This is a genomic window from Actinomadura chokoriensis, from assembly GCF_039529475.1.
In the GTDB taxonomy this organism is placed as follows: Bacteria; Actinomycetota; Actinomycetes; order Streptosporangiales; family Streptosporangiaceae; genus Spirillospora; species Spirillospora bangladeshensis.
Genome location: NZ_BAAAMW010000022.1, coordinates 1 through 111,638, shown reverse-complemented (window position 1 = coordinate 111,638; position 111,638 = coordinate 1). Strand labels below are relative to the sequence as shown.

The 111,638-nt window shown below is 72.8% G+C and carries 111 protein-coding genes and 6 tRNA genes (1 of these 117 running past the window's edge); 84 read left to right on the top strand and 33 right to left on the bottom strand.

Annotated elements, in window-relative coordinates:
* Together ABFX46_RS34070 and ABFX46_RS34065 are read right to left on the bottom strand one after the other, a co-directional pair.
* Positions 1-590: the 5' end (the start) of an MFS transporter gene (locus ABFX46_RS34070; protein WP_346048035.1), read on the bottom strand. 622 nt of this gene lie to the left of the window's left edge; only the first 590 of its 1,212 coding nucleotides appear in the window; its start codon is at positions 588-590; its stop codon lies beyond the left edge, outside the window.
* Between the two features lie 240 nt (positions 591-830).
* The gene (locus tag ABFX46_RS34065; protein ID WP_346048034.1) at positions 831-1,364 is read right to left on the bottom strand and encodes a TetR/AcrR family transcriptional regulator; all 534 of its coding nucleotides are present in this window, start codon (positions 1,362-1,364) and stop codon (positions 831-833) included.
* Between the two features lie 151 nt (positions 1,365-1,515).
* On the opposite strand from ABFX46_RS34065, the gene ABFX46_RS34060 reads away from it, so the two are divergent.
* Both ABFX46_RS34060 and ABFX46_RS34055 read left to right on the top strand, forming a co-directional pair.
* Positions 1,516-2,691, top strand: coding sequence for a cysteine desulfurase family protein (locus ABFX46_RS34060; RefSeq protein ID WP_346048063.1), 1,176 nt, complete (start codon positions 1,516-1,518; stop codon positions 2,689-2,691).
* A 44-nt stretch (positions 2,692-2,735) separates the two neighbouring features.
* Entirely contained in the window at positions 2,736-3,572 is an 837-nt protein-coding gene (locus ABFX46_RS34055) for a DUF1206 domain-containing protein (RefSeq protein WP_346048033.1), read from the top strand.
* Here ABFX46_RS34055 and ABFX46_RS34050 read toward each other — a convergent pair.
* A complete protein-coding gene (locus ABFX46_RS34050) occupies positions 3,560-4,642 on the bottom strand; it encodes a DUF695 domain-containing protein (RefSeq protein ID WP_346048032.1) in 1,083 nt (360 codons plus the stop codon). The two genes, ABFX46_RS34055 and ABFX46_RS34050, sit on opposite strands and share 13 nt — an antisense overlap.
* A 67-nt stretch (positions 4,643-4,709) precedes the next feature.
* Here ABFX46_RS34050 and mnmA point away from each other — a divergent pair, with 67 nt between their 5' ends.
* The 6 genes from mnmA to ABFX46_RS34020 all read left to right on the top strand — a co-directional run bounded on the left by mnmA (position 4,710) and on the right by ABFX46_RS34020 (position 12,958).
* A complete protein-coding gene (mnmA, locus tag ABFX46_RS34045; protein WP_346048031.1) occupies positions 4,710-5,786 on the top strand; it encodes a tRNA 2-thiouridine(34) synthase MnmA in 1,077 nt (358 codons plus the stop codon).
* A 113-nt stretch (positions 5,787-5,899) separates the two neighbouring features.
* Positions 5,900-6,718, top strand: a complete 819-nt coding sequence (locus ABFX46_RS34040; RefSeq protein ID WP_346048029.1) for an LLM class F420-dependent oxidoreductase — start codon at positions 5,900-5,902, stop codon at positions 6,716-6,718.
* Between the two features lie 25 nt (positions 6,719-6,743).
* Complete coding sequence (locus ABFX46_RS34035) at positions 6,744-7,757, top strand: methionine synthase (protein ID WP_346048028.1); 1,014 nt, start codon at positions 6,744-6,746, stop codon at positions 7,755-7,757.
* A gap of 41 nt (positions 7,758-7,798) precedes the next feature.
* On the top strand, positions 7,799-9,967 hold the full coding sequence (gene ligA / locus ABFX46_RS34030; RefSeq protein WP_346048027.1) for an NAD-dependent DNA ligase LigA: 2,169 nt from the start codon (positions 7,799-7,801) through the stop codon (positions 9,965-9,967).
* Positions 9,968-10,221: 254 nt separating this feature from the next.
* Positions 10,222-12,309 (top strand): putative bifunctional diguanylate cyclase/phosphodiesterase, encoded by a 2,088-nt coding sequence (locus tag ABFX46_RS34025; protein WP_346048026.1) that lies wholly within the window; start codon positions 10,222-10,224, stop codon positions 12,307-12,309.
* Positions 12,310-12,640: 331 nt separating this feature from the next.
* Positions 12,641-12,958 (top strand): hypothetical protein, encoded by a 318-nt coding sequence (locus ABFX46_RS34020; RefSeq protein ID WP_346048024.1) that lies wholly within the window; start codon positions 12,641-12,643, stop codon positions 12,956-12,958.
* 3 nt (positions 12,959-12,961) lie between these two features.
* Here the strand turns inward: ABFX46_RS34020 and ABFX46_RS34015 are convergent, their stop codons facing one another.
* Positions 12,962-13,210, bottom strand: coding sequence for a DUF6458 family protein (locus tag ABFX46_RS34015; RefSeq protein ID WP_346048023.1), 249 nt, complete (start codon positions 13,208-13,210; stop codon positions 12,962-12,964).
* 164 nt (positions 13,211-13,374) lie between these two features.
* On the opposite strand from ABFX46_RS34015, the gene gatC reads away from it, so the two are divergent.
* The 3 genes from gatC to gatB are packed head-to-tail and all read left to right on the top strand — an operon-like array spanning position 13,375 to position 16,669.
* Positions 13,375-13,674, top strand: coding sequence for an Asp-tRNA(Asn)/Glu-tRNA(Gln) amidotransferase subunit GatC (gene gatC, locus ABFX46_RS34010; protein ID WP_346048022.1), 300 nt, complete (start codon positions 13,375-13,377; stop codon positions 13,672-13,674).
* Positions 13,674-15,170 carry an Asp-tRNA(Asn)/Glu-tRNA(Gln) amidotransferase subunit GatA gene (gene gatA / locus ABFX46_RS34005; protein WP_346048021.1) on the top strand — a complete coding sequence of 499 codons (1,497 nt, stop codon included), beginning with the start codon at positions 13,674-13,676 and terminating at the stop codon, positions 15,168-15,170. The genes gatC and gatA overlap by 1 nt, the downstream gene beginning before the upstream one ends.
* Before the next feature lie 14 nt (positions 15,171-15,184).
* Positions 15,185-16,669, top strand: a complete 1,485-nt coding sequence (gatB, locus tag ABFX46_RS34000; protein ID WP_346048062.1) for an Asp-tRNA(Asn)/Glu-tRNA(Gln) amidotransferase subunit GatB — start codon at positions 15,185-15,187, stop codon at positions 16,667-16,669.
* 40 nt (positions 16,670-16,709) lie between these two features.
* Here gatB and ABFX46_RS33995 read toward each other — a convergent pair whose 3' ends face one another.
* Entirely contained in the window at positions 16,710-17,807 is a 1,098-nt protein-coding gene (locus ABFX46_RS33995) for a PQQ-dependent sugar dehydrogenase (RefSeq protein WP_346048020.1), read from the bottom strand.
* Between the two features lie 440 nt (positions 17,808-18,247).
* On the opposite strand from ABFX46_RS33995, the gene ABFX46_RS33990 reads away from it, so the two are divergent.
* The 4 genes from ABFX46_RS33990 to ilvC all read left to right on the top strand — a co-directional run bounded on the left by ABFX46_RS33990 (position 18,248) and on the right by ilvC (position 24,626).
* Entirely contained in the window at positions 18,248-21,070 is a 2,823-nt protein-coding gene (locus ABFX46_RS33990) for a putative bifunctional diguanylate cyclase/phosphodiesterase (RefSeq protein ID WP_346048019.1), read from the top strand.
* 128 nt (positions 21,071-21,198) lie between these two features.
* The gene (locus tag ABFX46_RS33985) at positions 21,199-23,070 is read left to right on the top strand and encodes an acetolactate synthase large subunit (RefSeq protein ID WP_346048018.1); all 1,872 of its coding nucleotides are present in this window, start codon (positions 21,199-21,201) and stop codon (positions 23,068-23,070) included.
* Positions 23,071-23,075: 5 nt separating this feature from the next.
* Positions 23,076-23,600 (top strand): acetolactate synthase small subunit, encoded by a 525-nt coding sequence (gene ilvN / locus ABFX46_RS33980; protein WP_131940901.1) that lies wholly within the window; start codon positions 23,076-23,078, stop codon positions 23,598-23,600.
* 42 nt (positions 23,601-23,642) lie between these two features.
* Positions 23,643-24,626, top strand: a complete 984-nt coding sequence (ilvC, locus tag ABFX46_RS33975; RefSeq protein ID WP_131940919.1) for a ketol-acid reductoisomerase — start codon at positions 23,643-23,645, stop codon at positions 24,624-24,626.
* Positions 24,627-24,691: 65 nt separating this feature from the next.
* Here the strand turns inward: ilvC and ABFX46_RS33970 are convergent, their stop codons facing one another.
* Positions 24,692-25,525, bottom strand: coding sequence for a hypothetical protein (locus ABFX46_RS33970; RefSeq protein WP_346048017.1), 834 nt, complete (start codon positions 25,523-25,525; stop codon positions 24,692-24,694).
* A gap of 141 nt (positions 25,526-25,666) precedes the next feature.
* Here ABFX46_RS33970 and ABFX46_RS33965 point away from each other — a divergent pair, with 141 nt between their 5' ends.
* The 11 genes from ABFX46_RS33965 to ABFX46_RS33915 all read left to right on the top strand — a co-directional run bounded on the left by ABFX46_RS33965 (position 25,667) and on the right by ABFX46_RS33915 (position 39,019).
* On the top strand, positions 25,667-26,254 hold the full coding sequence (locus tag ABFX46_RS33965) for a PadR family transcriptional regulator (protein ID WP_346048016.1): 588 nt from the start codon (positions 25,667-25,669) through the stop codon (positions 26,252-26,254).
* Positions 26,251-26,967, top strand: coding sequence for an ABC transporter ATP-binding protein (locus ABFX46_RS33960; protein WP_346048015.1), 717 nt, complete (start codon positions 26,251-26,253; stop codon positions 26,965-26,967). The genes ABFX46_RS33965 and ABFX46_RS33960 overlap by 4 nt, the downstream gene beginning before the upstream one ends.
* Entirely contained in the window at positions 26,964-28,937 is a 1,974-nt protein-coding gene (locus ABFX46_RS33955; protein WP_346048014.1) for an FtsX-like permease family protein, read from the top strand. Before ABFX46_RS33960 ends, ABFX46_RS33955 begins: the two co-directional genes overlap by 4 nt.
* A gap of 102 nt (positions 28,938-29,039) precedes the next feature.
* On the top strand, positions 29,040-30,575 hold the full coding sequence (locus ABFX46_RS33950; protein WP_346048013.1) for a DUF2079 domain-containing protein: 1,536 nt from the start codon (positions 29,040-29,042) through the stop codon (positions 30,573-30,575).
* Between the two features lie 334 nt (positions 30,576-30,909).
* Positions 30,910-31,548, top strand: a complete 639-nt coding sequence (locus ABFX46_RS33945; protein ID WP_346048012.1) for a thymidylate synthase family protein — start codon at positions 30,910-30,912, stop codon at positions 31,546-31,548.
* A 180-nt stretch (positions 31,549-31,728) separates the two neighbouring features.
* Entirely contained in the window at positions 31,729-33,318 is a 1,590-nt protein-coding gene (gene serA / locus ABFX46_RS33940) for a phosphoglycerate dehydrogenase (RefSeq protein WP_346048011.1), read from the top strand.
* A 542-nt stretch (positions 33,319-33,860) separates the two neighbouring features.
* On the top strand, positions 33,861-34,511 hold the full coding sequence (locus ABFX46_RS33935) for a (2Fe-2S)-binding protein (protein WP_346048010.1): 651 nt from the start codon (positions 33,861-33,863) through the stop codon (positions 34,509-34,511).
* Positions 34,512-34,554: 43 nt separating this feature from the next.
* A complete protein-coding gene (locus tag ABFX46_RS33930; protein ID WP_346048009.1) occupies positions 34,555-35,604 on the top strand; it encodes a 3-isopropylmalate dehydrogenase in 1,050 nt (349 codons plus the stop codon).
* Positions 35,605-35,767: 163 nt separating this feature from the next.
* Complete coding sequence (locus tag ABFX46_RS33925; RefSeq protein WP_346048008.1) at positions 35,768-36,871, top strand: branched-chain amino acid aminotransferase; 1,104 nt, start codon at positions 35,768-35,770, stop codon at positions 36,869-36,871.
* A 232-nt stretch (positions 36,872-37,103) separates the two neighbouring features.
* Positions 37,104-38,681 (top strand): citramalate synthase, encoded by a 1,578-nt coding sequence (gene cimA, locus ABFX46_RS33920; protein ID WP_346048007.1) that lies wholly within the window; start codon positions 37,104-37,106, stop codon positions 38,679-38,681.
* Positions 38,682-38,737: 56 nt separating this feature from the next.
* Positions 38,738-39,019, top strand: coding sequence for a GNAT family N-acetyltransferase (locus ABFX46_RS33915; protein ID WP_346048006.1), 282 nt, complete (start codon positions 38,738-38,740; stop codon positions 39,017-39,019).
* A 3-nt stretch (positions 39,020-39,022) separates the two neighbouring features.
* Here the strand turns inward: ABFX46_RS33915 and ABFX46_RS33910 are convergent, their stop codons facing one another.
* Positions 39,023-40,330, bottom strand: coding sequence for a Crp/Fnr family transcriptional regulator (locus ABFX46_RS33910; protein WP_346048005.1), 1,308 nt, complete (start codon positions 40,328-40,330; stop codon positions 39,023-39,025).
* Between the two features lie 336 nt (positions 40,331-40,666).
* Here ABFX46_RS33910 and ABFX46_RS33905 point away from each other — a divergent pair, with 336 nt between their 5' ends.
* A complete protein-coding gene (locus tag ABFX46_RS33905) occupies positions 40,667-40,957 on the top strand; it encodes a hypothetical protein (protein WP_131937020.1) in 291 nt (96 codons plus the stop codon).
* 47 nt (positions 40,958-41,004) lie between these two features.
* Here the strand turns inward: ABFX46_RS33905 and ABFX46_RS33900 are convergent, their stop codons facing one another.
* The 3 genes from ABFX46_RS33900 to ABFX46_RS33890 form a co-directional block, all read right to left on the bottom strand.
* Positions 41,005-41,610, bottom strand: a complete 606-nt coding sequence (locus ABFX46_RS33900) for a GntR family transcriptional regulator (RefSeq protein ID WP_346048004.1) — start codon at positions 41,608-41,610, stop codon at positions 41,005-41,007.
* Between the two features lie 9 nt (positions 41,611-41,619).
* Positions 41,620-42,240, bottom strand: coding sequence for a GNAT family N-acetyltransferase (locus tag ABFX46_RS33895; RefSeq protein ID WP_346048003.1), 621 nt, complete (start codon positions 42,238-42,240; stop codon positions 41,620-41,622).
* 135 nt (positions 42,241-42,375) lie between these two features.
* The gene (locus ABFX46_RS33890; protein WP_346048002.1) at positions 42,376-43,263 is read right to left on the bottom strand and encodes a GntR family transcriptional regulator; all 888 of its coding nucleotides are present in this window, start codon (positions 43,261-43,263) and stop codon (positions 42,376-42,378) included.
* Positions 43,264-43,509: 246 nt separating this feature from the next.
* Here ABFX46_RS33890 and ABFX46_RS33885 point away from each other — a divergent pair, with 246 nt between their 5' ends.
* The 10 genes from ABFX46_RS33885 (at position 43,510) to ABFX46_RS33840 (ending at position 48,578) form a co-directional block, all read left to right on the top strand.
* Entirely contained in the window at positions 43,510-43,698 is a 189-nt protein-coding gene (locus tag ABFX46_RS33885; protein ID WP_346048001.1) for a hypothetical protein, read from the top strand.
* A 47-nt stretch (positions 43,699-43,745) separates the two neighbouring features.
* A complete protein-coding gene (locus ABFX46_RS33880; protein ID WP_346048000.1) occupies positions 43,746-44,114 on the top strand; it encodes a hypothetical protein in 369 nt (122 codons plus the stop codon).
* 163 nt (positions 44,115-44,277) lie between these two features.
* Positions 44,278-44,685, top strand: coding sequence for a DUF6292 family protein (locus ABFX46_RS33875; protein ID WP_346047999.1), 408 nt, complete (start codon positions 44,278-44,280; stop codon positions 44,683-44,685).
* 181 nt (positions 44,686-44,866) lie between these two features.
* Positions 44,867-45,238, top strand: a complete 372-nt coding sequence (locus ABFX46_RS33870; protein WP_163059742.1) for an SEL1-like repeat protein — start codon at positions 44,867-44,869, stop codon at positions 45,236-45,238.
* Between the two features lie 91 nt (positions 45,239-45,329).
* Positions 45,330-46,469: a cellulose binding domain-containing protein gene (locus ABFX46_RS33865; protein ID WP_346047998.1), complete on the top strand. Its 1,140-nt coding sequence runs from the start codon at positions 45,330-45,332 to the stop codon at positions 46,467-46,469.
* A 22-nt stretch (positions 46,470-46,491) separates the two neighbouring features.
* The gene (locus tag ABFX46_RS33860; RefSeq protein ID WP_346047997.1) at positions 46,492-47,259 is read left to right on the top strand and encodes a fumarylacetoacetate hydrolase family protein; all 768 of its coding nucleotides are present in this window, start codon (positions 46,492-46,494) and stop codon (positions 47,257-47,259) included.
* 3 nt (positions 47,260-47,262) lie between these two features.
* Positions 47,263-47,901, top strand: a complete 639-nt coding sequence (locus ABFX46_RS33855; protein ID WP_346047996.1) for a DUF2461 domain-containing protein — start codon at positions 47,263-47,265, stop codon at positions 47,899-47,901.
* Positions 47,902-48,003: 102 nt separating this feature from the next.
* Positions 48,004-48,075, top strand: a tRNA-Gln gene (locus ABFX46_RS33850).
* 25 nt (positions 48,076-48,100) lie between these two features.
* A tRNA-Glu gene (locus ABFX46_RS33845) sits at positions 48,101-48,173 on the top strand.
* A gap of 332 nt (positions 48,174-48,505) precedes the next feature.
* Positions 48,506-48,578: transfer RNA gene (locus tag ABFX46_RS33840), tRNA-Glu, on the top strand.
* 39 nt (positions 48,579-48,617) lie between these two features.
* On the opposite strand, the gene ABFX46_RS33835 is transcribed toward ABFX46_RS33840, so the two are convergent.
* Entirely contained in the window at positions 48,618-49,433 is an 816-nt protein-coding gene (locus tag ABFX46_RS33835) for an SAM-dependent methyltransferase (protein WP_346047995.1), read from the bottom strand.
* A gap of 112 nt (positions 49,434-49,545) precedes the next feature.
* Here ABFX46_RS33835 and ABFX46_RS33830 point away from each other — a divergent pair, with 112 nt between their 5' ends.
* Positions 49,546-50,568, top strand: a complete 1,023-nt coding sequence (locus tag ABFX46_RS33830) for an NAD(P)-dependent alcohol dehydrogenase (protein WP_346047993.1) — start codon at positions 49,546-49,548, stop codon at positions 50,566-50,568.
* Positions 50,569-50,605: 37 nt separating this feature from the next.
* On the top strand, positions 50,606-51,256 hold the full coding sequence (locus ABFX46_RS33825; RefSeq protein WP_346047992.1) for a phosphatase PAP2 family protein: 651 nt from the start codon (positions 50,606-50,608) through the stop codon (positions 51,254-51,256).
* Here ABFX46_RS33825 and ABFX46_RS33820 read toward each other — a convergent pair.
* Entirely contained in the window at positions 51,222-52,052 is an 831-nt protein-coding gene (locus ABFX46_RS33820; RefSeq protein WP_346047991.1) for a DUF6416 domain-containing protein, read from the bottom strand. The genes ABFX46_RS33825 and ABFX46_RS33820 overlap by 35 nt on opposite strands.
* Positions 52,053-52,211: 159 nt before the next feature.
* Between ABFX46_RS33820 and ABFX46_RS33815 the strand changes: the two genes are divergently transcribed.
* A complete protein-coding gene (locus tag ABFX46_RS33815; protein ID WP_346048061.1) occupies positions 52,212-53,006 on the top strand; it encodes an SAM-dependent methyltransferase in 795 nt (264 codons plus the stop codon).
* 6 nt (positions 53,007-53,012) lie between these two features.
* Here ABFX46_RS33815 and ABFX46_RS33810 read toward each other — a convergent pair whose 3' ends face one another.
* Positions 53,013-53,642 (bottom strand): hypothetical protein, encoded by a 630-nt coding sequence (locus tag ABFX46_RS33810; RefSeq protein WP_346047990.1) that lies wholly within the window; start codon positions 53,640-53,642, stop codon positions 53,013-53,015.
* Positions 53,643-53,848: 206 nt separating this feature from the next.
* Here ABFX46_RS33810 and ABFX46_RS33805 point away from each other — a divergent pair, with 206 nt between their 5' ends.
* The 9 genes from ABFX46_RS33805 (at position 53,849) to ABFX46_RS33765 (ending at position 61,776) form a co-directional block, all read left to right on the top strand.
* Positions 53,849-54,310 (top strand): helix-turn-helix domain-containing protein, encoded by a 462-nt coding sequence (locus tag ABFX46_RS33805; RefSeq protein WP_131936993.1) that lies wholly within the window; start codon positions 53,849-53,851, stop codon positions 54,308-54,310.
* A gap of 102 nt (positions 54,311-54,412) precedes the next feature.
* Entirely contained in the window at positions 54,413-54,757 is a 345-nt protein-coding gene (locus ABFX46_RS33800) for an NADH-quinone oxidoreductase subunit A (RefSeq protein WP_346047989.1), read from the top strand.
* Complete coding sequence (locus tag ABFX46_RS33795; RefSeq protein WP_346047988.1) at positions 54,748-55,560, top strand: hypothetical protein; 813 nt, start codon at positions 54,748-54,750, stop codon at positions 55,558-55,560. Before ABFX46_RS33800 ends, ABFX46_RS33795 begins: the two co-directional genes overlap by 10 nt.
* On the top strand, positions 55,553-56,416 hold the full coding sequence (locus ABFX46_RS33790) for a complex I subunit 1 family protein (protein ID WP_346047987.1): 864 nt from the start codon (positions 55,553-55,555) through the stop codon (positions 56,414-56,416). The genes ABFX46_RS33795 and ABFX46_RS33790 overlap by 8 nt, the downstream gene beginning before the upstream one ends.
* A 12-nt stretch (positions 56,417-56,428) precedes the next feature.
* Entirely contained in the window at positions 56,429-56,935 is a 507-nt protein-coding gene (locus ABFX46_RS33785) for an NADH-quinone oxidoreductase subunit J (RefSeq protein WP_346047986.1), read from the top strand.
* Positions 56,925-57,230, top strand: coding sequence for an NADH-quinone oxidoreductase subunit NuoK (nuoK, locus tag ABFX46_RS33780; RefSeq protein ID WP_346047984.1), 306 nt, complete (start codon positions 56,925-56,927; stop codon positions 57,228-57,230). The genes ABFX46_RS33785 and nuoK overlap by 11 nt, the downstream gene beginning before the upstream one ends.
* A gap of 52 nt (positions 57,231-57,282) precedes the next feature.
* Positions 57,283-58,902: an NADH-quinone oxidoreductase subunit 5 family protein gene (locus tag ABFX46_RS33775; protein WP_346047983.1), complete on the top strand. Its 1,620-nt coding sequence runs from the start codon at positions 57,283-57,285 to the stop codon at positions 58,900-58,902.
* Positions 58,903-58,906: 4 nt separating this feature from the next.
* A complete protein-coding gene (locus ABFX46_RS33770) occupies positions 58,907-60,388 on the top strand; it encodes a complex I subunit 4 family protein (protein WP_346047982.1) in 1,482 nt (493 codons plus the stop codon).
* Between the two features lie 11 nt (positions 60,389-60,399).
* Positions 60,400-61,776, top strand: a complete 1,377-nt coding sequence (locus ABFX46_RS33765; protein WP_346047981.1) for an NADH-quinone oxidoreductase subunit N — start codon at positions 60,400-60,402, stop codon at positions 61,774-61,776.
* Here ABFX46_RS33765 and ABFX46_RS33760 read toward each other — a convergent pair.
* The 4 genes from ABFX46_RS33760 to ABFX46_RS33745 all read right to left on the bottom strand — a co-directional run bounded on the left by ABFX46_RS33760 (position 61,766) and on the right by ABFX46_RS33745 (position 65,242).
* Entirely contained in the window at positions 61,766-62,167 is a 402-nt protein-coding gene (locus tag ABFX46_RS33760; RefSeq protein ID WP_346047979.1) for an NUDIX hydrolase, read from the bottom strand. The two genes, ABFX46_RS33765 and ABFX46_RS33760, sit on opposite strands and share 11 nt — an antisense overlap.
* Before the next feature lie 13 nt (positions 62,168-62,180).
* Positions 62,181-62,606 (bottom strand): amino acid ABC transporter ATP-binding protein, encoded by a 426-nt coding sequence (locus ABFX46_RS33755; RefSeq protein ID WP_346047978.1) that lies wholly within the window; start codon positions 62,604-62,606, stop codon positions 62,181-62,183.
* A gap of 78 nt (positions 62,607-62,684) precedes the next feature.
* Positions 62,685-63,836: an RNA-guided endonuclease InsQ/TnpB family protein gene (locus tag ABFX46_RS33750; RefSeq protein ID WP_346047977.1), complete on the bottom strand. Its 1,152-nt coding sequence runs from the start codon at positions 63,834-63,836 to the stop codon at positions 62,685-62,687.
* A 581-nt stretch (positions 63,837-64,417) separates the two neighbouring features.
* Positions 64,418-65,242, bottom strand: a complete 825-nt coding sequence (locus ABFX46_RS33745) for an SAM hydrolase/SAM-dependent halogenase family protein (RefSeq protein ID WP_346047976.1) — start codon at positions 65,240-65,242, stop codon at positions 64,418-64,420.
* Positions 65,243-65,348: 106 nt separating this feature from the next.
* Here ABFX46_RS33745 and ABFX46_RS33740 point away from each other — a divergent pair, with 106 nt between their 5' ends.
* Positions 65,349-66,263 (top strand): LysR family transcriptional regulator, encoded by a 915-nt coding sequence (locus tag ABFX46_RS33740; protein WP_346047975.1) that lies wholly within the window; start codon positions 65,349-65,351, stop codon positions 66,261-66,263.
* A 3-nt stretch (positions 66,264-66,266) separates the two neighbouring features.
* Here ABFX46_RS33740 and ABFX46_RS33735 read toward each other — a convergent pair whose 3' ends face one another.
* The 6 genes from ABFX46_RS33735 to ABFX46_RS33710 all read right to left on the bottom strand — a co-directional run bounded on the left by ABFX46_RS33735 (position 66,267) and on the right by ABFX46_RS33710 (position 72,151).
* Positions 66,267-67,493, bottom strand: coding sequence for an NAD(P)-binding domain-containing protein (locus ABFX46_RS33735; protein WP_346047974.1), 1,227 nt, complete (start codon positions 67,491-67,493; stop codon positions 66,267-66,269).
* An 81-nt stretch (positions 67,494-67,574) separates the two neighbouring features.
* On the bottom strand, positions 67,575-67,898 hold the full coding sequence (locus ABFX46_RS33730; RefSeq protein ID WP_346047973.1) for a DUF202 domain-containing protein: 324 nt from the start codon (positions 67,896-67,898) through the stop codon (positions 67,575-67,577).
* Positions 67,895-68,281, bottom strand: coding sequence for a YidH family protein (locus tag ABFX46_RS33725; protein WP_346047972.1), 387 nt, complete (start codon positions 68,279-68,281; stop codon positions 67,895-67,897). The genes ABFX46_RS33730 and ABFX46_RS33725 overlap by 4 nt, the downstream gene beginning before the upstream one ends.
* 95 nt (positions 68,282-68,376) lie before the next feature.
* Positions 68,377-69,006, bottom strand: a complete 630-nt coding sequence (locus tag ABFX46_RS33720; RefSeq protein WP_346047971.1) for a MerR family transcriptional regulator — start codon at positions 69,004-69,006, stop codon at positions 68,377-68,379.
* A 59-nt stretch (positions 69,007-69,065) separates the two neighbouring features.
* The gene (locus tag ABFX46_RS33715) at positions 69,066-71,408 is read right to left on the bottom strand and encodes a glycoside hydrolase family 3 protein (RefSeq protein ID WP_346047970.1); all 2,343 of its coding nucleotides are present in this window, start codon (positions 71,406-71,408) and stop codon (positions 69,066-69,068) included.
* A gap of 23 nt (positions 71,409-71,431) precedes the next feature.
* Positions 71,432-72,151 (bottom strand): IclR family transcriptional regulator, encoded by a 720-nt coding sequence (locus ABFX46_RS33710; protein WP_346047969.1) that lies wholly within the window; start codon positions 72,149-72,151, stop codon positions 71,432-71,434.
* A 113-nt stretch (positions 72,152-72,264) separates the two neighbouring features.
* Between ABFX46_RS33710 and leuC the strand changes: the two genes are divergently transcribed.
* From leuC to ABFX46_RS33690, 4 genes are all read left to right on the top strand, one after another.
* Entirely contained in the window at positions 72,265-73,662 is a 1,398-nt protein-coding gene (leuC, locus tag ABFX46_RS33705; RefSeq protein WP_346047968.1) for a 3-isopropylmalate dehydratase large subunit, read from the top strand.
* Positions 73,663-73,671: 9 nt separating this feature from the next.
* Positions 73,672-74,259, top strand: a complete 588-nt coding sequence (leuD, locus tag ABFX46_RS33700; RefSeq protein ID WP_346047967.1) for a 3-isopropylmalate dehydratase small subunit — start codon at positions 73,672-73,674, stop codon at positions 74,257-74,259.
* A gap of 312 nt (positions 74,260-74,571) precedes the next feature.
* Positions 74,572-74,805 (top strand): SCO5555 family protein, encoded by a 234-nt coding sequence (locus ABFX46_RS33695; RefSeq protein WP_487046973.1) that lies wholly within the window; start codon positions 74,572-74,574, stop codon positions 74,803-74,805.
* A 158-nt stretch (positions 74,806-74,963) separates the two neighbouring features.
* A complete protein-coding gene (locus tag ABFX46_RS33690) occupies positions 74,964-75,242 on the top strand; it encodes an HU family DNA-binding protein (protein ID WP_026403810.1) in 279 nt (92 codons plus the stop codon).
* Between the two features lie 77 nt (positions 75,243-75,319).
* On the opposite strand, the gene ABFX46_RS33685 is transcribed toward ABFX46_RS33690, so the two are convergent.
* Together ABFX46_RS33685 and cofC are read right to left on the bottom strand one after the other, a co-directional pair.
* Complete coding sequence (locus ABFX46_RS33685) at positions 75,320-75,526, bottom strand: hypothetical protein (protein ID WP_346047966.1); 207 nt, start codon at positions 75,524-75,526, stop codon at positions 75,320-75,322.
* Between the two features lie 9 nt (positions 75,527-75,535).
* Positions 75,536-76,213, bottom strand: a complete 678-nt coding sequence (cofC, locus tag ABFX46_RS33680) for a 2-phospho-L-lactate guanylyltransferase (RefSeq protein ID WP_346047964.1) — start codon at positions 76,211-76,213, stop codon at positions 75,536-75,538.
* A 101-nt stretch (positions 76,214-76,314) separates the two neighbouring features.
* Between cofC and ABFX46_RS33675 the strand changes: the two genes are divergently transcribed.
* The 3 genes from ABFX46_RS33675 (at position 76,315) to ABFX46_RS33665 (ending at position 79,367) form a co-directional block, all read left to right on the top strand.
* Positions 76,315-77,175: a lysophospholipid acyltransferase family protein gene (locus ABFX46_RS33675; RefSeq protein WP_346047963.1), complete on the top strand. Its 861-nt coding sequence runs from the start codon at positions 76,315-76,317 to the stop codon at positions 77,173-77,175.
* Positions 77,176-77,192: 17 nt separating this feature from the next.
* Positions 77,193-78,182 carry an NAD(P)H-dependent glycerol-3-phosphate dehydrogenase gene (locus tag ABFX46_RS33670; RefSeq protein ID WP_346048060.1) on the top strand — a complete coding sequence of 330 codons (990 nt, stop codon included), beginning with the start codon at positions 77,193-77,195 and terminating at the stop codon, positions 78,180-78,182.
* 63 nt (positions 78,183-78,245) lie between these two features.
* Positions 78,246-79,367, top strand: coding sequence for a D-alanine--D-alanine ligase family protein (locus ABFX46_RS33665; protein WP_346047962.1), 1,122 nt, complete (start codon positions 78,246-78,248; stop codon positions 79,365-79,367).
* A 22-nt stretch (positions 79,368-79,389) separates the two neighbouring features.
* Here ABFX46_RS33665 and ABFX46_RS33660 read toward each other — a convergent pair whose 3' ends face one another.
* The 5 genes from ABFX46_RS33660 to ABFX46_RS33640 are packed head-to-tail and all read right to left on the bottom strand — an operon-like array spanning position 79,390 to position 84,621.
* Positions 79,390-81,213, bottom strand: coding sequence for a beta-propeller domain-containing protein (locus tag ABFX46_RS33660; RefSeq protein WP_346047961.1), 1,824 nt, complete (start codon positions 81,211-81,213; stop codon positions 79,390-79,392).
* A 34-nt stretch (positions 81,214-81,247) separates the two neighbouring features.
* Positions 81,248-81,619 (bottom strand): carboxymuconolactone decarboxylase family protein, encoded by a 372-nt coding sequence (locus ABFX46_RS33655; protein ID WP_346047960.1) that lies wholly within the window; start codon positions 81,617-81,619, stop codon positions 81,248-81,250.
* A complete protein-coding gene (locus tag ABFX46_RS33650) occupies positions 81,612-82,454 on the bottom strand; it encodes an NAD(P)-dependent oxidoreductase (RefSeq protein ID WP_346047959.1) in 843 nt (280 codons plus the stop codon). Before ABFX46_RS33650 ends, ABFX46_RS33655 begins: the two co-directional genes overlap by 8 nt.
* Positions 82,451-83,185, bottom strand: coding sequence for an SDR family oxidoreductase (locus ABFX46_RS33645; protein ID WP_346047958.1), 735 nt, complete (start codon positions 83,183-83,185; stop codon positions 82,451-82,453). Before ABFX46_RS33645 ends, ABFX46_RS33650 begins: the two co-directional genes overlap by 4 nt.
* Positions 83,182-84,621, bottom strand: a complete 1,440-nt coding sequence (locus ABFX46_RS33640) for an aldehyde dehydrogenase (protein WP_346047957.1) — start codon at positions 84,619-84,621, stop codon at positions 83,182-83,184. The genes ABFX46_RS33645 and ABFX46_RS33640 overlap by 4 nt, the downstream gene beginning before the upstream one ends.
* 301 nt (positions 84,622-84,922) lie before the next feature.
* On the opposite strand from ABFX46_RS33640, the gene ABFX46_RS33635 reads away from it, so the two are divergent.
* From ABFX46_RS33635 to ABFX46_RS33595, 9 genes are all read left to right on the top strand, one after another.
* Positions 84,923-84,996 (top strand) — tRNA-Leu (locus ABFX46_RS33635).
* A 5-nt stretch (positions 84,997-85,001) separates the two neighbouring features.
* Positions 85,002-85,074 (top strand) — tRNA-Leu (locus tag ABFX46_RS33630).
* 13 nt (positions 85,075-85,087) lie between these two features.
* Positions 85,088-85,174 (top strand) — tRNA-Tyr (locus ABFX46_RS33625).
* A gap of 48 nt (positions 85,175-85,222) precedes the next feature.
* Positions 85,223-85,810, top strand: a complete 588-nt coding sequence (locus ABFX46_RS33620) for a TetR/AcrR family transcriptional regulator (RefSeq protein WP_346047956.1) — start codon at positions 85,223-85,225, stop codon at positions 85,808-85,810.
* A gap of 10 nt (positions 85,811-85,820) precedes the next feature.
* Entirely contained in the window at positions 85,821-87,017 is a 1,197-nt protein-coding gene (locus tag ABFX46_RS33615; RefSeq protein ID WP_346047955.1) for a cytochrome P450, read from the top strand.
* Entirely contained in the window at positions 87,018-87,797 is a 780-nt protein-coding gene (locus ABFX46_RS33610) for an SDR family oxidoreductase (protein ID WP_346047954.1), read from the top strand. It begins immediately after the preceding gene.
* Entirely contained in the window at positions 87,794-89,134 is a 1,341-nt protein-coding gene (locus ABFX46_RS33605) for a cytochrome P450 (protein WP_346047953.1), read from the top strand. The genes ABFX46_RS33610 and ABFX46_RS33605 overlap by 4 nt, the downstream gene beginning before the upstream one ends.
* Positions 89,131-89,337 carry a ferredoxin gene (locus tag ABFX46_RS33600; RefSeq protein WP_346047952.1) on the top strand — a complete coding sequence of 69 codons (207 nt, stop codon included), beginning with the start codon at positions 89,131-89,133 and terminating at the stop codon, positions 89,335-89,337. Before ABFX46_RS33605 ends, ABFX46_RS33600 begins: the two co-directional genes overlap by 4 nt.
* A complete protein-coding gene (locus ABFX46_RS33595; protein ID WP_346047951.1) occupies positions 89,334-89,888 on the top strand; it encodes a nuclear transport factor 2 family protein in 555 nt (184 codons plus the stop codon). Before ABFX46_RS33600 ends, ABFX46_RS33595 begins: the two co-directional genes overlap by 4 nt.
* Here the strand turns inward: ABFX46_RS33595 and ABFX46_RS33590 are convergent, their stop codons facing one another.
* Together ABFX46_RS33590 and ABFX46_RS33585 are read right to left on the bottom strand one after the other, a co-directional pair.
* Complete coding sequence (locus ABFX46_RS33590; RefSeq protein ID WP_346047949.1) at positions 89,889-90,335, bottom strand: DUF3515 domain-containing protein; 447 nt, start codon at positions 90,333-90,335, stop codon at positions 89,889-89,891.
* 97 nt (positions 90,336-90,432) lie between these two features.
* Complete coding sequence (locus ABFX46_RS33585) at positions 90,433-90,666, bottom strand: Lrp/AsnC ligand binding domain-containing protein (protein ID WP_131936931.1); 234 nt, start codon at positions 90,664-90,666, stop codon at positions 90,433-90,435.
* Between the two features lie 133 nt (positions 90,667-90,799).
* On the opposite strand from ABFX46_RS33585, the gene ABFX46_RS33580 reads away from it, so the two are divergent.
* The 3 genes from ABFX46_RS33580 (at position 90,800) to thiD (ending at position 93,538) form a co-directional block, all read left to right on the top strand.
* Entirely contained in the window at positions 90,800-91,714 is a 915-nt protein-coding gene (locus ABFX46_RS33580; RefSeq protein WP_346047948.1) for a thiamine-phosphate kinase, read from the top strand.
* A 101-nt stretch (positions 91,715-91,815) separates the two neighbouring features.
* Positions 91,816-92,685 (top strand): cellulose binding domain-containing protein, encoded by an 870-nt coding sequence (locus ABFX46_RS33575; RefSeq protein ID WP_346047947.1) that lies wholly within the window; start codon positions 91,816-91,818, stop codon positions 92,683-92,685.
* 40 nt (positions 92,686-92,725) lie between these two features.
* The gene (gene thiD / locus ABFX46_RS33570; protein ID WP_346047946.1) at positions 92,726-93,538 is read left to right on the top strand and encodes a bifunctional hydroxymethylpyrimidine kinase/phosphomethylpyrimidine kinase; all 813 of its coding nucleotides are present in this window, start codon (positions 92,726-92,728) and stop codon (positions 93,536-93,538) included.
* An 88-nt stretch (positions 93,539-93,626) separates the two neighbouring features.
* On the opposite strand, the gene rpmB is transcribed toward thiD, so the two are convergent.
* The gene (rpmB, locus tag ABFX46_RS33565; protein WP_346047945.1) at positions 93,627-93,821 is read right to left on the bottom strand and encodes a 50S ribosomal protein L28; all 195 of its coding nucleotides are present in this window, start codon (positions 93,819-93,821) and stop codon (positions 93,627-93,629) included.
* 189 nt (positions 93,822-94,010) lie between these two features.
* On the opposite strand from rpmB, the gene ABFX46_RS33560 reads away from it, so the two are divergent.
* The 15 genes from ABFX46_RS33560 (at position 94,011) to ABFX46_RS33490 (ending at position 111,510) form a co-directional block, all read left to right on the top strand.
* Positions 94,011-95,591: a DAK2 domain-containing protein gene (locus ABFX46_RS33560; protein WP_346048059.1), complete on the top strand. Its 1,581-nt coding sequence runs from the start codon at positions 94,011-94,013 to the stop codon at positions 95,589-95,591.
* A complete protein-coding gene (gene recG, locus ABFX46_RS33555; protein WP_428831339.1) occupies positions 95,584-97,815 on the top strand; it encodes an ATP-dependent DNA helicase RecG in 2,232 nt (743 codons plus the stop codon). Before ABFX46_RS33560 ends, recG begins: the two co-directional genes overlap by 8 nt.
* Complete coding sequence (gene rsmD / locus ABFX46_RS33550) at positions 97,812-98,378, top strand: 16S rRNA (guanine(966)-N(2))-methyltransferase RsmD (protein ID WP_346047943.1); 567 nt, start codon at positions 97,812-97,814, stop codon at positions 98,376-98,378. The genes recG and rsmD overlap by 4 nt, the downstream gene beginning before the upstream one ends.
* A gap of 24 nt (positions 98,379-98,402) precedes the next feature.
* A complete protein-coding gene (locus ABFX46_RS33545) occupies positions 98,403-99,860 on the top strand; it encodes a penicillin-binding transpeptidase domain-containing protein (protein ID WP_346047942.1) in 1,458 nt (485 codons plus the stop codon).
* A 120-nt stretch (positions 99,861-99,980) separates the two neighbouring features.
* A complete protein-coding gene (coaD, locus tag ABFX46_RS33540) occupies positions 99,981-100,463 on the top strand; it encodes a pantetheine-phosphate adenylyltransferase (protein ID WP_346047941.1) in 483 nt (160 codons plus the stop codon).
* Between the two features lie 74 nt (positions 100,464-100,537).
* The gene (locus ABFX46_RS33535; RefSeq protein ID WP_131936914.1) at positions 100,538-101,182 is read left to right on the top strand and encodes a YceD family protein; all 645 of its coding nucleotides are present in this window, start codon (positions 100,538-100,540) and stop codon (positions 101,180-101,182) included.
* 1 nt (position 101,183) lies between these two features.
* Positions 101,184-101,363 (top strand): 50S ribosomal protein L32, encoded by a 180-nt coding sequence (rpmF, locus tag ABFX46_RS33530; protein ID WP_067632153.1) that lies wholly within the window; start codon positions 101,184-101,186, stop codon positions 101,361-101,363.
* A gap of 284 nt (positions 101,364-101,647) precedes the next feature.
* Positions 101,648-102,460, top strand: a complete 813-nt coding sequence (rnc, locus tag ABFX46_RS33525; RefSeq protein ID WP_346047940.1) for a ribonuclease III — start codon at positions 101,648-101,650, stop codon at positions 102,458-102,460.
* The gene (gene mutM, locus ABFX46_RS33520) at positions 102,453-103,331 is read left to right on the top strand and encodes a bifunctional DNA-formamidopyrimidine glycosylase/DNA-(apurinic or apyrimidinic site) lyase (RefSeq protein WP_346047939.1); all 879 of its coding nucleotides are present in this window, start codon (positions 102,453-102,455) and stop codon (positions 103,329-103,331) included. Before rnc ends, mutM begins: the two co-directional genes overlap by 8 nt.
* Positions 103,332-103,345: 14 nt before the next feature.
* Positions 103,346-103,636 carry an acylphosphatase gene (locus ABFX46_RS33515; protein WP_346048057.1) on the top strand — a complete coding sequence of 97 codons (291 nt, stop codon included), beginning with the start codon at positions 103,346-103,348 and terminating at the stop codon, positions 103,634-103,636.
* A gap of 178 nt (positions 103,637-103,814) precedes the next feature.
* Complete coding sequence (locus tag ABFX46_RS33510) at positions 103,815-104,012, top strand: hypothetical protein (RefSeq protein WP_083946295.1); 198 nt, start codon at positions 103,815-103,817, stop codon at positions 104,010-104,012.
* A 732-nt stretch (positions 104,013-104,744) separates the two neighbouring features.
* Complete coding sequence (gene smc, locus ABFX46_RS33505) at positions 104,745-108,401, top strand: chromosome segregation protein SMC (RefSeq protein WP_346047938.1); 3,657 nt, start codon at positions 104,745-104,747, stop codon at positions 108,399-108,401.
* Positions 108,402-108,512: 111 nt separating this feature from the next.
* Positions 108,513-109,667, top strand: a complete 1,155-nt coding sequence (gene ftsY / locus ABFX46_RS33500; RefSeq protein WP_346047937.1) for a signal recognition particle-docking protein FtsY — start codon at positions 108,513-108,515, stop codon at positions 109,665-109,667.
* Between the two features lie 170 nt (positions 109,668-109,837).
* On the top strand, positions 109,838-111,169 hold the full coding sequence (locus tag ABFX46_RS33495; protein ID WP_346047936.1) for an ammonium transporter: 1,332 nt from the start codon (positions 109,838-109,840) through the stop codon (positions 111,167-111,169).
* Between the two features lie 2 nt (positions 111,170-111,171).
* The gene (locus ABFX46_RS33490; RefSeq protein WP_067632136.1) at positions 111,172-111,510 is read left to right on the top strand and encodes a P-II family nitrogen regulator; all 339 of its coding nucleotides are present in this window, start codon (positions 111,172-111,174) and stop codon (positions 111,508-111,510) included.
* Positions 111,511-111,638: the final 128 nt, after the last annotated feature.

Here is a 111,638-nt window from a genome sequence, read left to right as displayed (position 1 = left end):
CGGCGCGCCTTGCGCCCCGTCCCGGCCGCGGCGGGCGCCACCGGGTCGGGCAGGTAGGTGCGGCCGAGCGCGAGCCCGGCGGGCAGCGAGATCAGCGCGGCGGCCAGCACGGTCTCGGTGAACCCGAACCCGGCGGCGGCCGTGGCGACGCCGAACAGCCCGCCGCTCATCGCGCCGACGCACCACCCGGCGTGCATGCCGCTCATGATCGAGCGGCGGTACGCCTGCTCGACGACGCTGCCCTGCGCGTTCATCGCGATGTCGGTGAGCCCGAACGTCATGCCGAACACCGCGACGGCCGCGAGCAGGACGCCGTAGGTCGGCGCGAGCGCCACCGCCGCGTAGGACACCGCGGTCAGCGGCAGCGCCACCCGCAGCACCGCGCGGCTGCCCGCGCGCGCCATCACGCCCCGCAGCGCCTGCATGGCCGCGATCGCACCGAGTCCCCAGACGAGGACGACGATGCCGATCTCGCCCTCACTCGTCCCGAACTTGCCGGCCAGCGCGGGCATGCGCGCCACCCACACTCCGGTCAGCAGACCCGCGAGCGCAAAGGTCAGGAACGTTCCGGAACGGGCACGCGACAGCATGGTTCACCTCTTTCTCGGCTCGGCGGGGCCGCACCCCGGCGGCACCGCTCGCGCGGCGTTGTGACGGACGTCCACCCCGGCCGCGAGACGGCCGGGGCCGACGCGGGCGCCCCGCACGGCGGCGCCGTGCGCGGGCTTCCGCGTGTGGTGTGGGGTCGAACGTGTGGTGGTGGTGCGGCGCTCTGGGGGCAGGGGGTCCGGAGCGTTCGGGGGTTGCGGGTGGGGCGCGGGCGCCTCGGGTTATCGCTCCAGCAGGGCCAGCAGCCGCTGTTTCAGCGCTTCGAGCTGTTGCGCGTCGTAGAGGCCGGGCTCGTGGCTCACCACTTCCCACAGGCCCTCGGCCGCCAGGCGGACGACCATCGCGGTGCCCGGGTCCGGGTCCTCGGCGGGGTCGCGGCCGTGCCAGCGGCGCATCGCCTCGTTCAGCGGTTCGGCCTGCTCCGGGTCGGCCGCGGCGGCCGTGATGGCCGACCAGCGCCGGTACGCGCGGGCCTCGCCGGTGAGGATCTCGAACGTCGCCTCGACGTAGGCGCGGGTGTAGGCGCTCGGCGCGCCGTCCCCGTAGGAGTCGATGTAGGTGGCGATCAGGTCGTCGAACTCCTCGATGACCCGCGCCACCATCGCCCGGACGAGCGCCTCCTTGGTGGGGAAGTGGTAGAGCAGCCCGCCCTTGCTGACGCCGGCGCGGTCGGCGACCGCGGTGAGCGTCAGTGCCTGCGTCCCCTGCTCGGACAGGACGGCCTCGGCGGCGTCCAGCAGCGCTTCCCTCGTCATGACCCCTCCACTGTACCGGCTGGACGGTACACAAGCGCAACCCGGCCGGCGGGTGCCCTATTCCCGGCGTCGGCGCGACATTTCCGGCATTCGCGTAACCCCCCGGCCACCGGTGGGGAACAGGGCGGGCGCGGATACTGTTGACCGCGTGGTGACCTACCTCGACCATGCGGCGACGACCCCGATGCTGCCCGAGGCCATCGAGGCGATGTCGGCCGAACTGCGGGAGCTCGGCAATCCGTCCTCGCTGCACGCGGTGGGGCGGCGCGCCCGCCGCGTCGTGGAGGAGTCGCGGGAGATCATCGCCGAGGCGTTCGGCGCCCGGCCGAGCGAGGTCGTGTTCACCTCCGGGGGCACCGAGGCCGACAACCTCGCGGTCAAAGGACTCTACTGGGCCCGCCGCGCCGCCGACCCGGCCCGCACCCGCGTGCTGGCCGGCGCCATAGAGCACCACGCCGTGATGGACGCGGTGCAGTGGCTCGCCGACCACGAGGGGGCGGAGGTCACCTGGCTGCCGGTGGACGGGCTCGGCCGCGTCCGCCCCGAAGTGCTGCGCGAGGCGCTCGGCGAGGGCGGCGACGTGGCGCTCACCACCGTGATGTGGGCCAACAACGAGGTCGGGACCGTCCAGCCGATCGCCGATCTCGCCGCCGCCGCCCGCGAGCGGGGCGTCCCGCTGCACACCGACGCCGTCCAGGCGGCCGGTCAGCTGCCCATCGGGTTCCGGGCGAGCGGAGCGCAGGCCCTCACGGTCACCGGCCACAAGCTCGGCGGCCCGATCGGCGTCGGCGCGCTGCTGCTCGCCAAGCCGAAGGAGCCGGTGTTCCTCGACCCGGTGCCGCTGCTGCACGGCGGCGGGCAGGAGCGCGACGTCCGGTCCGGGACGCTCGACACCGCCGCCATCGCCGGGTTCGCCGCCGCCGTCCAGGCCACCGTCGCCCGCCGGGACGCCGAGGCGCGCCGCCTGGCCGAGCTGCGCGACCGGCTGATCGAGGAGGTCCGCGCCGCGGTCCCCGACGCGGTCCTGAACGGCGACCCCGCCGACCGGCTGCCGGGCAACGCGCACTTCTCCTTCCCCGGCTGCGAGGGGGACGCCCTGCTCATGCTGCTGGACGCGCGCGGCATCGCCTGCTCCACCGGGTCCGCGTGCTCGGCCGGCGTCTCGCAGCCGAGCCACGTCCTGCTGGCGATGGACGCGACCCCCGAACGCGCCCGCGGATCGCTGCGCTTCACCCTCGGCCACACCTCCACCGAGGCGGACGTGAAAGCCCTCGCCGACGCCATCGGTCCGGTGGTCGAACGCGCACGCCGCGCGGGTCTGAGCTGATCTGTCCTGGTTTGACCGTCCCTTGAACGGGGACAGCGTTGCCCGTGACGACGGATGTGCGCGACGGGATCAAGCAGGCGGCCGGACACCCCTGGTTCCACCGCATGTCACGCGTGGGCCTGGTCGCCCGGGGCCTTCTCTACCTGCTCGTCGGCTGGCTCGCCCTCCAGGTGGCCTTCGGAGGCGACGGGAAGGAGGCCGACCGCAAGGGCGCGCTGCAGGTCGTCGCCGGCAAGCCCGGCGGCCCGGTCGTCCTCTGGCTGATGGTCGCGGGCCTCGCCGCGCTCGCCCTCTGGCAGTACGCCGAGGCCGTGTACGGACGTCCGGTCTCGGACGGTGACAAACCCCACAAGCGGCTGACCTCGGGCGTGCGCGGCGTCATGTACTCGGCCGGCTGCGCGGGGACCCTCGCGTTCCTGTTCGGCCACCAGGGCACGTCGAGCGACCAGCAGTCCAAGACCCTCACCGCGCGGCTCATGGGCGAGCCCGGCGGCCGGTGGCTCGTCCTCGCGATCGCCGCCGGTTTCGTGGTGTGGGGCGCCGTCGTGGTTGCCAACGGCGTCCGGCGCCAGTTCATGGACGAGCTGGAGACCGGCCGGATGAGCGAGGCCGCGCGCCGCTTCGTCCAGCCGTTCGGGATCGTCGGCGGCACCGCCCGCGGCCTCGTCGGCGTCGCCGTCGGCGCCTTCCTCGCCTACGCCGCCATCAGCTTCCAGCCGCAGAGGGCCCACGGGCTCGACGGCGCGCTCCGCGAGTTCGCCGGCACCCCGGCCGGCCCCTGGGGCCTGGCGGCGGTCGCCGCGGGCGTGCTGACCTTCGGCCTCTACTCGTTCTGCGAGGCCCGCTGGCGCACGGTGGACGCGACCCGTCAGGGCTGGTAGGGCGCGAGGGCCTTCCAGCCGGGGTCGGCCGTGGAGGCGACCTTGGCCTTGCCCTCCGGCCAGCCGGCCGCGAGCTGGTCGAGCTCGGAGATGACGCCCGAGTCGGGGTCGGCGTAGAGGTGGAAGACGCGTAGGCCGTCGCCGGTCTCCCGGACGGCGAGGACCGCGCGGTCGCCGAGCTTGTTCAGCTTCTTCTCGAAGGCGCGCAGGGCGCCCGCCGACGGCTCGACCGGCAGCCGGTCGGGGTTGCTGTTGGCGTACGGGACGGTGATCGCCACGTGCAGGTCGCAGAGCGGGTAGTCCTGCCGGTGCAGCGGGAACCGGGCGCCGAGCCGGGCCGGGTGCCCGCGCGGGGTGCGGCCCTCGCCGGTCAGCCAGGCGGGCTCGGCGAACGGCTCGGCGACCTGCTCGACGACGGCGGGCAGCATCGACGGCGCCAGCGAGTCGATCGGCGACTCCGTCGCGATCGCGACCTCGCCGATCCAGCGGGCCACGTCGTCCTCGCCGAGCGCCCAGTACAGGACGTTCAGCGCCACCTGGAGCTGCTGCTCCTCGGCGACGAACAGGAAGTCGGGGTGGTAGGCGGTGATGTGCACGCGGGCGCGGTCGGCGTCGGCCCGCATGCCCAGCCGGACGTACTCGAGGTCGAACTCGTGGTCGCCGAGGATGAGGTCCTGGTTGAGCATCTCCGGGTCGGCCTGGCGCGCCGGGTAGAACCTCCACCCGGCGGCCGCGCCGCCGGTCGGCGCGGCCCGCACCCAGCGCTCGGTGACCCCGCGCAGCCCCGGGTCGCCGCCGCCGGTCACGGTCAGCGACGGGTTCCGGTCGTCGGCGCCGCCGATCTCCCACTGCAGCCCCGCGTGGATCTTGTGGACGCGGCGCGACAGCTCCTCGATCGTCTCCGCCGACAGCCCCTCGCCGGGCGCGGCGGCCTCCGGCGCGTCGGGCTCGGGCCCGGCGGCCAGCGACGCCTCGATCGTCGGGCGGGCCTGCGCCCACCACTCCCAGAACTCGCTGATGGCGGGCGGTGCGACGGCGGACGCCTCGCGCGGACGTCGGAAGATTCCCATAGCGGCCCCAATCGTACGCGGAAATGCGGACTGCCGACCGGGCCACGCCGCGTACGCTCGAAGGACTATGACCCTGCGTGTACTCGCCGCCATGTCGGGCGGCGTCGACTCCGCCGTGGCCGCCGCCCGCGCCGCCGAGGCCGGGCACGACGTCACCGGCGTCCACATGGCCCTGTCCAGCAACCCCCAGTCCTACCGCACGGGCGCGCGCGGCTGCTGCACCCTGGAGGACTCCCGGGACGCCCGCCGCGCCGCCGACGTGATCGGCATCCCCTTCTACGTCTGGGACCTCGCCGAACGGTTCCACAAAGACGTCGTCGAGGACTTCGTCAGCGAGTACGCCGCCGGCCGCACCCCGAACCCGTGCCTGCGCTGCAACGAGAAGATCAAGTTCGCCGCGCTGCTGGACCGCGCGATGGCGCTCGGCTTCGACGCCGTCTGCACCGGCCACTACGCCCGGCTGGAGGACGGCGTCCTGCGCCGCGGCGTCGACGCCGGCAAGGACCAGTCGTACGTGCTGGCCGTCTGCACGCCCGAGCAGCTCGCGCACGCGCTGTTCCCGCTCGGCGACACCGCCAAGGCCGACATCCGGCGGGAGGCGGAGCGGCGCGGCCTCCAGGTCGCCGACAAGCCCGACAGCCACGACATCTGCTTCATCGCCGACGGCGACACGCGCGGCTTCCTCGCCGAGCGGCTCGGCTCGGCGAAGGGCCCGATCGTCGACACCGACGGCAACGAGGTCGGCGAGCACGACGGCGCCTACGCCTACACGATCGGCCAGCGCAAGGGCCTGCGGCTCGGCACCCCCGCCCCGGACGGGCGCCCCCGCTACGTCCTCGGCATCTCCCCGGTGACGAACACGGTGACGGTCGGATCGCGCGAGGACCTGGACGTCCGCGAGATCACCGGCGAGCGCCCGGTATGGCTGAGCGAGCCCCGCGGCGGCCCGTTCGCCTGCGAGGTGCAGCTCCGCGCCCACGGCGAGGTCTACCCCTGCACGGCCGAGCAGGACGGCGGCGACCTGCGCATCCGCCTGTCCAAGCCCGCCCGCGGCGTCGCACCGGGCCAGGCCGCCGTCCTCTACGACGCCGACCGCGTCCTGGCCTCGTCCACCATCGCGGAAACCGCCGCCGTCCCCGCCTGACCTGGGCGCGGACGTGTCCGTTGCGGCCGGCGCGCGCCCTCCGGCCGGCGTTCTGGGGAATCATCGGGGGCGCCGGTCGCTTATGGACCGGTAGGCGATCTTGGGAGGGTGTCGTGGAATTCGGTGTCTCGACGTTCGTGACCGATGACGGGATCGGGCCGGCGGCGCTCGGCCGGGCGCTGGAGGAGCGCGGGCTCGGGTCGCTGTTCCTGGCCGAGCACACGCACATCCCGGTGAAGCGGGAGTCGCCGTGGCCGGGCGGGGCCGAACTGCCCCGGATGTACTACCGGACGCTCGACCCGTTCGTGGCGCTGACCGCCGCGGCGGCGGTGACCGAGCGGCTCCGCGTCGGGACGGGCATCGCCCTGGTCATTCAGCGGGACCCGATCATCCTGGCCAAGGAGGTCGCCTCCCTCGACCTGGTCTCCGGCGGGCGCGCCGTGCTCGGCGTCGGCGCCGGCTGGAACCGGGAGGAGATGCGCAACCACGGCACCGAGCCCACGACCCGGATGCGGCTGCTCCGCGAGCGCGTGCTCGCCGTCAAGGAGCTGTGGACGAAGGACCAGGCCGAGTTCCACGGCGAGTTCGTCGACTTCGACCCGGTGTTCTCCTACCCGAAGCCCGTCCAGGACCCGCACCCGCCCGTGATGATCGGCGGGGCCGGGCCGACGACCTTCGACCGGGTCGTCGAGTTCGGCGACGGCTGGATGCCGATCTACGGGCGCGGCACGGACGTGCTGGCCGCGCAGATCGCCGAGCTGCGGGAGCGGGCGGGCCGCCGGGTGCCGGTCACGGTGTTCGGGGCGCCCGGCAGGCGCGAGGCCGTCGCCGAGCTGGAGGCCGCGGGCGTCGACGAGGTGCTGTTCAACCTGAAGACCGAGCCGGAGGGCGACACGCTCCGCTACCTGGACCGGCTCGCGGAACTGGTGTGATCACCGCGCCGCTAGGCTTCCCGGTGTGACCGATTATCCCTGGCGGCCCGCGACGGCGACCGGTGTCGGGTCCTATCCGGGGACCGACCCGGCGGAGGCGCTGCGGGTCGTCCTCGGCGAGCTTCCCGAGCTGCCGCACCTGCCGGAGCTGCCCGCGCGCGGCCCCGGCGCCGACCTGACCGGGCGGACGGCCGGGCTGCTGATCGACATGCCGGTGCGGGTCGAGCCGTCCGGGTGGCGGTTCTCCGACCGTCCCGGACGCGACACGCTGCGCGCCCACGACCATCTCGCGCGGGACCTGGACGTCCTGGAGGAGGTCGCGGGCGGGCACGACGGCCCGTTCAAGATCCAGGTGTGCGGGCCGTGGACGCTGGCGTCCACGATCGAGCTGCGGCACGGCGACCGGGCGCTGAAGGACCCGGGCGCCGTCCGCGACCTGGCCGCCTCGCTCGCCGAGGGCGTCGCCGCGCACGTCGCGGACGTCCGGCGCCGGCTCCCCGCGGCGGACATCGTCCTGCAGCTGGACGAGCCGGGCCTGCCCGCCGTCCTCGCCGGGACGGTGCCCACCGCCAGCGGGTTCTCGCGGCTGCGCGCGATCGAGGAGCCCGTCGCCGAGGACGTCCTGCGCACGGTGATCGAGGCGGCCTGCGGGGACGGCGCCGCCTACCCGGTCGTGCACTGCTGCGCCCGGAACGTCCCGTACGGGCTGCTGCGCGGCGCCGGCGCGAAGGCGATCTCGGTCGATCTGCGGCTGGTGCCGAAGCGTGACGACGACGCCGTGGGGGAGGCGATCGACGCGGGGACGGCCCTGTTCCTCAGCGCGGTGCCCGCGGTCGACGCCGTCCTGCCGTCCCTCCAGGCGACCGGGGAGCCGGTGAAGGGGCTGTGGCGGCGGCTCGGGTTCCCGCCCGCGCAGATCGCGAGACAGGTCGTGATCACCCCCGCCTGCGGCATGGCGGGGGCATCGCCCCGGTACGTCCGGGAAGCGCTCACGCGGTGCCGCGAAACGGCCCGCATGCTTTACGAGGCCGCCGACTGAGGTGCGCTCATAATGTCGGACGCGGCGGCGAGAATAAGGGCATGACCATGAGCGACGGCGTTCCCACCGAGGCCCGGCAGCGGCACCGCCGGCTGACCGAAGAACTCGACGAGGCCAACTACCGGTACTACGTCCTCGACCAGCCGACGCTCACCGACGCCGACTACGACGAGCGGATGCGGGAGATCCGCGCGCTGGAGGAGCGGCACCCGGAACTGGTCACGCCCGACTCGCCGACGCAGAAGGTCGGCGCGCCGATCGTCACCGACTTCGCGACCGTCCGGCACCTGGAGCGGATGCAGAGCCTCGACAACGCGATGAGCGCCGACGAGCTGCTCGCGTGGGACGAGCGCGTCGTCAAGGAGGTCGGCGAGGTCGCCGGCTACCTGTGCGAGCTGAAGATCGACGGGCTGGCGATCGCGCTGGTCTACGAGAACGGGCGGCTGACGCGCGGGGTCACCCGCGGCGACGGGCGCACCGGCGAGGACGTCACCAACAACATCCGCACCATCGCCGACATCCCGGACCGGCTGGCGGGGGAGGGCTGGCCGGACGTCCTGGAGGTGCGCGGCGAGGTCTTCCTGCCCGTCGAGGGGTTCGAGCAGGTCAACGCCGCCCAGGTCGAGGCCGGCAAGGAGCCGTTCGCCAACCCGCGCAACGCGGCGGCCGGGTCGCTGCGGCAGAAGGACCCGCGGGTCACCGCGCACCGTCCGCTCGGCATGCTCGTCCACGGGTTCGGCGCCTGGCGCGGCGGGACGTATCCGGAGAGCCAGTCCGGGGCGTACGAACTGATGCGCGGCTGGGGCCTGCCGGTCAGCGACCGGTACAAGGTCGTCGGCGGGATGGACGCCGTCCGCGAGTACATCGACGAGTACGGCGAGCACCGGCACGACCCCGCCTACGAGATCGACGGGGTCGTGGTGAAGGTCGACCAGTTCGCGCTGCAGCGGCGGCTCGGGTCGACGAGCCGGGCGCCGCGCTGGGCGATCGCGTGGAAGTACCCGCCCGAGGAGGTCAACACCAGGCTCCTCGACATCAAGGTCGGCGTCGGGCGGACCGGGCGCATCACCCCGTACGGCGTGATGGAGCCGGTGAAGGTCGCGGGCTCGACGGTCGACCGGGCCACGCTGCACAACGCGGGCGAGGTCAAGCGCAAGGGCGTGCTGATCGGCGACACCGTGGTGCTGCGCAAGGCCGGCGACGTCATCCCCGAGATCGTCGCGCCGGTGACCGCGCTGCGGGACGGCTCCGAGCGCGAGTTCCAGATGCCCGAGCACTGCCCCGAGTGCGGCACCGAACTGGCGTACGAGAAGGAGGGCGACGCCGACATCCGCTGCCCGAACGCGCAGTACTGCCCCGGGCAGCTGCGCGAGCGGCTGTACTTCGTCGCGAGCCGCAACGCGCTCGACATCGAGGCGCTCGGATACGTGGCGGCGACCGCGCTGACGCAGCCGCTGGAGCCGTCCGACCCGCCGGTGAGGAACGAGGGCGACCTGTTCCACCTGACCGTCGACCGGCTGCTGCCGATCCGCAGCATCGTGCTCGACTCCAAGACCGGCACCGCGAAGACCGACCCGAAGACCGGCGAGCCGAAGGTCGTGTCCTTCTTCGCCAACAAGGAGGGCGAGCCGAAGAAGACCGTCGAGATCCTCTTCGACGAGCTGGAGAAGGCCAAGCGGCAGCCCCTGTGGCGGGTGCTGGTGGCGCTGTCGATCCGGCACGTCGGCCCGTCCGCGGCGCGCGACCTGGCCCGCGAGATGCGCTCGATGGACGCGATCGCGAACGCGACCGAGGAGGAGCTCGCGGCGGTCGACGGCGTCGGGCCGACGATCGCGGCGTCGATCAAGACGTGGTTCGCGGTCGACTGGCACCGCGAGATCGTCGACAAGTGGCGGGCCGCCGGCGTCCGGATGGAGGACGAGGGCGCCGCGGGCCCGCGCCCGCTGGAGGGCGTCACCGTGGTGATCACCGGCTCGCTGGAGGAGTACAGCCGAGACTCGGCGACCGAGGCGGTGCAGCGGCTCGGCGGCAAGGTGTCCGGCTCGGTGTCGAAGAAGACCGGCTTCGTGGTCGTCGGCGACAGTCCCGGGTCGAAGTACGACAAGGCCGTCAAGCTCGGAGTGCCCGTCCTGGCCGAGGACGGCTTCCGCGTCCTGCTCGCCGAGGGGCCGGATGCGGCCAAAAACGTGACTTTGCGCGCCGATGAATGACCCCGCGTGATCATGGGGGTCTCACCAGGTCCGCGTTACTCAGGGGTACACTCCAGTTACCCAACGATGAGCGGCGGGTACGGTACGGCATAACGGAACGTACGCAAACGGTTTCGCGAAGTTGAGCCGAGGCCGTACCCTCCCACTCATCACGACCTGTACCTGTATCTCCGGACGTAACACCCGGGGGGCGTCCCCCGAGGTCGGGGACGCCCGGTGCCGGGGGACGGCCCCCCGAACCCCCCGAGGATGTGATGAAGGACCCGAACAACACACGGAACACGGCCCCGCGCCGTGGTTCCCCGTTGTGGATCTACTTCGTCGTGGTCATCCTGCTCGGCGTCACGGCCGGCGGGGCCGCGTTCTCCGGGCTGAGCTCCGCCGACCTGGACGCGCTCGTCAGCACGCCCCTGTTCTGGATCCTCGGCTGCTTCATCGTGTTCGGCGAGCTGCGCCCGATCATCACCCCCGGCTCCACCGAGAACAACGGCGCCACCACCTCGACCACGTTCTCGTTCGCCGCGCTGCTGTACGCCGGCCTGCCCATCGCCGCCGCCCTGCAGGTCGTCGCCGTCGTCACCTGCGGGATCTTCCGCGGCCGCGCCCCGCACCGGATCGCCTTCAACGCCGCCCAGTACACCCTCAGCCTCGCCGCCGCCCAGCTCGTCCTCGCCCTGTTCGGCAACCTCGCCACCCCGTCCGACCTGTGGGTGCCGCACGGCTCCGACCTGCCCGCGATCGCGCTCGCCGGCGCCGTCTACTTCGCCTGCAACGACACCCTCGTCGGCTCCGCCGTCGCCCTGCACGCGCGCGTCTCGCTGGTCAAGGCGCTCCGCATGGACCTCGCCTACCAGGTGCTCGTCCACCTGGCCCTGCTCGGCCTGGCCCCGCTGATGGTCGTCGCGATGGACCGGTCCGCGCTGTTCGTCCCGCTCATCGTCCTGCCGTTCATCGCCGTCTACATGAACGCGTCGGTGTCCGTGCGGCGCGAGCACCAGGCCCTGCACGACGGGCTCACCGGGCTGCCCAACCGCAAGCTGCTGATCGTCCGCACCGAGGAGGCCCTCGCCGAAGCGCGCGGCGCCGAGCGGCGCCGCCTCGCCCGCCGCAAGACCGCCGACCCGCCCGACCACCGCGCCGGGCTGTTCCTCCTCGACCTCGACCGGTTCAAGGAGGTCAACGACACCCTCGGCCACCCCACCGGCGACCGGCTCCTGCAGCTCGTCGCGCACCGGCTCACCCACAGCGTCCGCCCCGGCGACCTCGTGGCGCGGCTCGGCGGCGACGAGTTCGCGGTGCTGCTGCCGACCGTCCGCGACGAGGCCGCCGCCCGCGAGGTCGCCGCCCGGCTGCGCGCCGCGCTCAGCGAACCCGTCCGCCTCGACGGCATGTCGTTCGACCTGGAGGCCAGCGTCGGCATCGCGCTGTTCCCCGACCACGCGCCCGACTTCGAACTGCTCCTGCAGCGCGCCGACGTGGCCATGTACAACGCCAAGGAGGCCCGCACCGGCGTCGAGATCTACTCGCCGACCAAGGACCGCAACTCCCCGGCCCGGCTGAGCATGCTCGGCGACCTCCGCCGCGCCATCGACCGCTCCGAGCTCGAACTGTTCTACCAGCCGAAGGTCTCGCTGCGGGACGGCCACCTCGTCGGCATGGAGGCCCTGCTGCGCTGGCGGCACCCCGACCAGGGGCTCCTCGAACCCGAGGCGTTCCTGTCCATCGCCGAGCAGACCTACCTGATGCGGTCCATCACCCACCACGTCGTCACCGCCGCGCTCGCGCAGACCGCCGCCTGGTGGCGCGAGGACCTCGCCGTCCAGGTCGCCGTCAACGCCTCCGGCCGCGACCTCCTCGACACCGGCCTCGCCGAGACCATCGAGGAGGGCCTGCTCGCCCGCGGCCTGCCCGCCGCCGCGCTCCAGCTGGAGATCACCGAGCGGATCCTGATGAACGAGCCCGCCTACGCCTCCGACACCGTCGGCGCCCTCGCCGACCTCGGCATCCCGCTCAGCCTGGACGACTTCGGCACCGGCTACTCCTCGCTCGTCCGGCTCAAGCGCCTCCCCGTCGAAGAGATCAAGATCGACGCCTCCTTCGTCCGCCGCATCGCCGAATCCCCCGACGACGCCGTCATCGTCCGCTCCATCGTCGACCTCGTCCGCACCCTCGGCCTCCGCTCCGTCGCCGAGGGCGTCGAAGACCCGGCCACCGCCGAGGCCCTCCGCGACATGGGCTGCGACGCCGCCCAGGGCTGGCACTTCGGCCGCCCCATGGACGCCCCCACCGCCACCGCCTGGCTCCGCCGCCACACGCAGATAACCCCGGAACCTGCTGCTTGACCCAGGGGGGGCGACTGTGTCTGCCCAGGGGGCGACCCCCTGGAACCCCCGTCACGAGCCGGTCGATCCTCACGCCACGGTGCGGGTTTGTTGTGACCGTGCGGGTTTGCCGGTGTCGCTGCGGTCGCCCGGCTCGGCGGGCAGGCCCGCTCCGGGCGCTAGAGCGCCCTCCGCGTGCCTGCCCGTGGTCGCCGCTTCGGGTCGGCGGCACGGCTCAGGTCCGGTCCAAGAGGGTGGGAATTGTGCTCGTCCGAGAGCCGCCCGGGGGGCTGACTTGCGGGTTTGCTGTTGGTCTTACGCGGTGTGGGTGGGGGCGCTACCATCTCGCGTCATGAACGCCGCGCGCGGAGTGATTCTTGGACTGTGCATCCTGGTGGCCGGAGGCGTGTTCTTCGGTGTCATCTCGGATCTGCCCGACAACCAGAGCGACGCCAATATCGGCGACCTCATCAGCGTGCTCCTCGGGGGATTCGTCATGCTGTCGGCCGCGGTCATCGGGGCGGGCGCGCTGGCCGGGATGAGCGCGTCGGAGTCGCCGGCGAAGACGGTGACGTTCCCGTTCCAGCAGGGGCAGCCGTATGCGCAGCCGGGCGCGGGGGCGCAGCAGCCGGTGCCTCAGCAGTACCGGCCGCCGCAGCCGCCGCAGTAGGGGTCAGTACGGGCGGCGGCGGGTCTCGTAGTCGTCCTCGTAGTACTCCTCGCGGACGCGGGGCGGGGGACGGCGGTCGACCGCGCGGCGGGCGGACACGATCCGGACGATGCCGATGACCAGTCCGATCAGGCCGCCGACCATCAGGATCACGCCGACCAGGCGGATGTCGATGCCGCTGAACTCGTAGTTGACCGCATAGGCCAGGATCGCGCCGATGATGATCAGGGCGATGCTGCCGCCGATGGTCACGGCGGGCTCCTCTCGTCGTCCCGGGGGTGGACGTGACAAGCGTTCCCCGCAGGCGGAGATGAAACGGCGCGCCGTGGTCGCGCCCGCGTAAAGCGGTCGGGCGGCGGGGCGGCGGGCCCATAGGATGGCGGTGAACCCACTTCATCGCAGGAACGGTTTCTCTCATGTCCGCCATCACCCGTGACGAGGTCACGCACCTCGCCCGGCTGTCCCGGCTGGCGCTCGGCGACGATGAGCTCGACCATCTCGCCGCCCAGCTCGACCAGATCATCTCCGCGGTCGCGCGGGTGCAGGAGGTCGCGGCGGAGGACATCCCGCCCACCTCGCACGCGCTCCCGCTGACCAACGTCTACCGGACGGACGAGGTACGGCCGTGCCTCTCCCCCGAGCAGGCCCTCGCCGGCGCGCCGGCGGCCGAGGAGCAGCGCTTCCGCGTCCCGCGGATCCTGGACGAGGAGGCCTGATGGAGCTGGTCAGGAAGGGCGCGGCGGAACTCGGGGAGCTGCTCGCCGCCGGTGAGGTGTCGGCCGTCGAGGTCGCCGAGGCGCACCTCGACCGCATCGCGGCCGTGGACGAGCGGGTCAACGCGTTCCTGCACGTCGACCGCGACACGACGCTGGCGCAGGCGCGGAGGGTGGACGAGCGGCGCGCGGCGGGCGAGGAACTCGGCCCGCTGGCCGGCGTCCCGATCGCGCACAAGGACGTGTTCACCACGACCGACATGCCGACCACCGCGGGGTCGAAGATCCTCGAGGGGTGGCGGCCGCCGTACGACGCGACCATCACGGCGCGGCTGCGGCAGGCGGGGCTGGTGATCCTCGGCAAGACCAACATGGACGAGTTCGCCATGGGGTCGTCCACCGAGAACAGCGCCTACAAGACCTCGCGCAACCCGTGGGACCTGGAGCGCATCCCGGGCGGGTCGTCCGGCGGGTCGTCCGCGGCCGTCGCCGCGTACGAGGCGCCGCTGTCGACCGGCACCGACACGGGCGGCTCCATCCGGCAGCCCGCCGCCGTCACCGGCATCGTCGGGATGAAGCCCACCTACGGCGGCTCGTCCCGGTACGGGGTGATCGCGTTCGCGTCCTCGCTGGACACGCCCGGCCCGTTCGCGCGCAACGTCCTCGACGCGGCGCTGCTGCACGAGGCGTTCAGCGGGCACGACCCGATGGACTCGACGTCGGTGAGCGAGGCCGTCCCGCCGGTCGTGGAGGCCGCCCGGCACGGCGACGTCAACGGCCTGCGGGTCGGCGTCGTGAAGGAGTTCGCCGGCGACGGCTACCAGCCGGGCGTGACCGCCCGGTTCAACGAGGCGGTCGAACTGCTGGAGTCGCTCGGCGCGAAGGTCGTCGAGGTGTCCTGCCCGAACTTCACCTACGCGCTGCCCGCCTACTACCTGATCGCGCCGTCGGAGTGCTCGTCCAACCTGGCCCGCTTCGACGCGATGCGGTACGGCCTGCGCGTCGGCGACGACGGCTCCCGCAGCGCCGAGGAGGTCATGGCGCTGACCCGCGCCGAGGGCTTCGGCCCCGAGGTCAAGCGCCGCATCATGCTCGGCACGTACGCGCTGTCGTCGGGCTACTACGACGCCTACTACGGCAAGGCGCAGCAGGTCCGCACGCTGATCAAGCGCGACTTCGAGGCCGCGTTCGAGCAGGTGGACGTGCTGGTGTCGCCGACGACGCCGACCACCGCGTTCCCGATCGGCGAGCGCGCCGACGACCCGATCGCGATGTACCTGGCCGACCTGTGCACGATCCCGGCGAACCTCACCGGCAACGCCGCGATCTCGGTGCCGTGCGGCCTGTCGGACGGCCTGCCGGTCGGCCTGCAGATCATGGCCCCGGTCCTCGGCGACGACCGCGTCTACCGCGTCGGCGCCGCCGTCGAGCGGGCCCTGGAAGACCGGTGGGGCGGCCCGCTGCTGGCCCAGGCCCCGGAACTGGTGGAGGCGAAGTGACGACCCCGACGCTGATGGACTACGACGAGGCGCTGGCGAAGTTCGAGCCGGTGCTCGGGATCGAGACGCACATCGAGCTCGGGACCGCGTCGAAGATGTTCTGCGGCTGCCCGACGGAGTTCGGGGCCGACCCGAACACGCAGGTGTGCCCGGTGTGCCTGGGGCTGCCCGGGGCGCTGCCGGTGACCAACCACGCCGCGATCGAGGGCATCATCAAGATCGGGCTCGCGCTGAACTGCGACATCGTGGAATGGTGCCGGTTCGCCCGGAAGAACTACTTCTACCCGGACATGCCGAAGAACTTCCAGATCTCGCAGTACGACGAGCCGCTCTGCGTGGACGGCCACCTGGACATCGAGGTCGAGGGCGAGACGTACCGGATCGAGATCGAGCGCGTCCACATGGAGGAGGACACCGGCAAGTCGCTGCACGTCGGCGGGTCGACCGGGCGCATCCAGGGGGCCGAGTACTCGCTGGTGGACTACAACCGGGCCGGCATCCCGCTGGTGGAGATCGTCACCCGGCCGATCCCGGCGACCGGCGACAAGGCGCCGCTGGTGGCGCGGGCGTACGCGACGGAGCTGCGCGAGCTGGTCCGCTCGCTCGGCGTCTCGGACGTCCGCATGGAGCAGGGCTCGATGCGCTGCGACGTGAACGTCTCGCTCATGCCGCGCGGCGCGCAGGAGTGGGGCACCCGGACGGAGACGAAGAACGTCAACTCGCTGCGGTCGGTGGAGCGGGCCGTCCGGTCGGAGATCGAGCGGCAGGCCGGTGTGCTGGACGCGGGCGGGCGCGTGGTCCAGGAGACCCGCCACTTCCACGAGGACACCGGCCGCACCACGAGCGGGCGCAGCAAGGAGGAGGCGCAGGACTACCGCTACTTCCCCGAGCCCGACCTGGTGCCGATGGCGCCGTCCCGGGAGTGGGTCGAGGAGCTGCGCGCGTCGCTGCCGGAGCTGCCCGCGGCGCGGCGGCGCCGCATCCAGGCGGAGTGGAACCTGTCCGACCTGGAGCTGCGGGACGTCGTCAACGCCGGCGCCGTCGACCTCATCGAGGCGACGATCGCGCAGGGCACCGACGCGCCCGCGGCCCGCAAGTGGTGGATGAACGAGCTGTCGCGGCGCGCGACCGAGCAGGGCGTCGAGCTGGCGGACCTGCCGATCACGCCGGAGCAGGTCGCGCGGGTGCAGGCGATGATCACGGCCGGGGAGCTGAACGACAAGCTGGCCCGGAAGGTGTTCGAGGGCGTCCTCGCGGGCGAGGGCACGCCGGACGAGGTCGTCGCGAAGCGCGGCCTCAAGGTCGTCAGCGACGAGGGCGAGCTGTCGTCGGTCATCGACCAGGTGATCGCCGACAACGCGGCCGTGGCCGACAAGATCCGGGCCGGCAAGGTCGCCGCGGCCGGCGCCCTCGTCGGCGCCGTGATGAAGGCGACCCGCGGGCAGGCCGACGCCGGGCGGGCGCGCGAGCTGATCCTGGAGAAGCTCGGCGCGTCCTGACGCGTGGCGCCGTCCCGCGGCGGGAGCCGCGGGACGGCGGTCAGCCGGCCGGCACGCTGAGAATGCGGTCGTCGTCCCGGGCCGGCTCGCCGCGGCCGTCGCGGTTGCTGGTCGTCACCCAGAGGGTGCCGTCCGGGGCCGTGACGACGGCGCGCAGCCGGCCGAACTCGTTCTCGAAGTGCGCGACCGGCCGACCCGCCTTGCCGTTGTCCAGGGGGACCTGCCAGAGGCGCTCGCCGCGCAGGGCGGCTGCCCACAGGGAGCCGTCGGCGTAGGCGAGACCGGACGGGGACGCCTCGTCGGTCGTCCACGTCAGCAGCGGTTTCGTGAAGCCGTCGCCGCCGTCCTCGTCGCCCTCGACCTCGGGCCAGCCGTAGTTGCGGCCCTTCTGGATCAGGTTGATCTCGTCGAAGCGGTTCTGGCCGAACTCGGTGGCGTAGAGGCGGCCCTCGCCGTCCCACGCGAGGCCCTGCACGTTGCGGTGCCCGTAGGTCCAGACGCGGTTCCCGAACGGGTTGCCGGGGGCGGGCTTCCCGTCGGGGGTGACCCGGAGGATCTTCCCGGCGAGGGAGCCCTTGTCCTGGGCGAGAGGGCCGTCGCCGGTCTCGCCGGTGGTGATGTAGAGCATCTTGTCCGGGCCGAACGCCAGCCGGCCGCCGTCATGGTTGGGGCCCTTCGGGATGCCGGTGACGATCGGCTCGGGCGTGCCGAGGCGCCCGTCGTAGGTGGCGCGGACGACACGGTTGTCCGACGCGGCCGTGTAGTACAGGTAGACGAGGTGGTCGGTCGAATAGGACGGGGACACCGCTACGCCCAGTAGTCCTGCTTCCGACTGCGGCTCGACGCCGGGCACCGTGCCCACGGTCGTCTTCTTCCCGGACGGCGTGACCCGCACGACGCGAGCGGAGTCGCGTTCGGTGACGAGGGCGTCTCCACCGGGCAGGAACGCGACCGCCCACGGCACCTCGAGGCCCGACGCCACCGTGCGCGGCTTGCCGGTCGCCTCCGCCGGCGGGCCGGACGTCGGCGGCGCCGGTGTGCGCGCACCGCCGTCACCGTCCCCGCCGCCACCGGACGAGGACGAGCAGCCCGCCAGGAGCACCGCGGCGGAGACCAGGACGATCGTGTGCAGTCGCATGTACGCCTCCCGTAGGTAGTACGGATCCGGCGTGCGGGTCGTTCCCCGTCACCGAGCGTCATGCGGGGCAAGCCGCCGATTCGGTGACGATCGCCTTTCGGTCGTCCCAAACGGATCCGCCACGAGGGCGTTTGTCGCCGGGAGGACGCCCAGCCTCAATCGCTCCGTGACCTACCGAACGTACATTGAGCGACACGGTGATCCCGTAGTGCAGCAACGTCGCTGATCTCCGGCAGGCGGCTCCGGCAGGCATGCTCCCCCCAGGCAGGCCGGTTCCCCCGCCACCGCTCCGCGCCGACCCTGCGCGGGGCACGATCCGCGACCTTCCGGCCGTTGTACGAGCGGCGAGGGTCGTGGACCCACTCTCCCCCCGGCGTGCGGCGTCACCGTCCGCGGGGGCCGGCACGCCCCCACCGGGGGGCAGGAAGGGACACGGCGCGATGAGCGGCGACTACACGAGGCGGATACCGCCGCGTGCGCTGCCGGTCGCCATGGCCGCGGTCGTCGGCGTGCTGTACGCCACCGGGTCGCTGCTGGGCTGGGGCGGCCGGGCCTTCATCGCCTGGGCGGAGGCCGCCGCCGCGGGCGCCGCCGCGGTCTCGCTGCTGCTGTCGTCCCGCCGGCCGGACGGCGTCCCGGCGGAGCCGGGCGTCCCGGGCGGGCTGTGGCGCGCGTCGCAGCGCTGGTACGGCATCGCCGCCGCGTCCTGGTTCGCCGGCGCCGTCGGCGGAGCCCTGTCGGACGGCCCCGGCCGCAGCGCGCTGTCGCTGTCGGTGCCCGACCTGTTCTACCTGTTCGCGCTGGTCGCGCTCGTCACCGGCCTCGTCGTGCCGATCCGGCTGCCCCGCGACGCGGGGACGTGGCTGCGCTACGCCGCCGACACCTACGTCTGCGCCTGCGCGCTGTTCGTGCTCGGCTGGGTCGCGCTGTTCGGCACCCTGTACCACCGGTCGGGGGAGTCGCCGTCGGAGTTCGGGCTGGAGCTGCTGTACCCGCTGATCGACATCGTGTTCGTCTGCGGCGCGCTGCCGTTCGTGCTCGGCGCCGCGCGCGGGCACCGGCGGCTCGCCTGGATGGGGTACGGCGCGCTGGCGGCGATCGGGGCCGCCGACATCGTCACCACGTTCGTCCGGCTGGACGGCGGCGGACTCTCCGACGACCCGTCCGACATCCTGCGCCTCGCCGGGCTGCTGCTCCTGCTGCTGGTGCCGTGGACGGGCCCGGCCGCCGAACCGGACCTGCCCGTCGACGACATCCCCGCGGACGTGGCGGTCGAGGCCGAGGAGTGCGGCCGCATGATCGGGCCCGGCATCGCGCCCGCCGCCGTGGCCGCCGCGGCGGCGCTGTTCATCGCCGGGCACTCCCTCACCGGGCGCAACGGCCTGGAGCCCGGCATCTCGATCGCCGCGGGCTCGGCGGCGCTGGTGCTGATCGCGCGGCTCGCGGCGCTGCTGCGGGAGAACGACGCGCTGCGGCGCGCCGTGGAGACCGGCGAGGAGCACTTCCGGGCGCTGTCGGAGAGCATCAACGACGCGGTCCTCATCTGCGACCTGGACGCGACCGTCCGGTACGCCAGCGCGGGCGCGCTGCGCATGTACCACTACACGTCCGACGAGCTGCTCGGACGCCCCCTGAACGAACTCGTCCACCCCGAGGACGTCCCGCACGTCCAGGCGGTGTTCACCGAGTTCCTGGACGAGCAGGCCGGCCTCGGCGGCCCCGACGACGTGCTCCGGGTGTCGTGCCGGGTGCGCGCCGCCGACGGCACGTGGCTGCCGACCGAGTCGACGATCTCCCGGTACAGCGGCTCGGACGGGACGCCGGCGCGGCTGCTGGTCACCACCCGCGACCTCAGCGAGCGGGCGGCGCTGCAGCGGCAGGTCGCGCACCTGACGTTCCACGACGGGCTGACGGGTCTGCCGAACCGGTCCTACTTCGAGGAGCGGACGCGGGAGGTCCTGTCGCGGCAGCCGTCCGGCGGCAAAGTAGCGGTGGTGTTCGTCGACCTGGACGGCTTCACCGCGGTGAACGACTCGGAGGGGCACGCGGCCGGCGACCAGGTGCTCGCGCAGGCGGCCCGGCGGCTGCGCGCGAACGTCCTGTCCGACGACACGGTGGCGCGCTGGGGCGGCGACGAGTTCGCCGTCCTCGTGCAGCTGCCGCCGGACGACCGCGAGACGCGCGCCACGGTCGAGCTGGCCGGACGGCTCCTGCGCGTCCTCTCGGTCGACCCCTACCAGGTCGGCGACAAGCACATCGTGCTGACCGCGAGCGTCGGCATCGCGTTCGCCGGCGACGACGAGGAGCCCGCCGCCGGCGCCGACGGTGGCCGCCGGGTCCGCCGCACCGCCGCCGACCTGCTGCGCAACGGCGACCTGGCGATGGCCCGCGCGAAAGAGGCGGGCGGCGGGCGCGTCGAGGTGTACGCGCCGCACATGCACGCCGACGTCGTCCGGCGGCTGGAGCTCGGCAGCGACCTGCAGGCCGCGCTCGCCGAGGAGCAGTTCGCGGTCGAGTTCCAGCCGGTGGTGGACCTCGGCACGTCCCGGGTGACCGGGGTGGAGGCGCTGCTGCGCTGGTGGCGCGGGAACGAGGCGGTCCCGCCGGAGGAGTTCATCGGCCCGGCGGAGGAGTCCGGCCTGATGATCCCGCTCGGGGAGTGGGTGCTGCGCGAGGCGTGCCGGGAGGTCGCCCGGTGGCGCGGCGACTCCTGGGACGTCGGCCTGTCGGTGAACTTCACCGCCCGGCAGATCGCCGCGCCGCGCTTCACCGAGACGGTCGCGGCGGTGCTGGAGGAGACGGGGCTGGCGCCGAGCGCGCTCACGCTGGAGGTCCGCGAGGAGGTCCTCGTCGAGGACGCCGGCCAGAACGTGGCGCGGCTGTCGGAGCTGCGCGACCTCGGCGTGCGGCTGGCGATCGACGACTTCGGCACCGGGTACGCCTCGCTGGCCTACCTCGGCCAGCTCCCGGTCGACATCATCAAGATCGACCCGTCGTTCGTGGCGGGTCTCGGCTCGGACGAGACGCTCACGCTGCTCACCCGTACGATCGTGCGGCTCGGCAGCGACCTCGGGCTGACCGTGGTCGCGGAGGGCATCGAGCGGCCCGAGCAGCTGGAGCTGCTGCGGGAGATGGGCTGCCCGCGCGGCCAGGGCTTCCTCGTGGCGCGGCCGATGGCGGCCGGGCGGGTCGAGTCGCTGGTGCGGACGAACCTCGGCGGCCGCAGCCGTCCCGGCGACGTGGCGCTGCCCCTCCCGGGCTGAGCCTCCGCCCGCGTGAAACGCGGCACAATTGTCTCAGGATATGAGATTTAGTGTCCACGGATTTGACCACGGGCCGGACATCGGCGAAAGTAGGCCCGTGCAGAGCACTTCCACCATCCTCGTAGTACTTGGCCGGCGCGCGGGCTGACCAAGCTTCTCGTCCTGCGCGCCTCCCCTCGACCGCTTCACGGCGGCGGGGGTTTTTTGTTGCCCGGCGAGCCAAGACTCACTCCCCAAGGAACCGCAGAATCATGACGACCGAACAGATGACGGGAGCCCAGGCGCTGGTGCGCGCCCTGGAGAACGTCGGCGTCGACACCGTGTTCGGCATTCCGGGTGGCGCGATCCTCCCGGCGTACGACCCGCTGTTCGACTCCAAGAAGCTGCGCCACATCCTCGTCCGGCACGAGCAGGGCGCCGGCCACGCCGCCCAGGGCTACGCGATGGTGACCGGCAAGGTGGGCGTCTGCATGGCCACCAGCGGCCCCGGCGCGACCAACCTGGTCACGGCGATCTCCGACGCCTACATGGACTCGGTGCCGATCGTGGCGATCACCGGCCAGGTCGCGTCCTCCCTCATCGGGACGGACGGCTTCCAGGAGGCCGACATCGCCGGCATCACGATGCCGATCACCAAGCACAACTTCCTGGTCACCAAGGCCGCCGACATCGGCCGGACGATCGCCGAGGCGTTCCACATCGCGGGCACCGGCCGGCCCGGCCCGGTCCTGGTCGACATCGCCAAGGACGCGCTGCAGGCCACCGTCGAGTTCGAGTGGCCCGTCCAGCTCCAGCTGCCCGGCTACCGGCCCGTGACCCGGCCGCACTCCAAGCAGGTCCGCGAGGCGGCCCGGCTGATCGTGAACGCCGAGCGGCCGGTGCTGTACGTCGGCGGCGGCGTGCTGAAGGCCGGCGCGTCCGCCGAGCTGAAGGTGCTCGCCGAGCTGACCGGCGCGCCCGTCGTCACCACGCTGATGGCCAAGGGCGCGCTGCCCGACAGCCACCCGCTGCACATGGGCATGCCCGGCATGCACGGCGGCGTCGGCGCGGTCGGCGCGCTGCAGCGCTCGGACCTGCTGGTCACCCTCGGGGCCCGGTTCGACGACCGGGTCACCGGCAAGCTGGACGGGTTCGCGCCGCACGCCAAGGTCGTGCACGCCGACATCGACCCGGCGGAGATCTCCAAGAACCGGCACGCCGACGTCCCGATCGTCGGGGACGCCCGCGAGGTCATCGCCGACCTGATCGTCGCCGTGCAGAACGAGCACGAGCAGGGCCACAAGGGCGACTACACCGACTGGTGGCGGCAGCTCGACGCCTGGCGCGAGACCTACCCGCTGGGCTACGACACGCCGGAGGACGGCTCGCTGTCCCCGCAGTACGTCATCGAGCGGATCGGGGCGATCGCCGGGCCGGACGCCTACTACGTCGCGGGCGTCGGCCAGCACCAGATGTGGGCCGCGCAGTTCATCAAGTACGAGCGGCCGGGCGCGTTCCTGAACTCCGGCGGCGCCGGGACGATGGGCTACGCCGTCCCCGCCGCGATGGGCGCCAAGGTCGGCGCCGCCGACACGACGGTCTGGGCGATCGACGGCGACGGCTGCTTCCAGATGACCAACCAGGAGCTCGCGACCTGCGCGATCGAGGGCATCCCGGTGAAGATCGCCGTGATCAACAACGGCAACCTCGGCATGGTCCGGCAGTGGCAGACGCTCTTCTACAACGAGCGCTACTCCAACACCAACCTGCACGCCGCCAAGCGCATCCCCGACTTCGTCAAGCTCGCCGAGGCCTACGGCTGCGTCGGCCTGCGCTGCGAGAAGGCCGAGGACGTCGACGAGGTCATCGCCAAGGCCATGGAGATCAACGACGCCCCGGTCGTGATCGACTTCGTGGTCCACAAGGACGCCATGGTCTGGCCGATGGTCGCGGCCGGCACCACCAACGACGACATCCAGATCGCGCGGGACATGGCGCCCGAGTGGGAGAACGGAGACTGACCCCGATGAGCCTGCACACCCTCTCGGTGCTGGTGGAGAACAAGCCCGGCATCCTCGCCAGGGTCGCGGCGCTGTTCTCCCGGCGCGGCTTCAACATCGAGTCCCTCGCGGTCGGCACCACCGAGCACCCGGACATCTCCCGGATGACGATCGTGGTGAACGTCGCGGGCCTGCCGCTCGAGCAGGTCACCAAGCAGCTGAACAAGCTGATCAACGTCCTGAAGATCGTCGAGCTGGACTCCTCGGCGTCCGTCCAGCGCGAGCTCGTCCTGGTCAAGGTGCGCGCCGACGCGGAGACGCGGTCGCAGGTGCTGGAGACCGTCAACCTGTTCCGTGCCAAGGTGGTGGACGTCGCGCCGGACGCCGTCACCATCGAGGCGACCGGCAACCGTGACAAGCTGGACGCCTTCATCAGGGTCCTGGAGCCGTTCGGCATCAAGGAACTGGTGCAGTCGGGCATGGTGGCCATCGGCCGCGGCGCCCGGTCCATCACCGACCGCTCGCTGCGGGCCATCGAGCGCAGCGCGTGAACTCACCTCATAACAACGAAAGGCGACAGCACTGTGGCTGAGATGTTCTACGACGACGCCGCCGACCTGAGCGTGATCCAGGGCCGGCACGTGGCGGTCATCGGCTACGGCAGCCAGGGGCACGCGCACGCCCTCTCCCTGCGCGACTCCGGCGTGGACGTCCGGGTCGGGCTCCGCGAGGGCTCGGCCAGCCGGGAGCTGGCGGAGGCCGAGGGCCTGCGCGTCGTCACCCCGGCGGAGGCGGCCGAGGAGGCCGACCTCATCATGCTGCTGGCCCCGGACCACCACCACCGGGAGATCTTCGAGAAGGACATCAAGCCGGCGCTCGTCGAGGGCGACGCGCTGTTCTTCGGCCACGGCTTCAGCATCCGCTACGACCTCGTCCAGCCGCCGGAGGGCGTGGACGTGGCCATGGTCGCGCCGAAGGGCCCGGGGCACCTCGTCCGCCGCCAGTTCGTCGCCGGGCGCGGCGTGCCGGTGATCGTGGCCGTGGAGAAGGACCCGTCCGGCAACGCCTGGCCGCTGGCGCTCTCCTACGCCAAGGCCATCGGCGGGCTGCGCGCGGGCGGCATCAAGACCACCTTCACCGAGGAGACCGAGACCGACCTGTTCGGCGAGCAGGCCGTGCTGTGCGGCGGCGTCTCCGAGCTGATCAAGACCGGGTTCGAGGTGCTGACCGAGGCCGGCTACCAGCCGGAGGTCGCCTACTTCGAGGTCCTGCACGAGATGAAGCTGATCGTCGACCTCATGTACGAGGGCGGCATCCACAAGATGTACTGGTCGGTGTCCGACAACGCCGAGTACGGCGGCTACAGCCGCGGCCCGCGCGTCATCACGCCGGAGACCAAGGCCGCGATGAAGAAGATCCTCGGCGAGATCCAGTCCGGGCAGTACGCCAAGGAGCTCGTGGACGAGTTCGAGGGCGGCCAGAAGCAGTTCCAGCAGTACCGGGACGAGCTGGCCGCGCACCCGATCGAGAAGACGGGCGCCGAGCTGCGCCCGATGATGAGCTGGCTGAACGACTGACCCGTTTCGTTCACCTGCGGCGTGTTGTTGTTATGTGAGCGCGGATAACAACAACACGCCGCAGCTCAACGGAAGCGGCGGAGGAGTTTGGCGAGTGGGGATGCGCCGCCGGGCACGCCGGTCACCAGCAGCGCCAGGTGGCCGCCCTTGGTGAAGTAGACGGCGACGTCCTTGGCGCCGGCCGCCCGCCGCTGCGGGCCGGTCCGCAGCCCGCCGGCGCGGACGGCGCCGAAGCGGGCCTCGCGGGTGACGCCGAGCGCGGTCGCCGCGACGTGCACGTCCCAGCGCCCCGGCTCCACGGCGGCGGGGTCGGCGACGGCCTCGAACCCGCGGACGCCGTCGGGCCGGGGGACGGCGGGGAAGCCGTGCTCCCTGCCGGACGTCCGCTCCCGCAGGATGAGGTCGACGGCGGTGCGGTTCGTCTCGACGCGCTGGAGCGCCGCGACGCCGCGGATGCGCACCTGGCGGCCCTGCCAGCCGACCGTGTCCAACCGGTGGTCGACGCCGACCTCGGCGGTGATGTCGGCGTCCTGGCGGGGGACTCCGCGCAGGTAGGGGTACAGGGCGTAGATGCGGCCGCCGACCACGACGGCGCCCGCCGGGCTGCCCTCCACCTCGTCGCGGATCAGCCGCTCCAGCTCCTCGCGCAGGCCGTGCCGGATGCAGAACGCCCGGAGCCGGGCGGACGCGGGCAGCGCGGCGCGGGCCGCCTCGCTCAGGCCCTCCTCGCCGAGGACGCGGCGGGTGCCGTCCACGAGACGCTCCCGCTGGAGGCGGTCGAGTCTCAGGTAGCGGTGGTCGTACACGCTCAGCACGTCGCGCAGGACGCTGGCATGGCAGTCCGATGCGTCGTCCGGAATGTCTTCCGGGGCGTATTCCGAGGTGCAGTCCGAGGTCACGGGTCTCTCTCCTGATCGGCCGGGGACACCGGTCACGTTAAGGCTCAGAGTCGTCGCTCACAGTGAAATCTCGGCGGTGTGTCCTCGCGGATGCATACTCGGTATTGCCCGAAGCATACGCGGTATGCATACTTGGTAGGCATGTCAATCCGTCACGGCCTGCTGGCACTGCTGTCCCAGGGGCCCCGCTACGGCTACCAGCTGCGCGCCGAGTTCGAGTCCTTCACCGGCGCCACCTGGCCGCTCAACATCGGGCAGGTCTACTCCACCCTCTCCAGGCTCGAACGCGACGACCTCGTCACCCGCGTCGGCGCCGACGACGAGGGCCGCTTCGTCTACCGGATCACCCCGGCGGGCGAGGAGGACGTCCGGCGGTGGTTCGCCACCCCGATCGTGCGGGCCGACCGGCCCCGCGACGAACTGGCCATCAAGCTGGCGATGGCCGTCACCGCACCGGGCGTGGACGTCGCCGCCGTCGTCCAGGCGCAGCGCACCGCCACGCTGCGCACCCTGCAGGACCTCACCCGGCTCAAGGCCGACGCCCCCGCGGTCCCCGCCGACCAGGGCGACCGCGCCTGGCGGCTGGTCCTGGAGTCCATGATCTTCCAGGCGGAGGCCGAGGTGCGCTGGCTGGACCACTGCGAGACCTACGTCGTCCGCGCCGAGCCGCCCGCCCCGTTCGCGCCCGCCGAGGCGCCCGCGAAGACCGACGAGGAGGCCCGGCGATGAGCGTGCTGTCCCTGCGGGAGGTGTCCCGCGACCACGGGAGCGGCGCGGCCCTCGTGCACGCCCTCGCCGGGGTGACGATGGACGTCGCGGCGGGCGAGTTCGTCGCGGTGATGGGCCCGTCCGGCTCCGGCAAGTCGACCCTGCTGACCCTCGCCGGCGGCCTCGACACGCCCACGTCCGGGCAGGTCGTCGTAGACGGCGCCGACCTCGGCGCGCTCGGCCGGGCGGCCCGCTCGGCGCTGCGCCGCCGCTCCGTCGGCTACGTCTTCCAGGACCTCAACCTCATCCCCAGCCTCACCGCGGCCGAGAACGTCATGCTGCCGCGCGAACTGGACGGCGTCCGCGCCCGGCAGGCCCGCCGGGAGGCGCGCCTGGCGCTGGAGGAGATCGGCGTCGGCGAGCTGGCGGACCGGTTCCCCGACGAGATGTCCGGCGGCCAGCAGCAGCGCGTCGCGATCGCCCGCGCGCTCGTCGGCGACCGCCGGCTCGTCCTCGCCGACGAGCCGACCGGCGCGCTCGACAGCCACACCGGCGAGGACGTCATGCGGGTCCTGCGGGGCCGCTGCGACGCGGGCGCGTCCTGCCTGATGGTGACGCACGAGTCCCGGCACGCCGCCTGGGCCGACCGCGTCGTGTTCCTGCGCGACGGCCGGCTCGTCGACGCCACCCCCGGCCCCTCCGGCCCCGAGAGCCTGCTGCAGGAGACCACGTGACCCGCTACGGATTCGCGCTGCGCCTCGCCCGCCAGGACGCGCTGCGCGCCAAGGGCCGCACGGCGCTCGTGCTGGGCATGATCGGGCTGCCGATCTGCGCCGTGGTCGCCCTCGCCGTGCTGCGGGCGACCAGCACGGCCCGGGACCGGTCGGCCGGCGCGGAGCCCGCGTCCGCCGCCGAGAGCGCCGTGCTGGCGCTGATCGTCGCGATGATCGTGCTGGAGGTCGTGCTGCTCGCCGGACCGGCGTTCGTGGTGGACGTCCGGCGCCGCCGCCGCGACCTCGCGCTCGTCGCCGCGTCCGGCGGTGAGGGCCGGCACCTGCGCGCCGTCGTGCTGGCGAGCGGGCTGCTGCTCGGCGGAACCGCCGCGGTCGGTGGCGCCGCGCTCGGGATCGCCGCCGCCGCCCTCGCCGCGTGGACCGCCGAGGCCCGCGGCGCCGAACCGCTCGGCCCGTTCACCGTGCCCTGGCTCCTCGTCGCCGCGACGATGCTGGTCGGCGCGGGCAGCGGGCTGCTCGCCGCGCTCGTCCCGGCCGCCCAGGCCGCCCGGACGGACGTCGTTGCCGTCCTGTCCGGACGCCGCGAGGCGCCCGCCGCGGCCCGCCGCGGCTGGCCGGTCGCCGGCGGCGTCCTCGTCGTCGCGGGCGTGGCGCTGTGCCTGGAGGGCGTCCGGAAATGGCGCGAGTTCGGCGCCGCGATCGGCGCGGCCGCGATCATCATCGGGCTCGTGCTCACCTGCCCGTGGCTGGTCGGGGCGGCCGGCCGGCTCGCGCGCCGGCTGCCGCTGCCGCTGCGCCTCGCCGTCCGCGACGCGGGCCGCAACCGGGCCCGCACCGCGCCCGCGGTCGCCGCGATCATGGCGGCCGTCGCCGGGATCACCGCGCTGGCCATCGGGGGCGCCAGCGACTTCCGGCAGGAGCAGATCGAGTACCAGGCGACGCTGCCGATGGGATCGGCGCTGGTCAGACCGCCGCTGGACCGGGCCGACGCGGTCGGGGAGGCCGTCCGGCGCGACCTGCCGGGCGTGCCCGTCGTCACGCTGAAGGCCCTGCCGGGGCCGGACGGCGGCTGCGTGGGCGACGACTGGTCGAAGTGCCCCGCGGTCACGTTCGCCGCCGAGCGCGACGAGAACGCCTCCTTCGACCTCATGGACAACGTGGTCGGCGGCGCCCGCGAGGCCCGCATGGTCCTCGGCCGCGACGATCCCGCCGTCACCGCCGCGCTGGACGCGGGGAAGGTCGTGCTGTTCCGCGCCGCGCCCCTCGCCGGCGGGACGACCACGGCCAAGGTCTTCTACTGGGAGGACGACGAGGAGCACGTCGTCCGGACGGTCGAGGACCTGCCGGCCGTCGTCGCCGCCGGCGACCCGCACGTGCGGGCGATCGTCCCGCCGCGGGTCGCGGAGCGGATCGGGCTGCCCGTCCGGACCGAGGCGTTCGGCGTCGACCGCGCCGACCACCGCGTCACCGAGGCCGAGCAGGCGCGCCTGGACCGGACGCTGGACGGCTTCACCCGCAACGAGGGGTCGGTCTACGTCGAGCGCGGCTTCACCGGGTCGTTCGGCAAGGTCACCCTGATGCTCGCGGCCGTCGCGGCGGCCCTGGCGCTCGGCGGCTCGCTGATCGCCACCGGCCTGGCGTCCGCCGACGCGCTGCCCGACCTCGCCACGCTCGGCGCGATCGGCGCCCGCCCGCGCACCCGCCGGCTGCTGACCATGGGCCGGGCGGCGTTCATCGCCGCGCTCGGCTGCTGGCTCGGGATCGCGGGCGGCTTCGTCCCCGGCATCGCGGTGACGCGCCCGCTCACCTCCGACGTCGAGGTGACGGGAGCGGCGGCGCACGGCGCGATCGTGGACGTCCCGTGGACGCTGCTGCTCGCGGTCGGCATCGGCATCCCGCTGCTCGTCGCGCTCGTCGCCGGGGCGTTCACCCGCTCCCGCCTGCCGATGGCGCGCCGCCTGGCGCGCTAGGGAAGGGCGCCTGGGAAAAGCATGGTCATGTGAAGCGCGTCGCAGGGGAAACGCGCGGGCCGGACCCCGGCCGCGCGCCGGACCGGTGGTAGCGTCCGGCGCGTGGCCGAGGTCGTCGTGGCGCAGGGGGCCGCCCGCGAGATCCCCGCCGGCACCGGGGGAGCCCCCCGGCGGCGCCGCCTGCTGATCGCCGCGCTGACCGCGGCGAGCGCGCTGCTGTACGCGGCGTACGCGCTGATGCGGCTGCGCGCCTTCCGGACCGGCAGCTACGACCTGGTGATCTTCGACCAGGCGGTCCGCTCCTACAGCCGCTTCGACCTGCCGGTCGCGATGGTGAAGGGCGTCCACAACGGCTTCGGGCCGGGCTTCTCCGTCCTCGGCGACCACTTCTCGCCGATGCTCGCGCTCCTCGCGCCGCTCTACTGGATCCACGACGGCCCGGAGACGCTGCTGGTCGCGCAGGCCGTGCTGTTCGCGCTGGCGATCTGGCCGATCTGGCGGTACACCGAGCGCCGGCTCGGCGCGGGCGCCGCCTACTGCGCGGCGGGCGCCTACGCGCTGTCCTGGCCGATCGCCGAGGCGCTCGCGTTCGACTTCCACGAGGTCGCGTTCGTCCCGCTGCTGTCGGCGCTGCTGGTCGAGCGGCACGACGCGGGGCGGCGCGTCCAGGCGGCGGTGGCGGCGTTCGCGCTGCTGCTGGTCAAGGAGGACATGGGCCTCCTGCTCGCCGGCTTCGGCCTCTACCTGCTCACCCGCCCGGACGAGCAGGACGGCGAGCGGCGCGGGCCGCGCGACCTGCTGCCCCGGGGCGACCGGCGGGCCGGCCTCGCCTACGTCGTGGTCGGGCTCGTCGCCACCTGGCTCTGCTCGCGGGTGCTCATCGCGGCCTTCGGCGGCGACAACGCCTACTACTGGGCGTACGGCGCGCTCGGCCCGGACGTGCCGCACGCCGCCGTCCACGCGCTCACCCGGCCGTGGGACGTCGCGGCGGTGCTCGTCGACCCGCCGCAGAAGGTCGTGACGATGGCGCTGGTCGTCCTGCCGCTGCTCCTGCTGCCGCTGGCGTCCCCGCTGACCCTCACCGCCGTGCCGCTGCTGGCCGAGCGGATGCTCGCGAGCCGGTTCGGCAACTGGTGGGAGCCGCACTACCACTACAACGCGTTCATCATCGCCGTGCTCGTCCTCGCGGCGGCGGACGGGGCGGCGCGGCTGCGGGGGCTGCTGCGCGGGCGGCGGCGGGTCCCGCCCGTCCTGCCGATGGCCGCGGTGCTCGCCGCGACCCTCGCGTGCGTGCCGTTCTTCGCCTACAAGCACCTGGCGGATCCGGCGCTGTGGCGGCAGAACGATCGGGCCCGCGCCGCGTCGGCGGCGGCCGCGCGGATCCCCGACGGCGCGCTCGTCGAGGCGGCCAACGGCGTCGGCCCCGCGCTGACGTCCCGCGCCCGCGTCCTGCTGTGGGACCGGCGGTCGCGGGGAGCCCCCTGGGTGGTCGCCTACGTCGGGCGGCTGGAGTTCCCCTTCGGCTCGGTCGCCGAGCAGCGGCGGCGCGTCGCCGAGCTGGAGGCCGCCGGGTACCGGCAGGTCTTCCGGCGGGACGGGTACATCGTGCTGCACCGGGACGTCCCCGACCCGTGGTGACCCGCGCCGGTTTGGACGGATTGTCCAATGACTGCTGGACGACAACGCGGTCAGAATGCCGGTGAAGATACCGTTCGGATAAATATGCCTACCGTTTTTGGGTAGGTTGCCTGATACTTGAAGAAAGCCGTGACGGCCGCGGCCGGCGCGGGGAGTACCTGCGCGAACACTCCTGTGACCGCCGCCGGAGCGGATCTTGGGGCAGTGTGCATGAGCGGTGCGAGGCTGATCGGGACCGAGGGAGGGCCGTCCGGCGGAGACGGCGCGGAATTCCCCGCCGGTGCGGCAATGCGGCGGGCAGGAAAATCTTTGAATAACGGTGCGGAGTCATGACATGCCGGCGCGAGGGGACGAGGACGTCCGGCGCTGGGAGACGTGCGGGCAGGCATGGATCGGTGTGCTGCGGCACGTGTGGACGGCCGGCGAGGCCGGGCTGGAGGACGGCGGGCCCATCATCGAGGGGCCCCCGCTGCTGTTCGAGATCGCCTCGCTGAGCTGGGAGGACCCGATCCTCCACGAGTACGGCGACCGGACGCGGCTGGTCCGCCGCGCCCAGGAGCGCACCCGCCGCGTCGTCCGCGGGCGGTACTGGCCGCGGCTGCACGACCTGGACGGGCACGACCAGATCCGGTGGGTGGTGGACCTGCTGCGGGCCCGCCCGTGGACGACCAGCGCCTGGATCTCGCTGACGATCCCGGGCGAGCCGGCCGACGGGCTGCCGGCCCTGACCGCGCTGTCGTTCCGCATCCGCGGCTACCGGCTCGGCATGACGGCGATGTTCCGGTCGCAGAACGTGCACCGCGGCTACCTGATGTACATCCCGCTGCGCGAGGTGCAGACGGGGGTCGCCGATGCGCTGGGGCTGCCGGCCGGGCCGCTGCGCGTGTTCGCGGACGTCCCGCACATCCACGTCGAGGACGCCGAGCGGGTGGCGTCCGTGCTCGCGGCCGTGCCGGAACCGAACGCGGCCTGACAGACCAGGGCGAACCCGTGCGGAGCGGTAGTTACCGGTGAGTCTTTCCCTGCCGCGAACCGCCATCGCCCACGGGTTATAGACTCGGCTGCCGGGGGCGAGGGCCACGACGAGGTGACTCGCGACTTCACCTGCACGCACAGCACGCACATCACTCACTTTCCGAAGGACTGTTTTCTCTTGAGCAAGCCCGTCGTCCTCGTCGCAGAAGAACTCTCCCCGGCCGGCATCGCCGTGCTGGAGGCCGACTTCGACGTCCGCCACGTAGACGGAAGTGACAAGGAGCAGCTGCTGCCCGCCGTCGCCGACGTCGACGCGCTGATCGTGCGGAGCGCCACCAAGGTCACCGCCGAGGTGTTCCAGCACGCCAAGAGGCTGCGGGTCGTGGCCCGCGCCGGCGTGGGCCTCGACAACGTCGACGTGGAGGCCGCCACCAAGGCCGGCGTCATGGTCGTCAACGCGCCCACGTCCAACATCGTCACCGCCGCCGAGCACGCGATCGCGCTGCTGCTCGCCACCGCCCGCAACGTGCCGCAGGGCCACGCCGCGCTCAAGCAGGGCGAGTGGAAGCGCTCCAAGTACACCGGCGTCGAGCTGCAGGGCAAGACCGTCGGCGTGCTCGGCCTCGGCCGCATCGGCGTCCTGGTCGCCCAGCGCCTCGCCGCCTTCGACATGAACGTGATCGCGTTCGACCCCTACGTGCAGGCCGCCCGCGCCGCGCAGCTCGGCGTGAAGCTCGTCACGCTGGAGGAGCTGCTCCGCGAGAGCGACTTCATCACCGTCCACCTGCCGAAGACGCCCGAGACCCTCGGCCTCATCGGCGACCGCGAGCTGCAGCAGGTCAAGCCGTCGGTCCGCATCGTCAACGCCGCCCGCGGCGGGATCGTCGACGAGGAGGCCCTCCACCTCGCGATCAAGGACGGCCGGGTCGCCGGCGCCGGCATCGACGTGTTCAGCACCGAGCCGTGCACCGAGAGCCCGCTGTTCCACCACGACAACGTCGTGGTCACCCCGCACCTCGGCGCCAGCACCCACGAGGCGCAGGAGAAGGCCGGCACCCAGGTCGCCCGCTCGGTCAAGCTCGCGCTCTCCGGCGAGTTCGTGCCGGACGCGGTCAACGTCCAGGGCGGCGCCGTCGCCGAGGACGTCAAGCCCGGCCTGCCGCTCGCCGAGAAGCTCGGCCGCATCTTCACCGCCCTCGCCGGCGGCGTCCCCGTCCGCCTCGACGTCGTCGTCCGCGGCGAGATCGCCGAGCACGACGTGAAGGTCCTCGAACTCGCCGCGCTCAAGGGCGTCTTCGTGGACGTCATCGAGGAGGCCGTGACGTTCGTCAACGCGCCGCTCCTCGCCCGCGACCGCGGCGTCGAGGTCACCCTCACCACGTCCGAGGACAGCCCCGACTGGCGCAACGTCGTCCAGGTGCGCGGCACCATGGCCGACGGCGAGGTGGTCTCGGTCTCCGGCACGCTCACCGGCCCGAAGCACGCCGAGCGGATCATCGAGATCAACGGCTACAACATGGAACTCGTCCCGACCGCGCACATGGCGTTCTTCTCCTACGTCGACCGCCCCGGCATCGTCGGCGCCGTCGGCAAGCTGCTCGGCGACGAGCAGGTCAACATCGCCGGCATGCAGGTCGGCCGGGACGTCAAGGGCGGCAAGGCGCTGATCGCGCTGACCGTCGACTCGGCCATCCAGCCGCAGCTCGTCGACGCCATCACCAAGGAGGTCGGCGCCGACATGGGCCGCCGAGTGGACCTCGAAGGCTGAGTCGGGGGTCTGGGGGGCGCCCCCCAGAATGACTCGACGGCTGACCTGCCATAGGGAAGGCTTCCGCTGTGGGGCGGGCGCGCCGGGTGCACCGGTACGCCCGCCCTCGGCGTTTCCGCACTCGCCATCCGTCCCGCATGCTGAGATTTCTCGCCACGAGTCGGGACAACTTCGCCGGAGCGGAGGTAATCTCGCAGGTAGTCATGCGGCGCTTCGTAGTAATCCTTCGCTGCCGCAGCGGGGCCTGAACATCGGCAGGCCGGCACCCGCTGCGGAGGCTCTGCCTGGCCGTGAGTCCGATTCCAGCCGGACCGTGCGAACCACGCCCTCCGGCGGCCCACTCGCCACAGCTCAGCGAATCAGGAGCAAGCACATGAACGACACCTGGACCGACACCCCGGCCGACGAGGCCGAAGAAGAGGCCGCCCGGGCCCTGCAGACCGCCCTGGACAGGCGGGCCGACTAGCGTTCTTCCTCCTTCGCGCTCCTTCGCGCGTGTGAGACTGGGGCCTATGCCGGTCGGAGTCGCCCCTGGTGAAGTCGTGCGGGTTCTGCGGGACGTCGCCCGGATCGGGCCGTACTTCGAGATCCGCACGGTGGGGGTCGACGGCGCCGGCTGGCGTCCCTTCGTCGGTGATGTCGAGTCGTTGCGGGCGTTGACCGAGGACTACGCGCAGCGGCTCGGAGTGGGGGAGTCGCGGGTCGCGGGCTCGCTGGTGTTCCAGGGGCTTGCGGCGCGGGTGTGGTCGCCCGTCGTCGCCGCGGCGGCGGTCGGGGTCGTCCCCGACCTGGGATCGTTGCGTTGGCGGTGGGCGCCCGGTGAGCCGATCCGGCTGGGGCTCGCGGAGCCTGCCGGATGGCACGCCGGACGCCCTGCGGAAGCCGCCGCCCTTGTTCATCGCGTGGTCGTGGACGGGCAGTTGCGGCCCCTGCGGGAGGCCATGGCAAGTGTTGTGAAGCTCGCGGACGGGCTCGTGTGGGGCAATGCGGCTTCCGCGTTGGCCGGGAGCCTCAATGTCGGGCCGGCCGGTGGCGCGAGGGTCGCGCTGGTGCGGGCGCTGCTCGCGCGGGAGCCGCTGGCGGGGGCGGGGCGCCTCGGCACGGACGGGTTCGTCCGGAACAACTGCTGCCTGTACTACCGGGTGCCCGGCGGCGGGATGTGCGGAGATTGCGGGCTCTTGACCGGATCGTGAGACGGAAGCCCACGCACTGAGACGTTTGCAGTAGAGTGCGCGCATGGCTTCGCGCAGCATTCGTCTGGCCGTCATCCCGGGTGACGGGATCGGCCCCGAGGTGGTCGCCGAGGGACTGAAGGTCCTCGACGCCGTGTCCGGCGACCTCACGTTCGAGCAGACCCCCTACGACCTGGGCGCCGCCCGCTGGCACCGGACGGGGGAGACGCTGCCCGACTCGGTGCTGGCCGAGCTGCGCGAGCAGGACGTCATCCTGCTCGGCGCGGTCGGCGACCCGAGCGTCCCCAGCGGGACGCTGGAGCGCGGGCTGCTGCTGCGGACCCGGTTCGAGCTCGACCACTACGTCAACCTGCGGCCCGTCAAGCTGTTCCCCGGCGTGCAGACGCCGCTCGCCGGCGTGACGACCGACGACATCGACATGGTCGTCGTCCGGGAGGGCACCGAGGGCCCGTACACCGGTGTCGGGGGCGTGCTGCGCAAGGGCACGCCGCACGAGGTCGCCACGCAGGAGAGCGTGAACACCGCGTACGGGGTCGAGCGGGTCATCCGGTACGCGTTCGAGGTGGCGGCGTCCCGTCCGCGCAAGAAGCTCACGCTGGTCCACAAGGACAACGTCCTCACGTTCGCGGGCGACCTGTACCAGCGTGTCCTGAAGCGGGTCGGCGAGGAGTACCCGCAGATCTCGACGGACTACGTCCACGTCGACGCGGCCACCATGTTCTTCGTGAACCAGCCGCAGCGCTTCGACGTGGTCGTCACCGACAACCTGTTCGGCGACATCATCACCGACATCGGCGCCGCGATCGCGGGCGGGATCGGGCTCGCCGCGTCCGGCAACGTCAACCCCGACCGCACCGCTCCGTCGATGTTCGAGCCGGTGCACGGCAGCGCGCCCGACATCGCCGGGCAGGGCAAGGCCGACCCGACCGCCACGATCCTGTCCGTCGCGATGCTGCTCGACCACATCGGCGAGGGCGGCGCCGCCCGCCGCGTCGAGCAGGCCGTCTCGGACGACCTGGCCGAGCGCGCCGGCCTCGGCGCCCGGTCCACGTCCCAGATCGGCGACGCGATCGCCAAGCGAGTATCCGGATAGGGCACGCCGCCTGTCCGGCCAGGACCGGGTGTGCCCTCGCGGCGCGCCCGGTCTTCGGCATGCGCCGCGTGGAGGAGCAGGTCTGGACGAAGTACGACAATAGGGACTAAGGAAGCCGGAGCGGCGATGGGGCCGCCGGCGATCCGCGAGAGGACGAACCGCGATGAGCGACACCCTGGACTTCGAGATCACGCGCACCGAGCGGCCCGCGACCGCCGCCGAGCGCGCGGCGGTCCTGGCCGACCCCGGCTTCGGCCGGCACTTCACCGACCACATGATCACGATCAGGTACTCGGCGGAGCGCGGCTGGCACGAGGCGAAGCTCGAACCGTACGGGCCGATCCCGATGGACCCTGCCTCCCAGGTGTTCCACTACGCCCAGGAGCTCTTCGAGGGCCTCAAGGCCTACAAGCAGCCGGACGGGTCGATCGTCACCTTCCGGCCGTACATGAACGCGGCCCGGATGAACCGGTCGGCCAGGCGGATGGCCATGCCCGAGATCCCCGAGCAGTTGTTCGTGGACGCGGTCGAACTCCTCGTCCGCACCGACAAGGAGTGGGTCCCCGACACCGAGGGCCACAGCCTCTACCTGCGGCCCTTCATGTTCGCCACGACCCGCGCCCTCGGCGTGAACAGCCCGGCGAACGAGTTCCTGTTCATGGTCATCGCGTCGCCCTCCGGGCTGTACTACCCGCGCGGGATCAAGCCGGTCTCGGTGTGGCTGTCGCAGGACTACACGCGCGCGGCCCCCGGCGGGACGGGCGAGGCCAAGTTCGGCGGCAACTACGCGGCGTCCTTCGCCGGGCAGGCCGAGGCCGTCGCGCAGGGCTGCGACCAGGTCGTCTGGCTCGACGCGGTGGAGCACCGCTGGGTCGAGGAGGTCGGCTCGATGAACCTCATGTTCGTCTACGGGTCCGGCACGGGGGCACGGCTGCTCACCCCGGCGCTCACCGGCACGCTGCTCGCGGGCGTCACCCGCGACTCGATGCTCAAGCTCGCCCCGGACCTCGGCGTCCCCACCGAGGAGGGCAAGATCAGCATCGACGAGTGGCAGGCCGGCTGCGCGTCCGGCGAGATCACCGAGGTGTTCGGCTGCGGCACCGCCGCGATCATCAGCCCGGTCGGCCGGGTCAAGGGCCGGGACCGGGAGTGGACGATCGGGGACGGCGAGCCCGGCGAGGTCTCGATGCGGCTCCGCCAGGAGCTGGTCGGCATCCAGTACGGCACCCGCCCGGACCCCTACGGCTGGGTCCACAAGATCGTCTGACCTGCGGGTCCGCCGGCCCCGGCACGCCGCGCGCCGGGGCGGCCGTCTCATGATCCGAGACGGCCGTCCCGAGCACGGGAATCGTGTGGCAGACTGGGAGCATCATGCGCAGCAGCCTCGTCATTATCGGCTGGCGCGCCGGCAGCTAACGGGACACCGCCGGCGCGCAGACCTCTCACGTCCGTGAGGGGTCTTTTTTGTGCCTGGCGCCACCCTCTGGGGGTTCTCACCTATGCAAGGCGACGCGTTCCACGTCTACGACACCACCCTGCGCGACGGGTCGCAGCAGGAGGGGCTCAACCTCTCCGTGCCCGACAAGCTCGCCATCGCGCGGCACCTCGACGACCTGGGCGTCGGCTTCATCGAGGGCGGCTGGCCCGGCGCCAACCCCAAGGACACCGAGTTCTTCAGGCGGGCTCGAACCGAGCTCGACCTGAGGCACGCGCAGCTCACCGCGTTCGGCGCGACCCGCCGGGCCGGGGTGAAGGCGGCCGACGACCCCCAGGTCGCCGCCCTGCGCGAAAGCGGCGCGTCCGTCGTGACCCTGGTCGCCAAGAGTCACGACAGGCACGTCGAGCTGGCCCTCCGCACCACCCTTGAGGAGAACCTCGCGATGATCCGCGACACGGTCTCCCATCTGCGTGCGGAGGGCCAACGAGTCTTCCTGGACGCCGAGCACTTCTTCGACGGCCACAAGGCCAACCGCGCCTACGCGCTGGAGGCCGTCCGCACCGCCGCCGAGGCCGGCGCGGACGTCGTCGCGCTCTGCGACACCAACGGCGGCATGCTGCCGGACGAGCTCGCCGAGGTCGTCCACGAGGTCGTCGGATACGGGGTCCGCGTCGGCATCCACTGCCACGACGACTCCGGCTGCGCCGTCGCCAACACCCTCGCCGCGGTGAAGGCCGGCGCCACCCACGTGCAGGGCTGCGCGAACGGCTACGGCGAGCGCAGCGGCAACGCCAACCTGTTCACCGTCGTCGGCAACCTGCAGCTCAAGCGCGGCATGAACCTCGTGTCGGACGCGCAGCTCGCCGAGATGACGCGGATCGCGCACGCCGTGTCCGAGGTCACCAACGTCGCGCCCAGCTCGCAGCAGCCCTATGTGGGCGTGTCGGCGTTCGCGCACAAGGCGGGGCTGCACGCGTCCGCCGTCAAGATCGACCCGGACCTGTACCAGCACATCGACCCGGCCGCCGTCGGCAACGACATGCGGATGCTGGTGTCGAGCATGGCGGGGCGCGCGTCCGTGGAGCTGAAGGGCCGCGAGCTCGGCTACGACCTGTCCGGCGAGAAGGCGAAGGCCGTCGTCGCCAAGGTCAAGGACCTGGAGTCCACCGGCTACACCTTCGAGGCCGCGGACGCCTCGTTCGAGCTGCTGCTGCGCGAGGAGCTGACCGGCGTCCGGCAGCGGCACTTCGAGGTCGAGTCGTGGCGGTCGATCGTGGAGCGCCGCCCGGACGGCTCCATGGTCAGCGAGGCGACCGTCAAGCTGCACGCCAAGGGCGAGCGGATCATCGCGACCGGCGAGGGCAACGGCCCGGTCAACGCCCTCGACAACGCGCTGCGCCTCGCGCTCGGCCGCCTCTACCCGGAGCTGGCGCGGCTGGAGCTGGTCGACTACAAGGTCCGCATCCTGGAGGGCGCGCACGGCACCGACGCGCGGACCCGGGTGCTGATCGAGTCCGGCGACGGCGAGCGCGAGTGGGGCACCGTCGGCGTCGAGGACAACGTCATCGCCGCGTCCTGGCAGGCCCTGGAGGAGGCCGTCACCTACTGCCTGCTCCGCGCCGGCCGCGAGGCGGGCTGAGCGGCGTCCGGAGGGGCGGCGGGGAATCTCTCCGAGCGATTGGGCATTATCGGGGCATGAGCACCGAGATCACCGACAACGCCGGGAAGAACCGCTACGAGATCAGGGTGGACGGCGACCTCGCCGGGTTCGTCGACTACGAACGGGAGGGGGGCTCCGTCGTCCTCGTCCACACCGAGGTCGACTCGGCGTTCGAGGGCAAGGGCATCGGCAGCGCGCTCGCGCGCGGGGCGCTGGACGACATCCGGGGCAAGGGCGCCGCGGTCGTCCCGGTGTGCCCGTTCATCAAGAAGTGGATCGAGAAGCACCCCGACTACCAGGACCTCGTGGCGTCCTGACGGTCACACCGCGCGGAGCTGGGACCCGCCGCCCTCCAGCATGAGCCACGCCGGCAGCGACGCCTCCTTCAGCCTGACCCGGACCCGCGAGTAGCGGCCCGGGTCGACCAGGCCGGGGGCGGGCGCGATCACCGTGTCGAACACGAAGTCGGACGTGACGAACGCCAGGTCGGCGCCGGTCTCGGCGACGCGCCGCTTCACCGCCGGCGCGTCCACCATCCGGCGCGTGGTGATGATGGAGCTGCCGGCCACGCCCTTCGGCCCGCGCTGCACCGGACCGACGTGCAGCGCGGCCCGCAGCTGGAGCCGGGTCGCCTCGGCGGCGCGCCGGTTGTGCCGCCGCAGCGCCGCCGCCAGGTGCGCGAGCATCGGGTCGACGACCCGGTCGGTCGGCGTCGTCGGCGGGACGATGACGAGCGCGCCGTCGCCGCGGTCCTCCTGGTAGAGGCGGCCGAGGTCGAGGCCGGAGGCGGTGAACGCCTCGCCCATCAGGTCGTACATCGCGCCGAGGACGTACTCGCGGTCGGCGTCGGTGCGCACCGGCGAGCTGAACGACGTGATGTCGGTGATGAGGATCGAGCAGTTGCCCTGGACGTCGCCGAAGTCGTGCCTCTCGATCTGCCGCCGGTAGACCTGCTGCTCCAGGATGCCCCGCACCCGCGGGTGGGCGTCCAGGAAGGCCCCGAAGTCGTGGGCGTCGATCCGCAGCGCCTGGACGTCGCCGTCCGCCGTCACGGTGGCGGACCGGTCCCGGATCATCAGCGCCGCCCGCTCGCCGACCAGCTCCCCGGCGCCCCGGAACGCGATGATCCGCTGCTCGGCGCCCTCCCGGACCCACACCCGCGTCCAGCCGGACAGGATCACCACGACCTCGCCCGCGAGCCCGCCCTCCCGGCACAGGACGTCCTCGCCGCGGTACAGGTGCCGGTCGCCCCGCGCGATCAGGTCCTGCCGCTCCAGGGGCGTCAGCGCGTCCCAGAACGTGCCGCCGTCGCGCGGCACGGCCACGGCGGACGACGCCGCGACGGCGGGCTGCGACGGGTGCACGGCCACGGACGGCGGCGGCCCGGACGTCTCGTGCAGCGTGTCCGCCCTCAGGTACTGGACGATCGCGTTCGTCACGGCCACCGCGGGGAACGTGAAGAACACCAGGACGCCGCTCAGCGCGGCGGTGCCCGACCCGTCCAGCGCGTACCCCAGGACCACCGCCCCCAGCGTCACCGAGGTCATGATCTTCGCGTTCACCGGCCCGCCCCCGGTCTGCGCGGCCGCCCGCCGCCGCGGCGGCGGCACCCAACGATTCAGTCCCACGGAGTCTTCCTTCCCCCGCGAAGGCCCGGCGCAGCCCGCCAGGGCTCCTCGGTGTCGGTTTCGTCCCACCCCTCTGAACATGAGAGTAGGTCGATAGACATACGAAAGCCATACGATCGCTGCGTGATGACCGGTCATAATCTCGTAGCCCACGAGTAAGCCCCTGATGGCCGAGGTTTCCGCCCCTCCGGTTGGGGGAACCTCTCACGTGCACGCTGTATCTGAAACATGGTTTTGCTGGCAGAGGGCTGTATGATCGCCTGACCGGCCGGGTCGACCTCAGGCCGGAGGCGGGGTGGGGCCGGGCTCCGCGTCCCGGGATTGGAGAAAGCGCTCATGACGAACTTTCGAGCAGCCTCCGAGACGTCGGGCGGCGCCATGGACGCCGACGATCCCGGCCGCCGCGCCGACGGCGCCCCGCAGAACGAGCGCGTCACGGTCAACCTGACCGGCAAGGCCGTCCAGGCCCTCCAGCGCCTCCAGGAGCAGACCGGCTACAACAAGACCGACTGCATCAACCGCGCCCTGATCATCGCCAACGAGATCGAGAACATGTCCCGGACCCCGGGCTCCCTCTACTGGCGCGAAACCCCCGAAGCCGACCTCATGCTCGTCCGCTTCGTCTGACCCGCGTCCACCGGCCCCGTATCAGCCGTCGCGCAGGTCAGCCCTCTTCATCCCGCGCGGTTCGTGATCGATGGAGGGCGAGGGCTCAGGAACCGCGTTCCCATACCGCATCGGCCACCTCTCCGGCGATGAACCGAATCTTGTTGGCGCCGGGCTTGTAGACGGTGACCCTTGCCGTCCACGAAGCGCTGCTGGGACCGGCGGACGACCTGGGGCCGCGGATCGTCCGCCGGCGCGGGGGGAATGCCGAGGGCCTTCATCTGGAGCTCCTCCGCGTCCTGGACGTACACGTCGGGCTTCGAGGTGCTGGCCTCGTGCTTCTGGCGCTTCGCCTCCGCCATGAACGCACTGCCCTCGCCGCCCCCGTGGCCGCGGCCGGGTGCGTTCTCGTCGCCGAGGTCCGTGTAGTTCAGGGTGATGACGAAGGGAAGGCTCAGCTCGGTGACGAAGCTCCCCTTCTTGGGGACGGTCTCGATGTGGCCCTGCCTGCGCAACTCGTTGATCGCCGCCTTGATCGTGTTCTCCGAGACCCGCCAATGCCGGGCCAGTTCCTTTTCGGAGGGCAGCGCGTCTCCCGGTGCGAGACTCCCCTCCTGGATCTGGGCTCGGAGGTCCTGCGCGATCTCGACGTATTTGGGGGTCCGGTTCGCCATGGGGGTCCTTCAGAAGTCGGCGCCTTTCTCAAGGATGCGTTGCGGACGGGCCGGCAGGGCAGTGGTCAGAGGTTTCTCGAACAACGCGCCCGAGGGCGTCCTGTCCTTGGTGCGGCGGATCGCGACGTCCCGGAAGCCCAGATGGCGGTAGTAGTCGTGGAGCGCGTGGTTGTCGGTCCAGACGTCGATGCGGATGAGTGCCGCGTTCCCCTGCCGGGACGCGCCCTCGCGGCCGGCCCAGTCGATCAGCTCGGCGCCGAGGCCCATGCCCGCGTAGTCCCGGTGCACGACGAGGCGGTGCAGGTAGACGGCCCCGATCTCGCGTTCCGCCGCGGTCCAGAGCTCCTTATGACCCGTCGTCTTGATGGAGACGGTGCCGATCGCGCGTCCCCGGTCGAACAGGAGCCAGGTCTCGCCCTTGACGAGGGACTCGTTGACCCGCTTCATGCGGCCGGCCGGGCTGGGCCACGGCTCGGCCCACTGCGTCGTCGTCTTCTTCTCCCGGAGCCAGTCGGCCGCATGGTCGATGAGGTCGAGGACGACGTCGATCTCGTCCGGCCGGGCGAGGCGGATGCGGTAGCTGGGGAAGTCGGCCCGGCTGCGTTGACGGGCCCCGGTCTCTGTGTCCACGTGCTCCTGACTCCGAAAAGATCAAGACCCCCGCCTCCCGGCCGGGTCGAGGGGAGCGCGGCGGCTCCCGTCCGGTCGGGAAGGGGGGCGTATGACAGTTGTGTGCGGCGGCCGCCGCGGTCGGCGGCGGCTCTTCTATCCGCTTTCGGCGTCGCCGTCCGGCGAGGGCGTGGGCGGAGAGTCGTCGGCGGCGGCCTGGCCGGGCGCCCGGAGGACGTCCATGGGGACCTTTCCGTCGTTGTAGTGCAGCCGTGTGCGGTCGGCGGGCCAGACCGTCACGGTGACGCGGAACGGGTCGCCGTCGGCGGAGTAGGCGGTCCGGACGGTCTCGAAGACGATGCTCGCCGCGGAGTCGCCGAGGCTGAAGAACCGCTTCTCGTTCTCGTCCGGGACGCGGGCCTTGATCTCGTCGTGGAAGCCGACCTCGCGGTAGCCGAGGGTCTCGCCCAGGTACGCCACGGCGCCCTCGGGGATGTCGCGCGGGAGGAGCAGGCGGGACGCGCCGCTGGTCGCGAACTCCAGCGGGTAGAAGGAGGTCTGCAGGACCCAGGGCCGGTCGTCGAGGAAGATCTCCTGGTGGCGGGAGATGAACTCTGAGCCGCTCTTCATCTGCAGGTAGCGGACGACGACCTTGCTGCCCTCCTGGACCTCCACCTTGACCTGCGACACCGACGCGTTCCGGTTCGCGGGGATGGCGGCGTCCCGGTTGTACCACTCCGACGACACGGCGCCGGGCGTGAGCCCGAGCTCGGCGGCGCGGAGCGTGACGTGCACGATGTCGGGCTGGCGGACGACGAACGTCCCCCTGCCCTGCTCCGAGACGACGTACCCCTGCTGCCGGAGCCAGGCGAGCGCATCGCGGATGGTGTTGCGGGACGCGCGGTAGTGCTGCTCCAGATCCTTCTCGGGCGGCAGCGGCTGCCGCCCGGAAGCCCCGTCCGCGGGGGCGAGATCGCCCGATTCGATGCGCCGGCGCAGGTCATCGGCGATGTCACGCCAGCGGAGAGGCGTCGTGCGAGCCATCGGATCCGCTCCCTTCCGGCCGGTCCTGTTCCGGATCCGTACCGACCGCTGGATGAGCGGAACATTGCACAGAGCCGGACTTCTGAACAAGTACTTCCCGCCCAATGTGTTTGCAATCCCAAAAAAGGGTACACCTTGAGTGAGCTACTTGTAGGGACAAGTCCACGAACTGAAGACTCGGACAACACTACCAGCGGGACGTACTGGATGTAAGGGATATCGCGAACCACCCGGAGGAGGTTCATCATGAACGCGCCGATCGTGCTGTGGGTGCTCGTGCCCATGGCGCTCTTCCTGGTCATGGCGCTCTACGTCGTCAGCATCGGCTACCGGACGAGGTACGTGGACCTGCGCACGGAGGTCCCCTCGGCGGAGGAGTCCGGCCGCGGGCTGTCGCTGCTCACCGTTCGGGGCCTGAACGAGCCGCGCACATGATCTCCGGTCGCCGCGGGGCGAGCCGCTGACCTAAGGAGAGTTCGAAGGTGGAAGACCAGATGGACACGGCGCCGGGCGCGCCGCAGCAGCCGATCGGGCTGAGTGCCCTGGGGGAGTCGCTGGGGGCCCTGGGTGAGCCGGTCGCGATGGACCAGCCGACGCTCGCGGCCGTCCCCGTCCTGCAGCTGACGCCGGTGCGGGACCCGTGGGCCGGAGCCCTGCGGGTGGCGGTCACCGGGGCCGCGGTCCTGGTGATCACCGCCGAACTCGGCCGGCGGGCGGGTGCGCCGGGCCGGCTGACGGCCGTCTGCTCTGCGGGGGCGTGCGCCGCGGTCGTCGGTCCCTGGCTCGCCTCGCAGTACGCCCCGCACTCCGCCCCGCGCTACGCCGCACAGTCCGTTCTCCAGATCGCCTAGACCCGGGCGGACCGGGAAACGGAGGGACGAGGGAGGCTGAAGGGAGGTCGGTGGCCACAGGGCCTGTTTGGCCTGCCTTCAGCCAGATTTCTCCCTCAGGAACGGGACATTCGGGATCAATTCCCTCATACTTCGTAAAGAGCTCGAAGAGAGGGATGAACCAGTGATCGACCGCATTCGACCCCTGCCTCACCCGGCCCCCTTCGTCGACGCCGTCCGCGGATACATCACCTGTGTCGGTGACGCACTGCAGGTCCGGGGTGTGCCGCTCTCGAACGTCTGGCTCGACCCCGCGCAGCCGCGCGACGCGACCTTCGTCCTCGGGCTCCGGGCCCTGGTGTGGAACGAGTCCGAGGGGTTCCTGCTCGGCGAGTTCGTCTCCGGGGAGCCCGGTGTGCGGACGGTGCTGCGCGACCCCGTGCGGCTCGGCGGCGGTGTGCTGCCCGATCCCCGCGCCGTCCCGCAGCTGCTGGAGCGCGGTGGGGCGGCGGGCGCGCCGGACGCGGTGCGGTCGTACGAGGCGGGCCGGGACGGTCTGGAGGACCGGCTGGCCGGCTACCGGGCCGGCTGAAACCGGTCGTTCGAAAGAACGATGGTGTTTCCGTCGGTATCGGGATGGTTGCGCAGAAATTTCACTAAATCCGGCGAAAGCGGTGGCGGATTTCGGGTGGAGCGTCCACGATGGGGTCCTGCACCGCACGCGCGGCGTTCCCGCGTGCCGTCCCAGCGAACCGACCTGCCGGAGTGATCCCATGCCCGTCCGACCCTGGACTCCCGAGGACCTTGGACGTCCGACGGACGGCACCTGGGCGGACGTGGCGTTCGGGCTCGGTGAGGTCTACGAGCGCGAGGGCGATCTGCCGCAGGCCGCGGACTGGTACCGGCGGGCCGCCGAGTCCGGGCGCGCCGACGCCGCGCTGCGGCTCGGCGCCGTGCTCGGCCTGATGGCCGACGCGGGATCCGACGGCGAGTCGGCCGAGGACCTGCTGGCCGAGGCCACCCGCTGGCTCAGCGGGGCCCGCGACACCACCACGCCCGACGCCATCGAGCTCATCACCGACATGCTCAACCGGCAGCTGCGGCAGGCCGCCCGGCGGGGGCTCGAGCCCGCCCCGGCGGGCTGACGCCTTCCGGACTCCTCCCGGTTCGTCTGAACCGAACCGCTTCGCCCGTCGTCGGAGTCCATGAGATCGACGACGGCGGAGGGTGGACGAGTTGAGCGGCGAGGACTCCGGGTACGTGCCCCCGGACCACAAGACGACCGCCGAGTTCCGCGTCCGGGCCACCGCGCCGGCCGCGGAAGCGCGGGCCGACTCGACCATCGTCGACACGCCCGTCGACGGCCCCGCGGACGCGACGTTCCAGGACCTCCCGGTCGACGATCCGGAGGACGACCCGGAGGACGACCCCGAGGCGACCGCTCAGGATGACCTGGTCGATGACGCGGGTGAGACCTTGCAGGACGCGCCGGACAAGGCGTCGGTGACCGTCGCCGACATCCGGATCGAGAAGCCGGCCCCGCCCCGGGAGGAGGAGGCGGCGGCGTTCGAGCAGGCGCCCGCGCCCGTCGTCGCGGAGGCGCCCTGGACGGAGCAGTTCGGTGCCGGGCGGGAAGCGGCGACCGCCGGGACGAGCGTCCCGCCGCCGCCCTACGCGATGCCCTCGCCGGGCCTCCCGGCGGGGCCGCCGCCCGACGAGACCGCCCCGGCGATGCCGTCCGGGGGAGTGCCGCCGTCGCGGTCCCGGCGTCCGGTGGCCCTGGCCGCGGTGATCGCCGCGGTCGTCGTCCTGGCGGCCGCGGCGGTCGTGCTGCTGCTGCTCACCCGGGGCGGATCGGACGGCGACGGGAAGACCGCGACGCCGCCGTCACCGGCCGCCTCCACCCCGGTGGAGGCCGGCGGGCCGACGGACGGGCCGGCGCCCGCGGGGCCGGGCGCGTCCCCGCCGGTCGAGGCGCCCACCGCTCCGCCCGCGGCCGGGGAGCCGCCGGCAGGGCAGCCCGGCACGCCGCCGCCGGCGACCACCGCCCCGATCGGCCCGCTCGTGGAGGGCAAGGGGATCACGTACCAGCTCGTCCAGCGGGACGAGGGGTACTTCGAGGGCAAGATGGTCATCACCAACCGCACCGACCGGCCCATGAAGACGTGGAAGCTGACGTTCCGGGCCCCCAGCGCCGACGTGAAGAACATCTGGGGCGCGCGGCTCGTCCACGGCGGCGAGAAGGTCGAGATCAGGAACCTCGACGGCGCCCCCGCGATCCCGCCCGGCGGCACCTGGGACGTCCAGTTCGGCGCGGCGGGCCCCGCGTCCACCCCGAAGGGCTGCGAGCTCAACGGCGGGACATGCGGGTTCTGACCGGAGTACTAGGCTCTCGACCATGCGTATCGCCAGGTTCTCCACCGACGACGGCATGTCCTTCGGTGTGGTGGAGGAGAACACCGTCGCCGCCATCGCGGCCCACCCGTTCGGCGAGCTGACGTTCACCGGACAGCGGTTCCCGCTCGCCGACGTCCGGCTGCTCGCGCCGATCCTGCCCAGCAAGATCATCGCGATCGGGAAGAACTACGCCGACCACGTCCGCGAGATGGGCGGGGACGCGCCGCCCGCCGAACCGGTGATCTTCTCCAAGCCGTCCACCGCCGTCATCGGCCCCGGCGAGGCCATCGCCTACCCGGAGAAGCTGTCCGAGCGCGTCGACCACGAGGGCGAGCTCGCCGTCGTCATCGGCCGGATGTGCCGCGAGGTGCCCGCGTCCCGCGCCGCCGACGTCATCCTCGGCTACACCTGCGCCAACGACGTCACCGCCCGCGACCTGCAGAAGAAGGACGGGCAGTGGACGCGGGCCAAGGGCTTCGACACCTTCTGCCCCATCGGACCCTGGATCGAGACGGAGGCCGACCCCGCCGACCTCGCCATCTCCACGACGGTCAACGGCGACGTCCGCCAGGACGCCCGCACGTCCCTGCTGCTGCGCGGCGTCCCGGCCCTCGTCGAGTACGTCAGCCAGGTCATGACGCTGCTGCCCGGCGACGTCATCCTCACCGGCACGCCCGCCGGCGTCGGCCCGCTGCAGGTCGGGGACGAGGTGACCGTCACCATCGAGGGGATCGGCAGCCTCACCAACCGCGTCATCGCCAGGGACTGAGCCGTGGCGTTCGGCGGCTTCACCGGCGAGGCGTTCGCGTTCTACGAGGGCCTGCTGGGCGACAACAGCAAGTCCTACTGGACGTGCCACAAGGAGACCTACGAACGCCATGTACGCGACCCCATGACCGAGCTGTGCGCCGAACTCGAAGACGAGTTCGGCGCGGTCAAGCTGTTCCGCCCGTACCGGGACGTCCGCTTCAGCAAAGACAAGTCGCCCTACAAGACCCATCAGGGCGGCCACACCGGCGAGGGCTTCTACCTCCAGGTCGACGCGGACGGCCTCATGGTCGCGGGCGGCATGTACGCGCCGACCCCCGACCAGCTCCGCCGCTACCGCGAGGCCGCCGGATCCGACGCCCACGGCGGCGAACTCCAGGCCATCGTGGACGACCTCCGCTCCGCGGGCATGGAGATCGCCGGCGACCGGCTCAAGACCCGTCCGCGCGGCACGGCCCCCGACCATCCGCGCCTGGAGCTCCTGCGGCACCGCTCGCTCTACGCCGGCACCGGCTGGCCCGCCGACCCGTGGATGGCGGACCCGGACGAGGTCATCGGCCGCGTGCGGACGTCCTGGCGGCGCCTGCGCCCTCTCGTCGAGTGGGGCCGGGCCCACATCGGCCCGCCCGACTTCACCCGCTGACCCCCGTCCCTGGCAATCGTTTTGGCCGTTGTCCCAAGGTCCTGTATTCTCATCGAGGCGCGAGCGACCGGGTCGGAAACGGCACGGAAGCGCGTACCTCACTGGGGTATGGTGTAATCGGCAGCACGAGTGATTCTGGTTCACTTAGTCTAGGTTCGAGTCCTGGTACCCCAGCTGCGTCCGCAGTACGCGGACACACGCCCCCGTCGTCTAGTGGCCTAGGACGCCGCCCTCTCAAGGCGGTAACGGCGGTTCGAATCCGCTCGGGGGTACGTTGGCGGGTCATCGTGCTCATCGAGCTTCGCTCGGTTTCGCCGAGGCCCGCGGTGTTTCTCCCCGGGGGGACGACCCCCTGGAACCCCCGGCTGTTCGGGCTTCGCCCTCACGGTGGTTGAGCTTCCCCTCACGGGATCTTTTTCTGCGACGTCCGAGTAACGTCCATCGGTATTGACCAAGCGTGATTCTCTTTGCGTCGGCACCCCCGGTGGTGCGCCCGTCCGTGTGATTTTGTGCGGTGGACGGGGTGGGGGAAATGTGGTCGAGGCGGGGGGCGGCGTCCGGTAGGCTGGGCGAGGCCCGGGCGGGAGATCGCATCGGGTGTCCGGCCCCCGTCGTCTAGTGGCCTAGGACGCCGCCCTCTCAAGGCGGTAACGGCGGTTCGAATCCGCTCGGGGGTACCTGTCGAACCGCGGTCCTCATCCGCGGTCTTCTCATGTTCAGGGTTTGCGGCCCACGGCGCCGAAGGCGTCCACCGGCTCGGGGGTGCCGAAGGCGTCCGACTCCGGGCGCCACAGCGGGCAGGAGACCAGGCCCGGCTCGACCAGTTCCAGGCCGTCGAAGAAGCGGCCGATCTCCTCCGGGGAGCGCAGCGTGTACGCGACCGCGCCGCCCTCGTTGTAGTCCTGCTGGGCGTTCTCGGCGGCCTCGCCGGCGACGACGCTGGTGCCGTCGTTCAGCGACAGGTAGCTGCCCGGCGGGAGCGGTTCCAGCAGCGACCGGACGATCGAGCGGGCCTCGTCGCCGTCCGCGACGTGGCCCATGATGCCGCTCAGGATCAGCGCGACGGGACGGCTGAGATCGAGGGTCTTGGCGGCGACGTCCAGGATGTGGCCCGGGTCGTGGAGGTCGGCGTCGACGTAGTCGGTCAGGCCCTGCGGCGTGCCGGTGAGCAGCGCCCGCGCGTGGACGAGCACCAGCGGGTCGTTGTCGACGTAGACGACGCGGGCGTCGGGCGCCACGCGCTGCGCGACCTCGTGGGTGTTGTCGACGGTGGGGAGGCCCGTCCCGACGTCGAGGAACTGGCGGACGCCCGCCTCGCCGGCCAGGTACCGCACGGACCGGGTGAGGAACAGGCGGGACGCGCGCGCCACCTCGATCACGCCGGGGAACGTCTCCCGGAACTGCTCGCCGGCGGCCCGGTCCACGGGGTAGTTGTCCTTGCCGCCCAGCCAGTAGTTCCAGATCCTCGCCGAGTGCGGAACGCTCGTGTCGATCCGGCCCGTCGCCTCGCCGTGCTTCTCTTGATCGCTCATGGACACCGATTCTGACCATCTGTCAGGTCCGCCGGAACCCCTGCGGCCCGAACAGGTCAGCCGTTCCTGGGTAGGGGGCCGTGGACGGACACGCGTCCACGAGGAGCATGCAATGCGGGCTGTGCAGGTGGTCGGGTACGGCGAGGATCTGCGGATGGCGGAAGTGCCGGTCCCGGAGGCGGACGGCCCCCTCGACGTCGTGGTGAGGATCGGCGGTGCGGGGGTGTGCCGGACGGACCTGCACATCCTGGAGGGGCAGTGGGCCGAGAAGTCCAGGGTCGGCCTGCCGTACACGATCGGGCACGAGAACGCCGGGTGGGTGCACGCCGTCGGGCCGGCGGTGACCAACGTCGCCGAGGGCGACAAGGTGATCCTGCATCCGCTGGTCACGTGCGGGCTGTGCCGGGCCTGCCGGTCGGGGGACGACGTGCACTGCGAGAACAGCGCGTTCCCCGGCATCGACTCCGACGGCGGGTACGCGGACTACCTGAAGACGTCCGCGCGGAGCGTGGTGAAGCTGGACGGGTCGCTGGAGCCGGCGGACGTGGCCGCGTTCGCCGACGCGGGCCTCACCGCCTACCACGCGGCGGCGAAGGCGGCGCGGCGGCTGACCCCGCGGGACCGGTGCGTGGTCATCGGGGCCGGGGGCCTCGGGCACATCGGGGTGCAGGTGCTGAAGGCGATCAGCCCGGCGGAGCTGATCGTGGTCGACCGCAAGGCGGAGGCGGTGGAGCTGGCGTCCGAGATCGGCGCCGATCACGGCGTCGTCGCGGACGGGGAGCACGTCGAGCGGGTCCTCGACCTGACGGGCGGCGGCGCGCAGGTCGTCATCGACTTCGTCGGCGAGGGCGGCTCGACCGCGGAAGGGCTGCGGATGCTGCGGGAGGCCGGCGACTATCACGTCGTCGGCTACGGCGAGAACATCGACGTCCCCACGATCGACGTCATCTCCGCGGAGATCAACATCATCGGGAACCTCGTCGGGTCCTACAACGACCTGTGCGACCTGATGGCGCTCGCGGCCCGCGGCGCGGTCACGCTGCACACGCGGACGTACGCGCTGGACGACTACCAGTCCGCGATCGGCGATCTGGACGCCGGACGCGTCCGGGGGCGCGCCATCCTCGTCCCCTGACATGGGCGAAAGGGCACGGGCGGGGACGCCGCCATGCGTGCGGTGGGGTTCCTGGGGCTGGTACGCGCTGCTGTCCGCGGTCATGGTGCTGGTCACGGTCGACGTGCTGCTCGACGGCCCGCTCAGGCGTCTCGACTGGACCGTCCACGAGTTCGTCGACGCCCGTGTGCGGGGCGGGTGGCTGACCGCCGTCACGGTGGTGACCAAGCTCGGCCAGCGCGGCGACCTGGTCGTGGTCATCGGCGTGCTGGCCGTCATCGCCGGGATCCGGGAGCGCTCGCCGCGCCCCGTGCTGATGAGCGCGGTGATCGTGATGGGCCTGTCGCTGCTGCAACTCGGCCTCAAGTCGGCGATCCCGCGGACCTTCCCCTACGGCAACGCCGATGTGCTGTTCACCCACGGGACCGCCTATCCGTCGGGCCACACCCTGAACGCGTTCGTGCTCATCTGGGTCGTCCTCGAACTGCTGGTCGCCGCGTTCCCCGCCGTCAGCCGATGGCTTCCCTCACGACGCCGCCGCGACATCGCCCTGGCGACCGGCTGCGTCGCGGCGGCGGCGCTCACGCTGGCGGACTTCCACTGGCTCACCGACGTGCTGTTCAGCCTCGCACTGGGGCCCGTGCTGCTGTCCGGCCTGATCGCCCTGGCCCCCTTCAACCCCGAGGACGGACGTCCGCGACGGTTCTGAACACCCACTCGTCCCACGCGGTCTCGTCGTCGACGAGGACGAGCGTGGACGACCCGCCGCCCATGTGATGCGGCCCGCTCGGCAGCACCTCGGCGAGCCGCCGCCACACGTCGTGGTCCTCGTGCTTCAGCATCTGGCACGCGTCCGCGACGACGATGCACTGCCGTAGCGAGGCGGGACGGGCACCGAGATGCTCGATGAACCCGGTCCAGCCCTGGGCGGCCGCATAGGGGAGTTGCAGAGCCGCGGTGAACTGCTGGACGGCTTTCAGGGCGGTCGTGCAGGCAGAGCCCAGCACCATCCGCACATCGCCGCCATCGAGGATCGCGTCCAACCGCTGGACGAGAGGCCACACGCCGTCCGCGGGTGAGGTGAAGGCGACCGTCTCGCCCGGCGACTTCGCCACCTGAGCCGCGTTGAGCGCGCTGCCGAAGATGAGGGCAGTGCCGTTCTTGACGGCGTAGGAGGCGCCATCCTCCCCCTCCCACCAGGTGAATGGATAGCGGCGGCCCGCCGCCTTGTTCCCCTCGCTGGCACGGTAGAGGGAGCCCGCCACCACGTTCGCCGACCGTTTGGTCCCGCCGGGATCGAGGCCGAGTTCCCGCACGAGTTCGGTGTGATGGACTTTGCGCGCCCGATGGCGGATGAGGTAGCGGAGAATGTCGCGGCCCCTCTCGTCCAGTGCGTCCCAGTAGAGCAGGGCCCTGTCCTCGTCGCCGGGTTCCCAGGCGGGATCGTCGTGGCCGGAACCGCCGCTGTGCTGATCCCACTCCGGGCTGTCGTCATCGAGGTGCATGGACGGAAACCTCCTCAGGCGTCATCGGCCATGCTCGCGGAATGGCGGGCTCTTGGGGAGGCGAATCAGCCATATGGCCGACATTGCCCGACCTGTCGCGTCCCGTGTGCGGGTTGGGGGATGATGAGCGTGATCATCGCCGTCGGAAGGGAACGCCTCATGCCGGAACCGGAGATCGACACGAGCGTGCCGCATTCGGCCCGTATCTGGGATTACTGGCTCGGCGGCAAGGACAATTACCCCGTGGACCGCGAGGCGGGCGACGCCGTGCTGCGCGTCCTGCCCGTGATCGCCGATTCGGCCAAGCAGGACCGCGCCTTTCTCGGCCGCGCGGTGCGGTTCCTGACGTCCCAGGGGATCCGGCAGTTCCTCGACCTCGGCACGGGGCTGCCCACCGTCGACAACACCCATCAGGTCGCGCAGCGCGAGGCGCCCGAGAGCCGCATCGTGTACGTCGACAACGACCCGCTGGTGCTCGCCCACGCGCGGGCGCTGCTGACGAGCCGTCCCGAGGGGGCGTGCGACTACATCCAGGCCGACATCCGCGACACGAAGACGGTGCTCGCCGAGGCCGCCGCCACCCTCGACTTCGGGCGCCCGGTCGCGCTCATGCTGCTGGGCGTGCTGAACCACATCCTGGACGACGGCGAGGCGCGGCGGCTCGTCGCGGACCTGCTGGGCAGCCTCGCACCGGGCAGCCACCTGGTCATCTCCCACACCTGCGACGCCACGACCGACGAGCTGGACGGCGAGGCGATGCGGCAGGCCGTCCGGGAGGTGATGGACCGGGGAGGGACGCCGATCCGCGCGCGGTCCCCCGAGGAGATCGAGACGCTGTTCGCCGGCACCCGGCTGCTGGAGCCGGGCGTGGTGTCGTGCTCGCGGTGGCGCCCCGACCCGTCCCCCTGGCGGGAGCCGGAGGTCCCGCACTTCAGCGGCGTCGGCGTCCTCTAGCCGGCCTCAGAACAGGACCGGGCCGACGATCGTCGCCAGCGAGGCGGCGAATCCGGCGAGCCCGGCGGTGTCCCAGAGGTCGGCGAGGACGCGGGCACGGGCCCGCCGGTCGCCGGCCTCCGCGGGGGCCTGCCGCAGCCGGTCGGCGGCGGCGATGACCGTCTCCGCGGGCACCGCGAGCAGGTGGGCCTTCACCGCGATCGGCCCGCCGTACTGCTGGGTGTTCCCGCGGATGACGAAGCCGGCCAGTCCCCGCCGCCCGCGCCGGGCTTCGGCGGGGTCGGCGACCCGCACGATGAGATGCGGTTTGCCCGAGCCCCTGACGTTCGTGTCGACGTCCAGTCCCGTCACCTGGGACCAGGGAATGGACAGTTCGACCTGGTGCCAGGTGATTCCGCCGGCATCGAGTGTGAGGCCGCGCTGGGAACGGAGGGCCATCACCAGTCCGCTGCCGAGGAGCAATAGCGTCCCGGCCAGCCAGATCGCCGTTGCGAGGGACACTTCGGTGGTCGGCCCGTGAAAGAACCGGCTGCCGAGGATCACCGTTATGAGAAGCACGTTGAACGCCACACCGTGGTCGCGGTAACGGACGCGCAGGGCCTCACCGCTCGAATCGTCAACGCGCGCGGAATCCACCGGTCATTCTCCTCATCGGTTCGACCTGTGACAAAAGACGATGCACCCTACGAGGCGTAAGGCCCCTTTGACCATCCCTTTCCCGGACGGGGTGGGCCGCCGGAGGCATCCGGGCGCTGCGCGAAGCCGCAGGCCGCGCCACGACGTCCGGAAGGCCGCGTGTCCTTGGCTGACGAGCACACCTGTGGTCAACTAAAATCACTGACATGGGGAGGGGCATGATGCGGGAGCACGCGGAGGGGATCTCGCCGGGGGCGTCGCTGGCCGAGAAGGTCGAGTGGCTGATCCGGAACCTGTGGCCGGCGGACGCGGAGCCGCCGCGCAACAACGTCGAGACGGCGGCGGCCATCGCGCGCGCCACCGGAGAGGACATCTCGTCCACCACCGTGTGGAAGCTGCGCACCGGGCGGCAGGAGAACCCGCAGCTCAAGACGCTGACGGCGCTCGCCACGTTCTTCGGCGTGCCGATCGGCTTCTTCGGGTTCGCCGGCGAGTCCGCGCCCATCGGGGACGACCTGACGATCAAGGCGCTGCAACGGGACGTGGAGCAGGGCGTCATCCGGCCGGAGGTGCTGCGCGCCCTGGTCGACCTGTCGCCGCGGGCCCGCTGGGTCGTCGACGAGATGATCCTCGCCGCCGCCGCGGCCGACAAGGAGCGCCGGCCCTAGCGGGGCACCCAGTGCCGCGGCGGCAGGACCATCGGATGTTTCGACGGTGTCCTGATCAGGTAGGGGCGGACTAGCCGTCCTGCCGCCCCGCCGGGAGCCGCCATGCCGCCGTACGCCGTCGTCCTGTCGGTGCTGGGGCTGGTCGCGGCGCTGATCGCGGCCGTCTACGCGGTGTCGTTCGCGGTCGCGCCGCGGGCGTTCGAGTCCGGGCCGTTCCTGTCGGGGGCCCGCCCGGCCGAGCACGCCCTGTCCCGGTTCCACGTGCGCTGGTACGCGGTGTCGATGGTGTTCCTCGCCTTCGACATGGAGATGGTCTTCATGTATCCGTGGGCGCTCGTCGTGGCGTCGATCGGTGTGAAGGCCGTCGTGGAGATGTTCGCCTTCCTGGTGCTGCTGCTGGTCGGCGTCCTCTACGCGTGGCGGGAGGGGGCGCTGCGGTGGGCCTGAGACGCGACCCGCGCCCGTTCGTCGTGGCGGCCGCGGACGGGACGCGGGAAAGGCTCGCGGTCGAGGCCGAGCTGCGTCGCCGCCGGTGGCGTCCCGCACTGTCGCCCGCCGAGACCGGGATGCTGGTCGTCTGCGGGAACCCCGGGCCGGCGCTGGCGGAGGCCATCGAGACCGTGTGGCGGGACATGCCGGAGCCGCGAGTCCGGGGCCTGGACGGTCCCGTCGGCGGCGGTGAGCGCCCCGCGCTGGAACTCGACGCCGGGATGGCCGACCGGGCCGATGACCGGGACGGTCTGCGGCTGGACGTCCTGCACGTCCCGCTCGGGCCCGTGCTGCCGTACTGGCCCGCCGGGCTGCGCGTCGATCTGACGGTGCAGGGGGACGTCGTCCAGGCCGCGGAGGTCTCCGCCGTCGACCGCGCCGGCGCGACCTTCTGGACGGACGACCGGCGTACGGCGGCCCGGCTCGACAGCCTCTCGCGGTTCCTGCGCGTCGCCGGCTGGGAGAAGGCGGGCGAGCGGGCCGCGGTGCTGCGCGACGAGGCCCTGGACGGCGCGCCGGCGGCGCGGTTCGAGCCGTTCGTCCGGAGGGTCCGCCGGTCGTCCGCGCTGCGCTGGATGACGCGGGGCGTCGGTGACGTGCGGCAGCGGGTCGAGGGCTGGCTCCGGGAGATCGAGGGGGCCGGCGGGAGGCCGAGAGAACCGCTCGGCGTGCTCCCCTCGCTGCTCGAAGGGGCGGGGCTGGCCGAGGCGCGGCTGATCGTGGCGAGCCTCGATCCGGACCTCGGGGCGACCGATGGTTGAGGTCCTCGTCCTCGGCGCGCTGGCGGTCGCGGCGGCGACGCTCAGCGGGGCGCTGGCCGGACGTCCCGCCGCGCCGTTCCAGGAGGCGGTGCGGCTGCTGACCGTGCAGCGGCGGGTGACGGCGACGTCCGACCGGCTGCTGACCGTGATCGGCGTGGTCTCGCTGCCGGTGGCGGCGGCGCTCGCGGCGCTGGTCGTGCCGTTCGGCGGCCGGGCGGCGGTCGGATCGGGCGTCGGCGTCGTCTGGTTCAACGCGATGGAGGTCGTCGCCTGGGCGTCGGTGTGGCTCGCGGGGTGGGGCGTCAACTCCGCGTACGCGCTGGCCGGCGGCTACCGGTTCCTCGCGCAGGGCCTCGCCTACGAACTGCCGCACATGTTCGCGCTCATCACCGCCGCGCTCGCCGCCCACTCCCTGGACCTGCGGGTCATCGCGGCGGCGCAGGACGGGCTGTGGTTCGCGGTCTGGATGCCGGTCGCGTTCGCCGTCTACCTCGTCTCGGCGCTCGCGATGACGTTCTGGGGCCCGTTCGACCATCCGGTGGGCACCGACCTGGCCGGGGGCGCGGTCGCCGAGCTGTCCGGGCCCGACCGGCTCGTCTTCCTGGCCGGACGGTACGGGCTGCTCGCGGTGGCGGCGGCGGTCGCCGTCCCGCTGTTCCTCGGCGGCGGGGCCGGTCCGCTGCTGCCGGGGTGGCTGTGGTCGCTGCTGAAGACGTGCGCCGTCCTGGCCCTGCTCGTGTGGACGCGCGGCCGGATGCCGGTGCTGCGCATGGACCGGTTCATGGCGGCCGCGTGGACGGTGCTGATCCCCGCCGTGCTGCTGCAGATGCTCGTCGTCGGGATCGTCGTCGTCTGAGGGAGGGGAGCCGTGGAGGACGCCGCGTTCTGGGCGCTCGCCATCGCCGCGGTCGGGTCCGGCGCCGCGGTCTTCATCGTGGACTCGATGGCGCGGGCGACGTTCTCGCTGCTCGCGTCCTTCCTGTGCGTCGGGGCGGAGCTGCTGCTCATCGACCTGCACTACCTGGGCGTGCTGGTGATCCTGATGATGATCATGGAGATGCTGGTGATGGCGGTCTTCATGGTCATGTACATGATGAACCCGGCCGGGCTGATGCCGATGTCGATGGTGCACAACCGGCGCGGCGCGCTCGCCATCTCCGGCGCGCTGTTCGCGGCGCTGGCGGCGGGGATCGTCGCGGTCCCGTGGCCGGAGCGCGCCGGACGCCCGCCGCGCGACCCGACGTTCGCGCTCGGCGAGTCGATCATGGGGCCGAAGATGCTGGTCATGATGGTGATCGGGATCGCGATCCTGGCCACCATGATCGCGACCGTGGTGCTGGCCACGCACCGGGGGCGGTACGGCGATGACGCTTGAGACGTTCCTGCTGCTCGGTGCCGCGCTGTTCTGCGTGGGGCTGTTCGGCGCGCTGTCCCAGCAGTCGGTGGTGATGCTGATGATGGGCCTCGAACTCATGATCAACGGAGTGGTGGCCGCGGCGGCCGGGTTCTGGTTCTGGGTGTCGCCCGGCATGCCGGACGGGCAGGTCCTCGTGCTCGTCGCGATCACCGTGATGGCGCTGGAGATGGCGATGGGCTTCGCCGTCGTCACCGCGCTGTTCCGCGCCCGCGACGTGGACATGACCGACGAAGCGGGAGATCTCAAGGGATGAGCGGAGCGGACCGGGGCGTGTGGGGGGCCGTCCCCCCACGAGGAGCGCGCGGATGAGTCTTCGGCTGGGCGGGCTCGCGGTGGACGGGTTGTCCGCCGTGCTGCTCGTGACGCTGGCCGCCGTCCTGGCGGCGGTGCTCGGCTTCGCGGCCGGGGAGCGGTACCGCGCCCGCTTCTACGGGCTGATGCTGCTGTTCGCGGCGGCGATGGCGGTCACGGTCACCGCGACGGACCTGGTCATGCTGCTGATGGGCTGGGAGGTCATGGGCGCGATGTCGTACGCGCTCATCGGCTACGTCTGGTCGGACGCGGAACGGGTCCGATCGGCGGACGTCGCGTTCCTGACGACCCGCGCCGCCGACATGGGCCTCTACGCGGCCGCCGGGTTCGCCCTCGCCGGCGCGCACTCGCTGCGCCTCGACGCGCTGGCGCACGCGGACGCCCCCTGGCGGGACCTGATCGCGGCGGGGATCGTGGTGTCCGCGCTGGGCAAGTCGGCGCAGCTCCCGTTCTCGTTCTGGCTGGCGCGGGCCATGTCGGGTCCGAGCCCGGTGTCGGCGCTGCTGCACTCGGCGACGATGGTCGCCGCCGGCGCGTACCTGCTGATGCGCGTGCATCCGCTGCTGGCCGCGACCGGCTGGGCCGACGCGCTCGTTTCCTGGACGGGCGCGGTCACCGCCCTGGTCATGGGGGCGGTCGCGCTCGCGCAGCACGACCTCAAGCAGCTCCTCGCCGCGTCCACCTGCGCGCAGATCGGCTTCATGGTCCTGGGCGCCGGCGCGGGCTCGGTGGCGGGCGGGACGGCCCAGCTCGTCGCGCACGCGGCGGTGAAGAGCCTGCTGTTCCTGTGCGCGGGCGCCTGGCTGAGCGTCCTCGGAGCCCAGCGGCTGGACGGGCTGCGGGGCGCGGCCCGGCGGCACCGGGTCGCCGGCGCCGCGTTCGGGGTGGGGGCGCTCGCGCTGGCGGGCGTCCCGCCGCTGTCGCTGTGGGTGACGAAGGACGAGGTGCTGGCAGGACGCCCGGCCGCCCTGCTCGCGGTGGGGCTCGCGGCCTCGGTGCTGTCGGCCGCGTATGCGGCGAAGGCGCTGTTCGCGGTGTTCCGTCCCGCCGAGGGAGCGGCCGTGCGGGTGCCCCTCCTCAGGCAGGTTCCGCTGGTCGTGCTGGCGTTCGCGGCGGCCGTGCTCGGCGTGCTGGGCCTTCCCCCGGTGGCCGGAGCCTGGCGCGGGCTGCTCGGGGCGCCGCACGAGGGCGGGCCCGCGGTCTGGCTGACCGTCCTCTCCGGAGCCTTGGCGGTGGTCACGGTCGGCGCTGTCCGGATCGCCCGGCGGGTGCCGTCGCCCGCCTGGGCGGTGGAGTGGCTGTACCTGGAGCGGGCGGCCGACGCGGCGGTGGTGAAGCCGACGCTCGCCGCCGCGCGGGCGCTGGCCCGGTTCGACGACCGGATCGTGGACGGCGCCGTCCGGGACGTCGCGAGAAGCGGCCGGTGGGCGGCGGGCCTGACCGGGCGCCGGATCGAGATCCGCGTGGACGCCCTGGTCGGCGGGGTCGGCCGGGCCGCCCAGGGGCTCGCGGCGCTGGCACGCCGTCCGCAGACCGGGCAGGTCCACATCTATTTCGCCCAGGCCGCCGTCGTGCTCGCGGTGCTCGCCGTCATCGCCGTGCTGGCGGGGTGAGCCGATGCTGACAATCGCGATCTTCCTGCCGCTCGCCGTCGCCGCCGCGCTGCCCGCCGTCCCGCGCCGCGCGGTGCCGTGGACCTGGATCGCCGTCACCCTCGCCGAGGTCGCCCTCGCCGCCTGGATGTGGGCCGCGCACGGGACGGGCGCCGGGATCTCCTACGAGACGAACGCCCGGTGGATCCCGTCGGTCCGGGCCGGTTACCACGTCGGCGTCGACGGCCTGTCGCTGCCGCTCATCACCCTCACCGCCGTGCTGTTCGCCGCCTGTGCCGTGTACTCGCTGAGGCAGACGCACCGGGTGCGGGCGTTCGCGATGCTGTTCCTCTTCCTGGAGACCGTGTGCCTCGGCCTGTTCGCGGCCCTCGACCTCCTCCTGTTCTTCGTGTTCTTCGACCTGTCGATCGTCGGCATGTACTTCGTGATCCTGCTGTGGGGGCACGGCGACCGGTCGCGGTCGGCGCTGACGTTCTTCCTCTACACGTTCCTCGGGTCGCTCGTCCTGCTGCTGGGGTTCATCGGCCTCTACCTGGGCGCCGACCCGCACACGTTCGACATGGTCGACCTGACCCGCGGCCCGCCGCTGCACGGCGGCCTCGCCGGGCTGACGCTCCTCGCCATCGGGATCGGCCTCGGCATCAAGACGCCCGTCGTCCCGTTCCACACCTGGCTGCCGCCCGCGCACACCGACGCGCCCGCCGCCGGGTCGGCGATCCTCGCCGGGGTCATGCTCAAGATGGGCACGTACGGGCTCGTCCGGATCGCCATGCCGATGCTGCCGGACGCCTGGCGCCGCTACGCGCTCGTCTTCCTGGTCGTCGGGCTGGTCGGCGTCCTGTACGGGGCGCTGGTCGCGCTCGCGCAGGACGACGTCAAGCGGCTCGTCGCCTACACCTCCGTGAACCACATGGGCTACATCGTCCTCGCGCTGGGCGCGGCAGGGTACGCGTCCGGCGACGCGGACGCGCGGCGGCTCGCGGTGACCGGCGCGGTGACGCAGATGGTCAGCCACGGGCTCGTCACGGGTGCGCTGTTCCTGCTGTGCGGGGTCCTGCACGACCGTGCCGGGAGCTACGACCTCCGGCGGTTCGGCGGCATCGCGCGCGGCGCGCCCGTGTACGCGGGGCTGATCGCGGTGGCGGCGTTCGCGTCGCTCGGGCTGCCCGGCCTGTCCGGGTTCATCGCCGAGTTCCAGATCTTCGCCGGGACGATCGGGAGCGGCACGGCGGCCGCGGCCGTGACCGGCGCGCTCGCCGTCCTCGGGATCCTGATCACGGCGGCGCTGTTCCTGCGCGTCCTGCACCGGGCCGTGCTCGGCCCGCCCGGCGAGCTGACCGGGCGGGTCACCGACGTGCGGCGGCCCGAACTCGCCGCGCTCGCCCCGCTGCTGCTCCTCTCGCTGCTCATCGGCGTCGCGCCGCGCGGCCTGCTCGACACGATCGAGCCGCTGTCGGCGGCCGTCGTCGCGCTCGTGGGACGGTGACCCGGACGGTGATGAACGAGAACCCCGCCGACCTCGCGCCCGAACTGTGCGTACTGATCGCCGCCGTCCTCGGCCTGGTCAACGGGCTCTTCCTGCCCCGCGAGCGGCAGTGGCGCGTCGCGGTGATCTGCGCGGCCGGGCTCGTCGCCGGGCTGGCCGCCGCCGGCGTCGCCGCGACCCGCGCCGACCTGACGGTGTTCGACTCGTTCGCCGTCGACCCGGTCACGCACGTCACCCGGATCACCGTGCTCGGCGCGACCCTCGGCGTGCTGGTCCTGGCCGCCGGCCGGGTGCGCGGCCATCCCCGGGAGAGCGAGCACTACGTCCTGATCCTGCTGGCGGCGCTCGGCGCGATCGTGCTGGGCGCCGCCTCCGACCTGCTGGTGCTGGTCGCGGCGTACCTGCTGGCGAGCATCCCCGCCTACGCCCTCGCCGGGTTCGGCAAGGACGCGCCCGGTACCGAGGCGGCGCTGAAGTACTACCTGATGAGCGCGCTGCTCGGCGTCTTCATGCTCGCGGGGGTGACGCTGCTGTTCGGGGTGGGGCGCGGCACCGCCTACCCGGTGCTGCGTGCCGGGCTGTCCGGCGCCCCGTCGGCGGCGGTCGCCGTCGGCGTCGTCGCGGTGCTCGCCGGGCTGCTGTTCAAGGCGGGCGCCGTCCCCGGCCATTTCTGGGTACCGGACGTCACCGAGGGCGCCCCGCCCGCCATCGCCGCGTTCGTGACGACCGTCCCGAAGATCGGGGCGTTCGCCGCCCTCTACCGGTTCGCCGCCGAGACGCTCCCGCCGGGCGCCGCCGGATGGCCGGCGCTCGTCGCGGCCGCCGCGGCGGTCACGATGACGCTCGGCAACCTCGCCGCGTTCGGGCAGGACAACGTCCGGCGCCTGCTGGCGTACTCGACCGTCAGCCAGGCGGGCTACCTGCTCGTCCCGGTCGCGATGGCCGGACGCACCGGCCTCGCCGAGCCCGCGCTGCTGTACTACGTCGCCGCCTACGCGGTGACGAACCTGGGCGCGTTCGCGGTCGTCCTCGCCCGCGGGCGCGACGACCTCGCCGGATACGCCGGGCTGATGCGCGGCTCCCCGCTGCTCGGGCTGTCGCTCGTCGTCTGCCTGCTCGGCTTCGTCGGCACCCCGCCGACCGCCGTGTTCGTCGGGAAGGTCCTGATGTTCGGCGCGGCCCTGGACGGCGGCTACGGCTGGCTCGCCGCGGTCGCCGCCGTGAACTCGGTCGCGAGCGTCTTCTACTACCTGCGCTGGATCGTCCCGCTGTTCCGGCGGCCGGACGGTCCGTCCCGCCCGGCCCGGGGCGCCCGCGCGGTGGCCGTCGCCGCCGCGCTGCTCTCGCTGGCGCTCGGGATCGGCAGCGGCCTCGCGCTCACGACGTGAGCAGGCCGTGCTCGCCGGCGAGGTCGAGCGCCGCCCGGGCCGCGGGCGCGAGCAGGTGCCGGTCGCCGCGTCCCACGTAGACGAACGCGTCGACCTCCCCGGCCGCCGTCATCGCGCCGCGGTAGGCGGCGGTGAAGCACGCCATGCGGACGTGGGTGAAGGCGGGCTGGTCATGGGCGGGCGCCCGGACGACGCCCAGCTCCCGGAAGGACGGCCGGTCCAGCTCCAGGTCGAGCTCCTCGCGGACCTCGCGGGACAGGGCCGACCAGTCGTCCTCGCCCGGCTCCCGCTTGCCGCCCGGCAGGTAGAGCAGATCGCGCCCGCGGGAACGGACGGCGAGCATCCGGCCGTCCGACACCTGCACCCACGCCACCACGTCGAGATCTTCCACGGCGATCAGTCTCCTACAGGCGGCGGGACTCCAGGACGCGGCGCAGGAACTCCCGCGTCCGCGGCTCGGCGGGCTCGGTGAAGATCTGCTCGGCGGGCCCGCGCTCCAGCAGGACGCCGTCGTGCAGGAAGCAGACCGTGTCGGCGATGTCGCGCGCGAACCCCATCTCGTGCGTCGCCAGGACCATCGTCATGCCGGAGTCCTTCAGCTCCCGGATGATGTCCATGACCTCGGTGACCAGCTCGGGGTCGAGGGCGGACGTCACCTCGTCCAGCAGGAGCAGGCTCGGCCGCCCCGCCATCGCCCGGACGATCGCCACCCGCTGCTGCTGCCCGCCCGACAGCCGGTCGGGGTACTCGGCGGCCTTGTCGGCGAGCCCGAACCGCTCCAGCAGCTCCCGCGCACCCTCCTCGGCCTCCGCGCCTTGCGCCTGCGGCACTGTCGATCTGGTTGGTCAGCTTCTCGGCCCTGACGGGTCGAGCTCGCAGCTCTGGCTGCCGCACCTGGGTGGTGGGTGTCAGGCCGCGTCGTCGGCAGCGTGACTCACTGCCCAGCCCGCTGCGCCGCGTGCGGCGATGTTGCGGGCTGCGTTGACGTCGGCGTGCTCAGCGAAGCCGCACGACATGCAATGGAAGGAGGCCTGGTCGGGCCGGTTCCTCTTGTTGGTGTGGCCGCACGCCGAGCACCCCTGCGAGGTGTGGCGCGCATCCACGAACACCACCGGAACCCCGGCGCGCTTCGCCTTGTAGGCGATGAACGCGCCGAGCTGGGCGAAACTCCAAGAATGCAGGGTGACCCGCTGGGGCTTGCGTAGCCGGACCCGCGCCCGGATACCGCCCAGATCTTCCAGGGCGATCCCGCGTGCGGTGCGTTGAGCCTCGGTCACGATGCTCTTGGAGATGCGGTGGTTGGTGTCGGCCGCGAAACGCGCTTCTCGGCCTGAGAGGTGACGCAGCAGCCGCTTGGCCGACTTGCTGCCCTTGCGTTGCAGGCGTCGGCGGAGGCGGCGGTTGCGGTGCCGGACCTGGTTGATGCGCTTGCCGGAGTGGAGGGTGCCGTCGGAGGTGGTGGCGATGTTGACGATGCCTACGTCCACCCCGCAGAACCCGTCCGGCACGTACTCGGGCGCTCCGGGTACGTCGCAGGTGGCATGCAGGTAGAAGCACCCGCCCCGCCACACCAGATCCGACTCGCCCCGCCGGTGTGCGGCCAGCATCTTCGCCTGCGAGGGCGAACACGCGAACGGGACGCTCTTGAGCCTGCCGTGCACGGTCCAGATGCTGACGGTGCGGGCGTCGAGTTGCCACGACAAGGACCGGTCGTCGAAGGGCTGGGCGGCGTCCCGACGGAACCGGACCGGCGTGCCCTCCACGGCGGCGCGGCGCCGCGACCCGGGCGGCCCATAGTTGCCGGCCTTGAGGTTCCCGGCCAGCGTGGCGTAGGCACCCGCAACCTTGCGGATGCAGTGGATTGCCGGCTGGGCCGACAGGCCCATCGCCTTCACCTCGCCGTACACCAGGCGTTGCAGCGCGGTCTTGCCCTTGACGCCGGTGACGTGCGCGCGGCGGGAGGCGTAGCAGGCGGCCCGGTTGCATAGTTTCAGCGTCTCCCGCAGCGCCGCCTCGGCGGCGGCGTCGGGGAGCAGCTTTACCTGCACCATCAGCTTCACGTCCCGCATCATAACACTATGCGGTTATCTCATCACTATGAGTTCAGGATCGGTGTGTTAGGTAGCAGCAGAAGTGCCGTGCTTCGGCCTGTACATCCGTCTGGGCTTCGGAGCCCGGGATGGCGGGCATCTTGACCCGGTCAGAATGCCCGGGCCGACGTCCAGCCTCTGGGCAGGGAGGCGATTCCTCTCGGCGATCTTCGCATCCTTCAGCACGGCGTTGCGCGTCGTGTCCGCGTATTTGCCACCCTTCAGGGCGCATCTTGTGACTCGACGCCAGGTCATATCCTCTTTGGTGGAGTCCCGCTCGTTCGCGGCTGCCGAGGCGGCCAGGCTCTCGAAGCCCTGCTCGTTTCTCCGCCGAGCGTCGTCCTTGACCACGGCGCGAATGCGGGCTTGCCGCTCGCGGTCGTCGGCGCCGGGCGCCTTTATGCTGAGCCTGCCCGTGGCGCAGGATGCGAGGGCCTGGAATGCGGTGTCGCCCTCCTACGAGATACAGGTGGTGTGAGCCGAGTGGGGCCAGGCGACCAGGACGACCGGTGGGGGCGGCGGTTCACGGGGCCTCCAGGGATCTTTCTTGGTCAGGTGCGGGGGGCGGCGCGCAGGGTGAGGGTGCGCACGCCCGCGAGTCCGAGGGCGTCGGCGGCCGAGCCCTGGTTGACGGCGAGGCCGAGCCAGCCCGACGAGTCGACCCACAGCAGCGGCTCGCCGAGCGCGACGGCGCCGAAGGTCTCCTCGAAGGTGAGGCGTGCCGAGCCGGGTTCGGGAGCGGTCCAGACGGCGTCCAGCGGGGTGCCCGGCGCCAGTTCGCCGAACGCGGCGGCCAGGTCGGCGGGCTCGGCGCCGAGGACCAGGCTGCCGAAGCGGTCGGTGTAGAGGACGGGGGCGGTCAGCTCGCCCTCACGGGCCACCGGGGCCGGGAGGTCCAGCGGGAGGAGTTCGACGGGCGCGCCGAGGTCGGCGATGTCGACGCCGTTCGCGAGGTGCGCGGCGGCGGGGGAGAAGATGTCGCGGCCGTGGAAGGACGTCGACACCTCCGGCAGCCGGTACGCGGGGTTCTCCAGCGCGTGCGCCCGGACGACGCCGCCGAGCCTCTCGGCGGCCGGGACGAGCAGCCCGTTGTCGGGCCCGACGAGCAGGTCACCGCGCCCGGTCTCGACCGCGACCGGGCGGCGCGGCGTGCCGACGCCGGGGTCGACGATCCCGGTGTGGACGCCGACCGGGAGGTAGGGGAGCGCCTGCCGCAGCAGCATCGCGCCCTCGCGCACGTCGAACGGGGTGATCTCGTCGCTCAGCACGAGCACGTTCGCCGCCGGCGCGACCGTGTACACGACGCCGGCGCAGATGGCCGTGTAGGCGGCGCCGAAATCGGTCGCCAGGCTGACGAACGGGCGGCTCTCGGACATGGGGCGACCTCGGCGTGGACCTGCGGGGATGACGGAGGGTGAGGACAGAAGGGTACCAAGCCGATAGATCACCCCGGCATTCCGGCGCCCCCGTATCCTTCGGGGGATGCGTGCTGAGGCCCTCGATCCGATCCTGCTGCGGACGTTCGTCGCCGTCGCCGAACTCGGCTCGTTCACCGCCGCGGCGGCCGCCGGCGGTTACACGCAGTCGGCGGTCTCCCGGCAGATCGCGGCGCTGGAGGACGTCTGCGGCGTCGAGCTGTTCGCGCGCGGCGCCCGCGGCGTCCGGCCGACCCCGGCGGGGGAGTACCTGCTGCCGCACGCCCGCGCGCTCCTCGACCGGCTCGCCGACACCGCCCGCGCCCTCGACGGGCTGCGCCGCCTCGACACCGGGACGCTGCGGATCGGCGCGTTCCCGACCGCCAACGCCGCGCTCGTGCCGCGCGCCCTCGCCCGCTTCCGGGAGCGGCATCCCGGGGTGCGGGCGGTGCTGCGCGAGGGGACGACGGAGCGGCTGCTGCCGATGCTGGAGGCGGGAGACCTCGACATCGCGCTGGTCAGCACGCACAAGCATCCGTCGATCGACGCCGACCACCTGGTGGCGCTGCTGGACGACGCGCTCCTCGTCGCGCTGCCGGCCGGGCACCGGCTCGCCCGGCGCGACCGCGTCCCGCTGCGCGAGCTGGCGGACGAGCCGTGGATCGTGGCCGACGACCCGGAGGCGGTCGCCGCGCTGCGCGCCCGGTGCGAGGCGGCCGGGTTCGTCCCGCAGACGCCGCTGCGGGTCGCCGAGTGGATCTCCAAGCTGGGCCTGGTCGCGGCGGGGTTCGGGGTGACGCTGGTGCCCGCGCTCGCGGCCTCCGCCCTCGCGCGGGACGGCGTCGTGCTGCGCGCCGTGGCGTCGGGCCGCGGGCCGCGCCGCTCCGTCTACGCGGCGGTGGGGCGGCACGCGCGCAGGTCCCCTGCCGTCACCGCGTTCCTCGCGGACCTGCGCGACGCGGCCGGGGACCTGCGGCCCTAGCGGTCAGGGGACCGCGGCGACGATCTCGACCTCGAGCAGGGCGTCCGGGTGGAAGAGGCGGGGAACCTCCACGGTCGTGCTGGTCGGCGGTGCGCCGGTGAAGTAGCGCGCCCGGACGGCCCCGTACTCGGCGCGCAGGTCGATGTCGGTGAGGAACGAGCGGATACTGACGACGTCGGCGAAGCCCGCCCCGTGCGCGGCGAGGATGCGTTCGAGCAGCGACATGACGACCTCCGACTGGCGGGTCATGTCGCCGGGGGCGTCCACCTTGCCGTTCTCGTCCAGCGCGATCTGCCCTGACACGTACAGCATCGGCCCCTGCGTCACGTACGCGGTGTGGGAGTAGGCGGGGTTCGGCGGTGCGGGGACGGTCGCCGGGTTGCCGAGCGTGACGCGCATGTGTGCGGTTCTCCTGGTGTGGTCTGCGAGTGCGGTGAGGTCGTCGGATGCGAGCCCGGCGGCGAGGGCGCTCTCCGTCCGGGACTGGACGGCCGAGAGGACGCCGGGTCGCCCGGGGCCGCCGAGGGCGAGGGCGAGGTCCTTGGCGGCGAGGGCGAGGGTGAAGCGGGGCGGGCCGGCGCCGTCCAGCAGCCGCCGGGCCTGCGGGCTGATGCGGGACAGGGCGTCCAGGGCGAGGCCGGTGTCGACGCCGAGCCGGTCGGCGAGGGCGAGCGCCTCGCCGAGGACGGCGACGTTGCCGACGAGCACGCTGTTGACCACCACCTTCAGCGCGGCGCCGGAGCCGGGCGGGCCGACGTGCCGGACGGTTCCGAGCGCCTCGAACGCGTCCGCGCAGCGCGCCAGGTCGGCGTCCGCGGCCCCGGCGAGGATCACCAGTTCGCCCGCCTCCGCCTGCGGGACGCTCCCGGAGACGGGCGCGTCGACGTGGCCGACCCCGTCGGGCAGCCGGTCCCGGACGCGGCGGACGGCGTCCGGGCCGATCGTGGACATGTCGGCGATCACGGCGCCGGGCTCCAGCGCCCGGACAGCGCCGTCCCCGCCGAACAGGACGTCCTCGACGGCGTCCGCGTCGGTGAGCATCGTGATCACCAGGTCGCGGCCCGCGGCGGCCTCGGCGGGCGTGGCGTGCACGGCGGCGCCGGCCCCCGCGAGCGGCGCGGTTCTGCCGGGTGTCCGGTTCCATACGGACACGTCGTGACCGGCGTCCAGGAGCCGTCCGGCCATGGGGGAGCCCATGCGCCCCAGTCCGAGAAAAGCGATTCTTGTCATGGTGGAATCGACGTTAAGCGCCGCATGGCCATGACACCAGCGAAGGTTTCGCACGGCGGCCATGCGGGACGCGCATGGGTATCAGAAGGCGAAGAGGAGCGTTACCACGGCGAGGAGCAGCGCGAGGCCCGTCATGATCAGGACGGAGACCGGGTCCGCGGCGCCGCGCCCGGCGGGCACCTGGTGCCGCCGGGCGCGCAGGCCGGCCCGGCTGCGGCGCAGCAGCAGCGCGGCGCCCCCGCAGACGACGGCCGCCGCGGTGGCCGCACCGGGCGCCGAGGGCGCGAACCGCACGCACAGCAGCCCCGCGACGATCAGCGAGAGGGTGGTGCGCGACCAGGCGAGCGCCGTCCGCTCCGGCTGCGCCCCGCGGTCCCCGAGCCCGCCCGGGCGGCCGGGCTTCACTGGGTGACCAGGATCGCGACCAGCAGGACGATCGAGGCGACCGCGATGCCGTAGGCCATGATGGGCGCGAGCACGGGCGGCGGCAGCGTCTCCTCGCGGCGCAGCGCCCGCTCGGTGCGCAGCCAGCGGCGGAACGCGAGCGCGGCGACGAGCGCGCCGGTCGCGGCGAACACGACCGCGAGGCCGTGCCGCAGCACCGGCCCGACGAAGTGGCCGGCGAGCGCGATGCCGATGCCGCCCGCGATGAGCGCCAGCGCCGTCCGGATCCACGCCAGGAACGTGCGCTCGTTGGCGAGCGTGAAGCGGGGATCGGGATCGCGGCCCTCGGCGAGCAGGCGGTCGGTCCACCTGCCGCCCGGGTTGCGGCCCTCTGTCGCGGTCATCGCCATTCATATTAGGCGATGAAAGTGAATGCCTTAATTTCGCCCCATGAATACCAATTCCGATTGATTATCCCGGAAATACCTGGTGGGCGGGGTCAGCCGGCGCCGAAGCGGCGGGCCGAGGCGTCCTCCTGGGCCAGCCGGTGCAGGGCCGTGAGGACCTGCTCGTACAGGACGGTCGAGACGAGCAGCGCGTGGGCGGCCCGGCCGCGCGGCGCGCCGTCCGCGACCCGGCCGATCTCGTGCTCGGCGACGTCGGCGGCGGCCCGCACGTAGGGCCGCAGGTCCTTGAGGGTGATCGGGTAGCCGAGGCGGCGCAGCGCCGTGAAGGTGTGCGCGAGCAGGTCGCGGGCCGGGGAGTCCGCGCCGACGGTCCAGCCGAGTTCGAGGACGAGGGCGTCGACGTCCTCGCGGGCGGCGCGCCAGTGCGGGTCGTGCGGCGCCGCGACGTGCGGCCCGATCGCGTGCCGGGCGGTGGCGACCAGGCCGTGCAGGCCGATCCGGTCGTCCTCGACGGCCTCGATGATCCGCTGGATCGCCGCGACGGGCAGGTCGCCGACCTCGCGCAGCGCGTTGATCAGCCGCAGCCGCTCCAGGTGCCGGCCGTCGTACTCCGAGCGGGTCGCGCTCACCGCCGAGCCCTTGGGGAGCAGGCCCTCCCGGATGTAGAACTTGATCGTCTGAACCGTCAGCCCGCTCCGATCGCTGAGCTCGGAGATCTGCACCGTCGAACCCCCTCCACCGGGGGCCAACGGTAGCGAGGGCGGTGGATTGGATACCGGCACTATCCAATGTCTGTCCGAGTTGTACTGATTCGAAGGTCGGTGACCGACCGGCCCGCCCAGAGCGCGCACGGGACGGGGGTCCGCTCGTCCAGCGCGACCCGGACCGTGACCGCGTCGCCGGGGGCGGCCTCGGCGGCGGCGAAGCCCGCGAGCCGGACCGTCCCGTCCGCGACGGCGTAGCACTGGACGACCTCCCGCCCGGCCCGGCTCCCGGTGTTGCGGACGGTCACCTCGGCCGCGTCGCCCGAGACCGCGACCGACATGTACTCCCAGGTCGTGTAGGCCAGACCGTGCCCGAACGGGTACGCGACCTGGCCGGGCGCGTAATGCCGGTAGCCGATCGCGGTGCCCTCGGTGTAGGGGAGCGTCCCGTCCTCGGCCGGCACCGGTGACAGGACGCCGTCGTGCGACGCGGGGAACGTGGTGGGCAGCCGCCCGCCGGGCTCGGCCGCGCCGGTGAGGACGTCCGCGATCGCGTCGCCGCCCTCCTGGCCCGGCAGCCACGCCCACAGCACGGCGGCGACCTCGTCCCGCCAGGGCATCAGCACCGGCGCGCCCGCGTTCACCACCACGATCGTGCGCGGGTTGGCGGCGGCGACGGCGGAGACCAGCTCGTCCTGGCGGCCGGGCAGGGCGAGCGTCGTGCGGTCGAAGCCCTCGCTCTCCACGTCGTCGTTCGTCCCGACGACCACGACGGCGGCGTCGGCGCCGCGCGCGGCGGATACCGCTGCGGCGAGCGCGCCGTCCTCGTCCAGGTGCGGGGCGTGGTGGCCGATGCCGAACGCCGTCCCGAACCGTCCGCGCGCGTGGGTGTGGCGCAGCTCGACCGGAACGGCCGTGCCCGCCTTCAACCCGACCTCGATCCGGTGCTCGGGCGGACGCAGCAGCGCCTCCACCGGGTCGCCGCGGCCGGGGTCCAGCGTCACCGCCGCCACGGTCCCGCCCACGCGCAGCTCGTACTCGCCGGCGCCCGCGATCGCGAACGTGTGGAGGCCGTCCTCGGCCGGCGTCATCAGGGTCCGGGCGACGATCCGGGCGGTGCCCCCGGGGATCCCGCCGAGGAAGACGAAATGCGCCGCCCTGCGGTGCTGCGACTCGATGAGTGCGCCGTCGGCCCCGAAGAACTCCAGCCGCACACCGCGCTCACCGGACTCCGGGTCGGTCGTGAGGGCGAGCGGCAGCGGCGCCAGCCGCCGGTGCGGGTAGACGCCGGGGCGGACGATCAGCTCGGTCCCGTCCCCGAGCGCCCGGCGCAGCCCTTCGACCGGGGTCACGACGTACTCGGGGTCGACGTGCGCGCTCCCGCCGCCCTGCGCGCCGAACCGGACCGCGTTCGGGCCGATCACGGCGAGCCTGCGCAGGCGGCCCAGCGGGAGGGCGCCGTTCTCGTTCCGCAGCAGCACGGCGCCTCGGGCGGCGGCGTCCCGCAACTGCGCGCGGGCATCGGGAGGCGTCGTCACCGGCGGCGGGCCGGGGAAGCCGTCGAGCGCGCCCACCCGCGCGGCCAGCCGCAGGACGCGCAGCACCTTGTCGTCGATCAGCTCCTCGGCGACCCCTCCCGCGCGGACGGCGTCGACGAGCCGGTCCCGCCACGGGCTGGTCGGCAGGCCCGGCATCTCCACGTCCATGCCCGCGTCGGCGCTCGCCTCGGTGGAGCGGATCGCCGTCCAGTCGGAGACGAGGACGCCGTCGAACCCCCAGCGCTCCTTCAGCACGCCGGTCAGCAGCTCGCGGTTCTCCGTCATGGACGTGCCGTTGACCTTGTTGTACGCGGCCATCACCGCCCACGCGCCCGCCTTCACGGCCTCCTCGAACGGGCGCAGGTACAGCTCGTCCAGGGCGTCCTCGCCGATGCGCGCGTCGTAGGACATGCGGGCGGTCTCGGAGTCGTTGCCGACGAAGTGCTTCACCGCCGCCGCGACGCCCGCCGACTGGACGCCCCGCACGAACGCGGCGCCGATGCGCGCGGTGAGCAGCGGATCCTCGGAGTAGTTCTCGAAGTGCCGCCCGCCCAGCGGCGTCCGGTGCAGGTTCACCGTCGGCGCGAGCTGGACGTGCACGCCCTTGTCGCGCGCCTGCGCGCCGTTCAGCCGCCCGATCCGCTCCGCGAGCGCCGGGTCCCACGCCGCGGCGAGCGCGGTCGGGTTCGGGAACAGCAGGCTCGTGCTCCGCTCGTCCCAGGTCGTGCCCCGCACGCCGGACGGCCCGTCCGACATGACGAGACCCCGCAACCCGATCCGGGGGATGGGGCGCAGGGTCCAGAACCCGTCACCGGTGAGCAGGTGGACCTTCTCCTCCAGGGTGAGGTCCGCGAGCCGGTCGCGCAGCCGGGATTCGTCCATTCGCCGACTCTAGGGTCCGGGGGTCACGAGGCGGTGCGGCGCATCCCCTCGGAGATCTTCTCGGCGGCGGCGGCCACCGGGCCGGCGTGCAGGCGCCCGGGGGAGCGGGACAGCCGTTCGAGCGGGCCGGACACCGAGACGGCGGCGATCACCCGCCCGCCCGCGCCGCGGATCGGCGCCGACACCGACCCGACGCCCTGCTCGCGCTCCCCGACGCTCTGCGCCCAGCCGCGCCGCCGGACGGACGCCAGCGTCGTCGCCTCGAACTTGGCGTTGCGCAGCCCCCGGTGCAGCCGGTCGGGCTCCTCCCAGGCCAGCAGGACCTGCGCCGCCGAGCCCGCCGTCATCGGCAGCGCGGCGCCGACCGGGACGGTGTCGCGCAGGCCGCTGGTCCGCTCGGCGGCGGCGACGCACACCCTGACGTCCCCCTGGCGGCGGAACAGCGAGGCGCTCTCGCCGGTGAGGTCGCGCAACTGGGCCAGGATGGGCTGGGCGATCGCGAGGAGGCGGTCCTCGCCGGCGGCGACGGCCAGCTCGGCGAGCCGCGGCCCGAGGATGAAGCGGCCCTGGGTGTCCCGGTGCACGAGGCGGTGGTGCTCCAGCGCGACGGCCAGCCGGTGCGCCGTGGGGCGGGCCAGCCCGGTGGTCTGGACGAGCTGGGCGAGCGAGGCCGGGCCGGCCTCCAGCGCATTCAGAACGAGAACGGCTTTGTCAAGTACGCCGACTCCGCTAGAGTTGTCCATGTCTTGATATTGCCGTCTCGTAATATGAGATTGCAAGTCGAGGTGACCGAGACCACGGCGCGCCGGGCGAGCAGCACCGGGCGCCGCCGATCATGACAGGTGAGGTGGGAGTGATGGGCCGAACACTGGCCGAGAAGGTCTACGACGCGCACGTCGTACGGCGTGCCGAAGGTGAGCCGGACCTCCTCTACATCGACCTGCACCTCGTCCACGAGGTGACGAGCCCGCAGGCGTTCGACGGGCTGCGGATGACCGGCCGCAAGGTCCGCCGCCCCGACTTGACCATCGCCACCGAGGACCACAACGTCCCGACGACGGACCTGCTCAAGCCCATCGCCGACCCGGTGTCGCGCACCCAGGTCGAGACGCTGCGCAAGAACTGCTCCGACTTCGGGGTCCGGCTCCACCCGATGGGCGACGAGGGCCAGGGCATCGTGCACGTCATCGGCCCGCAGCTCGGCCTCACCCAGCCCGGCATGACCGTCGTCTGCGGCGACTCGCACACCTCCACGCACGGCGCGTTCGGCGCCCTCGCGTTCGGGATCGGCACCAGCGAGGTCGAGCACGTCCTCGCCACCCAGACGCTGCCGCAGGTCCAGCCGAAGACGATGGCCGTCACCGTGGACGGCGCGCTGCCGGAGGGCGTCACCGCGAAGGACCTGATCCTCGCGATCATCGCCCGCATCGGCACCGGCGGCGGCCAGGGCCACATCATCGAGTACCGGGGCGAGGCGATCCGCTCCCTGTCGATGGAGGGCCGCATGACGGTCTGCAACATGTCCATCGAGGCCGGCGCCCGCGCCGGGATGATCGCCCCGGACGAGACCACCTTCGCCTACCTCAAGGGCCGCCCGCACGCCCCGCAGGGCGCCGACTGGGACAGGGCCGTCGAGTACTGGACGTCCCTGCGCACCGACGACGACGCGGTCTTCGACACCGAGGTCGTGATCGACGCGTCCGAGCTGACCCCGTTCGTCACCTGGGGCACCAACCCCGGCCAGGGCCTGCCGCTCGGCGGCTCCGTGCCCGACCCGGCCTCATTCGCCGACCCCGTCCAGCGCCAGGCCGCCGAGCGCGCCCTGGACTACATGGGCCTCACCGCCGGGACGCCGCTGCGCGAGATCGCGGTCGACACCGTCTTCGTCGGGTCCTGCACCAACGGCCGCATCGAGGACCTCCGCGCCGTCGCCGGCGTGCTGAAGGGCCGCAAGGTCGCCGACGGCGTCCGCATGCTGGTCGTCCCCGGCTCCATGAAGGTCAAGAAGCAGGCCGAGGAGGAGGGCCTGAACGAGGTCATCGCCGCCTCCGGCGCCGAATGGCGCGAGGCCGGCTGCTCCATGTGCCTGGCGATGAACCCCGACAAGCTCACGCCCGGCGAGCGCAGCGCGTCCACGTCCAACCGCAACTTCGAGGGCCGGCAGGGCCCCGGCGGCCGCACCCACCTGGTGTCGCCCGCCGTCGCCGCCGCGACCGCCGTCACCGGCCGCCTGACCGCCCCTGCCGACCTCTAAGGAACCACGATGGAAGCGTTCACCACCTACACCGGGCGCGCGGTCCCGCTGCGCCGCAGCAACGTCGACACCGACCAGATCATCCCGGCGGTCTGGCTGAAGCAGGTCAGCCGCACCGGGTTCGACAAGGGCCTGTTCTCCGCCTGGCGCGAGGACCCCGGGTTCGTCCTGAACCAGCCCCAGTACGACGGCGCCGGCATCCTGGTCGCCGGGCCCGACTTCGGCACCGGCTCGTCCCGCGAGCACGCCGTCTGGGCCCTGCAGCAGTACGGGTTCCGCGTCATCATCGCGCCGCGCTTCGGCGACATCTTCCGCAACAACTCCACCAAGATGGGCCTGCTGCCCGTCATCCTGACCGGCGAGCAGGTCGAGGACCTCCAGGCCCGCGTCGAGAAGGACCCCGCCCTGGAGATCACCGTCGACCTCGACAAGCGGGAGGTCCGCTACGCCGGCGTCGTCGCGGCCTTCGACATCGACGACTACACCCGCTGGCGCCTCATGGAGGGCCTGGACGACATCGGCCTCACCCTCCGCCACGCCGAGGACATCGGCACCTACGAGGAATCCCGCCGCCCCTGGCTCCCCACCACGGTGTGAGCCCAGGGGGGCGACCCCCTGGAACCCCCGTCGGCGACGCAGGCGATCCTCACGCCGCCGTTGCGGCCCGTCGTGCCTGTTCTGGCGTGCGCGGCGTCGCTGCGGTCGCCTGCGTCGCCGGGCAGGCCCGCTACGGGCGCTGGAGCGCCCTCCGCGTGCCTGCCCGCGGCCGCCGCTTCGGTCTGCGGCCCAGTTCGGACCCCGGTCCACGAGGGACCGGCGATCAACCCACCCCCGGGCGTGTGGAGCGGTATGGGCACCAGGGACAATTTCCTGTAGTGACATGCTCGCCGAGCGTTTGGGGGAATGGAATTGAGCGCCGTTCCGTGGGCGGGGCCTCAGTGGGACGATCCCGCGTTGACCCAGCTCGCGCGGCAGTTGCGTGACGCTCACAAGGCCGTCGCGCCGCTTCCGCCGGAGACCCGGCAGCGGCTCATCCGGCACCTGCTGGCGATCACCGATCTGGCGAAACGGGACGCCGGACTGGCGGCGCGCAGGCTGGAGGCGTTCCTCGCCGATTTCCACGAGGGGCCCGACGTCGGTTAGCGTGCGCAGTGGCCGGATCTGGTCCGGTCACCCGGCGAGACAGGGGCGAGGCCGACAAAAACGCCAGCGACACGCCAACTTCTGCGTGCAGGTGATTGTGTCCATGCTGCAGGTCCCTTAGTTTCGGTCGGGCAAGGGGGGAACTAGAGGAGTAACCCATGAACAAGCGTGAGCTGGTCGACGCCATCTCTGACCGGCTGGGCAGCAAGAAGGCCGCAGCCGAGGCCGTCGACGCGATCCTGGAGGCGATCCAGACCGCCGTCGCCAAGGGCGACAAGGTCGCGATCACCGGGTTCGGTTCGTTCGAGAAGGCCGACCGGCCTGCCCGTACGGCCCGCAACCCCGCAACGGGCAAGACCATCGAGGTTCCCGCGACGTCCGTGCCGAAGTTCAAGGCCGGCGCCGACTTCAAGAACCTGGTGGCCGGCAAGAAGTAGCCTCACCGCGACAGCGCCCGGGACCGCACGGTTCCGGGCGCTGTCGCGTTCAGAACCCGCGCGTTCAGGACCTGCGTTCAGGACGGCAGCGGGAACGTCGACAGCGTGATCGCCGAGACGCGCCCGTCCGCCGCGACGGCCAGCCGCACCCGCTGCCCGAAGCGCAGCAGCCGCAGCCCGCCCGCCGCGAACGCGTCCGCGTCGAACGCCAGTTCCGTCCCGTCGTCGAGCAGCACGCTCCCCGACCGGGTCTCCGCGTCGAACGCCTTCACCGTCGCCTGCATGGGGGAACTCTAGGCCAGCGACGGCAGCCGGGCCGCGACCTCGGCGGTGCGGGGGCCGGTGCCGAGCGCGAGCGCGGCGCGGAGGTCCTCCGGGGTGTCGACGTCGCGGCGTACGCTGTCGGTGGCGGGCAGGAGGATCTCCGCGGCGCCGCGGGAGCGGTGCGCCGCGCGGGAGCCGCCGCCGAACGCCGGGGCGAACGCGACGCCGGGACGCGCCGTGTAGAGGGTCGTGCCGACGCCCGCCGCGTCCGGCACGAACGCCTCGGGCTCGGCCGCCGCGGCGTCGAGGACGCGGGCGAGTTCATCCGGCCGCAGAGCGGGCAGGTCTGCCGACAGCGCGCCGACGCCCGCGTCCGGGGACAGCTCGCGCCCCCGGCCGGCGCCGTACACCAGCGCCGGGTTCAGGCCCGCGTCCGGCACGTCGGGCACGACGCGGGCGCCGAGGGCGGCGAGGTCGGCCGCCGGAAGGGGATCGTCGGTGACAACGATCACGTCGCGGACCCGGGCGCAGCGCAGCGCCGCGGCGACCGTGTCGGCCGCGACCGCCAGCGCGAGCGCCTCCCGGTGCGGGCCCGCCGCGGCGGCCATCCGGGTCTTGGCCCTGGCCAGGACCTTGACCGGGACGACGAGCGACCAGTGGAGATGAGGCCCGCCGTGCGCCGCGGCGGGCCGTGCTGATGTAGACATGGCAACTCGACACTATGCGCACGCAACCGCGACACTTGAGGACACCCCATGTTCATCCGGGGGATGAACCGAGGAGGGGACGGAATGAGGAGGGGACGGGCATGAGCCACGGGTACTCGCCGGGCTGGCGGAAGCTCACGATCGTCATCCTGCGCCCGCTGCTGTTCGGGCTCCTGAAACGCGACTGGCGGGGCCGGGGCAACGTCCCCGGGAAGGGCGGCGTCATCATCGCCGCCAACCACATCTCCGAGTCCGACCCCCTCGCGCTCGCCCACTTCGTCTACGAGTCGGGCCGCTACCCCGTCTACCTGGCCAAGTCGACGCTGTTCGACGTGAAGTTCATCGGCGCCGTGCTGCGCGGCACCGGCCAGATCCCCGTGCACCGCGACAGCGCCGACGCGGCACTGGCGCTCAGGGACGCGGAGAAGGCGCTGGTGGACGGCGAATGCCTGATGTTCTACCCGGAGGGCAGCTGCACCCGTGACCCCGAGCTGTGGCCCATGACCGGCCAGACGGGCGTCGCCCGGATGGCGCTGAAGACGGGCGCGAAGGTCGTTCCGGTGGCGAGCTGGGGCGCGCACGAGCTGATGCCGTACAAGAAGGGCGAGCAGACGGGCCTCGCGGGGAGCCTGAAGAAGGGGTTCCACCCGCTGCCCCGCAAGACGATGAAGGTCATCGCCGGACCGCCCGTGGACCTGTCGGCGTACGCGGGGCTGCCGCTCAGCAGGGAGACGCTGCGGGCCGCGACCGACGACATCATGACGGCGATCGCCGGGCTGCTCGGCGAGCTGCGCGGCGAGGAGCCGCCCGCCGAGCGCTACGACCACCACCGGGTGCTGGAGGAGCGCCGCCGCGCCGCCGCGGCGGTCAGGGCCGCCGTTCCGGAGCCGGCGCGGCCGTCCGCGCCGGAGACCGCGCCGGAGCCCGGGTCCGCGGTGAAGCGGAAGGCGGCCGACTCGTGACCTTCCGTACCGCGGTCATGGGCGCCGGCTCCTGGGGGACGACGTTCACCAAGCTGCTGCGCGACGCCGGCGGCGACGTGGTCCTGTGGGGCCGCCGCCCGGAGGTCGTCGAGGCGGTCAACGAGCGGCACGAGAACCCCGACTACCTGCCGGGCGTCACGCTGCCGGTGGGCGTCCGCGCCACGCTGGACCCGGCGGAGGCGCTCAAGGGCGCCGACTTCGTCGCGCTCGCCGTTCCCGCGCAGACGCTTCGCCGCAACCTCGAGGACTGGCTGCCGCACCTGCCGCCGGACGCGGTCCTCGTCAGCCTGATGAAGGGCGTCGAGATCGGCACGTCGCTGCGGATGTCGGAGGTGATCCGCGAGGTCGCCCGCATCCCGCGGGAGCGCGTCGGCGTGTTCTGCGGCCCGAACCTCGCCCGGGAGATCGCGAGCGGGGAGCCGGGCGCCGCGGTCGCCGCCTGCGTGGACGAGGCCGTCGCGCAGCGCCTCCAGGCCGCCACCATGACCCCGTACTTCCGCGTCTACACCTCCACCGACATGGTCGGCTGCGAGCTCGGCGGCGCGGTGAAGAACATCGTCGCGCTGTGCGTCGGCATGGCGGTCGGGCTCGGGTTCGGCGCCAGCACCCAGGCGCTGCTGATCACCCGCGGGCTCGCCGAGATCGCCCGGCTCGGCGCCGCGCTCGGCGCCGACGAGCACACGTTCGCCGGCCTCGCCGGCATGGGCGACCTCGTCGGGACGTGCATCTCGCCGCTGTCGCGGAACCGGACGTTCGGCGAGAACCTCGGCCGCGGCATGACCCTCGACGAGGTCATCGCCGTGACCCGGCAGACCGCCGAGGGCGTCAAGTCGTCGGAGGCGGTGCTGGCGCTCGCCCGCAAGCACCACGTGGAGATGCCGATCACCGAGGCGGTCACCGCCGTCCTGCACCACGGCATGCCGATCAAGGAGGCCGCGGTGTCGCTGATCTCGCGCTCCCCGAAGCCCGAGCGGTACGGGGTGTGAAGTGGGGCCGCGCCAGGTCCGCTCGTGGCCCGCACAGGTTGATCACCGGTAGGGTCGGACGTCATGTCCCAGGTTTCTAGGATCCGCGTGGCCGTGGTCTTCGGCGGGCGCAGCTCCGAGCACGCGATCTCCTGCGTCACCGCGGGCGCCGTCATGGCCGCCATCGACCGGGACCGCTACGACGTGGTGCCGATCGGCATCGCCCGCGACGGCCGCTGGGTGCTCCCGCCCGCCGGCCTGACGCTCGCGATCCAGGACGGCCGGCTGCCCGAGGTGACCGGCGCCGGCAGCGTCCTCGCGCTGCCGTTCGACCCCGACAGCCGCGGGCTGATGGTCGTCCAGCCGGGCGAGATCCCCGAGACGCTCGCCGAGGTCGACGTCGTCCTGCCGCTGCTGCACGGACCCTACGGCGAGGACGGCACCATCCAGGGCCTGCTCGACCTCGCCGGCGTCCGGTACGTCGGCGCCGGGGTGCTGGCCAGCGCCGTCGGCATGGACAAGGGGTACATGAAGCTCGTCTGGCAGGCGCGCGGCCTGCCCGTCGGCCCGTACGTGCTGGTCGGCGACCGGGAGTGGCGGCGCGAGCGCAAGCGCAAGATCGACGAGATCAAGGAGCTGGGCCTCGCGGACGGCACCCCGGTGTTCGTCAAGCCGGCCCGCGCCGGGTCGAGCATGGGCATCACCCGCGTCACCGACGAGGCCGGCCTGGAGGCGGCGGTCGACGCGGCGCGCGAGCACGACCCGAAGGTGGTCGTGGAGGCCGCGATCGAGGGCCGCGAGATCGAGTGCGGCGTCCTGCAGGGCGAGGACGACGGCCCCGCCGAGGCCAGCCTGCCCGCCGAGATCGTGATGGCGGGCGAGCACGACTTCTACGACTTCGAGACCAAGTACATCGACGGCTCGACCGGCCTCGCGATCCCGCCGGACCTGCCGCCCGCGGCGATCGAGGAGGTCCGCCGCGTCGCCGTGCAGGCGTTCGAGGCGCTCGACTGCGAGGGCCTCGCCCGGGTCGACTTCTTCCACACGCCCGACGGCCGCTGGATCCTCAACGAGATCAACACCATGCCGGGCTTCACCCCGACGTCGGCGTTCCCGCAGATGTGGGCGGCGACCGGGCTGGACTACCCGGCGCTGGTCGACCGGCTCATCCAGACGGCGCTGAAGCGCTCGACCGGCCTGCGCTGACCCGGCGCGGGGCCCGGCGGCGCTAGTCGTACGGGAGCCAGTCGCCGTTCTCCAGGGTGGCGGCGTCGGTCGCGTACGCGCCCGCCTCGGAGGTCGTCCAGAGGGTGCCGCCGACGATCAGTGACCGCGTGACGGCGTTGCCCAGGTACAGGCCGGGGTGCCGGACGGTGCCGGCCCTGGTGATGGCGTCGCCGGTGACCTTGAGCGCGAGTGCCTCGGCGGTCCTGGCGCCCGGTCGCGTGATCGGCACGACGGTGAGGCCCGACTTCGGCCAGTACAGGAAGGCGTGCGGGTCGAACTCCACCTGCGAGGTGGTGCCGGGGACCGTGTAGGCGTCGAGCCGGCGGGGTGCGCCGGAGACGTCGAAGAGGGAGACCTGGAGGCCGGTCGTGCGGCCGGAGGTGTCGGCGTCCTGGCCGACGCCGAGGAGCCTGTCGCCGGCCACGGGGTGCAGGTACGCCGAGTAGCCGGTGATCTTCAGTTCGCCGGTGCGGACGGGACGGCGCGGGTCCGCCAGGTCGAGCACGTACAGCGGGTCGGTCTGCCGGAACGTCACCACGTAGGCCGCCGAGCCGATGAACCGGACGGAGTGGATGCGCTCGCCCTCGCCGAGCCCGTCGATCCGCCCGACCTGGTCGAGCCGCTCGCCGTGCTGGGCGAGGACGAGCACCGAGCTCTGCGACGTGCGGCTGTTCCGGTCGGTGGTCGTTGCGAGGCGGAGGTTCCCGTTGTGCTCCGACATGGAGTACTGGTTGAGCAGGAAGCCCTTGACCGACCCTGACGCCGCGTAGCGGGGAGGACCGTCGCCCCTCACGTCGAACTTGTAGATGTCGGTGTTCGGTTCAGGGGCTTCCCTGGCCGGCGATCTGAACCGCGGCCTGTCCATGCCCGTCACGTACAGACTCTGACCGTTGCCGTAGACGGTCGACCCTTCGGCCGTGATCGTGACGGCCCGCGGATCGCCGAGGCCCTTGGCCAGGTCGAGCGTGAGCACGGTCAGCGTCGATGTGCCCTTGTACGCGGACGGGCGGCTGACCTGGTCGCACGGCGTCCGGTAGGTTCGCCCGTCGTCCAGGCGGAAGACCGGGAGCCATGCGTCGAGCGGGGCCTTCCAGACCTCCACCCGGTTCTCCTCGATCGCGTCCTCCCGGTCGGTGCCGCCGGGCAGGTCGATCCTCGGGTGCGTCCGCCGCACCACGACGCGGACGGTCGAGCCGTGCTGCCGCGCGTCCAGGTACTCGGTGTCGGACGCCATCGTGCCGATGATCTTCGGTGGGCCGGAGAGGTCGACCAGCGTCAGCCGCGTCGCCCGGCCGGCATACCTCGGCGGGGACTCCTCCCCGGCGATCGGCGGCATGTGGTTCGCCAGAACGAGGGCGCGATCGCCGCTGAGGAGCAGTTCGCCGTGGTCGAAACGGTTGGAGCCGGGCAGCTTCAGCGTGTGCGTGATCGTGCGGGTGACCGGGTCGATCACCCGCAGGCGCTGGTCCGCGACCGCCACGATCCTGCGGCCGTCGGTCTTCACCAGGTCCGGCTCGTCCGCGCCCGGCTCGTGGGCGTTGGTCGTGGAATGCTCCTGCGCCGGGAGCGCGTCGGCCGGGAGCTTGCCGCCCCCGAGCGCCCAGACCTGGTCCCTCGGCAGGAGGGGCATGCCCTCGAATCCGGTGGGGCCGACCTTCTCGGCCGTGGCGCTGCGCAGATCCTCCAGCAGGGCGTCGCAGCCGCCGTAGGCGACGAGCCGCGCCGGCGGTGCCGGGCTCGGCCGGGGGCCGGGCGCTCCGGAGCACCCGGCCGTCCCGGCCAGCAGCAGCATCGCCGCGGCCGGTGCGAAGAGGCGACCACGCATGGACGTTGGACGCTCGCACCGGCCGCCCGGTTGCCTATTCGCCCTTTTTCTTCCGCTTCTCGTGCTTGGCGATCAGCGTGTCGATCTGGACGCTCAGCCGGGAGCCGAGCGGCCAGCCGACGTAGTGGGTCAGGAAGATGCCGATCTCGCGCAGCTCGTCCGGGGACACCTCGCCGTTGGCCAGCGCCGCCGGGATCTGGATGTCGAGGACGTCGTTGAGCCCCTGGCCGGCGAGCATGCCGATGAGCAGCAGGCGCCGGTCGCGCAGGGTGAGGCCCGGACGCGTCCAGATGTCGCCGAAGAGGTGGTCGACGGTGATGCCGAAGAAGTCGCCGGGCGCGTCCCCGATCTCCCAGCCGTAGACCTGCCGCATCATCTCCAGGCCGCGCTCGCGCCGCTCATCCATCGGTGTCCCCCTCGCTCAGTCCGAGGCCGGGGCCGAAGCGGTCGCGGGCGATGCGGGCGAGGGGCACGTCGACCCCCAGCTCGTCCGCCAGCTCCAGGGCGAGGGACAGGTCCTTCTCGCCGAGGTCGCGGGTGTGGCACAGGATGCCGTACAGGTCGTCGTCCGGATCCAGCGGCGCGGTCGTCGGGCGCAGCATGATCGACCCCGCGCCGCCGGTGATCGCGTCGGTGTGCCGGACGACCCGGCCCAGCTTGCGCAGCGACACCCCCGACGCCTCCGCCAGCCGCTGCGCCTCGGCGGCGGCCGTGAACGAGATGAAGTGCAGCATGTTGCGGGCCAGCTTCGTGCGGGTGCCCGCGCCGACCGGGCCCATGTGCAGGACGAGGTCCGCCCAGGCGCCGAACGGCTCCCGGCAGCGCTCGAACGCCTCGTCCGTCCCGCCGACCATCACCGCGAGACTGCCCGCGCTCGCCCCCATGAACCCGCCGCTGACCGGCGCGTCCACGACCTCGATCGCGTACCGCCGGGCCCGCGTCGCGAGGTTCTCGGCCGTCTGCGCGCGGATCGTGGAGTGGATCGCCAGCACCGTGCCCGGGCGGGCGCTCGCGAGCACCTCGTCGCCGACCTCGTTCACCTGCGCGTCGTCCCGCACCATGATCGAGACGAGGTCGGCGTGCGCGGCGACCTCGGCGACGCTCCCGGCCGCCCGGGCGCCCGCCTTCACCAGCGGCGCCATCGCCTCCGGGCGCGCGTCGTAGACGACCACGCCGCCGCCGGCGAGATGCCCCGCCATCGGCGCGCCCATCTGCCCCAACCCGACGAACCCGACCTTCATGCGCGGAACACCTCGCCCCCGTCGACGTTGACGATCTGCCCGGTGATCCACGCCGCGTCGTCCGACAGCAGGAACAGGCAGGCGCCGACGAGGTCCTCGGGCGACCCCATGCGCTTCAGCGCCATCTTGTCCTGGACGATCTTCTGCGACATGTTGCCCGGCACGACGGTGCGGTTGGCCTCGGTGTCGATCGGGCCGGGCGCGATCGCGTTCACGCGGATGTTCATGCTGCCGAACTCGTGCGCGAGCTGCTGGGTGAGCCCGTTGACGCCGACCTTGGCGAGCCCGTAGAAGCCGGAGTACTGCCACGCCGCCGTGGACGACTGGTTCACGATCGAGCCGCCGCCGCGCTCCTGCATGTGGGGGTAGCAGGCGCGCGCGCACAGCAGCGCGCCGTCCATGTTCACGGACATGAACTTCTTGTAGTAGTCCCAGTCGACGGTGAAGAGGAAGTCCAGCTTCATCGTGCCGAAGATGGCGGCGTTGTTGACGAGGTGGTCGATCCCGCCGAACCGCTCCTTCGCGGCCGCCGCCATGGCCTCCACCGACGCGGGGTCGGACACGTCCGTCCGGACGAACAGGCCCTTGATGGCGTCGGCCACGCCCTGCCCGCGCTCGTCCACGTCGGCGACGACCACGTGCGCGCCCTCGGCGGCCAGCGCCCGCGCGTACGCCTCGCCGATGCCCTGCGCGGCCCCGGTGACGACCGCGACCCTTCCCTCGAACCTCATGCGCCCTCCGCGATCGCCTTGGTCTCCAGGTACTCCTCGAACCCGGCCACGCCCATCTCCCGGCCGATGCCCGACTGCTTGTAGCCGCCGAACGGGACGTCCGCGCCGTACCAGACGCCGCCGTTCACGCTCACCGTCCCGGCGCGCAGCCGCCGCGCGACCGCCCGCGCCCGTTCCGCGTCGCCGCCGTGCACCGCGCCCGACAGCCCGTACGGCGAGTCGTTCGCGATCCGCACCGCGTCGTCGTCGCCGTCGTGCGGCAGCAGGGTCAGCACCGGGCCGAAGATCTCCTCGCGGGCCGCGCGGGCGTCGTTGGCGAGCCCGGTGATCAGCGTCGGCTCGATCCAGAAGCCCTTGTCGCGGCCCTCCGGGCGCCCGCCGCCGCACGCGAACGAGCCGCCCTCCTCGACGGCCAGCTCCAGGTAGCCCTCGACGCGCTCGCGCTGCTTCGCGGAGATGACCGGGCCGCAGATCGTCCGGTCGTCGCCGGGGTCGCCGACGCCGAGCCTGCTCAGCGTGCCCGCGGTGATCTCGGCGGCCTCGTCGTAGCGGTCGCGCGGGACGAGGATCCGCGTCGTGATCGCGCAGCCCTGCCCGGCGTGCGCGACGCCGGAGAACGCCGCGTACGAGCACGCGGCCCGCAGATCGGCGTCGTCCAGCACGATGAACGCCGACTTGCCGCCGAGCTCCAGGAACACCCGCTTGAGCGTGGCGGCGGCACTCGTCATCACGTGCCGGCCCGTCGCCGTGGACCCGGTGAACGACACCAGGTCGACGCGCGGGTCCTGCGTCAGCCGAGCGCCGAGCGCATGGTCGGACGACGTCACCACGTTCACGACGCCCGCCGGGATGTCGGTCTCCTCGGCGATGACCTCGCCGAGCACCGCCGCGCACCAGGGCGTGTCGGGCGCCGGCTTCAGCACCACCGTGTTCCCCGCCGCGAGCGCCGGGCCCAGCTTGGCGAGGTTGATCTGGTGGGGGAAGTTCCACGGGGTGATGGCGCCGACCACGCCCGCCGCCTCGCGGCGGATCCGCCGGTCGCTCGGCATCCCCATCGGCTCGGCCCGGCCGAGGTCCCGTTCCCACGCGTAGGACTCGACGAGGTCGGCGAACCACCCGAGATCGTCGACGGGCGCGTCCAGCTGCGCCCCGAAGGTGAGGAACCGCGGCGCGCCCACCTCCTTGATCGTCAGCTCGCGCAGCTCGTCCGCGCGGCGCCGCAGGCCCTCCCTGAGCTGCCGCAGGCAGCGCACGCGGAACGCGTGGTCGGTGGACCAGGACGTCTCGTCGAACGCGCGCCGGGCGGCGCCGATCGCGCGGTCCATGTCGTCGGCGGTGGCGTCGGCGGCGGTGCCGAGCACCTCCTCGGTCGCGGGATTGACCGTCTCGAAGGCGCCGCCCGTCCCGGGGACGAGCCGCCCGTCCAGCAGAAGCAAGCGATCGATTGTTCTGGACACTTGTCCAGACTACAGTTCAGCCCACGCCGGAGCGCAAGGCCCCGTCCGTCGCAATTCGTCCCGGAAAAACCCGTTGCGGGTGGTGCGTCGGCGCTGGCACCGTAGGCGGTGTCAGCCCGTCGGTGACATGAGACGACGGTGGAGAGGAGGACCGGCCATGGTTCTGGAGCAGTATCGACTCCGACTGCCCTCGGCGTCGCACGCCCGCCCCGGCCGGTATCCCGCCTCGTAGCGAGACCCCGGCCGAGCCGCCGCGAGTGACGCCTTCCTCGCGATCCCTGCGGCTCTACCCCAACCGGCAGAGGGGCCACTCTCAGGAAGTGGACGCTCCGGGTTCGAATCCCGGGGGCCGCACGCACGCCTCCGTAGTCCAACGGCAGAGACGGCAGCATGAGGTGCTGTGCGATGGGGGTTCGAATCCCTCCGGAGGTACGGCAACGTTCCAGGGGCGGCGCCGACGTCCGGAGAGTCGGGCTTGGCTGTAAACCAAGTGCCTCGCGCTGAGTGGGTTCGAATCCCACCCGCCCCACCACCACCGGATCGTTGCGCGGCGCCTGCTTCTGAACTAATGTCTGGACACGTGTCCGGTAACGAGCAGCTGACGACCGAGCCCACCCGCCGCCGCCTCACCGAGCGGCAGGCCGACACGGTGCGGCGGCTGACCGACGCCGCCGTGGCGGAGGTCGGCGAGACCGGCTACGAGGGGCTGACCGTCCGCAACGTGGCCAAGCGCGCCGGGGTCGCCCCCGCGACCGCCTACACCTACTTCGCCTCCAAGAACCATCTGATCACGGAGGTGTTCTGGCGGCGCCTCAGCGCGCTGCCGCCGGTGGAGGCCGACGGCGCGCTGCTCGAACGCGTGGTGGAGACGCTGCGCGAGATCGCGCTGCTGGTGTCGGACGAGCCGGAGCTGGCGGCGGCGTGCACCACCGCCCTGCTCGGCACCGACCCCGACGTCCGCGAGCTGCGGGTGCGGATCGGCGTCGCGATCCGCGAGCGGCTGCGGGCCGCGCTGCGCGACCGGGACGACCCCAAGATCCTCAACGCGCTGGAGCTGGCCTACACCGGCGCGCTCGTGCACGCGGGCATGGGCTACACGTCCTACGCCCGCATGGCCGACCGGCTCGCCGAGATGGCGGAGCTCATCCTGCCCGACCCCCCGGAGTGAGGTGACGGCCGTGGACCCTGCCGCGCAGGTCTCCTACAGCCCGTTCGACTACGCCGTCCATGAAGACCCCTACCCCTTCTACGAGCGCCTCCGCGAGGAGGCGCCCGTCTACCGCAACGACGAGCTCGGCTTCTGGGCGCTGTCCCGGCACGCCGACGTCGCGGCGGCCTTCCGCGACCACGCGACGTTCTCCAGCTCGCACGGCGTCTCCCTGGAGCCGAGCGCCTGGGGCCCGCACGCGCACCGGACGATGTCGTTCCTCGCACTCGACCCGCCGCGGCACACCCGGATGCGCGCGCTCGTGTCGAAGGGCTTCACGCCGCGGCGCGTCAAGGAGATGGCGGACGGCATCAGGGCGCTGACGCTGCGGCACCTGGAGCCCGCCCTGGAGAAGGGCGAGTTCGACTTCGTCGCCGACTTCGCGGGCCTGCTGCCCATGGACGTCATCTCCGAGATGATGGGCGTCCCCGAGGCCGACCGCGCGGAGGTGCGCCGGCTCGCCGACACCGTCGTCCACCGGGAGGAGGGCCTCAACGACGTCCCGCCCGCCGGGATGGACGCGGCCCTCACCCTCGTCGGCTACTACCAGGACATGGTCGCCGAGCGGCGCCGCACGCCGTCCGGCGACCTGACGTCCGCGCTGCTGGACGCCGAGATCGACGGCGACCGGCTGGACGACACCGAGATCATCGCGTTCCTGTTCCTGATGGTCGTCGCCGGCAACGAGACCACGACGAAGCTGCTCGCCAACGCCCTGTACTGGGGCGCGCGCAACCCCGCCGAGGCGGCGAAGCCGCTGGCCGACCCCGCAAGGGTCGACGACTGGGTGGAGGAGACGCTCCGCTACGACACCTCCAGCCAGATGCTGGCCCGGAAGGCCGTGAAGGACGTCGAGCTGCACGGCCGCCGCGTCCCCGAGGGCGACCGGGTGCTGCTGCTGGTCGGATCGGCCAACCGCGACCCGCGCGTGTTCGCGGACGCCGACGCCTACGACCTCGACCGCGACACCTCCCAGCTCGTCAGCTTCGGCGGCGGGCGGCACTTCTGCCTCGGCGCGAACCTCGCCCGGCTGGAGGCGCGCATCGCGCTGACCGAGTTCGTGCGGAGGGTCGCCTCCTACGAGGTCGACTTCGCGAAGGCCGAGCGGGTGCATTCGGTGAACGTCCGCGGGTTCGCGGCCCTGCCCGTGCACGTGGAGGTGCGGTAGATGCCCCGGTTCGACCCCCATCCGGAGCGGCGCCCGGCCGTGGTGGCCGGCGCCTCGTCCGGCATCGGCGCGGCCACGGCCACGGCGCTGGCGACGGCCGGCCACCCGGTCGCGCTCGGCGCGCGGCGCGCCGAGAAGTGCGAGGAGCTGGCCGCGACGATCCGGGCCGGCGGGGGAGAGGCGTTCGCGCACCCCCTCGACATCGCCGACTCCGACTCGGTCAAGGCGTTCGCGGCGGCGGCGGGCGACGCGCTCGGCCCGATCGAGGTCGTCGTCTCCAGCGCCGGCGACCTGTCCGCCAAGCGGCTCCACGAACTCGACTCGGACGACTTCCTCGCGCAGATCCAGGTCCACCTCGTGGGCGCGCACCGGCTCGTGTCGCACTTCGTCCCGCAGATGGTGGAGCGGCGGCGCGGCGACATCGTGTTCATCTCGTCCGACACCGTCCCCATCCCGCGCTCCTGGACGGGCGCCTACGTCGCGGCCAAGAACGGCGTCGAGGGCATGGCCCGCACCATGCAGATGGAACTGGAGGGGACGGGCGTACGCGCGTCCATCGTCCGGCCCGGCCCCACCGCCACCGGCATGGGCATGACGTGGGACGCCGGCACCACCGGCGCCGTCCTGGAGGACTGGGCGAAGTGGGGCCACGCCCGCCACCCCTACTTCCTGCGCCCGTCCGACGTCGCCGCCGCCGTCGCCGCGATCGTCGCGACGCCGCGCGGCGCCCATCTCCGGCTCGTCGAAGTGCAGCCCGAAGCCCCCCTGGAGGAATCATGACCGCTTTGGTGGAGCCGCGCGTCGTGTCGGGCGGCCCCGACCATCTGGAGGAGCTGCGCACCGACCCGATCGGGCTGATGCGCCGCGTCCGGGACGAGTGCGGCGACGTCGGCGAGTTCGTCCTCGCCGGGCGGCGCGTCGTCCTGCTGTCGGGCGCCGAGGCCAACGAGTTCTTCTTCCGCGCCCCCGACGAGGTGCTCGACCAGGCCGAGGCGTACCCGTTCATGACGCCGATCTTCGGGGAGGGCGTGGTGTTCGACGCCACCCCCGAGCAGCGCCGCGAGGCCCTGCACAACCAGGCGCTCAAGGGCTCGTTCATGAAGGGCCACGCCGCGACGATCTCCGCCGAGGTCGACCGGATGGTCGCCGGATGGGGCGACGAGGGCGAGATCGACCTGCTCGACTTCTTCGCCGAGCTGACGATCTACACCTCGTCGGCCTGCCTGATCGGGCGCAAGTTCCGCGAGCAGCTCGACCGCCGGTTCGCCGACCTGTACCACGACCTGGAGCGCGGCACCGACGCCATCGCCTACGTCGACCCGTACGCCGACATCGAGAGCTTCCACAAGCGCGACGCGGCCCGGGCGGGGCTCGTCCGGCTCGTCCAGGGGATCATGGACAGCCGCCCACCGAAGCCGCCCAAGGAGGACCGCGACCTCCTCGACGTCCTCATGTCCATCAAGGACGCCGACGGCACGCTCAAGTTCGACGCCGACCAGGTCACCGGCATGTTCATCTCGATGATGTTCGCCGGGCACCACACCACGTCCGGCACCGCCGCCTGGACGCTCATCGAGCTGCTCCGCCACCCCGGCGTGCTCGACGGCGTCGTCGCGGAACTGGACGAGCTGTACGACGACGGCCGCGAGGTGTCGTTCCAGGCGCTGCGCGCCATCCCGAAGCTGGAGTCGGCGATCAAGGAGGCGCTGCGCCTGCACCCGCCGCTGATCCTGCTGCTGCGGGTCGCGCAGTCCGACCAGGAGGTGTGCGGCCACCGCATCCCCGCCGGGACGATGGTCGGCTGCAGCCTCGCCGTCTCCAACCGGATCGAGAGCGACTTCCCCGACCCGGACGCGTTCGTCCCCGACCGCTACATCGCGCCCCGCGAGGAGGACCTCCTCAACCGCTGGACGTGGGTGCCGTTCGGCGCCGGACGGCACCGCTGCGTCGGCGCGAACTTCGCGATGATGCAGCTCAAGGCCATCTTCTCGGTGCTGCTGCGGGACTGGGAGTTCGAGCCCGCGCAGCCGCCCGAGACCTACCGCAACGACCACTCCAAGATGGTCGTCCAGCTCGCCCAGCCGTGCGCCGTCCGGTACCGCAGGAGGCGCCGGTGAGGATCGAGGCCGACCTGGACCTCTGCCAGGGCCACGCCATGTGCGAGCTGGAGGCCCCCGACGTCTTCGAAGTCCCGGACAAGGGCCCGGACAAGGACAAGGTGCGCGTCCTGGACCCCGAGCCGCCCGAGGACAGGCGCGCCGAGGTGGCCGCCGCCGTCCGCTACTGCCCCACCCAGGCCCTCACACTGCTGGAGACATGATGCCCGCGTTCCCCCGTGACGAGCTCGACGCGATGGTCGAGCACTGGCTGGCCGAGAACCGCCGCTGCGAGGAGGCCGGCGACTGGCGTCCGCTGGCCGACCTCTACACCGAGGACGCCACCTACGGCTGGAACATCGGCCCGAACCAGGACTTCATGGCCGTCGGCCGCGACGAGATCCGCGACATAGCGCTCGGCCTGGAGATGGGCGGCCTCGACGGCTGGACGTACCCCTACCAGAGCATCCTCGTCGACGAGGTGAAGGGCGAGGTCGTCGGGTTCTGGAAGCAGGTCGCCGACGCCAGCCGCCCCGACGGGACGCCCTACGAGGTCCTCGGCATCGGCGGGTCCTGGTTCCGGTACGCCGGGAACCGGCAGTGGTCGTGGCAGCGCGACTGGTTCGACCTCGGCAACGTCACCTCCGTGTTCGTCGAGATGATGAAGGCGGACGTGCTGTCGGACGGGATGAAGCGGCGCCTGGAGCGGGCCGCGTCCGGCGAGCCGATCCCCGGCTACTACCCGCGCGGGGAGAGCCCGGTCCCGATCTGGTGATCAGATCTGGCCCTCGGGCTTGGCCGGGATCGTCGCCTTGATCGACGGCCCCAGCTCGATCAGCACGTCCCCGGCCGGGTCGTACTTCGGCGGCACGGTGATCTCGACGTACGCCTGGCGGCCCACCGCCGTCCACGTGACCGGGCGGTCGGTGGGCGTGCCGAACCAGTCGATCCCGTTGATCGTCACCAGCTGGGACGTGGGCCGGAGCGCGGCCGGGCGCGGCACGCCGCAGCGCAGCGCGATCGCGGGCGACCCCCACGCGGCGGTCAGCGGCGAGCTCGGGGAGGTGTCGCGGCGCTCCTGCCCGTGCACCTTCTCGGGCAGCCGCAGACCCTCGCACAGCCGGCTGCCGGCCGCGTCCGGGCTCGGCACGGGCACCTGCACGGCACCGCCGCCGCAGGCCGCCGCCAGCACCGCCACCCCGGCGAGCACCGCCCCCGGCAACAGCCACGTTCGCCTGGGGGGACGACCCCCCAGGCCCCCCGGCAACGGCCCTGTCCGTCTGGGGGGACGACCCCCCAGGCCCCCCGGCAACCGCCTTTTAGATGTGGACAATCGGGCAGGTGAGGGTACGGGTGATGCCTTCCACGGACTGGATCTGCGCCACGACGAGCTTGCCCAGCTCGTCGACATTGCGCGCCTCCGCTCGGACGATCACGTCGTAGGGACCCGTGACGTCCTCCGCCAGGGTGACACCCGTCACGCCGGAGATGTGGCCCGCCACCTCGGCGGCCTTACCGACTTCGGTCTGGATGAGGATGTAGGCCTGCACCATCACGTCCTCCCCAAGCGGAGAATCAACCGTCGGACGGTTCACCGTATCGTGTTACGCGCCGCGACGGGGGCCCGGGGTCCCGGGTGCCGCGCGGAGGCGGGCCGAACAGGCGGAACACGGGGGACGGGCGCGGATGGGCACGATCGGCGAGCTGGGCGAGTTCGGGTTGATCGGCCGGCTGACGCGGCGGCTGCCGCAGGGCCCGGCGGTCCGCCTCGGCCCCGGCGATGACGCGGCCGTCGTCGCCGCGCCGGACGGGCGCGTCGTCGCCACCACCGACCTGCTGGTGGAGGGGCGGCACTTCCGCCGCGACTGGTCCGGCCCCTACGACATCGGGCGCAAGGCCGCCGCGCAGAACCTCGCCGACGTCGTCGCGATGGGCGCCCGGCCCACCGCGCTCCTGATCGGCTTCGCGGCGCCGGCCGGGACCGAGACCGGCTGGGCCGAGCGGCTCTACGACGGGTTCGCCGACGAGTGCCGCGAGGCGGGGGCGTCCGTCGCGGGCGGCGACGTCGTCTCCGCGCCGCAGATCATGCTCGCGGTCACCGCGCTCGGCGACCTCGGCGGCGCGGCGCCGCTCACCCGGTCCGGGGCGCGCCCGGGCGACGTCGTGGCCGTCCGCGGACGGCTCGGGTTCGCCTCCGCCGGGCTGGAACTGCTCACCGAGGGGCGCGCCGGGGCGCAGGAGCTGATCGCCGCGCACCGGCGCCCCGAACCGCCCTACGGCGCCGGCGGCGAGGCGAGGGCCCACGGCGCCACCGCGCTGCTGGACGTGAGCGACGGGCTCGTCCAGGACCTCGGGCACATCGCCGACGCGAGCGGCGTCCGGATCGAGATCGACTCGGCGTCCGTGCCCGTCCCGGACGTCCTCGGGCCGGACGGGCTGCGGCACGCGCTCACCGGCGGCGAGGACCACGCGTTCGCCGGGACGTTCCCCGGCTCGGCGCCGCCGTCCTGGTCGCGCATCGGCGTCGTGACGACGGGATCGGGAGTGCGCGTGGACGGACGCGAACCGCCCTCCGGCGCCTGGGATCACTTCGCCGTCTGAACGGCCCCCGCGCGGACCGCGTACAGCCGTGTGCGTTGACGCATCCGGTAGGCAGGTTTGGTACGGGTTTGGTATACATCCTGTGATCGAAGAAGGATGGGATGGGACGACACACGAGGCACGAGCCACCGGACGACGAACCCGCTCCGGGCGCCCCGGCGTCCCGCGGGCCGTACTACGGGGCTCCCTTCGACCCGTCCTTCGACCCCTCCTACGAGGCGTTCTCCGGGCCGACCGACGACCGGGTGTTCGTGTCGTCGTACGAGCGGCCCAGACCGGGCCCGCCGCCCGCCGCGGAGCGCCAGCACGGGCCGCCCGGCGGCTACCGGTTCGACCCGCTCCCCGGCGACTACCCGGGCGACTACCCCGGCGCCCCCGCCTCCGCTCCCGACGAGCCCCCTGAACCGCCGGACGGGCCGCGGGCGGCCCTCGCCGAACCCGCCCGCGGACGCGGCTTCACCAGGTTCGTCTCCATGCTGCCGCTCCCGCTGCTGCCGATCGTCGCGCTCGTCATCGCGGTCGGCATCGTCTCCTACGCGCTGAGCACGCAGCAGATATCGCTCAACTTCGCGGGCGGCGCCCCCCGCGACACCGTGACCAACCCGCGCGACAGCCAGGTCTCCCAGCGCGGCCCGGGCGAGCGCGCCGGCCGCGGCGCGGCCCGCGCCGACGGCCTCGTCGTCGCCTTCCGCGCCGTCGCCAAGACGCCCGGCGGCTTCAAGGCCACCGCCACCATCGCCAACCAGGGCGCGCAGCCCGTCACCGGGTGGGCGCTCGCCTTCAAGATCAAGGGCGCCTCGGTCACCGCGATCAGCGGCGCCACCGTCGTCCGGACCGGCACCGTCCCGTTCGTCCGCGGCCGCGACGCGATCGCTCCGGGCGCCGAGGTCAGGATCGTGTTCACCGCGCGCGGCCCGGCCTCCAAGCCGTCCTCCTGCATCCTGAACAAGCTCCCCTGCGCCCTCGTCTGACGAATCGCCGAACCGGTCAGAGCGCCTTATGGTGGGCGGTATGCCGCGTACCCCGTCCTCGCCCCAGACCCCGCCGCTCGTGCTCACCATCGCCGGCTCGGACTCCGGCGGCGGCGCCGGCGTCCAGGCGGACCTGAAGACCATGCTCGCCCACGGCGTCCACGGGATGAGCGTCATCGCCGCCGTCACCGCGCAGAACTCCCTCGGCGTCCAGGGCTACTGGGAGCTGCCGCCCGAGGCGGTGCGCGCGCAGCTCGACTCCGTCCTGTCCGACATCGGCGTGCACGCGCTCAAGACGGGGATGCTGGCGTCCACGGTGCTGGTCGAGACCGTCGCCGCGGCCATCGCGTCCTCCGACGCGCCCGCCGTCGTCGACCCGGTGGGCGTCTCCAAGCACGGCGACTCGCTGCTGGCCCCCAACGCCGTCGACGCCGTCCGCGCGACCCTGCTCCCGGCCGCGACCGTCGTCACCCCCAACCTCTACGAGGTGGAGCAGCTGACCGGTGTCAAGGTGGTGGACGAGTCCGGCCTGCGCGAGGCGGCCGAGGCCGTCAAGGCGCTCGGCCCCGAGTGGGTCCTGATCAAGGGCGGCCACCTGCCGGGCGAGCCCGCCGACCTCCTCTTCGACGGCGAGCACGAGCACCGCTTCACCGCGCCCCGGCACGACAACCGCCACACCCACGGCACCGGCTGCACCCTCGCCTCCGCCATCGCGTCCAACCTGGCCCTGGGCGAGGACGTCCCCGCGGCGGTGGCGAAGGCCAAGGAGTACGTGACGGGCGCGATCGCGGCGGGCTTCCCGCTGGGCGCCGGCATCGGCCCGGTCGACCACGCCTGGCGCTACCGCCGCTGACCCGCCTCCGGGCATGAAAAAGTCGGCTCATCGAGGTTCCGATGAGCCGACTCCGAAGGTCGTGCGCGGGCTCGCCGCCCGGACCGGGTCAGACCGCAGGCTTGACGATCTTGCCGGCCTTGATGCAGGACGTGCAGGCGTTGATGCGCTTGGTGCTGCCGTTCACGACGGCGCGCACGCGCTGGATGTTGGGGTTCCAGCGGCGCGGGGTGCGGCGGTGCGAGTGGGAGACGCGCATGCCGAAACCGGGTCCCTTGCCGCAGACGTCGCAGACGGAAGCCACGGGAAACTCCAAGTGGTGTCGATGCTCTGGCCGGAGCGCCGCCCGGTGCCGCCGACGGGCGGGCCGGGCATCATGGGTGCTCACTGATGGGCGCCTCGGAAAGAGGCGCGCGGACCAGACTAGCCGACAGCCCGCCGGTAGGCGAATCGCCGGCGGCCGGACGAGCAGGGGAGCGGGTCCTTGGGCGAGGTGCTCGACGCGGCGGCGGTGCGCCGCTGGTGCCGGCTGGCGGCGGAGGCCCTCGGCCGCACCAGGAGCGAGATCGACGCGCTCAACGTGTTCCCCGTCCCCGACGGCGACACCGGCACCAACCTGCACCTGACGGTGATCGCGGCGGCGGACGCGCTGGACGAGCTGCCGGGCGGCGCGGACCCCGCCGAGACGTGGCGGGCGCTGGCGCGGGGCGCGCTGCTCGGCGCGCGGGGCAACTCCGGCGTGATCCTCAGCCAGGTGCTCCGCGGCCTGGCGGACGTCCTCGGTCCGCTGGAGGCGCCGCCCGACGGCGCCGCGTTCGCGGGGGCCCTCCGGCACGCGTCCGGGCTGGCGCGCGGCGCCGTCGAGCATCCCGTGGAGGGGACGATCCTGAGCGTCGTCGCCGAGGCCGCCGCGTCGTGCACGGGGTCCGGGCTCCCCGACGCGTGCCGGGCCGCCGCCGGGGGAGCCCGGCGGGCGCTGCGCCGGACCACCGGGCAGCTGGACGTGCTCGCCCGCAGCGGCGTGGTCGACGCGGGCGCCGCCGGGCTGTGCGTGGTCCTCGACGCGCTGGCCGCCGTGGTCACCGAGGAGTACCCCGAGCGGTACGAGGTGCCCGGCCGCGCCGCCGGGACGGCGCCGATCGTCCCCGAGCGCGCGGAACCGCGGGGCCCCGGCTTCGAGGTCATGTACCTGCTGGACGCGCCCGACGACGCCGTCGGCGCCCTGCGCGCGACGCTCGACGCCCTCGGCGACTCGCTCGTCGTGGTGGGCGGTGACGGCCTGTGGAACGTCCACGTCCACGTGGACGACGCCGGGGCCGCGATCGAGGCGGGCATGGCGGCCGGGCGCCCGCACCGGATCCGGGTGAGCCACCTGCACGCGGCGCCGGGGGAGCCGCACGCCCCGCACGCCGGCCGCGCGGTGATCGCCGTGACCGCCGCCGACGGGCTGGCCGCGCTGTTCGAGGGGTGCGGCGCGCGGGTCGTCCGCCGGGAGCCGGGCGCGATGCCGCCGCTCGCGGTGCTCGCGGAGGCGATCCTCGCGGCGGGCGACGAGGTGGCCGTCCTGCCGAACGAGCCCGAGGTCCTGGCGCTCGCCGAGGCCGCCGCCGAGCGCGCGCGGGACGCCGGCGCGCGGATCGCGGTCGTGCCGACGAAGGCGTCCGTCCAGGGGATGGCGGCGCTGGCGGTCCACGACCCGCTGCGCCGCTTCGGCGAGGACGTCATCGAGATGACCCGGGCCGCCGGCGCGACCCGCTTCGGCCATCTGGAGGTCGCCGGGCAGGAGGCCGTGACGAGCGTCGGGCTGTGCCAGCCGGGCGACGTCCTCGGCCTGATCGAGGGGGACGTCGCGACGATCGGCGCCGGCGCCGGCGTCGGGGAGGTGGCCCGCAGCGTCCTGGACCGGATGCTGTCGGGCGGCGGCGAACTCGTCACGCTGATCACCGGCGCCCACGCCCCGGCCGGCCTCGCCGAGGCCCTCGAAGAGCACCTCCGCCGCGACCACCCCGATGTGGAGGTCGGCGTCTACGACGGCGGCCAGGAACGATATCCGTTGCTCATCGGCGTTGAGTGATGCCCCGTCGTCCCCATGGGCTAGAAAAGAGTGCGTGGCGAATCTCGACGAGCCGTTGCGCAAGGTCCTCGGCGACAAGACGGCCAAGGCCCTGGAGAAGGGCCTCGACCTGCGCACGGTCGGCGACCTCCTGCACCACTACCCGCGCCGCTACGCCCACCGCGGTGAGCTGACCCGGCTGAGCGGGCTGGAGGACGGCGAGCACGTCACGGTCATGGCCGAGGTCGTCAAGGTCCAGGGCCGCACGCTGACGCGCAGCCCCGGCTACGTCCTGGAGATCACCGTCACCGACGGCACGGGGCAGCTCAAGCTCAGCTTCTTCGGCCGCAAGGGCTCCTACCGGGCCGAGAAGGAGCTGTCGCCCGGCACCCGCGGGCTGTTCGCCGGGAAGATCAGCACCTACCGGCCGCGCAGCGGGAACGTCGTCCGGCAGCTCACCCACCCGCAGTACAAGGTCGTCCACGAGCGGAGCGCCGAGCAGGCCGCGCAGGAGTGGGCCGACGAGATCATCCCGATCTACCCGTCCACGAAGGCGCTGCCCATCGAGACGATCGGCACGTCCGTCGAGACCGTCCTGACGCATCTGGACCTGCCCGCCGACCCGGTCCCCGAGACCCTCCTGAAGCGGCGCAACCTCATCGGCCTGCGCGAGGCGTACGAGGGCATCCACCGCCCGAAGAGCTGGGACGAGCTCGGCCGCGCCAAGAAGCGCCTCAAGTGGGACGAGGCGTTCGTCGTCCAGATCGCCCTGGCCCAGCGCCGCCTCGCCGCCGCCGCTCTTCCGGCCAAGCCGCGCCCGCCGGCCTTCGGCGGCCTCCAGGCGGAGTTCGACGCGCGGCTCCCCTTCGAACTCACCGAGGGCCAGCGCCACGTCGGCGACGAGATAGCCGCCGACCTCGCCGAAGAGCACCCCATGCACCGCCTCCTCCAAGGCGACGTCGGAGCCGGCAAGACGATCGTCGCGCTGCGGGCGATGCTGCAGGTCGTCGACGGGGGCGGGCAGGCGGCGCTGCTGGCGCCGACCGAGGTCCTCGCGCAGCAGCACTACCGGTCGATCACCGGGATGCTCGGCGACCTCGCCCTGGGCGGGCAGATCGGCGGCGCGGACAACGCCACCCGGGTCGCGCTGCTGACCGGGTCGCAGGGCGCGAAGGCGCGCAAGGAGGCGCTGCTGGACGCGGCGTCCGGCGCCGCCGGGATCGTCGTCGGCACGCACGCGCTGCTGCAGGAGAGCGTCCAGTTCGCCGACCTCGGCCTCGTCGTCGTGGACGAGCAGCACCGCTTCGGCGTCGAGCAGCGGGACGCGCTGCGCGAGAAGGTCGGCGGCGGGCGCCCCCACGTGCTGGTCATGACGGCGACGCCGATCCCGCGCACGGTCGCGATGACGGTCTTCGGCGACCTGGAGACGTCGGTCCTGGGGCAGCTCCCGGCCGGGCGGTCGGAGATCCAGACCCACGTGGTGCCGCCCGAGAGGCCCGCGTTCTTCGCGCGCATCTGGGAGCGCATCAAGGAGGAGGCGGCGAAGGGGCGGCAGGTCTACATCGTCTGCCCGCGCATCGGCGAGCAGGAGGGCGACGAGGGCGACGCCGTGGCCGCGGAGGAGGGGGAGCGCAGGTCGCCGCTCGGCATCATGGAGGTGCTCCCGAAGCTGGAGGAGCTCCTGTCCGGCCTGCGCATCGGCGTCCTGCACGGCAAGCTGCACCCCGACGAGAAGGACGCGGTCATGCGCCGCTTCACCGAGCGGGACCTGGACGTCCTGCTCGCCACCACGGTCATCGAGGTCGGCGTGGACGTCCCCAACGCCACCGTCATGGTCATCATGGACGCCGACCGGTTCGGCGTGTCCCAGCTCCACCAGCTGCGCGGCCGCGTCGGGCGCGGCTCCCTGCACGGCCTCTGCCTGCTCGTGACCGACGCCGAACCCGGCAGCAAGGCCCGCGAGCGGCTCGACGCGGTCGCGTCCACCACCGACGGATTCAAGCTGTCGCGCCTCGACCTGGAGCAGCGCCGCGAGGGCGACGTGCTGGGCGCCGCGCAGGCCGGGCGCGCGTCCAGCCTGCGGCTGCTCACCCTCCAGCGGGACGAGGACGTCATCCGCGACGCCCGCGAGGAGGCGACGGCGCTCGTCGAGGCCGACCCCGACCTGAAGGACCATCCCGGCCTCGCCACCGTCCTGTCCTCGCTCCTGGACGAGGACCGCGCCGACTTCCTGGAGAAGGCATGACGCGGATCATCGCGGGCAGCGCGGGCGGCCGGCGGCTCAGCGCCCCGCCGGGCCGGGACACCCGGCCGACCAGCGACCGCGCCAGGGAGGGCCTGTTCTCCACCGTCCTCGCCCTGCTCGGCCCGCTGGACGGCCTCCGCGTCGCCGACCTGTACGCCGGATCGGGCGCGGTCGGGTTCGAGGCCCTGTCCCGGGGCGCCGCGCACGCGCTGCTCGTCGAGTCGCATCCGCGCGCGATCCGGGTCATCCGGCAGAACGCCGAGGCGCTCGGGCTGCCCGGCGCCGTCCCGACTCCGGAGAAGGTGGAGCGGCTCGTCCGCGGGAAGCCCGGCGAGCCCTACGACCTGATCTTCGCCGACCCGCCGTACGCGCTCGCGGACGCGTCCGTCACCGGCCTGCTGGAGGACCTCCGCGACCACGGCTGGGCGGCCCCGGACGCGCTGGTCGTCGTGGAGCGCGCCGCGCGCGGGCCCGCGCTGCGCTGGCCGGACGGCTACGAGGCCGAGCGCGACCGCCGCTACGGCGAGGCGATTTTCTGGTACGGCCGCGCGGAGGGCCGTTGACACGGGAGGAGATCGGGTAAAGGCATGCCCATGAAGCCCGGGATCGACCGCGCGGTGGGACGTACCTGGGTCGTCGCCCTGGTGATGGCCGTCGCGCTGATGGCGAACATCACCTATGTCCAGGGCTTCGAGGCGCAGGACCTCCGCGACGACTCCCTCAACGCCCGCCGGCTGCAGGACCGCTTCAAGATCGACCGGGGGCCGATCACCGCGGACGGCGAGCGGCTCGCCTGGTCGGAGAAGACCGATGGCGACCGCTACCAGCGCCACTACGCCGACGGCCCGGTGTTCGCGCCGATCACCGGCTACTTCTCGGTGTTCTCCCAGACCGGCATCGAGGAGGCCCAGAACCACTTCCTCGACGGCACCGACGACCGCCTCGCCACCCGGAACCTCGTCGACAAGATCATCGGCAACCACGTCCCCGGCGGGACGGTCGAGGCCACCGTCGACGTCAAGGCGCAGCGCGTCGCCTACAAGGCGCTGCGGTCCGCCGGCGCGCGCCGCGCGGCGGCCGTCGTCCTGGACGCGGACACCGGCGCGGTGCTGGTGATGGCCTCGACGCCCTCCTACGACCCCAACGACGTCTCGACCCTCGACGGCGACAAGGCCGAGAGCGCCTTCGAGCGGCTCAACGCGGAGAAGCTCAAGCCGCTGCTCGACAAGGCGACCCGGGAGCTGTTCCCGCCCGGCTCCACGTTCAAGACCGTCGTCGCCGCGTCGGCCCTGGAGGCCGGCGCGAGCGAGGACACGCGGGTCAAGGCCGGGCGCAGCTACCAGCCGCCGCGCGGCGGGCAGCCGATCAGCAACGACGCCGGCGACATCGGCGGCTCCTGCGACCTGCCGCAGATCCCGCTGATCGAGGCGTACGCGCAGTCCTGCAACACCACGTTCGCCTACATGGGTGCGGAGGAGCCCGGCAACGCCGCCGTCCACAAGGCGGCGGGCGCGTTCGGGTTCGGCGACCGGATCGAGTACGCCGACGGGCTGCTGAGCGCCGCCAGCTCCTTCCCCACGACGGACCAGCCGGTGCTCAGCGCGCTCGGCTCCATCGGGCAGGGCAGCACGGTCGCGACCCCGCTCCAGATGGCGATGGTGGCGGGCGCCGTCCTCAACGACGGCGAGGTCATGCAGCCGCACCTCGTCGAGAAGCTGCGCGCCCCCAGCGGCTCCACGGTCGACACCATCGCGCCGAAGCGGATGTCGCGCGCGCTGACGGCCGACCAGGCGAAGCAGATGCGGGACATGATGAAGGCCGTCGTCCAGCGGGGCACCGGCAAGACGCTGAGGGGCACGTCCATCCTCGGCGGCAAGACCGGGACCGCCGACGTCGAGGGCGCCTCCTACAACGACCGCTGGTTCATCGGCTTCGGGCCGCGCAGCGACCCGGAGTACGCGGTCGCGGTGATGACCGAGGCGCCCGGCTACGGCATCGAGTCCGGCCCGATCGCCGCGAAGATCATCGACGCGCTGGGCGACTGAACCGGGACCCGGGCGGGAACGGACCGGGCACGGTGTGCCGGTCCCGGGTGAAACCGGGCCGAATGGGATTTGGTACGTTCACGCCGCAGGTCAGAAACCGGGACCGAAGGGGTTCGCGTCGTGCGCCGTGTCGTCTGTCCGGGATCGTTCGACCCCGTCACCAACGGGCATCTCGACATCATCAGCCGCGCCTCCCGTCTGTACGACGAGGTGGTCGTCGCGGTGCTGATCAACAAGAACAAGAAGAGCCTGTTCACCGTGGACGAGCGCGCCGACATGATCGAGGAGGTCACGCGGGAGTACGGCAACGTCAAGGTGGACAAGTTCTACGGGCTCACCGTCGACTACTGCAAGGAACAGGACATCCCGGTCATCGTCCGGGGGCTGCGGGCCGTCAGCGACTACGAGTACGAGCTGCAGATGGCCCAGATGAACCACCGGATAGCCGGGGTGGAGACGCTGTTCATGGCGACGAACCCGGAGTACGCGTTCCTGTCGTCCAGCCTCATGAAGGAGGTCGTGAAGTTCGGCGGGGACATCTCCGGGCTCGTCCCCGACAGCGTCCACGACCGGCTGGTCGAACGCCTCCAGCAGCAGGGCTGACCGCCGCGAGTTGGGGCAGTGCCCCGGGGACGGTACCCTGGGACATCGGCCATCACCGGCGGCCGCCGTTCACCATGCCTCACGGAAGCAGGAATCCGCTGACTCGCCTCGACCCCAACGCCCCTCTCGTGCTCGACACCCGAGCTCTTGGCAGGCAACCCGGGTCGTCGCGGGAGGAGCGCCTGACCGTGCCGGCACCGGAGAACTTCGGCGTCGAGATGGTGGGCGTCCCCGAAGGCGCCGCGATCGAGCTGGACCTCCGGCTCGAAGCGGTCCTCGAGGGGGTGCTCGTCACCGGCACGGCGACGGTCCCCCTCCGGGGGGAGTGCTCCCGCTGCCTCGACCCGATCGCCTCGACCTTCGAGGCGGACTTCCAGGAGCTCTTCGTCTACGACGACACCCGCTCGGGCGGGAACGCCGACGACGACGAGCTCCGCCTCGAGGGCGACCTCATCGACCTCGAACCGGTCCTGCGGGACGCGGTGCTGCTCGCACTGCCGCTGTCCCCGCTGTGCCGGGACGACTGCCCGGGCCTGTGCCCGGACTGCGGTGCGCGGCTCGCCGACGTCGAGCCCGGGCACCACCACGACGTCGCCGACCCCAGGTGGGCGGCGCTGCGGGACCTTGCCGGCGACATGGCGCCGGACTCCCCCGAAAGGGGGAACGGAAGCTCCGGCTTCCGTGGATCCGACCGACGAGAAGGAAAGCAGGAGGGCTGACGTGGCCGTCCCCAAGCGGAAGAAGTCGCGCAGCAACACGCGGCACCGGCGCTCGCAGTGGAAGACCGCGGCGCCGAACCTGGTCGAGTGCCCGACGTGCCGCGACCACAAGCTGCCGCACACCGCGTGCGCGACATGCGGCACCTACGACCGGCGGCAGGTCATCGCCCCGTCGGCCTGAGTCTTCTCGCATCCTGGGGGGCGGATCCGCGCGCGGCGCGGCCCGCCCCCCACGGTGCGGGACCGACTTCCCACCCCGACCACCCCGGCGCGCGACGTCGGCGTGGTGACCGGCGCGGAGCCCGCGCCCGGAGCCGTGGTGCACGCCGGGATCAGCAGACCGGCGCGCACCTCGTCTTCGCGGACCTCCTCCTCGCCGCGCGTCCTCGCCGTCCCGGCCGCTGCGGCCGGCGCGCCGCTCCAGCGACCGCGCCATGCGCGGTGCACGGCCTGCGAGGAGGGCCCGTGAGCGCCAAGAAGAGCGCACCCACGCCGGATCCCGCGGAACTGACCGCGGCGCTCGGCGTCGAAGTGACCGGCGACCTGCTCGAACGGGCGCTGACGCACCGTTCGTACGCCTACGAGAACGGCGGCCTGCCCACCAACGAGCGCCTGGAGTTCCTCGGCGACTCGGTGCTCGGGCTCGTCGTCACCGACACCCTGTTCCGGGGCCACCCCGACCTGCCCGAGGGGCAGCTCGCCAAGCTGCGCGCCGCCGTGGTGAACATGCGCGCCCTCGCGGGCGTCGCCCGCGGCCTCGGCGTCGGCGCCCACATCCGGCTCGGCCGCGGCGAAGAGGGCACCGGCGGCCGCGACAAGGCGTCGATACTGGCCGACACCCTGGAGGCGCTGATCGGCGCCGTCTACCTGGACCGCGGCCTGGACGAGGCGTCCGCGCTCGTGCACCGGCTGTTCGACTCGCTGATCACCCGGTCGGCGGGGCTCGGCGCCGGGCTCGACTGGAAGACCTCGCTGCAGGAGCTCACGGCGGTGGAGGAGCTCGGCGTCCCCGAGTACCACGTCGCCGAGAGCGGCCCCGACCACCAGAAGACGTTCCGCGCGTCGGTGCGGGTCGGCGGCAAGACCTACGGGTCGGGCGAGGGCCGCAGCAAGAAGGAGGCCGAGCAGCACGCCGCCGAGGCCGCCTGGAACGAGATCCGCGCGATCGTCGTGCAGCGGGAGGCCGCGGAGCAGGCCGAGGCCCAAGCCCAGGCTCAGGCCGAGGCTCAGGGCGAGCCGAGCGGACCGGCCGCGCAGGAGGCCCAGGCCGGTGCCTGAGCTGCCCGAGGTCGAGGTCGTCCGGCGCGGTCTGGAGCGCTGGACGGCCGGGCGGGCGGTCGCGTCCGCCGAGGTCCTGCACCCCCGCTCGGTGCGCCGCCACGCGGCGGGCCCCGCGGACTTCGCCGCGCGCCTCGCCGGCCGCACGATGCGGGCGCCCCGCCGCCGCGGCAAGTACCTGTGGATCCCGCTGGACGACGGGTCCGAGGCGGTGCTGGCGCATCTCGGCATGAGCGGGCAGCTGCTCGTGGGGGAGCCCGGCCGCGAGCGCGAGAAGCACCTGCGGGTCCGGGTCCTGTTCGAGGACGGCGGCCACGACCTGCGCTTCGTCGACCAGCGGACGTTCGGGCACCTCATGCTCGCCGACCTCGTCCCGGACGCGTCCGGCGCCGGCTCGCCCGTCCCGGAGCCGATCGTGCACATCGCGGCCGACCCGCTGGAGGACGCCTTCGACGCCGAGGCGTTCTTCCGCGCGCTGCGCCGCCGCAAGACCGGGATCAAGCGGGCGCTGCTCGACCAGTCGCTGATCAGCGGGGTCGGCAACATCTACGCCGACGAGGCGCTGTGGCGCGCGAGGCTGCACTGGGCCCGGCCGACCGACACGATGACGCGGGCGGAGGCCGCGCGCGTCCTGGAGGCCGCACGGGACGTCATGGGGGCCGCGCTCGCCGTCGGCGGGACGTCGTTCGACAGCCTCTACGTCAACGTGAACGGCGAGAGCGGCTACTTCGAGCGGTCGCTGGACGCCTACGGCCGCCGCGACGAGCCGTGCCGCCGCTGCGGCACCGCGATCCGCCGCGACGAGTTCATGAACCGCTCGTCCTACAGCTGCCCGGTGTGCCAGCCGCGCCCGAGGCGGGCGCGCTACTAGGGTTCCGGAGCGTGATGGACGACGAGGAGATCGTGCGGCTCACCGCCTGGGTGCGCGGACGCGTCCAGGGCGTCGGGTTCCGCTGGTGGGTGCGGTCGCGGGCGCTGGAGCTCGGCCTGGCCGGCAGCGCGACGAACCTGAGCGACGGACGCGTCGAGGTCGTGGCGGAGGGGCCGCGCGACAAGTGCCTGCGCCTGCTCGAACTGCTGGGCGGCGACGGCGCCGGGCGTCCGGGCAAGGTCACGGGCGTGACCGAGCGGTGGAGCGGGGCGCGCGGCGAGGCCGCCGGTTTTCTGGAGCGGTGACCGGGTAGGGCGTTCCGGTTCGCACCTGCTAAACTAGTAGAGGAAGGTTGTTACCGGCCTGTGATGTGCGGCTTGACCAGGACACCGGCCGGTGCGACTCTAGACGATACGCGCACCGACTTCAGTTGATTATCGTGCGCGATCCCTGCTGGTTACTCAGCGTGGAGGACCCTTAGTCATGGCGAAGGCTCTACTCGGCCACGTCGGCGGTCCCGACCCCCGGATGGTCGCGGAGATGCGGCGCCTGCAGCAGCGCGTACGTGATCTGGAAGCCGAGCTCGTACGGCTTCAGGCGGAGAACGACGCGCTCGCGACGGCGCCGGACGACGATGTGATGTCCCTTGCGGTCAAGGACCGCGAACCCGCGCTGACCTGATCGGCGCTGTACTCATTCTTTGCTCTCCTCCTTCGGGCCTGGCGGCCCTCCATCGTCGAGCAAAGGGCGATCGCCGGCATCGCTCCGGCTCGCCCAGGGGCTCGCTGCGCGATCAAGTTCTCGCAGGCTCGAACTTGCCTTCGGACGCGATCGCAACGCTGAGGTCGGCGGGAGGCCGAGCTTAGAACTCCAGGCCCAGACGCCGCTACTACCGGCGGCGCTGGGCCTCTGAATCTTCGATCCCCGGGCCGGTCGCGGCTGTCACGGTCCGGCTCGGTGGGATGCGGCGGACGCTCGGCTCCGTGCAACGGTCGCAATGCCGGGCTCGCCGTCGGGTCGTTCGCGAGGGCGCCACGGGGGAGAACGGCGCCCTCATCGCTGCACCGGGCTTTGAATTCCCTGGTCATCGGGTCGGCAGACTTTGCTCCGGTTCCGGAGAGTGTCGCCTATTAGCCCGTGTCGCGGGGGCGTCTTCGGCGCACGACGCCGGCCCGTCCCGTGGCCCGATTCGTTCAAGATGCGGTAAAGGTTCCCCCTCTTTCGGTCGGGCCGAATATGGCCGTTCCGTGTTGATCTGTGGAATTGCGGCATCTGACGGGGTGCGGCGGCCGGTGCGGCCGACGCCGGGGCCGTCGGCGCAGGCACGCGATAGCCTCTAGCGTTGCGGTCGGGCGCCGGACGGGGCGCGCCCGGCGTCCGGCACCGGCGCGGAGCAGGGAGGATGGCGAGGGTTTGTACCTGAAGACCTTGACGTTGCGCGGCTTCAAGTCCTTCGCGTCCTCCACCACGCTGAAGTTCGAGCCGGGGATCACGGCGGTCGTGGGGCCGAACGGGTCGGGCAAGTCCAACGTCGTGGACGCGCTGGCCTGGGTCATGGGCGAGCAGGGTGCCAAGTCGCTGCGCGGCGGCAAGATGGAGGACGTCATCTTCGCGGGCACGGCGAACCGGGCGCCGCTCGGCCGCGCCGAGGTCGTGCTGACGATCGACAACTCCGACGGGGCCCTGCCGATCGACTACACCGAGGTGACGATCAGCCGGCTGATGTTCCGGTCCGGGTCGAGCGAGTACGCGATCAACGGCGACGGGTGCCGCCTGCTGGACATCCAGGAGCTGCTGTCGGACTCCGGCATCGGCCGCGAGATGCACGTCATCATCGGGCAGGGGCAGCTCGACCGCGTCCTGCACTCGGGCCCCGAGGGCCGCCGGGCGGTCATCGAGGAGGCCGCCGGCGTCCTCAAGCACCGCAAGCGCAAGGAGAAGGCGCTCCGCAAGCTGGACGCGATGCAGGGCAACCTCACCCGCGTCCAAGACCTGACCGGTGAGCTGCGGCGGCAGCTGAAGCCGCTCGGGAAGCAGGCCGAGATCGCGCGGCGCGCCGCGGTGATCCAGGCCGACCTGCGCGACGCGCGGCTGCGGCTGCTGGCCGACGACCTCGTCACGCTGCGGACGAAGCTGGAGCAGGAGGCCGCCGACGAGGCCGCGATCCGGGAGCGCCGCACCGAGACCGAGCGGGCGCTGGCCGAGGCCCAGGAGCGCGAGGGCGTCCTGGAGGCGGAGGAGGCCGAGCAGGCGCCGAGGCTCGCGCAGGTCCAGGACACCTGGTTCCGGCTGTCGGCGCTGAAGGAGCGGCTGCGGGGCGTCGCCGACCTCGCCGCCGAGCGGCACCGCAACGCCGCCGAGGCGCGCGAGGAGGAGCGGCGCGGCCGCGACCCCGAGGACATGGAGCGCGAGGCCGCCGAGATCCGCGAGCAGGAGGAGATGCTCCGCGCCGCGCTGGACGAGGCGCAGGACGGCCTCGCCGACGCCGTGGAGCAGCGGACCGGCGTCGAGGAGGCCCTCGCCGCCGAGGAGCGCCGCCTGCAGGCCGCCGCGCGCGCCGCCGCCGACCGCCGCGAGGAGCTGGCGCGGACGCGCGGCCGGGTCGAGGCGCTGCGCAGCAAGGCGCAGGCCGGGCGGTCGGAGATCGGGCGGCTCACCGAGGCCCGCGAGGAGGCCGAGCAGCGCGCCGAGGACGCCCGGGTGGAGTTCGAGGCGTTCGAGGCCGAGGTCGTCGAGGACCCGGCGCTCGCCGCCGAGCACGAGGTCGCGCAGGAGGCCCTCGCCACCGCCAAGGACGCCGCCGAGGCCGCGCGCTCGGCCGTGGACGGCCCGCGCCGGGCGCTGAAGGAGGCGCGGGGCGCCGTGGCGTCGGCGCGGTCCGCCGACCAGGCCGCGCAGAAGCGGGTCGCGGCGCTGCAGGCCCGGATTGAGGCCCTGAACCTGACGCTCGCCAGCGCCGCCGACGGTGGCGAGGCGCTGCTGTCGGCGGGCGCGGACGGGACGCTCGACGGCGTGCTGGGCACGGTCGCGTCCCTGCTGAACGTCCGCCCCGGATACGAGACGGCGGTCGCCGCCGCGCTCGGCAACGCCGCCGAGGCCATCGCCGTCGGCTCCCTGGACACTGCCGAGGCCGCGCTGGCGCTGCTGCGCTCCCGCGACGCCGGACGTGCCGGGCTGCTCGTCGGCGGGGGAGCGGCGGTACCGTCCGCGCGGGTGGCGGGCGTCGACTATGCGATCGACGCGGTGACCGTCCCCGGCACCGTGAGGCCGGCCCTTGAGCACCTCCTGCGGGACGTGGCCGTGGTGGACGACGTGCCCGCCGCCGCGTCGCTCGTCCGCCGGGAGCCGTCCCTGCGCGCCGTCACCCGTGAAGGCGAACTCGTCGGCGCGCACTGGGCCCAGGGTGGCGCCGCCGGAGGCGGGCAGAGCCTCCTGCAGATGCGCGCGACCCTCGACGAGGCCACCGAGGACCTCGCCGCCGCGGAGACCGCGGCAGGCGTCGCCGCCGACGAGCTCAGCGCGTCGATGGAGCGCGAGCAGTCCGCCCAGACCGCGCTGGAGGCCGCGGAGACCGCCGCCGGCGAGGCCCAGTCGAGCGTCAACCAGGCCCAGAGCGAGCTTGACCGCGTCCGCGCGCGCTTGCGCGAGTTCGACGCGCAGGCCGCGCAGGAGGCCAAGCGCGCCGCCCGCCTGGAGGCCGACGCCCGCGCCGCGCGCGGCGAGGTGGAGCGGCTCACCAAGGCCCTCGACGCCGCGAACGAGTCGCTGGAGCGCGACACCGAGGCGGCCGAGGAGCTGGCGATGCGGCTCGCCGAGTCGGAGGAGGCCGCCGAGGTCGCCGACGAGGCCGGGCACGACACCGAGGCGCGCGACGAGCTGAACGCCCGCGTCCAGGAGCTGCGCTCGACCGAGATGGAGGCGCGGCTGTCGGTGCGCACCGCCGAGGAGCGCGTCCAGGCCATCTCCGGCCGCGCCGACGCCCTGGAGCGCGGCGCCCGCCGCGAGCGCGAGGAACGCGCCCGCGCCGCCCAGCGCCGCGCCCGCCGGGAGGAGCAGGCGAGGACCGCCAAGGCCGTCCACCGGGGCGCCCGGACGGCCCTCGACCGCATCGAGCACTCCCTCGCCGCAGCCGTCCGCCGCCGCGAGGCCGCCGAGCAGGCCAAGGCCGCGCGCGAGGCCGAGCTGAAGGTCGTCCGGACGCAGGTCCGCGAGCTGTCGGCCACCCTGGAGCGCCTGGTCAACGTCGTGCACGGCAACGAGGTCGCCCGCGCCGAGCAGCGGCTCCGGCTGGAGCAGTACGAGCAGCGCGCCCTGGAGGAGTTCGGGCTGGAGGTCGAGTCGCTCGTCGCCGAGTACGGCCCCGACCAGCTCGTCCCGCCCGACCCGGAGAAAGGGGAGGACGCGCAGCCCGCCCCCTACGACCGGACGGTCCAGGAGAAGCGCGCCAAGGCCGCCGAGCGGCAGCTCAACCAGCTCGGCAAGGTCAACCCGCTCGCGCTGGAGGAGTTCGCGGCGCTGGAGGAGCGGCACGCGTTCCTCACCTCGCAGCTGGAGGACCTCAAGAAGACCCAGCGGGAGCTGCTCGGCCTCGTCAAGGAGGTCGACGACCGCGTCCAGGAGGTGTTCGGCACCGCCTACGAGGACACCGCCCGCGAGTTCGAGCGGATCTTCGCGCGGCTGTTCCCCGGCGGCGAGGGCAGCCTGTCGCTGACCGAGCCCGACGACATGCTCACGACCGGCGTCGAGGTCGCGGCCCGGCCGCCCGGCAAGAAGGTCAAGCGGCTGTCGCTGCTGTCCGGCGGCGAGCGCTCCCTGGTCGCCATCGCCTTCCTCGTGGCCGTGTTCAAGGCGCGCCCGTCGCCGTTCTACGTCCTGGACGAGGTCGAGGCCGCGCTGGACGACACCAACACGCAGCGGCTCATCACCGTGTTCGAGGAGCTGCGCGAGTCGTCCCAGCTGATCGTCATCACCCACCAGAAGCGCACCATGGAGGGCGCCGACGCCCTCTACGGCGTCAGCATGCGCGGCGACGGCGTCACCCAGGTCGTCAGCCAGCGGCTGCGCGACTGAGCCCGCCGCGGCCGAAGAACGCCGTGCGCCGGCGAATGGGGATCCTCCGAACGGGCATCGCTCCCAGGCCGGACACACCCCCCGCGGCGGACATGAAAAGCTGAGGGGGCTATGGAATATCTGATCGTCATCGCCGCGCTGGCCGCCGTCGCACTGATCATCGGCGGCATCACCTTGCTGCGGCCGCGCCGCACACGCCCGCGCCCGCCGGTGGAGCGGCCGCCGGAACGGACCGGCGGCGCGACCGCCGCCGACGAGGCGGAGGCCGGGGCCCCCACGATCGAGCGGGCGCCGCCGACGGAGGTGCCGGCGCCGCGGCCCACGGTCGAGATCGAGAAGCCGCCGCCGGGCGCGGGGCGGCTGGTCCGGCTGCGGGCGCGGCTCGCGCGCTCCCAGAACACCTTCGGCAAGACCCTCCTCGGCCTGCTGTCGCGCGACACGCTCGACGAGGACGCCTGGGAGGAGATCGAGGACACCCTGATCACCGCCGACATGGGCACCTCCGTGGCCCGCCAGGTCACCGACGACCTGCGGACCCGCGTCCAGGTGCTCGGCACCCGCACCCCGGCGGAGGTCCGGGAGCTGCTGAAGGAGGAGCTGGTCAAGCAGATCGGCCCCGACCTGGACCGCTCGCTGCGCACCGAGGCGCACGGCGACCGCCCGGCCGTGCTGATGGTCGTCGGCGTCAACGGCACCGGCAAGACCACCACCTGCGGCAAGCTCGGCCGCGTCCTCGTCGGCGACGGCAACACGGTGCTGCTCGGCGCCGCCGACACCTTCCGCGCCGCCGCCGCCGACCAGCTGGAGACCTGGGGTACGCGGGTCGGGGCGCAGGTCGTCCGCAAGGACGAGGGCGCCGACCCGGCGAGCGTCGCGTTCGACGCGGTGAAGCAGGGCATCGAGTCCAAGGTCAACGTGGTGATCATCGACACCGCGGGCCGGCTGCACACCAAGACCGGGCTGATGGACGAGCTGGGCAAGGTCAAGCGCGTCGTGGAGAAGCAGGCGACGGTGGACGAGGTCCTGCTCGTCCTGGACGCGACGACCGGCCAGAACGGCATGCAGCAGGCGCGCGTGTTCGCCGAGGTCGTGAACGTGACGGGCGTGGTCCTGACGAAGCTGGACGGCACCGCGAAGGGCGGCATCGTCGTCCAGGTGCAGCGGGAGCTCGGCGTCCCGGTGAAGCTGGTCGGGCTGGGCGAGGGGCCGGACGACCTCGCGCCGTTCGAGCCGGAGGCGTTCGTCGACGCGATCCTGGGCGACTGAAATCAACCATTCAATGACCAAAAGCGGCATGTGAGGATTTAGAAACACCTGCGAAACACCCCGGGGTGGGTTTTCACACCCGCGAAACGCGGGGGCCCCGTGCGCGAAACCGCCGAGGTCGAGTCTCTGAGCAGTTCGAAGTTCCCTGGCGAGGAGGGACTGTCCCAGAGATGAAGATCGATAGCGGTAGTACCGCATGGATGCTGACGAGCACCGCGCTCGTCCTGCTGATGACACCCGGGCTCGCCTTCTTCTACGGAGGCATGAGCCGCGCGAAGAGCGTGCTCAACATGATGATGATGAGCTTCGTCAGCATCGCCGTGGTGGGCATGGCGTGGGTGGTCTACGGCTACTCCCTCACGTTCGGCGACGGCGGCCCGCTCAGCCCGGTCATCGGCGGGTTCGGCGACTGGGGGCTCGTCGGCCTGGAGAAGGCCGCCACGGCCGGCGACGGCACGGGCATCCCGCAACTGGTGTTCGTGGCCTTCCAGGCGACGTTCGCCATCATCACCGTCGCGCTGATCAGCGGCGCCGTCGCCGACCGCGCCAAGTTCGGCGCGTGGGTCGTGTTCACCCTGGTCTGGGCGACGCTCGTGTACTTCCCGATCGCGCACTGGGTGTGGTGGTCGGACGGCCAGGACGGCGGCAAGTCCGGGTGGCTGTTCGACCTCGGCGCGCTCGACTTCGCGGGCGGCACCGTCGTCCACATCAACGCCGGCGTCGCGGCGCTCGCGCTCGTGCTCGTCCTCGGCAAGCGCCGGGGCTGGCCGAAGGAGCCGATGCGCCCGCACAACCTGCCGTTCGTCCTGCTCGGCGCCGGCCTGCTGTGGTTCGGGTGGTTCGGGTTCAACGCCGGATCGGCCCTGTCGGCCGGCGCCACCGCGGCCGTCGCGTTCATCAACACGCTCGCCGCGACCTGCGCCGCCGCGTTCGCCTGGATCGCCGTCGAGAAGCTGCGCGACGGCGCGTCCACCACGCTCGGCATCGCCTCCGGCGTCGTCGCCGGACTGGTCGCCATCACCCCGGCCTGCGCGTTCGTCACCCCGCTCGGCGCCATCGCCCTCGGCCTCGTCGCCGGCGCGGTGTGCGCGTTCGCGGTCGGGCTCAAGTACCGGCTCGGGTACGACGACTCGCTCGACGTGGTCGGCGTCCACATGGTCGGCGGCATCGTCGGCGCGCTGCTCATCGGCCTGCTGGCCACCACCGCGGTCAACGACGCGGGCGCGGACGGGCTGCTGGCCGGCGGCGGGTTCGCGCTGCTCGGCAAGCAGGCCGTCGCCGTCCTCGCGACGCTCGCCTACTCGTTCACCGTGACCTTCCTGATCGCGAAGGCCATCGACCTGACGATGGGCTTCCGGATCAGCGCCGACGACGAGGCCGCCGGCATCGACAGCACGGCGCACGCGGAGACCGCCTACGACTTCGGCACGATCCGCGCGGGCATCGGCTCCGGGGCGACCGCGGCGGCGCCCGCCGCCCCGGCGAAGAAGGTTGAGGCGTAGGGATGAAGCTCATCACGGCGGTCATCAAGCCGTTCAAGCTGGACGAGGTCAAGAAGGCCCTGGAGACCTTCGGGGTCAGGGGCATGACCGTCAGCGAGGCCAGCGGCTACGGGCGGCAGAAGGGGCACACCGAGGTGTACCGGGGCGCCGAGTACCAGGTCGACCTGGTGCCCAAGCTCCGGATCGAGGTCCTGGTCGACGCCGACGACGCCGACGACATCATCGACGTGATCGTCCGCGCCGCCCGCACCGACAAGATCGGGGACGGCAAGGTGTGGGCGGTGCCGGTCGACACGGTCGTCCGCGTCCGCACCGGCGAGACCGGCCCGGAAGCGCTCTAGGCCGCGCCGTGTCCCGCACCCGCCGGCCTGCCGTCCCGGACGACGACCCCGCCCGGCCCGCCGAGGCCGAGCGCGACCGCGCTCGGCCGCCGGGCGGCGGGTCCGGCGGGTCCGGCGGGACGGCGGCC

Excerpts from the sequence above, each read along its gene's own strand:
- ABFX46_RS34065 (WP_346048034.1), bottom strand. The coding sequence starts at position 1,364 with ATGACGAGGGAAGCGCTGCTGGACGCCGCCGAGGCCGTCCTGTCCGAG.
- ABFX46_RS34050 (WP_346048032.1), bottom strand. The coding sequence starts at position 4,642 with ATGGGAATCTTCCGACGTCCGCGCGAGGCGTCCGCCGTCGCACCGCCC.
- mnmA (WP_346048031.1), top strand. The coding sequence starts at position 4,710 with ATGACCCTGCGTGTACTCGCCGCCATGTCGGGCGGCGTCGACTCCGCC.
- ligA (WP_346048027.1), top strand. The coding sequence starts at position 7,799 with ATGACCATGAGCGACGGCGTTCCCACCGAGGCCCGGCAGCGGCACCGC.
- ABFX46_RS34025 (WP_346048026.1), top strand. The coding sequence starts at position 10,222 with ATGAAGGACCCGAACAACACACGGAACACGGCCCCGCGCCGTGGTTCC.
- ABFX46_RS34020 (WP_346048024.1), top strand. The coding sequence starts at position 12,641 with ATGAACGCCGCGCGCGGAGTGATTCTTGGACTGTGCATCCTGGTGGCC.
- gatC (WP_346048022.1), top strand. The coding sequence starts at position 13,375 with ATGTCCGCCATCACCCGTGACGAGGTCACGCACCTCGCCCGGCTGTCC.
- gatA (WP_346048021.1), top strand. The coding sequence starts at position 13,674 with ATGGAGCTGGTCAGGAAGGGCGCGGCGGAACTCGGGGAGCTGCTCGCC.
- gatB (WP_346048062.1), top strand. The coding sequence starts at position 15,185 with ATGGACTACGACGAGGCGCTGGCGAAGTTCGAGCCGGTGCTCGGGATC.
- ABFX46_RS33995 (WP_346048020.1), bottom strand. The coding sequence starts at position 17,807 with ATGCGACTGCACACGATCGTCCTGGTCTCCGCCGCGGTGCTCCTGGCG.
- ABFX46_RS33990 (WP_346048019.1), top strand. The coding sequence starts at position 18,248 with ATGAGCGGCGACTACACGAGGCGGATACCGCCGCGTGCGCTGCCGGTC.
- ilvN (WP_131940901.1), top strand. The coding sequence starts at position 23,076 with ATGAGCCTGCACACCCTCTCGGTGCTGGTGGAGAACAAGCCCGGCATC.
- ilvC (WP_131940919.1), top strand. The coding sequence starts at position 23,643 with ATGTTCTACGACGACGCCGCCGACCTGAGCGTGATCCAGGGCCGGCAC.
- ABFX46_RS33965 (WP_346048016.1), top strand. The coding sequence starts at position 25,667 with ATGTCAATCCGTCACGGCCTGCTGGCACTGCTGTCCCAGGGGCCCCGC.
- ABFX46_RS33960 (WP_346048015.1), top strand. The coding sequence starts at position 26,251 with ATGAGCGTGCTGTCCCTGCGGGAGGTGTCCCGCGACCACGGGAGCGGC.
- ABFX46_RS33945 (WP_346048012.1), top strand. The coding sequence starts at position 30,910 with ATGCCGGCGCGAGGGGACGAGGACGTCCGGCGCTGGGAGACGTGCGGG.
- ABFX46_RS33930 (WP_346048009.1), top strand. The coding sequence starts at position 34,555 with ATGGCTTCGCGCAGCATTCGTCTGGCCGTCATCCCGGGTGACGGGATC.
- ABFX46_RS33925 (WP_346048008.1), top strand. The coding sequence starts at position 35,768 with ATGAGCGACACCCTGGACTTCGAGATCACGCGCACCGAGCGGCCCGCG.
- cimA (WP_346048007.1), top strand. The coding sequence starts at position 37,104 with ATGCAAGGCGACGCGTTCCACGTCTACGACACCACCCTGCGCGACGGG.
- ABFX46_RS33915 (WP_346048006.1), top strand. The coding sequence starts at position 38,738 with ATGAGCACCGAGATCACCGACAACGCCGGGAAGAACCGCTACGAGATC.
- ABFX46_RS33905 (WP_131937020.1), top strand. The coding sequence starts at position 40,667 with ATGACGAACTTTCGAGCAGCCTCCGAGACGTCGGGCGGCGCCATGGAC.
- ABFX46_RS33900 (WP_346048004.1), bottom strand. The coding sequence starts at position 41,610 with ATGGCGAACCGGACCCCCAAATACGTCGAGATCGCGCAGGACCTCCGA.
- ABFX46_RS33890 (WP_346048002.1), bottom strand. The coding sequence starts at position 43,263 with ATGGCTCGCACGACGCCTCTCCGCTGGCGTGACATCGCCGATGACCTG.
- ABFX46_RS33885 (WP_346048001.1), top strand. The coding sequence starts at position 43,510 with ATGAACGCGCCGATCGTGCTGTGGGTGCTCGTGCCCATGGCGCTCTTC.
- ABFX46_RS33870 (WP_163059742.1), top strand. The coding sequence starts at position 44,867 with ATGCCCGTCCGACCCTGGACTCCCGAGGACCTTGGACGTCCGACGGAC.
- ABFX46_RS33860 (WP_346047997.1), top strand. The coding sequence starts at position 46,492 with ATGCGTATCGCCAGGTTCTCCACCGACGACGGCATGTCCTTCGGTGTG.
- ABFX46_RS33835 (WP_346047995.1), bottom strand. The coding sequence starts at position 49,433 with ATGAGCGATCAAGAGAAGCACGGCGAGGCGACGGGCCGGATCGACACG.
- ABFX46_RS33830 (WP_346047993.1), top strand. The coding sequence starts at position 49,546 with ATGCGGGCTGTGCAGGTGGTCGGGTACGGCGAGGATCTGCGGATGGCG.
- ABFX46_RS33820 (WP_346047991.1), bottom strand. The coding sequence starts at position 52,052 with ATGCACCTCGATGACGACAGCCCGGAGTGGGATCAGCACAGCGGCGGT.
- ABFX46_RS33815 (WP_346048061.1), top strand. The coding sequence starts at position 52,212 with ATGCCGGAACCGGAGATCGACACGAGCGTGCCGCATTCGGCCCGTATC.
- ABFX46_RS33805 (WP_131936993.1), top strand. The coding sequence starts at position 53,849 with ATGGGGAGGGGCATGATGCGGGAGCACGCGGAGGGGATCTCGCCGGGG.
- ABFX46_RS33800 (WP_346047989.1), top strand. The coding sequence starts at position 54,413 with ATGCCGCCGTACGCCGTCGTCCTGTCGGTGCTGGGGCTGGTCGCGGCG.
- ABFX46_RS33790 (WP_346047987.1), top strand. The coding sequence starts at position 55,553 with ATGGTTGAGGTCCTCGTCCTCGGCGCGCTGGCGGTCGCGGCGGCGACG.
- nuoK (WP_346047984.1), top strand. The coding sequence starts at position 56,925 with ATGACGCTTGAGACGTTCCTGCTGCTCGGTGCCGCGCTGTTCTGCGTG.
- ABFX46_RS33775 (WP_346047983.1), top strand. The coding sequence starts at position 57,283 with ATGAGTCTTCGGCTGGGCGGGCTCGCGGTGGACGGGTTGTCCGCCGTG.
- ABFX46_RS33770 (WP_346047982.1), top strand. The coding sequence starts at position 58,907 with ATGCTGACAATCGCGATCTTCCTGCCGCTCGCCGTCGCCGCCGCGCTG.
- ABFX46_RS33765 (WP_346047981.1), top strand. The coding sequence starts at position 60,400 with ATGAACGAGAACCCCGCCGACCTCGCGCCCGAACTGTGCGTACTGATC.
- ABFX46_RS33745 (WP_346047976.1), bottom strand. The coding sequence starts at position 65,242 with ATGTCCGAGAGCCGCCCGTTCGTCAGCCTGGCGACCGATTTCGGCGCC.
- ABFX46_RS33740 (WP_346047975.1), top strand. The coding sequence starts at position 65,349 with ATGCGTGCTGAGGCCCTCGATCCGATCCTGCTGCGGACGTTCGTCGCC.
- ABFX46_RS33735 (WP_346047974.1), bottom strand. The coding sequence starts at position 67,493 with ATGACAAGAATCGCTTTTCTCGGACTGGGGCGCATGGGCTCCCCCATG.
- ABFX46_RS33725 (WP_346047972.1), bottom strand. The coding sequence starts at position 68,281 with ATGACCGCGACAGAGGGCCGCAACCCGGGCGGCAGGTGGACCGACCGC.
- ABFX46_RS33715 (WP_346047970.1), bottom strand. The coding sequence starts at position 71,408 with ATGGACGAATCCCGGCTGCGCGACCGGCTCGCGGACCTCACCCTGGAG.
- ABFX46_RS33710 (WP_346047969.1), bottom strand. The coding sequence starts at position 72,151 with ATGGACAACTCTAGCGGAGTCGGCGTACTTGACAAAGCCGTTCTCGTT.
- leuC (WP_346047968.1), top strand. The coding sequence starts at position 72,265 with ATGGGCCGAACACTGGCCGAGAAGGTCTACGACGCGCACGTCGTACGG.
- leuD (WP_346047967.1), top strand. The coding sequence starts at position 73,672 with ATGGAAGCGTTCACCACCTACACCGGGCGCGCGGTCCCGCTGCGCCGC.
- ABFX46_RS33690 (WP_026403810.1), top strand. The coding sequence starts at position 74,964 with ATGAACAAGCGTGAGCTGGTCGACGCCATCTCTGACCGGCTGGGCAGC.
- ABFX46_RS33685 (WP_346047966.1), bottom strand. The coding sequence starts at position 75,526 with ATGCAGGCGACGGTGAAGGCGTTCGACGCGGAGACCCGGTCGGGGAGC.
- cofC (WP_346047964.1), bottom strand. The coding sequence starts at position 76,213 with ATGTCTACATCAGCACGGCCCGCCGCGGCGCACGGCGGGCCTCATCTC.
- ABFX46_RS33675 (WP_346047963.1), top strand. The coding sequence starts at position 76,315 with ATGAGCCACGGGTACTCGCCGGGCTGGCGGAAGCTCACGATCGTCATC.
- ABFX46_RS33670 (WP_346048060.1), top strand. The coding sequence starts at position 77,193 with ATGGGCGCCGGCTCCTGGGGGACGACGTTCACCAAGCTGCTGCGCGAC.
- ABFX46_RS33665 (WP_346047962.1), top strand. The coding sequence starts at position 78,246 with ATGTCCCAGGTTTCTAGGATCCGCGTGGCCGTGGTCTTCGGCGGGCGC.
- ABFX46_RS33660 (WP_346047961.1), bottom strand. The coding sequence starts at position 81,213 with ATGCGTGGTCGCCTCTTCGCACCGGCCGCGGCGATGCTGCTGCTGGCC.
- ABFX46_RS33655 (WP_346047960.1), bottom strand. The coding sequence starts at position 81,619 with ATGGATGAGCGGCGCGAGCGCGGCCTGGAGATGATGCGGCAGGTCTAC.
- ABFX46_RS33650 (WP_346047959.1), bottom strand. The coding sequence starts at position 82,454 with ATGAAGGTCGGGTTCGTCGGGTTGGGGCAGATGGGCGCGCCGATGGCG.
- ABFX46_RS33645 (WP_346047958.1), bottom strand. The coding sequence starts at position 83,185 with ATGAGGTTCGAGGGAAGGGTCGCGGTCGTCACCGGGGCCGCGCAGGGC.
- ABFX46_RS33610 (WP_346047954.1), top strand. The coding sequence starts at position 87,018 with ATGCCCCGGTTCGACCCCCATCCGGAGCGGCGCCCGGCCGTGGTGGCC.
- ABFX46_RS33605 (WP_346047953.1), top strand. The coding sequence starts at position 87,794 with ATGACCGCTTTGGTGGAGCCGCGCGTCGTGTCGGGCGGCCCCGACCAT.
- ABFX46_RS33595 (WP_346047951.1), top strand. The coding sequence starts at position 89,334 with ATGATGCCCGCGTTCCCCCGTGACGAGCTCGACGCGATGGTCGAGCAC.
- ABFX46_RS33585 (WP_131936931.1), bottom strand. The coding sequence starts at position 90,666 with ATGGTGCAGGCCTACATCCTCATCCAGACCGAAGTCGGTAAGGCCGCC.
- ABFX46_RS33580 (WP_346047948.1), top strand. The coding sequence starts at position 90,800 with ATGGGCACGATCGGCGAGCTGGGCGAGTTCGGGTTGATCGGCCGGCTG.
- ABFX46_RS33575 (WP_346047947.1), top strand. The coding sequence starts at position 91,816 with ATGGGACGACACACGAGGCACGAGCCACCGGACGACGAACCCGCTCCG.
- thiD (WP_346047946.1), top strand. The coding sequence starts at position 92,726 with ATGCCGCGTACCCCGTCCTCGCCCCAGACCCCGCCGCTCGTGCTCACC.
- rsmD (WP_346047943.1), top strand. The coding sequence starts at position 97,812 with ATGACGCGGATCATCGCGGGCAGCGCGGGCGGCCGGCGGCTCAGCGCC.
- ABFX46_RS33545 (WP_346047942.1), top strand. The coding sequence starts at position 98,403 with ATGCCCATGAAGCCCGGGATCGACCGCGCGGTGGGACGTACCTGGGTC.
- ABFX46_RS33535 (WP_131936914.1), top strand. The coding sequence starts at position 100,538 with ATGCCTCACGGAAGCAGGAATCCGCTGACTCGCCTCGACCCCAACGCC.
- ABFX46_RS33515 (WP_346048057.1), top strand. The coding sequence starts at position 103,346 with ATGGACGACGAGGAGATCGTGCGGCTCACCGCCTGGGTGCGCGGACGC.
- ABFX46_RS33510 (WP_083946295.1), top strand. The coding sequence starts at position 103,815 with ATGGCGAAGGCTCTACTCGGCCACGTCGGCGGTCCCGACCCCCGGATG.
- ftsY (WP_346047937.1), top strand. The coding sequence starts at position 108,513 with ATGGAATATCTGATCGTCATCGCCGCGCTGGCCGCCGTCGCACTGATC.
- ABFX46_RS33495 (WP_346047936.1), top strand. The coding sequence starts at position 109,838 with ATGAAGATCGATAGCGGTAGTACCGCATGGATGCTGACGAGCACCGCG.
- ABFX46_RS33490 (WP_067632136.1), top strand. The coding sequence starts at position 111,172 with ATGAAGCTCATCACGGCGGTCATCAAGCCGTTCAAGCTGGACGAGGTC.